Annotated in this window: 102 protein-coding genes, 2 pseudogenes and 3 riboswitches (1 of these 107 cut by a window edge); of the genes and pseudogenes, 77 read left to right on the top strand and 27 right to left on the bottom strand. The window is 32.7% G+C overall.

The window, feature by feature from the left end:
• Nucleotides 1–105, top strand: partial view of a CaiB/BaiF CoA transferase family protein gene (locus tag CLMAG_RS18360; RefSeq protein WP_066626014.1) — the end only. It extends 1,098 nt beyond the left edge of the window; the window shows 105 of its 1,203 coding nt (coding positions 1,099–1,203); its start codon lies beyond the left edge, outside the window; the stop codon is at nt 103–105.
• Between the two features lie 123 nt (nt 106–228).
• On the opposite strand, the gene CLMAG_RS18355 is transcribed toward CLMAG_RS18360, so the two are convergent.
• From CLMAG_RS18355 to CLMAG_RS18320, 10 genes and pseudogenes are all read right to left on the bottom strand, one after another.
• Nucleotides 229–840, bottom strand: a complete 612-nt coding sequence (locus CLMAG_RS18355; protein ID WP_066626012.1) for a dienelactone hydrolase family protein — start codon at nt 838–840, stop codon at nt 229–231.
• 177 nt (nt 841–1,017) lie between these two features.
• Nucleotides 1,018–1,143 (bottom strand): hypothetical protein, encoded by a 126-nt coding sequence (locus CLMAG_RS34415; protein ID WP_278331048.1) that lies wholly within the window; start codon nt 1,141–1,143, stop codon nt 1,018–1,020.
• A gap of 724 nt (nt 1,144–1,867) precedes the next feature.
• Nucleotides 1,868–2,407 (bottom strand): nitroreductase family protein, encoded by a 540-nt coding sequence (locus tag CLMAG_RS18350; protein WP_278331101.1) that lies wholly within the window; start codon nt 2,405–2,407, stop codon nt 1,868–1,870.
• Nucleotides 2,408–2,460: 53 nt separating this feature from the next.
• On the bottom strand, nt 2,461–3,189 hold the full coding sequence (locus tag CLMAG_RS18345) for a helix-turn-helix transcriptional regulator (RefSeq protein ID WP_423231082.1): 729 nt from the start codon (nt 3,187–3,189) through the stop codon (nt 2,461–2,463).
• A 24-nt stretch (nt 3,190–3,213) separates the two neighbouring features.
• Nucleotides 3,214–3,348, bottom strand: a pseudogene (locus CLMAG_RS35035) (helix-turn-helix transcriptional regulator); the annotation flags it as partial.
• 1,062 nt (nt 3,349–4,410) lie between these two features.
• Nucleotides 4,411–4,698, bottom strand: a complete 288-nt coding sequence (locus tag CLMAG_RS18340) for a Dabb family protein (RefSeq protein ID WP_066625997.1) — start codon at nt 4,696–4,698, stop codon at nt 4,411–4,413.
• The gene (locus tag CLMAG_RS18335; RefSeq protein ID WP_066625994.1) at nt 4,695–5,807 is read right to left on the bottom strand and encodes a DNA alkylation repair protein; all 1,113 of its coding nucleotides are present in this window, start codon (nt 5,805–5,807) and stop codon (nt 4,695–4,697) included. Before CLMAG_RS18335 ends, CLMAG_RS18340 begins: the two co-directional genes overlap by 4 nt.
• A 30-nt stretch (nt 5,808–5,837) precedes the next feature.
• On the bottom strand, nt 5,838–6,596 hold the full coding sequence (locus CLMAG_RS18330) for an SDR family oxidoreductase (protein ID WP_242873072.1): 759 nt from the start codon (nt 6,594–6,596) through the stop codon (nt 5,838–5,840).
• Between the two features lie 108 nt (nt 6,597–6,704).
• A complete protein-coding gene (locus CLMAG_RS18325; RefSeq protein ID WP_066625991.1) occupies nt 6,705–7,619 on the bottom strand; it encodes a helix-turn-helix transcriptional regulator in 915 nt (304 codons plus the stop codon).
• Between the two features lie 312 nt (nt 7,620–7,931).
• Nucleotides 7,932–8,171: pseudogene (locus CLMAG_RS18320) on the bottom strand (acetyltransferase); the annotation flags it as partial.
• 301 nt (nt 8,172–8,472) lie between these two features.
• On the opposite strand from CLMAG_RS18320, the gene CLMAG_RS18315 reads away from it, so the two are divergent.
• From CLMAG_RS18315 to CLMAG_RS18300, 4 genes are all read left to right on the top strand, one after another.
• Nucleotides 8,473–9,309 carry an alpha/beta fold hydrolase gene (locus tag CLMAG_RS18315; protein ID WP_066625983.1) on the top strand — a complete coding sequence of 279 codons (837 nt, stop codon included), beginning with the start codon at nt 8,473–8,475 and terminating at the stop codon, nt 9,307–9,309.
• A gap of 27 nt (nt 9,310–9,336) precedes the next feature.
• The gene (locus tag CLMAG_RS18310) at nt 9,337–9,759 is read left to right on the top strand and encodes an NAD(P)-dependent oxidoreductase (RefSeq protein ID WP_066625977.1); all 423 of its coding nucleotides are present in this window, start codon (nt 9,337–9,339) and stop codon (nt 9,757–9,759) included.
• 60 nt (nt 9,760–9,819) lie between these two features.
• Complete coding sequence (gene ppdK, locus CLMAG_RS18305) at nt 9,820–12,453, top strand: pyruvate, phosphate dikinase (RefSeq protein ID WP_066625976.1); 2,634 nt, start codon at nt 9,820–9,822, stop codon at nt 12,451–12,453.
• A gap of 347 nt (nt 12,454–12,800) precedes the next feature.
• The gene (locus CLMAG_RS18300) at nt 12,801–13,106 is read left to right on the top strand and encodes a phage integrase N-terminal SAM-like domain-containing protein (RefSeq protein WP_066625975.1); all 306 of its coding nucleotides are present in this window, start codon (nt 12,801–12,803) and stop codon (nt 13,104–13,106) included.
• Nucleotides 13,107–13,261: 155 nt separating this feature from the next.
• On the opposite strand, the gene CLMAG_RS18295 is transcribed toward CLMAG_RS18300, so the two are convergent.
• Nucleotides 13,262–15,565 carry a hydratase gene (locus CLMAG_RS18295; protein ID WP_066625973.1) on the bottom strand — a complete coding sequence of 768 codons (2,304 nt, stop codon included), beginning with the start codon at nt 15,563–15,565 and terminating at the stop codon, nt 13,262–13,264.
• A 347-nt stretch (nt 15,566–15,912) separates the two neighbouring features.
• Between CLMAG_RS18295 and CLMAG_RS18290 the strand changes: the two genes are divergently transcribed.
• Entirely contained in the window at nt 15,913–16,899 is a 987-nt protein-coding gene (locus CLMAG_RS18290) for a sugar-binding transcriptional regulator (protein WP_066625971.1), read from the top strand.
• Between the two features lie 102 nt (nt 16,900–17,001).
• On the opposite strand, the gene CLMAG_RS18285 is transcribed toward CLMAG_RS18290, so the two are convergent.
• Nucleotides 17,002–17,925 (bottom strand): LysR family transcriptional regulator, encoded by a 924-nt coding sequence (locus CLMAG_RS18285; RefSeq protein ID WP_066625965.1) that lies wholly within the window; start codon nt 17,923–17,925, stop codon nt 17,002–17,004.
• 157 nt (nt 17,926–18,082) lie between these two features.
• Here CLMAG_RS18285 and CLMAG_RS18280 point away from each other — a divergent pair, with 157 nt between their 5' ends.
• Nucleotides 18,083–19,168: an AbrB family transcriptional regulator gene (locus CLMAG_RS18280; RefSeq protein ID WP_066625962.1), complete on the top strand. Its 1,086-nt coding sequence runs from the start codon at nt 18,083–18,085 to the stop codon at nt 19,166–19,168.
• A gap of 91 nt (nt 19,169–19,259) precedes the next feature.
• On the opposite strand, the gene CLMAG_RS18275 is transcribed toward CLMAG_RS18280, so the two are convergent.
• On the bottom strand, nt 19,260–19,952 hold the full coding sequence (locus CLMAG_RS18275) for a response regulator transcription factor (protein ID WP_066625959.1): 693 nt from the start codon (nt 19,950–19,952) through the stop codon (nt 19,260–19,262).
• A gap of 245 nt (nt 19,953–20,197) precedes the next feature.
• Between CLMAG_RS18275 and CLMAG_RS18270 the strand changes: the two genes are divergently transcribed.
• The 49 genes from CLMAG_RS18270 to CLMAG_RS18035 all read left to right on the top strand — a co-directional run bounded on the left by CLMAG_RS18270 (nt 20,198) and on the right by CLMAG_RS18035 (nt 71,405).
• A complete protein-coding gene (locus CLMAG_RS18270; protein ID WP_066625956.1) occupies nt 20,198–22,441 on the top strand; it encodes an ATP-binding protein in 2,244 nt (747 codons plus the stop codon).
• A gap of 264 nt (nt 22,442–22,705) precedes the next feature.
• Nucleotides 22,706–24,007, top strand: a complete 1,302-nt coding sequence (locus tag CLMAG_RS18265) for a CitMHS family transporter (protein WP_066625953.1) — start codon at nt 22,706–22,708, stop codon at nt 24,005–24,007.
• A 213-nt stretch (nt 24,008–24,220) separates the two neighbouring features.
• Nucleotides 24,221–24,928 carry a GntR family transcriptional regulator gene (locus CLMAG_RS18260; protein WP_066625949.1) on the top strand — a complete coding sequence of 236 codons (708 nt, stop codon included), beginning with the start codon at nt 24,221–24,223 and terminating at the stop codon, nt 24,926–24,928.
• On the top strand, nt 24,915–25,793 hold the full coding sequence (gene citG, locus CLMAG_RS18255) for a triphosphoribosyl-dephospho-CoA synthase CitG (protein ID WP_082831991.1): 879 nt from the start codon (nt 24,915–24,917) through the stop codon (nt 25,791–25,793). The genes CLMAG_RS18260 and citG overlap by 14 nt, the downstream gene beginning before the upstream one ends.
• A gap of 189 nt (nt 25,794–25,982) precedes the next feature.
• Nucleotides 25,983–27,029: a [citrate (pro-3S)-lyase] ligase gene (citC, locus tag CLMAG_RS18250; RefSeq protein ID WP_066625946.1), complete on the top strand. Its 1,047-nt coding sequence runs from the start codon at nt 25,983–25,985 to the stop codon at nt 27,027–27,029.
• Nucleotides 27,030–27,044: 15 nt separating this feature from the next.
• Nucleotides 27,045–27,344, top strand: a complete 300-nt coding sequence (gene citD / locus CLMAG_RS18245; RefSeq protein ID WP_066625943.1) for a citrate lyase acyl carrier protein — start codon at nt 27,045–27,047, stop codon at nt 27,342–27,344.
• On the top strand, nt 27,344–28,231 hold the full coding sequence (gene citE / locus CLMAG_RS18240) for a citrate (pro-3S)-lyase subunit beta (protein ID WP_066625940.1): 888 nt from the start codon (nt 27,344–27,346) through the stop codon (nt 28,229–28,231). Before citD ends, citE begins: the two co-directional genes overlap by 1 nt.
• 1 nt (nt 28,232) lies before the next feature.
• Nucleotides 28,233–29,765: a citrate lyase subunit alpha gene (gene citF, locus CLMAG_RS18235; RefSeq protein ID WP_066625938.1), complete on the top strand. Its 1,533-nt coding sequence runs from the start codon at nt 28,233–28,235 to the stop codon at nt 29,763–29,765.
• Between the two features lie 32 nt (nt 29,766–29,797).
• On the top strand, nt 29,798–30,340 hold the full coding sequence (citX, locus tag CLMAG_RS18230; RefSeq protein ID WP_066625936.1) for a citrate lyase holo-[acyl-carrier protein] synthase: 543 nt from the start codon (nt 29,798–29,800) through the stop codon (nt 30,338–30,340).
• Nucleotides 30,341–30,661: 321 nt separating this feature from the next.
• On the top strand, nt 30,662–32,071 hold the full coding sequence (locus CLMAG_RS18225) for an oxaloacetate decarboxylase subunit alpha (protein WP_066625934.1): 1,410 nt from the start codon (nt 30,662–30,664) through the stop codon (nt 32,069–32,071).
• 71 nt (nt 32,072–32,142) lie between these two features.
• Nucleotides 32,143–32,475, top strand: coding sequence for a hypothetical protein (locus CLMAG_RS18220; RefSeq protein WP_066625925.1), 333 nt, complete (start codon nt 32,143–32,145; stop codon nt 32,473–32,475).
• A gap of 36 nt (nt 32,476–32,511) precedes the next feature.
• Nucleotides 32,512–32,904: a biotin/lipoyl-containing protein gene (locus CLMAG_RS18215; protein ID WP_066625922.1), complete on the top strand. Its 393-nt coding sequence runs from the start codon at nt 32,512–32,514 to the stop codon at nt 32,902–32,904.
• Between the two features lie 25 nt (nt 32,905–32,929).
• Entirely contained in the window at nt 32,930–34,054 is a 1,125-nt protein-coding gene (locus tag CLMAG_RS18210) for a sodium ion-translocating decarboxylase subunit beta (protein ID WP_066625148.1), read from the top strand.
• A 22-nt stretch (nt 34,055–34,076) separates the two neighbouring features.
• Complete coding sequence (locus CLMAG_RS34410; protein WP_278330881.1) at nt 34,077–34,205, top strand: OadG-related small transporter subunit; 129 nt, start codon at nt 34,077–34,079, stop codon at nt 34,203–34,205.
• 339 nt (nt 34,206–34,544) lie between these two features.
• Nucleotides 34,545–37,103: a RyR domain-containing protein gene (locus CLMAG_RS18205; protein WP_066625919.1), complete on the top strand. Its 2,559-nt coding sequence runs from the start codon at nt 34,545–34,547 to the stop codon at nt 37,101–37,103.
• 290 nt (nt 37,104–37,393) lie between these two features.
• On the top strand, nt 37,394–39,361 hold the full coding sequence (locus CLMAG_RS18200) for an oxidoreductase (protein ID WP_066625916.1): 1,968 nt from the start codon (nt 37,394–37,396) through the stop codon (nt 39,359–39,361).
• Nucleotides 39,362–39,387: 26 nt separating this feature from the next.
• Complete coding sequence (locus CLMAG_RS18195; RefSeq protein WP_066625911.1) at nt 39,388–40,533, top strand: iron-containing alcohol dehydrogenase; 1,146 nt, start codon at nt 39,388–39,390, stop codon at nt 40,531–40,533.
• A 96-nt stretch (nt 40,534–40,629) separates the two neighbouring features.
• Entirely contained in the window at nt 40,630–41,529 is a 900-nt protein-coding gene (locus tag CLMAG_RS18190) for a LysR family transcriptional regulator (protein ID WP_066625908.1), read from the top strand.
• A 170-nt stretch (nt 41,530–41,699) separates the two neighbouring features.
• Nucleotides 41,700–43,583, top strand: a complete 1,884-nt coding sequence (locus CLMAG_RS18185; protein WP_066625905.1) for a sigma 54-interacting transcriptional regulator — start codon at nt 41,700–41,702, stop codon at nt 43,581–43,583.
• A gap of 343 nt (nt 43,584–43,926) precedes the next feature.
• Complete coding sequence (locus tag CLMAG_RS18180) at nt 43,927–44,835, top strand: bifunctional enoyl-CoA hydratase/phosphate acetyltransferase (RefSeq protein ID WP_066625902.1); 909 nt, start codon at nt 43,927–43,929, stop codon at nt 44,833–44,835.
• A gap of 24 nt (nt 44,836–44,859) precedes the next feature.
• Nucleotides 44,860–46,641, top strand: coding sequence for an indolepyruvate ferredoxin oxidoreductase subunit alpha (iorA, locus tag CLMAG_RS18175; protein WP_066625899.1), 1,782 nt, complete (start codon nt 44,860–44,862; stop codon nt 46,639–46,641).
• A gap of 1 nt (nt 46,642) precedes the next feature.
• On the top strand, nt 46,643–47,212 hold the full coding sequence (locus tag CLMAG_RS18170; protein ID WP_066625890.1) for an indolepyruvate oxidoreductase subunit beta: 570 nt from the start codon (nt 46,643–46,645) through the stop codon (nt 47,210–47,212).
• 49 nt (nt 47,213–47,261) lie between these two features.
• Nucleotides 47,262–48,332: a butyrate kinase gene (buk, locus tag CLMAG_RS18165; protein ID WP_066625888.1), complete on the top strand. Its 1,071-nt coding sequence runs from the start codon at nt 47,262–47,264 to the stop codon at nt 48,330–48,332.
• 335 nt (nt 48,333–48,667) lie between these two features.
• Nucleotides 48,668–49,855 (top strand): pyridoxal phosphate-dependent aminotransferase, encoded by a 1,188-nt coding sequence (locus CLMAG_RS18160; RefSeq protein ID WP_066625885.1) that lies wholly within the window; start codon nt 48,668–48,670, stop codon nt 49,853–49,855.
• A gap of 314 nt (nt 49,856–50,169) precedes the next feature.
• Nucleotides 50,170–51,312 carry a 1-propanol dehydrogenase PduQ gene (locus tag CLMAG_RS18155; RefSeq protein ID WP_066625883.1) on the top strand — a complete coding sequence of 381 codons (1,143 nt, stop codon included), beginning with the start codon at nt 50,170–50,172 and terminating at the stop codon, nt 51,310–51,312.
• 114 nt (nt 51,313–51,426) lie between these two features.
• Nucleotides 51,427–52,251 carry a MerR family transcriptional regulator gene (locus CLMAG_RS18150; protein WP_066625879.1) on the top strand — a complete coding sequence of 275 codons (825 nt, stop codon included), beginning with the start codon at nt 51,427–51,429 and terminating at the stop codon, nt 52,249–52,251.
• Between the two features lie 572 nt (nt 52,252–52,823).
• The gene (locus tag CLMAG_RS18145) at nt 52,824–53,933 is read left to right on the top strand and encodes a hypothetical protein (RefSeq protein WP_066625876.1); all 1,110 of its coding nucleotides are present in this window, start codon (nt 52,824–52,826) and stop codon (nt 53,931–53,933) included.
• A complete protein-coding gene (locus tag CLMAG_RS18140) occupies nt 53,920–54,183 on the top strand; it encodes a hypothetical protein (protein WP_066625874.1) in 264 nt (87 codons plus the stop codon). The genes CLMAG_RS18145 and CLMAG_RS18140 overlap by 14 nt, the downstream gene beginning before the upstream one ends.
• Nucleotides 54,184–54,222: 39 nt before the next feature.
• Nucleotides 54,223–55,338, top strand: a complete 1,116-nt coding sequence (locus CLMAG_RS18135; RefSeq protein ID WP_066625872.1) for a hypothetical protein — start codon at nt 54,223–54,225, stop codon at nt 55,336–55,338.
• Entirely contained in the window at nt 55,325–55,591 is a 267-nt protein-coding gene (locus tag CLMAG_RS18130) for a hypothetical protein (protein WP_066625871.1), read from the top strand. Before CLMAG_RS18135 ends, CLMAG_RS18130 begins: the two co-directional genes overlap by 14 nt.
• A gap of 149 nt (nt 55,592–55,740) precedes the next feature.
• A complete protein-coding gene (locus CLMAG_RS18125) occupies nt 55,741–56,037 on the top strand; it encodes a BMC domain-containing protein (RefSeq protein WP_066625854.1) in 297 nt (98 codons plus the stop codon).
• Nucleotides 56,038–56,061: 24 nt separating this feature from the next.
• A complete protein-coding gene (locus CLMAG_RS18120; protein ID WP_066625851.1) occupies nt 56,062–56,370 on the top strand; it encodes a BMC domain-containing protein in 309 nt (102 codons plus the stop codon).
• Nucleotides 56,371–56,406: 36 nt separating this feature from the next.
• Nucleotides 56,407–57,876 carry an aldehyde dehydrogenase family protein gene (locus tag CLMAG_RS18115; protein ID WP_066625849.1) on the top strand — a complete coding sequence of 490 codons (1,470 nt, stop codon included), beginning with the start codon at nt 56,407–56,409 and terminating at the stop codon, nt 57,874–57,876.
• 48 nt (nt 57,877–57,924) lie between these two features.
• Nucleotides 57,925–60,465, top strand: a complete 2,541-nt coding sequence (gene cutC / locus CLMAG_RS18110; RefSeq protein ID WP_066625847.1) for a choline trimethylamine-lyase — start codon at nt 57,925–57,927, stop codon at nt 60,463–60,465.
• A 119-nt stretch (nt 60,466–60,584) separates the two neighbouring features.
• Nucleotides 60,585–61,538, top strand: a complete 954-nt coding sequence (cutD, locus tag CLMAG_RS18105) for a choline TMA-lyase-activating enzyme (protein WP_066625841.1) — start codon at nt 60,585–60,587, stop codon at nt 61,536–61,538.
• Nucleotides 61,539–61,578: 40 nt separating this feature from the next.
• A complete protein-coding gene (locus CLMAG_RS18100; RefSeq protein ID WP_066625839.1) occupies nt 61,579–61,932 on the top strand; it encodes a BMC domain-containing protein in 354 nt (117 codons plus the stop codon).
• Complete coding sequence (locus CLMAG_RS18095; protein ID WP_066625836.1) at nt 61,929–62,375, top strand: EutP/PduV family microcompartment system protein; 447 nt, start codon at nt 61,929–61,931, stop codon at nt 62,373–62,375. The genes CLMAG_RS18100 and CLMAG_RS18095 overlap by 4 nt, the downstream gene beginning before the upstream one ends.
• A 6-nt stretch (nt 62,376–62,381) precedes the next feature.
• A complete protein-coding gene (locus tag CLMAG_RS18090) occupies nt 62,382–63,089 on the top strand; it encodes a cobalamin adenosyltransferase (RefSeq protein ID WP_066625834.1) in 708 nt (235 codons plus the stop codon).
• Nucleotides 63,071–63,916 carry an ethanolamine utilization protein EutJ gene (gene eutJ / locus CLMAG_RS18085; protein WP_066625831.1) on the top strand — a complete coding sequence of 282 codons (846 nt, stop codon included), beginning with the start codon at nt 63,071–63,073 and terminating at the stop codon, nt 63,914–63,916. Before CLMAG_RS18090 ends, eutJ begins: the two co-directional genes overlap by 19 nt.
• Before the next feature lie 18 nt (nt 63,917–63,934).
• Nucleotides 63,935–64,237: a BMC domain-containing protein gene (locus CLMAG_RS18080; RefSeq protein ID WP_066625828.1), complete on the top strand. Its 303-nt coding sequence runs from the start codon at nt 63,935–63,937 to the stop codon at nt 64,235–64,237.
• Entirely contained in the window at nt 64,234–64,497 is a 264-nt protein-coding gene (locus CLMAG_RS18075) for a EutN/CcmL family microcompartment protein (protein ID WP_066625822.1), read from the top strand. The genes CLMAG_RS18080 and CLMAG_RS18075 overlap by 4 nt, the downstream gene beginning before the upstream one ends.
• Nucleotides 64,498–64,559: 62 nt before the next feature.
• Nucleotides 64,560–65,888, top strand: coding sequence for a 4Fe-4S dicluster domain-containing protein (locus tag CLMAG_RS18070; protein ID WP_066625819.1), 1,329 nt, complete (start codon nt 64,560–64,562; stop codon nt 65,886–65,888).
• Nucleotide 65,889: 1 nt separating this feature from the next.
• Nucleotides 65,890–66,438, top strand: a complete 549-nt coding sequence (locus CLMAG_RS18065; RefSeq protein WP_066625804.1) for a BMC domain-containing protein — start codon at nt 65,890–65,892, stop codon at nt 66,436–66,438.
• A gap of 50 nt (nt 66,439–66,488) precedes the next feature.
• A complete protein-coding gene (locus CLMAG_RS18060; RefSeq protein WP_066625802.1) occupies nt 66,489–67,181 on the top strand; it encodes a cupin domain-containing protein in 693 nt (230 codons plus the stop codon).
• Nucleotides 67,182–67,365: 184 nt separating this feature from the next.
• Nucleotides 67,366–68,052: a BMC domain-containing protein gene (locus CLMAG_RS18055; RefSeq protein ID WP_066625800.1), complete on the top strand. Its 687-nt coding sequence runs from the start codon at nt 67,366–67,368 to the stop codon at nt 68,050–68,052.
• 34 nt (nt 68,053–68,086) lie between these two features.
• Nucleotides 68,087–69,694, top strand: coding sequence for an acetaldehyde dehydrogenase (acetylating) (locus CLMAG_RS18050; RefSeq protein ID WP_066625799.1), 1,608 nt, complete (start codon nt 68,087–68,089; stop codon nt 69,692–69,694).
• Nucleotides 69,694–70,344, top strand: a complete 651-nt coding sequence (locus CLMAG_RS18045) for a phosphate propanoyltransferase (RefSeq protein WP_066625798.1) — start codon at nt 69,694–69,696, stop codon at nt 70,342–70,344. The genes CLMAG_RS18050 and CLMAG_RS18045 overlap by 1 nt, the downstream gene beginning before the upstream one ends.
• Nucleotides 70,345–70,419: 75 nt before the next feature.
• Complete coding sequence (gene eutM / locus CLMAG_RS18040) at nt 70,420–70,713, top strand: ethanolamine utilization microcompartment protein EutM (protein WP_066625796.1); 294 nt, start codon at nt 70,420–70,422, stop codon at nt 70,711–70,713.
• Between the two features lie 386 nt (nt 70,714–71,099).
• Complete coding sequence (locus CLMAG_RS18035) at nt 71,100–71,405, top strand: phage integrase N-terminal SAM-like domain-containing protein (RefSeq protein ID WP_066625788.1); 306 nt, start codon at nt 71,100–71,102, stop codon at nt 71,403–71,405.
• A 182-nt stretch (nt 71,406–71,587) separates the two neighbouring features.
• On the opposite strand, the gene CLMAG_RS18030 is transcribed toward CLMAG_RS18035, so the two are convergent.
• A complete protein-coding gene (locus CLMAG_RS18030) occupies nt 71,588–72,238 on the bottom strand; it encodes a flagellar brake protein (RefSeq protein WP_066625781.1) in 651 nt (216 codons plus the stop codon).
• Nucleotides 72,239–72,708: 470 nt separating this feature from the next.
• Here CLMAG_RS18030 and CLMAG_RS18025 point away from each other — a divergent pair, with 470 nt between their 5' ends.
• Nucleotides 72,709–74,400, top strand: coding sequence for a methyl-accepting chemotaxis protein (locus CLMAG_RS18025; protein WP_066625778.1), 1,692 nt, complete (start codon nt 72,709–72,711; stop codon nt 74,398–74,400).
• 83 nt (nt 74,401–74,483) lie between these two features.
• On the opposite strand, the gene asnB is transcribed toward CLMAG_RS18025, so the two are convergent.
• The 3 genes from asnB to CLMAG_RS18010 form a co-directional block, all read right to left on the bottom strand.
• On the bottom strand, nt 74,484–76,325 hold the full coding sequence (gene asnB / locus CLMAG_RS18020; RefSeq protein ID WP_066625776.1) for an asparagine synthase (glutamine-hydrolyzing): 1,842 nt from the start codon (nt 76,323–76,325) through the stop codon (nt 74,484–74,486).
• Between the two features lie 195 nt (nt 76,326–76,520).
• Nucleotides 76,521–77,687 carry an iron-containing alcohol dehydrogenase gene (locus tag CLMAG_RS18015; protein WP_066625774.1) on the bottom strand — a complete coding sequence of 389 codons (1,167 nt, stop codon included), beginning with the start codon at nt 77,685–77,687 and terminating at the stop codon, nt 76,521–76,523.
• 447 nt (nt 77,688–78,134) lie between these two features.
• On the bottom strand, nt 78,135–79,301 hold the full coding sequence (locus CLMAG_RS18010; RefSeq protein ID WP_066625772.1) for an iron-containing alcohol dehydrogenase: 1,167 nt from the start codon (nt 79,299–79,301) through the stop codon (nt 78,135–78,137).
• 468 nt (nt 79,302–79,769) lie between these two features.
• On the opposite strand from CLMAG_RS18010, the gene CLMAG_RS18005 reads away from it, so the two are divergent.
• Nucleotides 79,770–80,297, top strand: a complete 528-nt coding sequence (locus CLMAG_RS18005) for a serine/threonine protein kinase (protein WP_242873071.1) — start codon at nt 79,770–79,772, stop codon at nt 80,295–80,297.
• A gap of 104 nt (nt 80,298–80,401) precedes the next feature.
• On the opposite strand, the gene CLMAG_RS18000 is transcribed toward CLMAG_RS18005, so the two are convergent.
• Both CLMAG_RS18000 and CLMAG_RS17995 read right to left on the bottom strand, forming a co-directional pair.
• Nucleotides 80,402–82,750, bottom strand: coding sequence for a PAS domain S-box protein (locus tag CLMAG_RS18000; protein WP_066625769.1), 2,349 nt, complete (start codon nt 82,748–82,750; stop codon nt 80,402–80,404).
• 130 nt (nt 82,751–82,880) lie between these two features.
• Nucleotides 82,881–83,090: a (2Fe-2S)-binding protein gene (locus CLMAG_RS17995; protein WP_066625766.1), complete on the bottom strand. Its 210-nt coding sequence runs from the start codon at nt 83,088–83,090 to the stop codon at nt 82,881–82,883.
• Nucleotides 83,091–83,590: 500 nt separating this feature from the next.
• On the opposite strand from CLMAG_RS17995, the gene CLMAG_RS17990 reads away from it, so the two are divergent.
• From CLMAG_RS17990 to pepT, 8 genes are all read left to right on the top strand, one after another.
• On the top strand, nt 83,591–85,063 hold the full coding sequence (locus CLMAG_RS17990; RefSeq protein ID WP_066626282.1) for an aminoacyl-histidine dipeptidase: 1,473 nt from the start codon (nt 83,591–83,593) through the stop codon (nt 85,061–85,063).
• Between the two features lie 138 nt (nt 85,064–85,201).
• Nucleotides 85,202–85,471 (top strand): hypothetical protein, encoded by a 270-nt coding sequence (locus CLMAG_RS32550; RefSeq protein WP_066625764.1) that lies wholly within the window; start codon nt 85,202–85,204, stop codon nt 85,469–85,471.
• Between the two features lie 364 nt (nt 85,472–85,835).
• Complete coding sequence (lplA, locus tag CLMAG_RS17980; protein ID WP_066625761.1) at nt 85,836–86,819, top strand: lipoate--protein ligase; 984 nt, start codon at nt 85,836–85,838, stop codon at nt 86,817–86,819.
• 75 nt (nt 86,820–86,894) lie between these two features.
• Nucleotides 86,895–87,743, top strand: a complete 849-nt coding sequence (gene lipA, locus CLMAG_RS17975; RefSeq protein WP_066625758.1) for a lipoyl synthase — start codon at nt 86,895–86,897, stop codon at nt 87,741–87,743.
• 203 nt (nt 87,744–87,946) lie between these two features.
• Complete coding sequence (gene cbiM / locus CLMAG_RS17970; protein ID WP_066625755.1) at nt 87,947–88,939, top strand: cobalt transporter CbiM; 993 nt, start codon at nt 87,947–87,949, stop codon at nt 88,937–88,939.
• 468 nt (nt 88,940–89,407) lie between these two features.
• Nucleotides 89,408–90,586, top strand: coding sequence for a sensor domain-containing diguanylate cyclase (locus CLMAG_RS17965; protein ID WP_082831990.1), 1,179 nt, complete (start codon nt 89,408–89,410; stop codon nt 90,584–90,586).
• A 127-nt stretch (nt 90,587–90,713) separates the two neighbouring features.
• Nucleotides 90,714–94,559, top strand: coding sequence for a helicase-exonuclease AddAB subunit AddA (gene addA / locus CLMAG_RS17960; RefSeq protein ID WP_066625745.1), 3,846 nt, complete (start codon nt 90,714–90,716; stop codon nt 94,557–94,559).
• Between the two features lie 11 nt (nt 94,560–94,570).
• Nucleotides 94,571–95,803: a peptidase T gene (pepT, locus tag CLMAG_RS17955; protein ID WP_066625744.1), complete on the top strand. Its 1,233-nt coding sequence runs from the start codon at nt 94,571–94,573 to the stop codon at nt 95,801–95,803.
• A gap of 36 nt (nt 95,804–95,839) precedes the next feature.
• On the opposite strand, the gene CLMAG_RS17950 is transcribed toward pepT, so the two are convergent.
• Complete coding sequence (locus tag CLMAG_RS17950) at nt 95,840–96,784, bottom strand: patatin-like phospholipase family protein (RefSeq protein WP_066625742.1); 945 nt, start codon at nt 96,782–96,784, stop codon at nt 95,840–95,842.
• 373 nt (nt 96,785–97,157) lie between these two features.
• Between CLMAG_RS17950 and CLMAG_RS34405 the strand changes: the two genes are divergently transcribed.
• The gene (locus CLMAG_RS34405; protein WP_278331001.1) at nt 97,158–97,280 is read left to right on the top strand and encodes a hypothetical protein; all 123 of its coding nucleotides are present in this window, start codon (nt 97,158–97,160) and stop codon (nt 97,278–97,280) included.
• Between the two features lie 48 nt (nt 97,281–97,328).
• On the opposite strand, the gene CLMAG_RS17945 is transcribed toward CLMAG_RS34405, so the two are convergent.
• From CLMAG_RS17945 to thiD, 5 genes are all read right to left on the bottom strand, one after another.
• Entirely contained in the window at nt 97,329–97,967 is a 639-nt protein-coding gene (locus CLMAG_RS17945) for an amino acid ABC transporter permease (RefSeq protein ID WP_066625740.1), read from the bottom strand.
• A 21-nt stretch (nt 97,968–97,988) separates the two neighbouring features.
• A complete protein-coding gene (locus CLMAG_RS17940; protein ID WP_066625737.1) occupies nt 97,989–98,813 on the bottom strand; it encodes an amino acid ABC transporter substrate-binding protein in 825 nt (274 codons plus the stop codon).
• Between the two features lie 455 nt (nt 98,814–99,268).
• Nucleotides 99,269–99,880 (bottom strand): thiamine phosphate synthase, encoded by a 612-nt coding sequence (gene thiE, locus CLMAG_RS17935; protein WP_066625736.1) that lies wholly within the window; start codon nt 99,878–99,880, stop codon nt 99,269–99,271.
• Nucleotides 99,871–100,680 carry a hydroxyethylthiazole kinase gene (gene thiM, locus CLMAG_RS17930; RefSeq protein ID WP_066625735.1) on the bottom strand — a complete coding sequence of 270 codons (810 nt, stop codon included), beginning with the start codon at nt 100,678–100,680 and terminating at the stop codon, nt 99,871–99,873. Before thiM ends, thiE begins: the two co-directional genes overlap by 10 nt.
• Nucleotides 100,681–100,769: 89 nt before the next feature.
• Nucleotides 100,770–101,573 carry a bifunctional hydroxymethylpyrimidine kinase/phosphomethylpyrimidine kinase gene (gene thiD / locus CLMAG_RS17925; protein WP_066625729.1) on the bottom strand — a complete coding sequence of 268 codons (804 nt, stop codon included), beginning with the start codon at nt 101,571–101,573 and terminating at the stop codon, nt 100,770–100,772.
• Nucleotides 101,574–101,681: 108 nt separating this feature from the next.
• Nucleotides 101,682–101,781, bottom strand: a riboswitch (TPP riboswitch).
• A 174-nt stretch (nt 101,782–101,955) separates the two neighbouring features.
• Between thiD and CLMAG_RS17920 the strand changes: the two genes are divergently transcribed.
• The 7 genes from CLMAG_RS17920 (at nt 101,956) to CLMAG_RS17890 (ending at nt 109,079) form a co-directional block, all read left to right on the top strand.
• Nucleotides 101,956–102,858, top strand: coding sequence for a D-alanine--D-alanine ligase (locus CLMAG_RS17920; protein ID WP_066625727.1), 903 nt, complete (start codon nt 101,956–101,958; stop codon nt 102,856–102,858).
• A 179-nt stretch (nt 102,859–103,037) separates the two neighbouring features.
• A riboswitch (SAM riboswitch) is annotated at nt 103,038–103,148 on the top strand.
• 65 nt (nt 103,149–103,213) lie between these two features.
• Nucleotides 103,214–104,251 carry a methionine ABC transporter ATP-binding protein gene (locus CLMAG_RS17915; protein ID WP_066625724.1) on the top strand — a complete coding sequence of 346 codons (1,038 nt, stop codon included), beginning with the start codon at nt 103,214–103,216 and terminating at the stop codon, nt 104,249–104,251.
• Nucleotides 104,241–104,885, top strand: a complete 645-nt coding sequence (locus CLMAG_RS17910; protein ID WP_066625721.1) for a methionine ABC transporter permease — start codon at nt 104,241–104,243, stop codon at nt 104,883–104,885. The genes CLMAG_RS17915 and CLMAG_RS17910 overlap by 11 nt, the downstream gene beginning before the upstream one ends.
• A gap of 60 nt (nt 104,886–104,945) precedes the next feature.
• Complete coding sequence (locus CLMAG_RS17905; protein ID WP_066625718.1) at nt 104,946–105,773, top strand: MetQ/NlpA family ABC transporter substrate-binding protein; 828 nt, start codon at nt 104,946–104,948, stop codon at nt 105,771–105,773.
• A gap of 222 nt (nt 105,774–105,995) precedes the next feature.
• Complete coding sequence (gene pdxR / locus CLMAG_RS17900; RefSeq protein ID WP_139264195.1) at nt 105,996–107,441, top strand: MocR-like pyridoxine biosynthesis transcription factor PdxR; 1,446 nt, start codon at nt 105,996–105,998, stop codon at nt 107,439–107,441.
• A 195-nt stretch (nt 107,442–107,636) separates the two neighbouring features.
• Nucleotides 107,637–108,206, top strand: a complete 570-nt coding sequence (locus CLMAG_RS17895) for a LemA family protein (RefSeq protein WP_066625708.1) — start codon at nt 107,637–107,639, stop codon at nt 108,204–108,206.
• 6 nt (nt 108,207–108,212) lie between these two features.
• The gene (locus tag CLMAG_RS17890; RefSeq protein ID WP_082831989.1) at nt 108,213–109,079 is read left to right on the top strand and encodes a TPM domain-containing protein; all 867 of its coding nucleotides are present in this window, start codon (nt 108,213–108,215) and stop codon (nt 109,077–109,079) included.
• A gap of 62 nt (nt 109,080–109,141) precedes the next feature.
• Here CLMAG_RS17890 and CLMAG_RS17885 read toward each other — a convergent pair whose 3' ends face one another.
• Nucleotides 109,142–110,230 (bottom strand): hypothetical protein, encoded by a 1,089-nt coding sequence (locus CLMAG_RS17885; protein WP_066625705.1) that lies wholly within the window; start codon nt 110,228–110,230, stop codon nt 109,142–109,144.
• 253 nt (nt 110,231–110,483) lie between these two features.
• On the opposite strand from CLMAG_RS17885, the gene CLMAG_RS17880 reads away from it, so the two are divergent.
• The gene (locus CLMAG_RS17880; RefSeq protein WP_066625702.1) at nt 110,484–111,038 is read left to right on the top strand and encodes an NUDIX domain-containing protein; all 555 of its coding nucleotides are present in this window, start codon (nt 110,484–110,486) and stop codon (nt 111,036–111,038) included.
• Between the two features lie 318 nt (nt 111,039–111,356).
• On the opposite strand, the gene CLMAG_RS17875 is transcribed toward CLMAG_RS17880, so the two are convergent.
• Nucleotides 111,357–113,006: a sensor histidine kinase gene (locus tag CLMAG_RS17875; protein WP_066625699.1), complete on the bottom strand. Its 1,650-nt coding sequence runs from the start codon at nt 113,004–113,006 to the stop codon at nt 111,357–111,359.
• Between the two features lie 403 nt (nt 113,007–113,409).
• Here CLMAG_RS17875 and CLMAG_RS17870 point away from each other — a divergent pair, with 403 nt between their 5' ends.
• Both CLMAG_RS17870 and CLMAG_RS17865 read left to right on the top strand, forming a co-directional pair.
• Nucleotides 113,410–114,207 (top strand): energy-coupling factor transporter transmembrane component T family protein, encoded by a 798-nt coding sequence (locus CLMAG_RS17870; protein WP_066625697.1) that lies wholly within the window; start codon nt 113,410–113,412, stop codon nt 114,205–114,207.
• A 5-nt stretch (nt 114,208–114,212) separates the two neighbouring features.
• Complete coding sequence (locus CLMAG_RS17865; RefSeq protein ID WP_066625694.1) at nt 114,213–114,938, top strand: energy-coupling factor ABC transporter ATP-binding protein; 726 nt, start codon at nt 114,213–114,215, stop codon at nt 114,936–114,938.
• A gap of 108 nt (nt 114,939–115,046) precedes the next feature.
• A riboswitch (cobalamin riboswitch) is annotated at nt 115,047–115,228 on the top strand.
• Nucleotides 115,229–115,343: the final 115 nt, after the last annotated feature.

Raw genomic sequence — 115,343 nt, 5'->3', positions numbered from 1 at the left:
AAGTTTGCTGCAGAGTTAGGCGAGGATGATAATGAAGTCTTTGAACAATTAGGATTCTCTAAAGAGAAGGTTGATGATTATATAGCTAAGGGAATAATTATTTAATATAGTTAGTTGAGTGGAAAATTTAACCAGGGGAGCTAAAACCCTGGTTTTTTATATATTCAGAAAAACAGGTGATGATGGGGCGTTAATTCATAACATTGTACTATTGTATAATAGCAAACCTTAATTTGAGGAACTATCACTTATCTTCTTCAAAAAGTTAGCTACTAATTTTTCTGCTTTTTCAAATGACTGTACACAATAGTTTTCAGAAAAAGGGTTACTAAATCCATGTTTTCCGTTTAACATATAAATGTTAATATTGAATTTTTCTAAGGAATTAACTAATTCCTGCACATTAAATGAGTTCTCTTCGGTAGGAAAAATCAACAGTACCGGACATTTGGGTGTGATACTCGTATAATCTCTAATCCGCGAGCCATAATATCCTATTATGCCATCACACATATTCCCTTCATCGCTGCATAACCATGCAATTGTTGCACCTACACTATACCCTAATAAATAGATGTGTCTATATTGTTTTTTTGCCTGTATAATTACCTGTTTTACTTGCTGAACTGCTGAATCAAAGCCGATGTTATTTATAAAATGTTGATAGGCTTCTTCTTGTAAATCGTAATTAAAAGGTTGCGTCAGTCCTATTAGGTTTGGACAAATAATATTATATTTATTTATAGAAAATTTATCGCAAACCATCTGTATGTGTTCATTAATTCCGTATATTTCATGTAATACTATTATTACAGAATCAGAATTATCTATAATTTTCATACGATCCCCCCTAAATTGAGAAATTAACATTTTCATTACTTCATCATAAGTTACAATAGTTTACTATATAAGAATATTCCGACTTAAATTTTCTTTTTCACATAATATCACTTATGTCCTTGAAGTCGATCACCTAATCTCTTAGACAAATTGGAAGTGTAGCTTATCCTTATACCACTAAAGGAAACTCACTGTATAATAGAATGGCTGTGAATATAAATTCCAAAAAGCTTTCCTTGTGATTTCTTCTACTCTCTCATAATCTGTTTCTTCTTCATTACTAATCTTAATCATTTTGTTCATTTATAAACCTCCGATAATTTACCTAAGATCAATTTTTTGTGCTTTTTATTATGGCTATGTGCTCAATGAATTCTGATTTGTCGTTATTCCAATTATTCCTTTCAAATTACTATTTGTTGAGTTGTTTTACATCTTTCATATGTCACATTGAATTACAACTACGTCGTAACTCTCTATATAATATTATCATCAATTACCATGTTCTGGGGTAAATTCTCCATAAATATAGATCATACATTGTTTATATATAAACAGCATTTAAACCAATTGTCTAAGCCATTTCTATGGATGCTAGTATAGTTAACGTACGAATCGTTGCCATACCTTAGGAAGAGATAAATAAGAAACTGGCTTATACTGGCGGTAAATGCTAAGGAGGAATTATATAAGTCCATTAAAGATTTTTACTTTTTAATATAACTTGCATATTTGGCTATTCTTTGAATTTATTCTCTATACTTCTTCTCTAGTGTACTTTTTAGGTTCTGTTTTACGCTCTTGTTTATTAGTTAATTTATTAACCTATGCCTTAGATAGTCCTACTTCTTTTGCTATAGCTCCATATGATAAACATTGTTGATTAAGATTTGTCACCTTTTTTAATTGATCATCTGTAAGAGTGCTTTTCCTTCCTCCCCCACGCTCATCACGTTTTTTTTTAACTGTTCCTGTAGCTATTTTGTAGTAACTCTAGCCACTTTCTTCACTCCGTTCACTGATTAATTTACTTAGCGAATAACTGTGCATAGGCAAATGACAGATAGGAATTTTCATGACCTATAGCGAAGTCTTTATCAGCTATAGCCATAATCAAACAAGGGGCAGAACGCAAGACAACATCTTCACCGGTCTCATGATATATATCAATCGTCATTGCTATATTATCAAAATATTTTGATCCAATAATTGCAGGGGACTTAATTAATACTCTTTCTGTCCAATCAATTATAACTTCTGAAATTTTATGCAATAAATCAGGATCATCAACCACATGATACGAGATTTCTTGTGTATTACAGCCTGATGGAGCCATTCTAGCAATATCAAGAATCTTATGCACTTCATTTCGAGGAACAGCTTTTTCCTGATAGCTGCGGATAGATCGGCGTGAACGTAGAAACTGAGCTGCTGTATTTTCATCAAAGTTTTTTATATCTTTCACCACTTGATTGGCTAGTGGTGTTTTCGCATTATATAGTGCTTCTTTTGGACAAACAGCCACACATTGGCCACAACTCATACAAAGATTTTTATCTCTCCTTATGTTTTTTCTTTATTATACACAGTGAAATAGAACAACAGCGTGTCATATTTGAATTACAATTTATAAAGTTTTGATACCTGTTTTATTTCATATGAAATAGCCTTACGTATATGTTCTGGTTCTATCACCTCTACAGAGCTTCCAAAAGATAAAATATAACTATAGAGCCACTCTCCTTCAGGAAGCAGTGCTTCTAGAGTAAAGCTACCGTCATCATTTAAGGTAATAAATGAATCATCAAAATAATGGTATAGTCGATTTAAGACATGTGCCTTAAAGCAAAGCTTCAAGGGAATTAGCGACTGAGAAGCAGTATTCCACTCTTTTAACGGATCTTCTGTTAGAACTTTTTTATCAAATGTTTCATCTAAAATTTCTAGTTTTTTTAATCGGGATATTTTAAAGATTCTATGTTCTTGACGCTGTCTGCAGAAAGCAACCATATACCAAGCATTGTTTTTAAAAATAAGTTTTTCTGGCTCAGCCAACCATTTGCTCTTTTGCCCGTATGCGTTAACATAATCAAACTTAATAATATTTTGATGTAAAGTAGCCAGCTTTAAATGGTTAAACTTGTTTTGATTATTAGGGCAGCTTCCCCAATGGGAAAAATCAACTTCTACAAAGTTGTAATCGGAAGTATTATTGAATATTGCTCCTAGCTTTTCAAGAATGCTATCTAATTCAAGATATTGAGTTGCTTGAATAGCTTTGATTGTCAACATTAAGTTTTTGCTTTCTAAATCAGAGATAAGTGCCCTGGTTAATGTATAGTTTTTCATAAGATGTATGCCGCCTCCATGGCCCTTGTTCATGTATATAGATATGCCAGCAGAAGAAAGTACATCAATATCTCGATAAATGGTTCTTGTGGAGACTCCAAAATGTTCAGCTAATTCTTTAGCTGTTGTGGATTTTTTTCCGAGAAGTATATATATAATTTGAAATAATCTGTTGATTTGTATAATATTACCTATCTTTATAAAGTATAAATCATATAATATGACATTATAATGTCATATTATATGATTTATTTAAGTAATTATTTATCAACTTTTAGAAAAGAAATTTTCTTATGCCTAAATGAGCCACATTATGGGGATGTTATACATAACATTGTTTTTAAGTGTTTTCTTGAAGTTGTTTTAAGTTAATAAACACACTACCCTAAGGCAAAAATAAAAAACAAAGCAAAATCGAGGGAGATAACTTTTTCAAAATAGACCGAATCTCAAGAAACTTTTTTTATGAGTGTAGATAATTGATTAGAAAACATACATAAAAAATTAAATTAATCACTTGACTTTAAATGATAAAGTAACTATAAGATTTGTTTTTTAATATGACAGACTGTCGTCAAGTTAAGTATGTTAGAATGACAAAGTATTAAACAAAATTTTTTACAGAAAGAAGAGAAAGAAAATGAAAGGTATGAACTTTAGTGAAGTAGTTGAACGTTCTGTTCAAATACTTTTACGTCTTAAAAGCTATAGGGTACTAGTACCTTATAGTATTTGATTATACCAATTAATTCCATTTGTTTTTCGGTACATCTTTCATTATCTATACCTATACACATAAAATTAAGCTATATCAATACTTAAACGTTGTATATATATATCCAACGTATCTCTACTATTTGCCTTTAGTGTAGTCTATTTGATATGCCTTCATAAATATCAAGGATATACAAAGCACATAGCAGTGTCCTTGACATTTATGAGCATATCAAATTCTAAGTTTTTAAGGGCAAATAGCCTATTTCTACCAATACTTTGTAAACTATAAATACTAAATATAGTTATCCTGTCTACAACACATCATTTATGCCTATTTTGGTATCGTTAAATACTATAAATACTACTGTTTTTAGAGGTATAGTTAGTGACACGGATGCTGGTATTACCCCATATATTCTGTTTTGATTTAAAATATTGCAAGCAATAACAGTGAATAATAGGTTTTCTTTGATGAATACATCTGAATTATCTTACGCATCCTTTTCAAATTTCGTAACATACGGATGCTTGAGTGTCTAGAACATTCCCTATAAATTTTGCAACTTCCAGGTGTGCAGGATGAGCAAGATATGCATTCATATCCTCCATTGATGCAAATCTTGTAATCAGAATTATGTCACAAGCTGTTTGGCTGGGACGAATATTTAATTCAGCTTGTATATCTAAAAGAACTTCTATTTTTCCTTTCATACCTAAAAGAGCTTCCTGTGTCTTTTTAATATTTTCAGTATCTCTATTTTTTAATTTTAAAAGTAAATTGTTTACAATCATTTTTTACCTCCTGTAATGTTTAGTATAGTTTGAGCAGCTTCTTTTCCATTTACAAGTAGTGTAATCCGGTGAATGCCTGGGTAATGTTTACGTGTAGTAAGGTGCGCAAAGCTGTGAGTATGTGTTCCAGATAAATATTTACCACTGGATACATTTTTGTCTGATAAGAGAAACAGCTTGCGGGAGGAGCTGCCATTGGATTTTATAAAGTCAATGCCATATTCTAAACGGATATGTGCAGGGGTATTCCATATTATATCCAATGAATAATTCAGTTCACAGCGGTCTCCAATCTGAAGTTCGTCCGGATTAACCGTGAGCGTTGCATTCTTAAATAAGGGGTTTTCATCAGAAAAATCTGTATAACCAAAGAGAGCCAGTGCTGTAGGATTTGCTTTTCTTATGAGAGTGCGGCAGCCTTGTCGAAGAATCCAGTCTGTTTCAGAACTGTAACCTATCCATTTCTGTGCTAATTCTAGAACTGCTTTCGGATTATCTTTCGTAATGTCATTCAGGTTGTTGGCTACACTTTTACGTACATAAAGCGAGGGGTCTGCCCTCAGGTTTTCCAAGACTTTAAAAATTGGTGACGGATCACTTTTAAACATAGGAAGTGATATTCCCCATGGAAGACGCGGACGGCAGCCTTCACTGGAGAAGCGACGAACATGCTCATTTTCATGCAATGACCATTTAAGCATATATCCCATTACACGCTTAGGCTCAATAAGCAGAAATGGACGAATGGCAAACTCTGAGGATGACTGCTGCGTAAAACGTTCTAAAGCATTCATTGAAAGTTCAAAGTGTTTTTCCTGACGCCCGTAAGTAGCTACAAAATCAGGCAGGAACAGGTATGGGAAACCAACGCAGCTCTCATTTATAGAAAACAGAATCTGCAAGGAGTCTTCAAAAGGCTTGGGAAGATATTCACCCAATTTCTCTGCAATCCTGTGAATTCTGGCCTTTAGCTGTAATTCATCCCATGGAGGTGACAAAATGCAAGCTGTAAACTGTTCCGGGTCAAATTCCTTATATACTTTATGAACTTTATCTCCAAAGTCCTTTAAAAACTCAATTGAATAAATATCCTTCAATGCATTGGCCATAAATCTTCTTCATTCTCCTTTGAATCGTTTTTAGATGGTACGGATTATACCACTATCAATAGTATGCTCACCTCCGGTAATGTAGGAAGCTCTGTCTGAAGCAAGAAAAGCAACAAGTTCAGCTATTTCCTCAGGTTTTGCCGGACGACCAAGCGGTATACCTCCGAGTGCATTCATTAATTCTTGACGTGTACCGTTATAATCCTTTCCGGAATTCTGTGCCATCCTTTCAATAAGACGCTCGGCAGCCTTTGTTTCCGTAAAACCTGGGGCAACTGTATTTATTCGTATTCCTTCAGGACCGAACTTAGTGGCCAGATTTTTACTGTAATTGGTTAGAGCTGCCTTCGCCGCAGAGTATGCCATTGTCATATTTCCGGGAAGCCTGCGCTGAATAGATGATATATGAATTATAACACCTTTATGGTGTTTAAGCATAGCCGGCAAAAATCCACGATCCAAGCGTACAGAAGCAAAAAGATTAGCATTAAATGTCTTCAGCCAATCCTCATCACTCAAGGTTAATGCTCCGGCAGTGGAGGATGAGGAGCCACCTACATTATTGACTAATACATCCAATCCTCCAAGTTTTTCAAGGGTATCCTTAATGATTTTCTCAGTGCCTTCCGATGTACTGACATCTGCTTGAATAAATCCAACAGATTCCGGTAAATCTTCTGAAACAGTTCGAGCAGTAGTCATTATTGTCGCTCCCGCATTAAGCAAACGCAGGACAATAGCATTTCCAATACCTTTGGTTCCGCCAGTTACAAGTCCGTTTACCCTCAAATTCTTTGCTTATATCAAATAATGGTGAATTATTTCCCATAATAAAATGCCTCCTTGTTTTTTAAGTTGTTTTGCTTAGTATAACTAATATAACTTGACGACAGTACGTCAGGTTTTGGAATGATATTTATTCACCATATTATCCAAACGAATTGAAATCTCATTCCTTACACTTTGAGGCTCTATCACCTCCAGCATTGTACCGAAAGAAAAGAGATAATTGTAAATCCATTCACCACCGGGCATGGAGATAATCACAGTATAGGAGTTATCCTTGTTTTTTATTATATTTTCTTCCCCAAAATCGTCATATACACGGTAAGCTCCTTCAGGTGATATTTTGAGAGTCAGCTTAACCTGTTTGTTACATGCTTCGTCTGGAGATTTAGTCATAAGCTCCTGTGAGCTTTGATGCATACAAGACTCCTCAGTAATATGAATATCAGACATACGGCTTATCTTAAATGTTCTGCAGGCCATTTTCTGCAGGCAATATCCTTGCAGATACCAAGCCTTGTCTTTAAAGAGCAGTTTGAAAGGTTCAACCTTGCGGCGGCTTTTTTCTCCACATACATTGAAGTAGGAAAAAGTAATAACCACTTGTTCAAGTACAGCATCTTTAAGAAGGCTGAAAACTTCTTTTTGTTTTTTATCGCTTCCCCAATTAGAAAAATCAACTTCAATCCAGCTCATATTGCTTTTTTTGAAAAGACTGTTTAATTTTGAGAGCACATCATCAAGTTCAGGATATTGAACTGCCGACAAGCTTTGAAGAGCCAGCAGAATTTTATTCTGTTCTTTTTCCGAAAGCAATGACTTATCAAGTACAAAATTATCAAGCAAAGAGATCCCTCCACCTTTACCTTGGCTCGCATATATAGGAATACCTGCTTGGCTCAGTGCATCAATATCCCTATATATAGTCCTCACAGATACTTCAAAATGTTCAGCCAGTTTGCCTGCTGTTACAGACTTCTTATCAAGCAGAATATATATGATTCGAAATAATCTACTTATCTGCATAACATCACCTCATTTAAAAATATAAACCACATAATTTGATTACCCTACCTCTGTCCAGGAACACAAAGGGTTTACCAAGTTCCACTAATAGTAGATTCAAATGGGTAAGTATCCTTCTATACTCCGATGGGTATATGGGTTACTGCACGATTGGAAAACGATTCAATCTTTCCTATCCATATTAAGCTTGTTACTCCGCAGTACGCTTATCGTAAGTGACGAAGATTACAAAGGTTCAACTTTCGTTTGTACTTTCCATTTTCTCCCAACCAAGCATTGCTCCTGCGTAAAGCAATGACATTAGGTAATTACTCCACTTGTCATGAGAAACTTCGCTTTACATGCAATTGAACAAAACTTCCCAATTATTAATTTATCACTGTTTACAGGATACTGGTATAGTACATTATTTTTTTCAAAATCCTTTGTATCATTATAAATATCATTATATATTGTATAATCTCCAACTTTTATATTATCTCTTGTAATTACATTTTTAAGATATATTGTTTGGTTATCATTACTTCTTGGATATACTTTATTAAATTTCAATTATTCACATTTTAATATTTAATTGATAGTTCTTAGTATAAGAATATTGTGCAAGAAACTTACTGTAGATTATGCTTAATTTCTACGTTCCTTTTGTGTAGGGTATCTTCTTGAATATACAATAAAGATATTCAGAATCTCATTCTCACCATGAATAAATAATATAATATACAAGGTAATCCGATAGCAGATAGTATTGTGATTGCAATATGTAAGAATGGAATATAATTAGATTATGTATTAAAAAATATGTTGATTATTTAGTAAAAGAAGTTAAGGTACGGTAAGGAAGAAGATAAAGATGAAGTGTAATGTAAGAGATATATCTATAAACTATAAAATAATTGGTGAAGGAAAGCCAATTGTTATGATACATGGTTATGCTGCAGATCATAGATTAATGAGTGCATGCATGGAGACGGTCTTTAATATTAACAGCAATTACAAAAGAATATATATTGATTTACCTGGCATGGGAAATTCAAAGGGTGCTGAGTGGCTGAATTGTGCAGATATAATGCTTGATGTTATAATTGAGTTTATTAATAAGATACTTCCAAATGAAAATTTCTTGCTTGTTGGTCAGTCTTATGGTGGCTATATATCAAGGGGAATAGTTTATAAAATGGCTCATAGAGTAGATGGTCTTTTATTAATATGTCCATGTATAATAGCTGATAGAAAAAAACGTAATATTCCTGAAAAAATTATTTTAGTGAAAAATGAGGAGCTGCTATCTAAAGTAGAGGAAAGTGATGTGGAGCGTTTTAATTCAGCTTTAGTGATACAAGATGAAAATACCTTTGAAAGATATAGAGATGAAGTGTTATCAGGAATAAAAAAAGAAGACATTAGTTTTCTAAGAAATTATAGAAAGAATGGTTATAGTTTTTCCTTTGATGTAGATAAGTTGGAGAAAAAATTCAACAAACCCATGCTTATGACCTTGGAAAAACAAGACTCAGGAGTAGGGTATAAGGATGCTTGGGACATATTGGGAAACTTCCCAAGGGCAACTTTTGCTGTACTAGATAGGGCAGGCCACAATCTGCAGATAGAGCAGAATGAAGTGTTTAACTGTCTAGTTAACGAATGGTTGAGAAGAGTTGAAGATGATATTAAGAGAAAAGTAGACTAAACACACATAATAGGGGGAGAAAACAGAGTGGCTAACTATGCTATTATGCTTATGATGATGAGTTGTAGACGGATAACCCATATTTTAAAACGAGCAGAGATACAAGAATATTTATTAAAAGGAAAGATGGGTCGTGAAATTTCTCAATGTACAATAGGTGTTATCGGAACAGGTAGAATAGGTCGTTCCGTATTACAGCATTTAAGTGGTTTTGGATGCTGTTTACTAGGATTTAGTGTACATCAGAATAGTGAAGTTAGCCAATTGGCTGAATATGTAAACTTAGAAACATTATATAAAGAGTCAGATATTATCAGTATACACGTGCCTTCAGTTCCTCAAAACTATCATATGATTAATGGCATGATAGTTGTTTTATATTTTAATAATAATTTAATATATTATGTATTGCATATGGAGCTAATTTATTATATAGTATATGCTATATAATAAATTGTATAATACATATTGAGAATATGAAAGTGTTAAATAAGGGGGCGTAATATCTATATGGAAACTAAAAAATACGTATATCTTTTCAACGAAGGAAATGCAAATATGAAAAATCTACTTGGTGGGAAAGGGGCAAATCTTGCTGAGATGATGAATTTGGGGATACCTGTCCCAGAAGGGTTTACATTGTCTACAGAAGCTTGCACAAAATACTACGAAGATGATAAAAAGTTATCTGAAGAAGCAATAACTCAGACTTATGAAGCGCTGGCTAAGGTTGAAAAAGTGACAGGCAAAAAGTTTGGTAGTGTGGACAACCCTTTACTTGTTTCAGTAAGATCTGGAGCTAGAGTTTCAATGCCAGGAATGATGGATACTATATTAAACTTAGGACTAAATGATGAAACTGTAGAAGGGCTAAACAAGTTAACTAACAATGAGAGATTTGCGTATGACTCATATAGAAGATTTATTCAAATGTTCTCTGATGTTGTTATGGGAATTGAAAAGAGAAAGTTTGAGGATATTCTTGATGAAGTTAAAGCTCTTAAAGGAGCTAAATTTGATAATGAATTGACTTCATCAGATTTAAAAGAGGTTGTTAATAAATATAAGGCTTTATATAAGATGGAAATGGAAAAGGATTTTCCACAAGATCCAAAAGAGCAGTTATTAGAGGCAGTAACAGCTGTATTTAGATCTTGGGATAATCCAAGAGCTATAGTTTATAGAAGATTAAATGACATTCCAAGAGAGTGGGGAACAGCAGTTAACGTTCAATCAATGGTATTTGGTAATATGGGAGAAACTTCAGGAACTGGAGTTGCATTTACAAGAAATCCTGCTACTGGAGAAAACCTTATATTTGGTGAATATTTAATAAATGCACAGGGAGAAGATGTTGTTGCTGGTATAAGAACACCTCATCCAATATCAAGATTAGAGCAGGACTTACCACAGTGCTATAAACAGTTTATGGAAATATCAGAAAAATTAGAAAAGCACTATAAAGATATGCAGGATATGGAGTTTACTATTGAGCAGGGAAAACTATATTTCTTGCAAACAAGAAATGGCAAAAGAACAGCTCAGGCTGCACTAAAGATTGCTGTTGACTTAGTGGAAGAAGGTCTTATTACAAAGGAAGAAGCAATATTAAAAGTTGATCCTAAGCAGTTAGACTCGTTATTACACCCAAGCTTTGATCAAAAAGAATTAGAAAATACTGAGGTTATCGCAAAGGGCCTTCCGGCTTCACCAGGTGCTGCTTGCGGAAAAGTTTATTTTACTGCAGAGACGGCAAAGGATCACCACGAGCAAGGTGAAAAGGTAATATTAGTAAGACTTGAAACATCACCAGAGGATATAGAGGGTATGGTAGCTGCTGAAGGTATACTTACAGCAAGAGGAGGAATGACTTCCCATGCTGCAGTTGTTGCTAGAGGAATGGGAACTTGTTGTATAGCTGGATGTGCTGATTTGAAAATAGATGAGGAAGCTAAGACTTTTAAGTTAAGTGGAAAGTTATATAAAGAGGGAGATTATATATCCTTAGATGGTAGTACAGGAAATGTTTATGGGCAAGCTATTAAAACTACTGAGAATGAAATAGGCGGACATTTTAAAGCATTTATGGTCTGGGCGGATGAAATAAGAAAGTTAAAGGTTAGAACTAATGCTGATACACCAAGAGATGCTGAGCATGCTGTTAAGTTTGGTGCAGAAGGTATAGGACTTTGCAGAACTGAGCATATGTTCTTTGATGAAGAGAGAATACCAGCAGTTAGAGAGATGATAGTTTCAAAGACAGAATTGCAGAGAAGAAAGGCATTAGATAAATTACTCCCAATGCAGAGAGAAGACTTTATCGGAATTTATGAGGCTATGGAGGATAGACCGGTAACTATAAGACTGCTAGACCCACCACTACATGAATTTTTACCACAAGTGGATGAAGATATAAGAGATTTAGCTGAAGAAATGGAATTAAATTTTGAAGAGTTAAAGGCAACTGTTGAATCTTTACATGAATTTAATCCAATGATGGGACATAGAGGATGCCGTCTTCCTGTGTCATATCCAGAGATAGCAGAGATGCAGACTAGAGCTGTAATAGAAGCGGCTATAGATGTTAAAAAGAGAAAAGGTTACAATATAGTGCCAGAGATAATGATCCCTCTTGTTGGAGAAGTAAAGGAATTAAAGTTTGTAAAAAATATAGTTGTGACAATTGCTGAAGAAGTAATTGCTAAAGAGGGGATAGACTTAAAATATTTAGTAGGTACTATGATAGAAATACCAAGAGCAGCTCTTACAGCAGATGAAATAGCTAAGGAAGCTGAATTCTTTTCCTTTGGAACAAATGATTTAACTCAAATGACCTTTGGCTTCTCAAGAGATGATGCTGGTAAGTTCCTAGAAGATTACTATGATAATAAGATATATGAGTTTGACCCATTCCAAAAGTTAGACCAAACAGGAGTAGGTAAACTTGTTAAGATGGCAGCAGAACTAGGAAAACAAACACGACCAGATATTCATCTTGGAATATGTGGAGAACATGGTGGAGATCCATCCTCTATAGAATTTTGTCATAATGTTGGGCTAGATTATGTATCTTGTTCACCATATAGAGTTCCAGTAGCAAGACTTGCTGCTGCTCAAGCTCAGGTTAAAAATTATAGAAAATAAATGAAAGCTAGAGAGCTGTTATAATTTTACAGAAAAAATTCAGAAGTTGTTTTCATACAGTTTAATATGGTAATTGGAAAAACAATAAAAAGTGCTAGGATTTATTAATTAATAAATCCTAGCGCTTTTTAATTATATTGTTATAAATTGAATTAAAAATTTTATATATCATCCATGTATTTGTTGGTATAATATATGATTATAAGTATGATTTATATTTATTATTTTATCAATTTATATAAACTTAATATTAAATCTTCAAATTTATTAGTTTTGCAATATAATTTGCTGTATATTTTAATATCTTAAGCATAAGAAATTTAAGTAGTAGAAAAGGAGCTATGTATATGATAGAAGAATTTAAAAAGTATTTATTATATAAGGAGCATAAAAGTTCTAGTACAATTAAGACATATTCAAGATGTATTGAACAATTCATTGATTGGTACCATAGTAGTAAAAATAAAGATATTTTCAAATTAGACAGAGAAACCATTAATGGTTATAAGGAATATTTAATGCTTGTAGAGAAGATGAACGCACAGACTATAAGTGTTAGACTTTGTGCACTGGCTATGTTTAATAAGTTTTTTTATAATAAAAATGCACCTAAGAACTATATTCTAAGAAAGAAGTATGAAAGTATTAATTAGAGTAAGGATATTAGAAAATCTGATCTACGTAACTATAGTGCAAAGAAGAAAAATAAGCAGAGACCCTCATATTTCATGGGAGTCTCTGTTTATTTAATATTAATAAATTTATACTAACTTCTTAGCTGTTAGCCGAATCAATTATATGTTGTTTATTAGTTACTCATTTTGTTTCTGTTAAAGTTAATTAAGCAGCCAGACAATAGTATTTCTATTTCGTTGTCTGTAAGTTGTCCAACGCTTAGAGATATTTCTTTTATTTCATCTCCTACAATATAACCCTTGATTTCTGGTTTTCTTTCTCTAATTGAGTTTACTACATCTGTAAGATAAATGAAATCTCCCACTTTATATTCTGGATCCTCATTGGTAATAAGTGGTAATATTCCCCAGTTGATAAGGTTTGAGCGATATCTCTTAGTAGCGTATTCTTTTGCTATATTTGCAAATCCACCTAGAACCTTTTGGCAGCTTGCTGCTTGCTCTCTAGCTGAACCATCTCCTGGCTTATTAGCATAAATCATACTTCCAATTAGTGTGTTCTTTTTATCAAAACCGCTGAATTTAGCTGTAAGTTTTTCATAAGCTGCTTTTAAAGCTGAGTTACCTTCTTCTGTAGTTGCTCCTTCTAGCCTTCTACTCTCAGCAGCTTGTATTTCCTTTGAACGATCTACATAAGCTGGGTCTTTTCTAGAAAGTGTAAAGCTTGCTAACTTATGAGGGTTTGAACGATAGCTTGATGTATCTCCTGATGGAATAAGCTCATCTGTTGTTGTTACTGGATCTAACAGTACTGATGCTACTTGAAGAAGCATGTTATCTGTTAATGGCTCCATTTTTGGCCAATCTGCTATGTTTGGTCCGAATCTTAATTCTGAATTGCCATCGCCTTCATTGTAAGATTGGAATACTCTATTATCGTATATAGTTTTATTGAAATAATACTTTGGAATATCAAAGTTTATTCCTTCTAATTCAGTAGCCGCTGTAATGAATCCTTTGTTAACTGCTGATGCTGCAATTGAACGTGCATCCATTAATGCAACAGAAGCAATTTGTCCATCTCCTGGTTTTGAACCTTCTCTGTTAGGGAAGTTTCTTGTAGTATGTCTAATTGATAAAGAATTATTTGCTGGTGTATCTCCACCACCGAAGCATGGTCCGCAGAATGCTGTCTTTAATACTGTTCCAGCAGTCATAAGCTTTGAAGCTACTCCGTTATCCATTAAGCTTTGATATACTGGCATACTTGATGGATAAACGCTTAAAGCAAACTCACCAGTTCCAACAGATTTTCCTGTTAAGATACTTGCTGCATCACAAATATTTTCATAGTTTCCACCTGCGCAACCTGCAATTGATCCTTGTTCAGAGAATAATCTTCCATTTTTAACTTTGTCCTTTAATGTAAACTTTAAATTCGTTCCTTCGAATAATTTTTGTCCTTCTTTTTCTACCTTATCTAAAATGTCCATCATATTTGCATTAAGTTCATTTATTGTATAGACATTACTTGGATGGAATGGAAGTGCTATCATTGATTGTATTTCAGATAAATCAACAGTGATCATCTTGTCATAATAAGCAACTTCTCCTGGGTTAAGCTCTGCGTAAGCATCTCCTCTTTGATGTACTTCAAGGTACTCTTTTACTTTATCATCTGTTTTCCAAATTGATGAAAGACATGTAGTTTCAGTAGTCATTACATCTATACCACTTCTATATTCAACGCTTAAGTTTTTAACTCCAGGTCCAACGAATTCCATAACTCTGTTTTTAACGAAGCCATTTTTAAACACAGCACCGATTATGCTAAGAGCAACGTCTTGTGGTCCAATACCTGGCTTTGGTGATCCAGTAAGGTAAACCCCAACAACTTCTGGATAATCTACATCATATGTGTTAGATAATAGCTGTTTAACTAACTCTCCGCCACCTTCGCCTATTGCCATAGTTCCAAAGGCTCCGTAACGAGTATGGCTGTCTGAACCTAGTATCATTTTTCCGCATCCAGCCATCATTTCTCTCATATACTGATGTATAACTGCAACATGAGGTGGAACAAATATACCACCATATTTCTTAGCTGCTGATAATCCAAATAGATGGTCGTCTGAGTTAATAGTTCCACCTACTGCACAAAGACTGTTATGACAGTTTGTCAATACATAAGGAACTGGGAATTTTTCAAGGCCTGAAGCTCTAGCTGTTTGTACAATACCTACAAAAGTAATATCATGAGATGTTAAAGCATCAAATTTCAATTGTAGTTTTTCAGGATTTCCTGACTTATTGTGGTTTTGTAAAATACCATATGCTATTGTATTTTGTTTTGCTTCTTCTTTAGTAAGATATTTTTGACCTAATTTAGCTTTAACTTGTTCATCACATTCTTTACCACTAACAATTAAGTCATTACCATTTAATAGATATGCACCTTCGCTGTGTAAATTAATCATGAGTACCTCCTAAACTGTAAACAGAATTTTTATAAAATAAAAAAATTTTTCTATACTGTGAATTATAACATATAAAAAAATAATGTTCAACATTTGTTTTAAAAAAATACAAATGTTGAACATATGAAAAATAAAAAAACAAATGTTGAAGTAAATCCTATAGAGTGATATAATGAGTTACAAATATATCCATTAGCTTTTCTGTAATTTATACTAGCGATAAAATTTGCAGCTAATCTAGTTATGTGGGTTTTGAGTTGCAATTTTAGTTAATAACATAAATACTTTTAAGATTATCTTAAAAATGTTAAAATATATACGAATTATTTCAAAGAAGAGGGGTAAGAATGCTTAACGATTACGATAAAATGAATGAAGAAGAAAAAAAAGAACTTTTATCTAAAGTTGCTCATATGTACTATAATGAAAACAAAACCCAATCTGAAATTGCAGAGTATTTTTCAACAACAAGGTTTAAGGTTTCAAAATGGATACAGGATGCAAGAAATAAAGGCATAGTAGAAATAACTATACATACATCTAATAACAGAAATACGAAACTTGAAAATATATTTAAAGAAAATTTTGCGTTGAATAATGTCATTGTTCTTAATAATCAATTTATACCCTATGAAGATACATTGCGCCAATTAGGTAAGCTTGGTGCAGAGTATTTAAATAGAATAATTACACCGGATTCGATAATAGGCGTTTTGTGGGGAAAAACCGTTTATAATATAATAAACCAAATCAGTATTAATGACAACCAGTTTGTAGAAATTACAGCTGTGCAAATAGTTGGTAATGTAGCTAAAGATAACCCTATTTTAGATTCACCAGAGCTTATTAAAAATCTAGCAGCAGCATATAATGGCAAATATAAATTTTTACTTGCACCCTTATATATTCAGGATGATTATATAAGAAAAGGAATCATTGAGGAGCCTGTTATTAAAGACGCTATTGAATATGGCAAAAAAGCAAATATTATTCTTACTGGTATAGGTGGTCAGACAGGGACATCTTTATATAGTAATATATGGGAAAAGTATAGAGGTAACTGTGACTTGGAAAATACAGATGCAGTAGGAAGCATATATGGGCGTTTGTTTGATAAAAGTGGGAATATATGTGATATAAGTGCTAATAAAAAGGTTGTAGGAGTTAATATGGAATCTATATTAAATACTAAGTATCGTATAGGAATAGTAGTAGGAAAACATAAAACCGATGCTACAATTGGTGCGTTAAAAGGTAATCTTATTAATGTTCTTATTACGGATAGAGACGTGGCAATTAGTATTTTGAAAAAATTGAAAATTAATTTTGAGTAGAAACATATATGTCGATAATGTAAAAAGCTAATTTTATAGGAATGCTATAAAATTTAGCTTTTTATCTATTTAAAAAAATTTTAGGAGTTTCCTTTACATATCTTAAAGCTTTGAGAAAATAGCCTTTATGTTAGCGATAAACTCTCTAGCAGCTACTGAAAGATACCTACCTTTCTTGTAAGCGATGACTAGATCTCTGGTAGGTCTTGATTTATCCACTGAGCAATAAAGTGGATAAGGTGATGTTTGATGGGAGGGAATTAAAGTATCAGGAACAAAAGTGATACCCATACCTGCCGTAACTAGGGCGTGAGCAGCCTCGATGCTTTCACTCTCAAGTATAACTCGTGGAGAAAAGCCAGCCTGTTCGCAGAGCGTGGTCGCAATTTTATGCAGCTGTTGGTCTTTTTTCAGCATAATAAAGGGTTCATCACGAAGGTCTTTAAGTTGAATTACAGGACGGATAGAGTCATTGACCGTTGTGTGATTAACTGTTTTTTGTATAGGATGATTTGGAGGAATTACAACTAGTATTTCTTCTGACATTATAGGTTCAAAGTTAAATATGTTCTGTTGTATTGGGGATGTCATTAAGGTGACATCCGTTGTACCGTTCATAGCTAACTTCTCTAGGTTGATGGAGATATCTTCAACAAGAACTACTTCAATACCAGGGAATTTATCGTGAAAAAAAGGAAGAACTTTTGGCATAATATAAGCACTTCTAAATGGTGAAAGTCCTATAGTAACACGACCTTTTTTTAAATTGGTAATGTCATCAATTTGTTGGGATAGTTGGTCTTTTAAATCTAAGATACGCTTAGCTGTTTCTATATATAGTTCTCCTGCAAAGGTAAGTTTTAATGGAGCAGACGAGCGATCAAAAAGTTGTGCGCCTAATTCAAGTTCTGCTTTTCGGATATATTGACTCAAGGAGGGTTGAGCGATAAATAATTTTTGCGCAGCCTTAGAAAAGCTTCTTTCTTCTGCGACTTTTAATATATAGTGCATTTGTTTAAAATCCATTAAAATATCCTCCTAGTTCAAACATTATAGGCTAGTGACTATAATGTTTATAATAATTATAGTATTAGATATATTATATATTACATGATAAAATCTGACTATGTAAATAATTTGTTGAAAAATCTATAAGCAAAATAATAGTAGAAAGGTAGTTACTATGGTTGAATTAATTTTAACTTTGATTATTGGAATTATTGGAGGGACTATTGCGCTACGTTTCAAAATGCCAGCTGGTGCTATGGTGGGATCTATGATGGCCGTAACGGTGTTTAGTGTTGTAACAGGACACGCATATATTCCTCAAAATATAAAAATTATCACTCAAATATCTGCCGGAGCATTTATTGGGGCCAGCATAAAACGTAAAGATGTATTAGATATGAAATTAATAATAAAGCCTGCCATTTTAATGGTAGCAAGTATGATAACTTTAGATCTTTTTATGGGCTATATAATGTTTAAAGTTACAGGTATTGATTTGATAACGGCATTATTTGCAACGGCGCCTGCAGGTATTGTGGATATGTCTCTGATAAGTGATGATTTCGGAGCAGATACTTCAAAGGTAGTGGTTTTGCACCTTGTTAGACTTGTTAGTGTTTTAATTATATTTCCTCCAATGATGAAATATATAGCTAACAGCTTTAAAAATCAAGATAAAAATGTGTTAGAGAACACAGCTAGTAGTACTGATGAAACAAATATAGCTCAAAAATCACATAAGGCATTAAAAAATAAAAGCACATTAAAAGAAAAATCAATAAATTTACTAAGTACCACAGTTTTAGCTTTAGCCGCGGGCTTGATTGGGTATATAATTAAGGTTCCTGCTGGCACAATGACCTTTTCAATGGCAGCAGTAGGTGCTTTCAATGTAATTTTTGATAAAGGATTTATGCCTTTAAATCTTAGAAGATTGACTCAAATGTTTGCAGGTGCTCTCATCGGATCGAGAGTTACATACGCAAATATAGTAGAACTAAAAGGTATCTTAATACCTGCTTGTATTCTTTTGATAGGTATTATTGCTGTTAATCTATTTATTGGATTTTTAATAAATAAAACTAGCAGTCTTGAGCTTATAACTTCACTTTTAGCTAGTGCTCCTGGTGGATTATCGGATATGGCTCTCATAGCAAAGGAACTAGGAGGGGATGCCCCTAAAATTGCTATATTGCATACAGTAAGAGTTATAACTGTAATTGGTATTTTTCCAATATTAATTAAAATTGTTACCTCGTAAAAACAAGTACAAATTGCATATTGATAGACAACTTTATAGCCTATGTGTTTTAAAGTTGTCTATTAATATGTTATCGGATAAAAAATATTATCTATACGGAGAATTCGTAGCCTATCCCCCATACGGTCTTTATATATTTCGGTTTACTTGGTATATCTTCAATCTTGTTTCTAAGGTATTTTACATAAACCATGATACTATTGTCATCGCTGTCATTATCCTTCCAAACGCTTTGGTAAAGTTGTTCTTTAGAAAAGACTTGCTTTGGATGCTCCATAAAGAATTTCATTAGTTTTGTTTCCTTTGAAGATAGTTTAAGTTCAACATCATTTTTATAGAACTTATACGTTTTCAAGTCAAACTTGAAAGGAGAGTGAAATATGATGTTTGAGTCAGTATTCTCTTGCAACATTTCTTTACGTCTTTTTATTCTCGATTTTACCTGTGCAGAAAGAACTGAAGGACTAAAAGGTTTTGTAATATAGCTATCTGCTCCTATATCTAGACCTTTTATAATATCTTCATCATCTTTCTTACCACTAAGAAAGATGATTGGGAGTTGCAAGTTATGTTTTCTAATTTCTCTTGCCACATCATATCCAGATATATCGCCCATTAATATATCTAATAGTACTAAGTCAAAGCTATATTTATTTATCATTTCAAGACCCTGGCTACCATTTTCGGCTTGATATACTAGCATACCTTGAGTTGAAAGTATCTTATAAATTAATTTTCTTATAGGTTCTTCATCTTCAACAATAAGTATTTTAATTTCTTCCATATTTAACCTCACAGTACAAAAATTTAATTAAATCAATAATAGTAATAATGAAAATAAAATAGTGAAAAATATAAGTATATGATATTAAATATTAAGGGAAAATGTGCTAAGGACTGAAGTAGCGTATCTATAATATAATTAAAGATACTAATAAAAAAGATTAAAGTTTGATTATAATTGTAATATAATTATAATCGAACTGCAATAGCAGAGTGACCATGTAGGATGGAGGTAATAGGGTTATTATGACATTAATTAGTAGATTAAAAAGAAAACTGATGGTAAAAAATAAAATTAGAAGAACAGTTGTATATATGCTTTTAGTTGTAATTTTAAGTGGATTTATATACCTCGCCTATGATGAGTATAAAAAGGCAATTATAGTTCAGCAGCAACAACAAATGCTTGCAATGTCAAAGTCTATATCTAGAAGCATACAACTATTCACTGATGATGTTGCAGATAGTATAAAAGTTGTTACTTTAGATAAAGATTTTATTAAAAGTATATCTTATATTGAAGATGGAAAAATGCTTGATGTGTATAATAAGAAAATCAAATCCTATTATGAAGCAAATGATGGAGAGGTAGATTCAATCTTTTTTTATAATAAGAATGGAGAGCTTGTAACACAGTATCCAAAAGCTTTGGAAAATATTGATGATATTCTTCAAAAGGATGCTGATATTGCTATATCTAAGAAGAGAACTCATATTGGAAAGGTACACTTAGATAAAACTAAGAATATTTTTATCTACAATATATACCAGCCAGTTTTTGATGGAGATAACTTTAAAGGTGTAATTTCAGCAGGAATAAAAATTGATGCCATTTATAGTAAACTAATTGCTCCTGTAAAGGTAGGAGAAAAGGGATATGCACTTGTTAAAGATCAAGAGGGCATAATAATTATGCATCAGTTAAAAGATCAGATTGGTATAGATGTTATCGAGACAAGAAAACAAATGTATCCTGGACTAGATTTTCGGGAACTTGAACAGTTAATAGATCATCAGCTTAAAGGCGAAGAAGGTGTTGCAATTTATCATTCTTACTGGTGGGCAGAGGAAGCTTTAAAGAAGGTTAAAAAACTTAATGCATATACACCTGTTGAACTTGGCGATTACTTTTGGGTTGTTGCAGTAACGATGTCTTATGATGAGATACAAGGGCCCATTAGTAAATTTTTAGGTATAGTTACTGGAATAGTTATTATTATTATGGTAATTGCATACTTTTTTACTTCAGAATTATTTAAGATGAAGAAGAATAAGGCGGAACTTGAAAAAGAGACAGAATATCTAAGGATGTTAAATGAATCATCCGAGCAACTTAGAAAAAAAGAGGCTGAACTTTATCATTCCCACAAGTTAAAAATGATTGGTACGCTGGCAGGTGGAATTGCCCATGATATTAATAATCTGCTTACCCCTATATTAGGTTACTCAGAGTTATTACTTATGAGAACAACAGAAGATAAAGAGTATTATGAAGATGTTGAAGAAATACTAAAGGCTTCAAAAAAAGGAAAAGATTTAATTGAACAAATCTTGTTCTTTAGTAGAAATGATAAAGAGTCTGTTAAAATAGAATCAGTTAATATTAATGAGGTCGCTAGAGAAACAATAAAGCTCTTAAAAGCAGTTATACCTAAGGATGTAATTATTAAAGAAAACATAAAGGAAGATTGTGGATATATTAAGGCTAATTCTACCCAAATTCACCAAGTTATATTTAATTTATGTACAAATGCTTACCAGTCCATAAAAAATAATCGAGGCACAGTTGAAATATCTTTAAATACCATTGATGGCATAGAGGCTAATAACATTAATAATACGCTTTCGAAAAAGGGTGATTATGTTGAAATTATGATTAAAGATAATGGTTGTGGAATGGACGAAGAAACGAAAAAAAGGATTTTTGACCCTTTCTTTACTACGAAAGATATTGGAAAAGGATCCGGGTTAGGATTATTTGTAGTTCAAAATATAGTAGATAAATATGGGGGAATAATAACTGTAGATAGTGAACTAGGTGTAGGAAGTTATTTTAAAGTTTACCTACCTCTAGTCGATAAAGAAGTAAATGTAGAGGTAGATGAGAATTCCAAATACAGGTCCCTTAAAGATACTTCAAGTAAGAGAATATTAGTAGTAGATGATAGTGAAGAAAATATCAAAGTAATAAAAAAATCTTTAGAGCATCTTGGTTTTAAGGTTGTAGTGGAAACAGATGGAAAAAAAGCAATAAGAGTATTTAAGAAGGATAATAAAAAATTTGACATTGTTATTACTGACTACATGATGCCAAATATTAAAGGATTTGAGTTAGCTAAAGAAATTAAAAAAATAAAGGATATACCTATTATACTAATGTCTGGATATATTGATAAAAATGATATAAACTATAATTCTATTGTTGATGTATTCATTAAAAAGCCGTTAGAATTATCTGAACTCTTAGAGGCAATAAGTAAAGTTTCATAATTTCTATTAATAAAAATTATAAATGTTAATAATTTTAATTCTTGATTTGTTAAGATTATTAACAAATTAATAATCTTTAATATTATTTTAAGAAAATATTAATGCCATTTTAAGAATTGCAAGAAAGTTACAACGAAATTCATAAAGTGTCGAAAAGTGTATTGTAGAAAACGATTTTCACCTATATAATGATAATCAGCTGGCCAGGCTTGTTAAAAAAATATTATTGATATCGTTTCCGAAAATATGGAGGTGTACAAAATTATGTCGTTATTAACTATTTTAGGTTACAGTATTGTTGTAGTTTTTATGCTTTTAATTATGACTAAGCGTATGACAGCATTTTCTTCTCTTATAGTAGTACCAATTGTATTTGCATATATTGGAGGATTTGGTCTTAACATTGGAAAGTATGCACTTACAGGTATTAAAGGTGTTGCCACAACCTCAACTATGTTATTGTTTGCAATTCTTTTCTTTGGAATTATGATAAATGTTGGATTATTTGATCCGCTTGTTAAAGCGATTGTAAAGTTTGTAAAAGGCGATCCAGTAAAAGTACTTGTTGGAACAGCAATCTTAGCTGCAGTTGTATCTGTTGATGGTGATGGATCAACAACTACTATGATAGTATGTTCTGCTTTACTACCAGTATACAAGAAACTTAAGATCAAGCCACTTTACTTGGCTACTATAATAATAATGCAAAATTCTATAATGAACCTTTTACCTTGGGGTGGCCCAACTGCTCGTATAATGTCAGCTTTAAAGCTTGAAGGTTCAACTATATTAAATCCACTGCTTCCTGGAATGGGATTAGCTATTATTTATGTTATCGGTGTTGCTTATTACCTTGGATTAAAAGAGCGTAAGAGATTAGGTGTTGTAGAAATTAACGATGAATTTTTATCAGAAATAGCTGCTACAACAGATGAAGAAGAAGCTCTTAAGAGACCAAAGCTTATATGGATTAACTTTATACTAACTATGACAGTTATGGTTGTATTAATTAGTGGAAAAGTTCCATCTTCTGTAATATTTGAAGTAGCAGCGGCATTAGCTCTTATTATAAACTATCCTAAGTTAAAAGATCAAAGAGATGTTATCGAAAGAAACGCTGGAAATGCTGTACAAGTTATAGTTATGGTACTTGCAGCAGGAATATTCATGGGTGTATTAACAGAAACTGGAATGGCAAAAGCTATTGCTCAAAACTTAGGTTCAATAGTTCCAAAATCTTTAGGATCACATTGGGCTGCAGTTACAGCAGTTTTAAGTATACCAGGTACATTCTTACTATCAAATGATGCATTCTACTTAGGTGTGCTTCCTGTACTTGCAGAAACTGGTGCTGCTTATGGATTTACTCCATTACAGATTGGTATTGCGTCTACAATGGGACAGGCATTCCACTTATTAAGTCCACTTGTTGGATTTATATATCTACTATTACAACTAACAGAAGTAGATATGGGAGAATGGCAAAGACATGCTGCTAAATGGTCAATAGGTACATTCTTAATATTTGTACTAGCAGCAGTAATTACAGGGGTTATGCCTCTATAGAAATAGCATGATGTTTCAATATATTTAACTGGTATAAGAAAAAGTTCCTAAGGGAACTTTTTCTTGTTATAATAAATAGTTTAAATTTGTGATTTTATTGAAATGATATATGTAGAAACAATATTTTTAAGTTTTTCGTTGTTGTTTAAAACTCATTATATAGTATAATATAATATATAAACAATATATTTACATATAGAAAGAAGGTTTTTTATGACAGATTATATGGATGAGTTTGTAAGAAACACGAATTTTAATCAGAATAAACCGATAAGGGAAATAGTATATGAAGGTTTAAGGAAGACAGTTATAAGTGGTATTATTCCAGTGGGAGAAAGAATTGTAGAGAAAGAATATGCTGAGAGACTAAATATTAGTAGAACACCTGTAAGAGAAGCAATAAGAAGATTAGAAGAAGAAGAGTTGGTTGAAAATATACCACGGGTAGGGGTAGTGGTAAAAAGAATTTCAGAAGAAGATATTATTGAAGTTTATAAAATCAGACAGTCCTTGGAAGTATTAGCAACTATAACTGCCATGGAGCATATAACTAAAGAAGAAATGGACGAATTGGAACAATTACTGGACCTTACAGAACAGAAAAACAAACAAGGTGATGTTAAGGAAGTAATAAGACTGTTTGGAGAATTTAACTCTTTAATATATAAAGCTAGCAGAATGAAAAGATTAGCCAGTATGATTGGTAAATTAAATGATTATATTAAAAAGTTCAGAGATATTTCTATAACTGATGATAAAAGAAGAGAAAAAGCTCTAGGTGAGCATAGGGCTATTTTAAAAGCAATAGAAGAAAAGAATACCAAAGATATTGATAAGCTTATAAAAGAACATCTAGATATTTCACTAGATATTGTTTATTCAACAATGAAAGATGAGGAAGAAAACTTTGATACAAGATAATGAATTTGCCCACTATGTGGCATCGATGGCGCAAAAGGCAATACTTTATGAAGTGAGTGCTACTCCAAAGCCTGGATTAGTTGATCGGTATAACTCAGGATCACATAGGGATATGGACTTTTTTACTTTTATGGCAAGTAGTTCGGCGTTATATAGTGGTTTATATGAATGTGTTCTTGAAGGTATTTACTTTGATGATTCAGATAGTACAAATCTTATGGATAGACTTAGAATTCCAGGGATTAAGTGTGAGAAGTCTATGTTTAAGGCTACAAACGGCATTAATACTCATAAAGGAATAGTGTTTTCATTAGGAGTTCTTTGTGGAGCAGTAGGTAATTTATATAGAAAGCATGGAAAAGAAAAATTTTTTATAGAAGAAGTTTGCAATGAGGTAAAAAGTATTACTAAGGACTTAACAGTTAAGGATTTTAATGGAATTGACAATAAGAGTAATTTGACTCATGGTGAACGTTTATTTAAAGAATATGGATACAAAGGTATACGTGGGGAAGTAGAAAGTGGTTTTGAAACTGTTCAGAAGCAGGCGGTACCAATTATTAGGGAATGGTCTAAAAAAAGACAACTTTCTATTAATGATTTACTCTTACAGGTGCTAATGAGCATTATGACAGAAAGTGAAGATACTAATGTAGTCATTAGAGGCGGAATTGAAAGTCTTATTTATGCTAAAAGTATATCAAAGGACTTTTTAAAGTTTGGTGGAATGTACCAGGCGGATGCAAGAAAAAAATTAGAGATTATGAATACAAGATTTGTTGAAAGGAATATAAGTCCAGGAGGCTCTGCAGATCTTCTTGCAGTAAGTATTTTTCTTGGGTTAATTGAGGGAATCGTAAACTAGATAACATAGAGGTTGGGGATACTTAGGTATCCCTATTTTTACGTCAATAAAAGAACAGGTAAAATATGAGAAAAACATCAAAAGTGCAGGAAAGAACATCAAAAAAACTTGGTCATGTAGGAAGTCTGTCTTATAATTAAATTAAGATAAAAACTCTTAATTTAAATTAGAGGAAAGGAAGTAAGAACTATGATGGATTACGGCCTTAAAGATAGAAGAATATTTTTACAGGACTCAAGTGAGAGAAAGGAAATTGAACTATTTTTAAACAATGAAGGTATAAAGCTAGATAAGAATCTCGACTATACTGTTGGTGTTTATGATTCAAAAGAGTTAGTGGCAACGGGATCATTTTTTAAAAATACTTTAAGATGCTTAGCCGTAAATTCGGAGTACCAAGGATTAGGAGTAACAAACAAGGTAGTTTCACACCTTATGACTGAGCAATATTCTAGAGGTTATACAGATATATTTTTATATACTAAATGCAGTACAGCAAAATTTTTTAACAATACAGGTTTTTATGAAGTTGCTAGAGTAGAAGATGCAGTTGTACTAATGGAAAATAAGTTCAAAGGAATACAAGAATATGCTATGAATTTATCTAAAAAGAGAGTTGATGGTGCTAGGGTAGCTAGTATTGTAATTAATGCAAATCCTTTTACTTTCGGACATCAGTATTTGGTGGAAAAGGTATCAAGTGAAAACGATGTTGTACATGTGTTTGTAGTTTCAGAAGATGCATCTATTGTACCATTTTCAGTTAGATATGAACTTGTTAAAAGAGGTACAAGCCACTTGAAGAATGTTGTTCTTCATAAAGCAGGAAACTATATTATATCTGGTGCCACATTTCCATCATATTTTATCAAAGATGGAAAGGCTGTAGTTAGCACACATGCCAAATTAGATTTACAAATATTTAGAAAGTATATTGGACCTGCTTTAGGGATAAATAGAAGATATGTAGGTGAAGAACCTTATTGTGAAGTTACAAGAAAATATAATGAAATAATGAAATCAACTCTCGAAGAGGAAGGTATAGAATGTAGAGTAGTTCCAAGGCTAGAACTGGAAGGAAAAGCAGTAAGTGCTTCAAGAGTGAGAGCTTATATAAAAGAGGGACAAATAGATAAAATTAAAGAACTAGTTCCAAGCAGCACCTATGAATATTTTAAATCTAGAGCTGCAGCTGGATTAATAGAAAAAATAAAAAATAACACAGGAAGACACTAATAGGAGGTATATTAAATGGAAATTAAAAAAGTCTCAATAGCGGGAACTTTGGAATCAAGCGACATACAGGTAAGAATTGAACCTAGAGAAGAAGCTGGAATAGAGATTGAGTTAAACAGTAGTGTTGAAAAACAATTTGGAAGACAAATAAGAAAGGTTATAAATACTACACTTGAGACTATGGGAGTTGAGAGTGCTAAGGTAATAGCTACAGATAAAGGCGCATTAGATTGCGTAATAAAGGCAAGAGTTGAATGTGCTGCTTTCAGAGCTGCAGGAGTAACTCAGAATTTTGATTGGGAGGTAGTTGGCTAATGGGACGTTTAAGAAGAACTATGATGTTTTTACCAGGTAGCAATGCTAGTATGGTTAAGGAAGCTTATATTTACGGAGCTGACTCATTAATGTTTGATTTAGAGGATGCAGTTGCATTAACTGAAAAGGATTCAGCTAGACTTTTAGTATACAATGCAATAAAAACTGTAGATTATGGAAATACAGAATTAGTTGTAAGAATAAATGGATTAGACTCACCTTATGGAAGGGATGACATAGAAGCAGTTGTAAGAGCTGGTGTTCATGTAATAAGATTGCCAAAAACTGAAACAGCACAAGATGTTCTTGATGTTGAAGCTGTAATTGAAGAAGTAGAAAGAAAAATCGGAAGAGAAGTAGGTTCTACTAAAATGATGGCTGCTGTTGAAAGTGCATTAGGAATTATAAATGCATATGAAATCTGTAAGGCAAGTAAACGTCTTATTGGTGTAGCTATAGGTGCAGAAGATTATGTTACTAACATGAAGACAAAGAGATTTCCTGATGGAATGGAACTTTTAGGTGCAAGAACTCAGCTTATAATAGCAGCAAGAGCAGCAGGCATAGCTTGCTTCGACACTGTATATACTGATGTTGACAATGAAGAAGGCTTTAAAAATGAAGTTAAGTTAATACATCAATTAGGTTTCGATGGTAAATCAGTAATAAATCCAAGACAAATAGCTCCAGTAAATGAAATTTATACACCGACAGAGGCTGAAATAAAGAAATCTATAAATGTTGTAAGAGCAGCTACAGAAGCAGCAGAAAGAGGATTAGGGGTTATCTCTCTTAACGGAAAAATGATCGATAAACCAATTATTGAAAGAGCTGAAAGAGTACTTGAGTTAGCAAAAGCTGCAGGCGTGTATAAGGAGGAAATCTAATATGAAAAACGTTATAGGTAGAGAGATTCCAGATGAAGTTTTACAAGGAAGAAGAATATTCAAAGGTCAATTTGCTCATACTGAAGAAATAGTTAAAGTTGCTCCAAAGATTAAACATGTTAATCCTGGCGAAACTAAACTACTAACTAGTTTAGAAGAAGCAATCCAAAAGACAGGATTAAAAGACGGAATGACAATATCCTTCCATCATCACTTTAGAGAAGGTGACTTCATACTAAATATGGTAATGAATATTATTGCTAAAATGGGAATAAAGAACTTAACAATAGCTGCTAGTTCTTTAGGTAGTGTTCATAAGCCATTAATCGAGCATATTAAAAGTGGTATAGTTACAAACATTACTACAAGTGGTTTAAGAGGTGAATTAGCAGAAGCTATTTCTAACGGTTTAATGGATAACCCGGTAGTTGTTAGATCTCACGGTGGAAGAGCAAGAGCTATAGAAGCAGGAGATATAAAAATAGATGTAGCATTCTTAGGTGCTCCAGCTTCAGATGAATATGGTAATGCAAGTGGAACAAGAGGAAAAGCTAATTGTGGATCTCTAGGTTACGCAAAAATAGATGCTGAGTATGCTGATAAAGTAGTTATAATAACAGATACTTTAGTAGATTTCCCTAATGCTCCAGCAAGTATCGATCAAACTTTTGTTGATTATGTAGTTACAGTTGATGCTATCGGTGATCCAGCTGGTATAGCTTCAGGTGCTACAAGATTTACAAAAAATCCTAAGGAATTATTAATTGCTCAAAATGCAGCTAATTTAATAATAAATTCTCCTTACTTTAAGGACGGCTTCTCATTCCAAACAGGTACAGGTGGATCTACATTAGCTGTTACTAGATTTTTAAGAAATGCTATGATCGAAAATAACTATAAAGCAAGCTTTGCTTTAGGTGGAATTACAAAACCAATGACTGAAATGCATGAAGAAGGACTTATAAAACATATATTTGACGTTCAAGACTTTGACTTAGGTGGAGTAGCTTCAATTGCTAAAAATCCAATGCATCATGAAGTAAGTTCATCTTTCTATGCAAATCCTCATAACAGAGGAGCAATTGTTAACAAGCTTGACGTAGTTGTGCTTTCAGCATTAGAAATAGATGTTGATTTTAACGTTAACGTTATAACTGGTTCTGATGGAGTTGCTAGAGGTGCTTCAGGTGGACACTGTGATACAGCGGCATCTGCTAAATTAGCTATTATAGTTACACCATTAGTTCGTGGAAGAATACCAACTATAGTTGATTCTGTTAACACAGTAATTACACCTGGCGAAAGCATAGACGCTATAGTTACTGAAGCAGGAATCGCTATCAATCCTAAGAGAACTGACTTGATAGAAATATTAAAAGATAGTGGTCTTCCAATAGTTACAGTTGAAGAATTAAGAGATAAGGCTGAGAAGATAGTTGGGGAAGCTGATCCAATCGAATACGATGACAAGGTAGTAGCTCTTGTTGAGTATAGAGATGGAAGTATTATTGATGTGATAAGAAAAGTAAAATAATAGGTTAAAAGTAATAAAAAGGGGTGTTTCAGATGGGTGTATCCTTCAAAGGCGAAGAACAAAATCTGCAAGATATACTGGCCTCAAGAGACCAAAGAGTACAGATTCAACAGTATTTTTTAGAAAGATATAAAAGTTCGCTTATTTCTTATAAGCTTAATATTCCTGGACCTATAAAATATAGTTCTCTCATTAAACATATATTTGATGATGGATTATTAACTGCTAAAAATAAGCTGACAGAAGCTTCTGTTGAAATTATTGATGAAAAGGTGCTTTATAAAAACAGTGGACCAGAATATTTTGCAGCCTTTAAGGGTACAACATCTTTAATTAAAGAAATAACCACAGTAATTGAAGAAACACATCCACTAGGTAGATTGTTTGACTTTGACATTTTAGACTTAGAGGGTAACCAGCTAAGTAGACAACAAATTGGAAGAGAGCCTAGAAAGTGCCTGATGTGTGAAAAGAACGCTTTTGAGTGTGGTAGATCAAGGAATCATAGTGTTGATGAATTGATAGATTATATTGAAAAAATTGCTTTAACTTATTTTAATGGAAAAAGTATATAAAATGCAATAAAAGTTTTGCATTCTGCTGTCACATCTCTCCAAAGCCCAAGTTGAGAGATGTGACAGCAGAATGTAAAAAACTTTCTGAATTCTTTAATAGGATAAAGAAAATAATATTAATGAGCATACAGGTATTAAAATATTTAAGGGAGGTTAAAGTCCTAAATGGACTTTAACGGGTAATTTGTGAGGACAAAGTTCTAAATGAACTTTGTCGGGTAAATTGTGAGCGGAAGCGAACGTGTTAATTTACCCCGTGCCCGAAGGGGAGCGAACGGATTAAATTACCCAGTGCTTCCGACTAAAAGGAGGAATATAGTAGTGAATCCAGTAAAAATTACAGAAACAGCATTAAGAGATGGTCATCAGTCTTTAATTGCTACCAGACTTACAACTGAAGAAATATTGCCTATTCTAGAAAAAATGGACAAGGTTGGATATCATTCAATGGAAGTTTGGGGAGGAGCAACTTTTGATTCATGTCTCCGTTTTTTAAATGAAGATCCATGGGAAAGACTAAGAGAAATACGTAAGGCTGTTAAAAATACTAAGCTTCAAATGCTTTTAAGAGGTCAAAACCTTCTAGGCTATAAGCATTATGCTGATGATGTTGTTGAAGCTTTTATTAAGAAGTCTGTTGAAAATGGAATAGATATAATTAGAGTTTTTGATGCATTAAATGATACTAGAAATATGAAGACTTCTATTAAAGCTATCAAAGAAGCTGGTGCTCACTGTCAGTGCGCAATAAGTTACACAACTAGTAAAGTTCATACAGTAGAATACTTCGTAAAGCTATCAAGGACTATGGAAGAAATGGGAGCAGATTCTATCTGTGTTAAGGATATGGCAGGTATACTAACACCATATTCAGCCTATGAACTTATAAAAAAATTAAAACAAACAGTTAAAATTCCAATACAGCTTCATACTCACTGTACTAGTGGTATTGCTTCAATGACATATTTGAAGGCAGTGGAAGCTGGAGTAGATATAATTGACACAGCTATATCACCTTTCTCAGAGGGAACTTCACAGCCAGCTACAGAATCTACTGTAGTGACACTTGCTGAAGGTAAGCGTGATCCTAAACTAGACATAAATTTACTAAATCAAATAGCAGAATATTTTAAGCCTATAAGAGAAAAATATAGAGAGAATGGAGTACTAAATCCTAAGGTAATGGATGTTGAGCCAAACACTTTAACTTACCAGGTTCCAGGAGGTATGTTATCTAACCTAATGTCTCAACTTAAAGGTCAAGGTGCTTTCGATAAGTATGAAGATGTGCTTAAGGAAATACCAAGAGTAAGAGAAGATTTAGGGTTTCCACCACTTGTTACTCCACTTAGCCAGATGGTAGGTACTCAAGCAGTATTTAACGTTTTAGCTGGCGATAGATATAAGATGGTTCCAAAGGAAATTAAAGAGTATGTGAGAGGTCTTTATGGAGCGCCTCCAGCGCCAATCAACGATGAAGTTAAGAAAAAGATCATTGGCGATGAGGAAGTTGTAACTGTTAGACCAGCAGATTTATTAGAGCCAGAAATAGAAAAATACAAGGCTGAAATTGGTGAATTAGCTACTTCAATGGAAGATGTTTTATCTTACGTTTTATTCCCTCAAGTTGCAAAGAAATTCTTTGAAGATAGATTGAATCCTAAATCACAAGACACCAGTGAAGTAAAAGACAGTAGTGAAAAAGTAAACTATATTACAGTAACTATGTAGTCATTATTAAAGACATAATAGTAAACAATTGTTATAGACTTACGAGAGGAATACCAAGGGGGTGAAACAGAATGGGAAATAGCATAAATCTTTCAGAAACGCTTATTATTGCACTAGGAGCTTTAACTGCAATTTTTGCTGTATTGGTACTATATGCAATATCAATGGTTTCTAAGCTATCTCAGGCAATAACAGAAGGTAAATCAGGAAATAATGTAGAGCAAAATACTGTACAAAACTTTACTAATAGCAACAATATTGTATCTCACAATCCTGTACAGAATTTTAATGATAGTGATGATGAAGAAGATAGATTGGTAGTAGCTTTAGCTGCCTCAATTATGGCTTCTAATGAAAAACCAGACGCTTATTTTCATATATCAAAATTAACTAGAATCAGATAGTTAAAATAATTAATAATTGGAAGGTGTTTAATTACTATGAAAAAATACATGATAAAGTTAAATGGTAAAGTTTATGAAGTAGAAATGGAAGAAGTAACTGGAGAAGCTTCTGCTGCAATTTCAGCAAATCAAGCTGCAGCACCAGCTGCTAGAGAAGCTGCTCCTACAGCAGTAGAAAAAGAAACTCCAGTTGCACCAACTGCACCGGTTGCAGGAGCAGAAACTGTAGAAGCCCCAATGCCAGGAACTATAGTTAGTATAGCTGTAAAAGTTGGAGATCAAGTTAAAAAAGGACAGGTTTTACTTGTATTAGAAGCAATGAAAATGGAAAATGAAATAGTTGCTTCAAGAGATGCTAAAGTTGTTTCAGTAAATGTATCAAAAGGTGATATGGTAAACCCAGGAGATGCTTTAGTTCAAATATCTTAAGATAAAAACAGGGAGGATAACAATAATGGAATTTTTAATTCAAGGTGTTGCTGCGATTACTATAAAGCAGATTGTAATGTGGGCTATTGGAGGATTGCTTATATATTTAGCTATTGTTAAAGACTTTGAACCAGCATTACTACTACCAATGGGATTTGGAGCAATACTTGTTAATATACCTGCATCTGGAGCTGTAACTCAGGTGTTAAACGGAACTCCAGTTGAAGGAATCTTGGATTTCCTATTCGAAAGTGGAATTTCCACAGAAGCATTTCCTTTACTATTATTTATAGGTATAGGAGCGATGATAGATTTCGGACCACTTCTATCAAATCCGTTCATGCTTCTATTCGGAGCAGCAGCTCAGTTCGGAATATTTTTTACTATCTGTGCGGCAGCACTTTTAGGCTTCGAATTAAAGGATGCAGCTTCAATAGGTATCATAGGAGCAGCAGATGGTCCAACTTCAATATTCGTAGCAAACTACTTCCACAGTAATCTTATAGCACCAATTACTGTTGCAGCATACTCATATATGTCACTTGTGCCAGTAATTCAGCCTTTTGCAATAAAATTAGTAACTACTAAGAAGGAAAGAGCAATCAGAATGCCTTACAAGGCAGAGTCTATATCTAAGAAAACAAGAATATTGTTCCCTATCATGGTTACAGTAATCGCAGGACTAATTGCACCAACTTCCGTAGCACTAGTAGGATTCTTAATGTTCGGAAACCTTATTAGAGAATCTGGTGTATTAGAAAGACTATCAAAAACAGCACAAAACGAACTTGTAAATATCATAACTTTATTACTAGGAATTACAATAGCTGCTTCTATGAAAGCAGAACAATTTGTAACAGCAACAACTGCAGTTGTAATTGCACTTGGATTGGTAGCATTTATATTCGATACAATTGGTGGAGTACTATTTGCAAAGTTCTTAAATCTTTTCTTAAAGAAGAAAGTAAACCCAATGGTTGGTGCAGCAGGTATATCTGCATTCCCAATGTCATCTAGAGTAATACAAAAGATGGCAACTGAGGCAGATCCTCAGAACTTTATACTAATGCATGCAGTAGGAGCTAACGTTGCAGGACAGGTAGCTTCAGTTATAGCCGGTGGATTAATAATGAACTTAATTAAGTTCTAAAAAGATAGGGTAGGTGTTATAAATGGATCCTTTAATGACTTTTAAAGAATCACTAAGTGTAATGGCTTCAGGTATGGGCGGAATATTTGTAGTATTGTCAATAATATATGCTTTGATAAAAACTTTAATAAAAGTGTTCCCAGAGAAATAATAAACTAATATGTAGGCTGTAGATAAGTTTTAGATATAAATCTTATCTACAGCTTTTTTATTAATGTAACCTAAAGGTTAATAGGAAATCATATTTATTCAAAATTAAATTTACAAATTTGCTATACTTATAATAGTTGTAAATTGAGTTAATTTAATATATTATTAATAAATATACATTATTGTTTACGGCATGAAGTGAAAACTTGAATCAGATGGAGTTTCAAACTCCACCTGATTCTTAGTTGAACGAATCCAGGGACGTAGCCGCTCTTTACTCCAACTTTGAAGAAGATGGAGTATTAGAGCAGGTAGTCATCGGATAAAAGGAGTGAGAATCATGGAGGGTAAAAATTTAAAAATCGTTGTATCAGGAGATATATGTATAAATTATTTACAATGGATAACAGAACCACAAAATAATAAAGGCCTAAGCTGGCAAACTCATCAAAATGTACATAGTGTTTTAAAATCAGGCGAGTCATTACTTTTGGCAAAGCTTGTAGCATTAGCTACAGACGCAGCTGTATACTCCCCTAAAACAGATGATATAGAAACGAATTTATCAAAAGAATTTCTTTGTTCTATGGCAGAGTTAGATCTTTTTCCTGTATGTGCAGAGGAAAAAAGCAAAGGCAAGGTATATAGGGTAAAACGCTTTTTAGGATTTGCGGGACCATCATTAGGTATTCCTAAATTGCTACCTATAGCAGATGATGTTATTGATGCAAATATAGTTATAATAGATGATGAAAATAATGGCTTTAATTCTAATGAAGAGTTTTGGCCTATGGCTTTAAGATCAACTGAAAAATCTCCAATAGTTTTATATAAAATGAATAATCCAATTGGTTCAAGTGCTCTTTGGAGACAATTAGAGAAATTTCATATTGAAAAAACTATAGTTGTAATAAATGCTGATGACTTACGTTCCAAGGGAGTTAATATAAGTAAAAGTCTCTCATGGGAAAAAACAGCACAGGAGTTCTTATGGCAAATTCATAACAATCCTAATCTTGCATTTCTTGCAAACTGTCATCACCTTATAGTGCCTTTTGGTCTTGAAGGTGCCATCTATTACAAGGATGGAGGTACTAATGAAGCTTATCTATACTTTATACCTTATGAATGTGAGGGTGGTTCCTTTAAAGATACTCTAGGTAAAATGTATGGGCTTACATCTTGTTTTGTTGCCGGTCTTGCACGCAGCATTGCTTGGGAGAGTCATAATGAGGAAGATTTATTTTTGTCAATAGGTGAAGGAATACGTGAGGGAATTGTGGCGGCTCAAAAATATTTCATCAATGGTTTTGGAAAAAGTGTAGAGGAAGTTCAATTTCCTAATCCAGAAATGTTTATTGAAGGAGAAAATGATTTTATACATAAGGAATTAATTCAAGATGTAAAAATACCTAATGTAATTAATGAAGAAAATAATTCTTACTGGTATATTCTTAAGGATAAAAGCTCTACCAACTTAGCGGAAATAGCCTACGATATAGTGAAAAATGGAGTGAAAAATGTACTTAAATCTATACCTATAGCACAGTTTGGAAATTTACAAACTGTAGATAGAACAGAGATTGAAAGCTATAGAAGTATTAAAAATCTTATGTGGGAATATATATCATCTAAAAATACAGTTCGTCCACTTTCCATAGCTGTATTTGGAACCCCAGGGTCAGGAAAGTCTTTTGGGGTATCAGAAATAGCAGATAGTATTGCTCCAGAATTAATTGAAAAGCTAAATTTTAATTTATCCCAGTTTCGAAATCCCTTAGATTTAATTAATGCTTTTCATAAGGTAAGAGATTATTCACTAAAAGGTAAAATTCCACTAATATTTTTTGATGAGTTCGACTCTGCTTTTGAAGGAAAATTGGGATGGCTAAAATACTTCTTAGCACCTATGCAGGATGGCATATTTAGAGAAGGAGATTCTATTCACCCTATAGGAAAAGCTATCTTTGTGTTTGCAGGTGGAACAAATAGTACTTTTAGAGAATTCCTTGGAGAAGATATAAAAGAAGAAAATGAAAAAAAAGAATTTTTAACAGAATTTAAAGGAGCTAAGGGCCCAGATTTTACAAGTAGATTAAGAGGTTATGTAAATATATTAGGCCCAAATCAAACAGATGAGAAGGATCAATTATTTATAATTAGAAGAGCTATGTTGTTACGCTCACTATTGGAGCGTAAAGTGCCTCATCTCATAAATGATAATGGAGAGGCTCAAATCGATAATGGTGTACTAAGAGCACTACTTAAAATCAGAAGATATAAACATGAATCAAGATCAATGGAGGCAATACTGGAAATGAGCATGTTAACTAATGCTAAGATTTGGGAACAATCTGATTTGCCTTCAAAGGAACAGTTGAAATTACACGTAGATGAAGAACAATTCTTACGTCATCTAATGCTTGATGCATTTTATAGTGAAAAAATTGAAAGTCTTGCAATGGCTATTCATGAAAAATATAGAATGCTCAATGAAAATAATAAAAATATGGATATTATAGATTTTATAGTACCGTGGGAAAACCTTAGTGAAGAACTTAAAAACTCTAGTCGAGATCAAGCTAGACATATACCTAATTCTTTACTTAAAATTAATTATGATATTATTTCTGTTAAGGAAAATCCTAAGTTTGTGGAATTTACAGACAAAGAAGTGGAAATCTTAGCAGAAGACGAGCATATACGCTGGTATCGCCATAGGAAAAAGACTGGATGGAAGTATGGAGAGCTTAAAGATAATAAGAAAAAAACTGATCCTGGTCTTATTTACTGGGAAAACCTGCCACAAGAAAAGAAAAATAAAGTATATCAGATGGTTAAGATTTGGCCAGAAATATTAGCAAAGTCTAATTTTAAGCTAGAACGATTAAAGTCCTAGGTGAGTTTGAAGTATTATAAAATTTATATTTTAGAAAAGCATGTAACATGTAAGTAAAATATTGCAAGGTTACATGCTTTATTTTTAGTGCAGTTTTATAATAATACGATATTTATTCAAACGAATTAGAAATATATGCGAAAGATAAAAGTTTAGAATGCAACTATCAATTTTTATTGTGACTCCTACAACAAATAAGCGTTTTATAAATATTATAACAAGCGTTAAAATATTAACATGAAGTGAAAGAAATCAGAATATTTTAATTTATACGAGTAGGAGGAATTTATATGTTTAATAATTTGTTCTCAAAAGGCAAGATAGGATCTATGGAAATGCAAAACAGAATTGTAATGACACCTATGGGCATTCACTTAGGAAATCCGGATGGTTCAATGTCCGATGAAACCGTTGCCTTTTACGCTGCAAGAGCAAAAGGTGGAGTAGGAGTTATATTTACAGAGGTTACAATGATTGAAGAGTCAAGAGGTAGAGGAAATTGTAGGCAAATGTCTGCAGCACATGATAAACATATACCTGGTTTAAAAAAATTAGCAGATGAGATTCACAAATATGATAGTAAAATAGTAGTTCAAATATATCATCCAGGCAGACAAGGTATAAGCGCTATTAATGGAAATTTACCAATGTTAGCACCTAGTGCTATTGAATGTCAATGTGTACATCAACCAACAGTGGCTATGACAACAGAAGAAGTTGAAGAGATGGTAGAAAACTTTATAGCTGCTGCAGTAAGAGTTAAAAAAGCAGGTATAGATGGTGTTGAAGTACATGGAGCACACGGATACCTAGTAAATCAATTTTTAAGTCCTCATACAAATCACAGGACTGATAAATATGGTGGAAGTTTTGAAAATAGAATTAGATTTTTAGAAGAAATAGTAATTGGTATTAGAGAAAGATGTGGAAAGGACTTTCCGTTAATTGTAAGATTATCCGTTGATGAATTTTATGAAAAAATAGGTTTTCCAGAGGAAGGGCTACATCTTGAAGATGGTGTTGAGATATCTAAGCGATTAGAAGAATTAGGCGTAGATGCAATAGATGTTAGTTCAGGTACTTATGAAACTATGAACACTGCTTGGGAACCAACTTCCTTTGATCAAGGCTGGAAAATAAATTTACCAGAAACTATAAAAAGATCAGTAAATATTCCTGTTATTGGGGTTGCAGTTATTAGAGAACCTGAATACGCAGATAGTATTATAGCAGAAGGAAAAGTAGATTTTGTTGGTTCTGCAAGACAACATTTTGGAGACCCAGAGTGGTCAAATAAGGCTAAGGAAGGCAGAGCTGATGAGTGCAGAAAATGTATATCCTGCCTTCACTGTATGGAAACACTTATGTTTGCAGATATGACAAACTCACCTTGCCAGTGTGCTATAAATATTCAAAGTGGTAGAGAATTAGATTATAGCAATTTTAGAGAAGACGGCGATGGAAGAACTGTAGCCATAATAGGTGCAGGTCCAGCAGGTTTAGAAGCAGCAAGAGTTCTTGCAATGAGAAAATTCAAGCCTGTAGTATTTGAAAAATCAGATAAAATAGGTGGACAGCTAGAATTTGCAAATAAGCCTCCAAAGAAAGAAAAAATAACTTGGCTTATAGATTATTTAAGAGTACAGGCTGAAAAATTGGGAGTAGAAATAAGATTAAATACTGCACCTACTATAGATGATTTAAAAGAACTAAATCCTTATGCAGTATTTGTTGCACAAGGTTCAAATCCAATAATGCCAAAGTCTATATCTGGTATTGATGGTAAAGAAGTTTTATCAACTGTAGATATATTAAGTGGAAAAGTTAAATTAGAAGGAAAAAAAGTTGGTGTAGTAGGTTCTGGTATGACTGGATTAGAAACATCAGAATTATTAGCTGAGATGGGTAATGAAGTTACTGTATTTGAAATGGCTGACAATATAGGACCAGGACTATTTTTCCAAAATCTTATAGATATAATGGGCAGAGTTTCTCAGTATGGTGTAAAACTTTATCCAAAGCACAAATTAATTAAAATTGAAAATGGAAAAGCAACTTTTGAACTTATGGAAAGTAATGAAATTAAGGATTATTCCTTTGATAATATAATTATTTCATTGGGAACTAGATCTAATACTGAATTATTAGATCAGATTAATACTAATTTTCACATAGTTAAAATATTAGGTGATGCATCCAAGCCAGGTAAAATTAGAAATGCAATGGAAACTGGTTTTGCGAATGCATATAATTTATAAAAATAAATAGCAGGAGGAGTAGTATTATGGGAAGATATGCACAAACTTGTCCAATTATTTGTGGAGCAGGAACAATTAGTTTATTAGGTGAAGAGGCAAAAAAATTAGGTTGTACAAAAGTTATGATAGTATCAGATGAAAATGTTGCAAAATTAAATGGATATGCTAAAGCAAAAGAAAGCTTAATAAATTCAGGTTTAGAAATAGTAGAATTTAAGAAAATAATTGCTGATCCACCGGATTATATTATAAATGAAGGCGGAGAGCTTGCTAAAACAGAAAAGATAGATGGTATAGTTGCAATTGGTGGGGGAAGTCCTATGGATGCAGCTAAGGGTATAAATGTATTAGTTAATAATCCAGCTCCTGTAAATCAATACTTTGGAAATCCTTTTTATACTCCGGGAGTTCCTGTAATAATGGTAGTTACAACTGCAGGAACAGGAAGTGAGAGTACCTCTATTGGAGTAATAACAGATACAATCAACAATGTTAAAAATTCTGTTATTTGTAATTCAACTTTAGGTATATTAGATCCAGAAATAACTACATCTGTTCCGGTAGATGTAACCGCTAATACAGGTATGGATACAATTTCTCATGCAGCAGAAGCAATTACAGCAAAATTTCCCAATCCTAAGTCAGAACTTTTAGCATCGGATGCTATAAAAAAAGTATTTGTTTCTCTTGAAATAGCTATGAAGGATGGTAAAAACATTGAAGCAAGGGAAAGTCTTTTACTAGCAAGTAATTTTGCTGGACTAGCTTTTAATGATTCTTTGGTGCATTTAGGACATGCTATTGCCCATTCAGTTGGTGCTAAGTTCCACATTGCACATGGTGCTGTATGTGCAATTGGATTACCAGAAGTTATGAAGTATGCTTCTAACATTAAAGCTGATAAAGTTAAAGTTGTTGGAGAAGCTATGGATATTAGCTTTAATGGAAAAGAAACAGATATAGAAATTGGAGAAAAGGTAGCGGCAGAAATACGTAAATTCGCTAAAAAAGTAGGTATTAAATCTTTAGAAGAATTAGGGATAGTAAGAGAAGAATTAATAGGTATAGCAGACATGGTATTAGCTGATGCATGTTATAATTTCGTACCCAAACAACTAACTAAGAAAGAAGTTCAAGTAATTCTTGGAGCTATGTACGATAATTATAAGTAAGTTATATACTCTATAAAACCTTTATTTATATAGGGTAGAACTGTATAATAAAACTGCTATCCTATATAAATAATATTTAGTTATTAAGGAGGTATTATGGATATAACTTCTTTAAAATATTTCATAAAAGTATGTCAAGATAAAAACTTTACTAAGTCAGCTAAAGAGCTTTTTATAACGCAGCAGGCACTTAGCAGGATAATTAGCAATCTGGAGAAGGAACTGGGCACTCCACTTTTTAAAAGAACATCTCGCGGCGTTGAATTAACTGAACTAGGTGAATATGTTTATCCCAAAGCTGACAAACTTATAAAAGAGTTTGATGTTTTTCAAGATGATATTTACAATAAAGTGAAAATGAAAAAAAGAAAGTTAAAGGTAGGTTTTGCACCAGGAACTCTACGTACTTTAGGAACCAAAGAAATAGTTGAGTTTAGTAAGGACTTTTTAGGAATAGATATTGTTATACATGAATATAGGGATATTGAATGTGAAGCTAATGTACTAAATGGAAGCCTTGATATCGCATGCACTATAAATCCAAGAAACAAAATTGATTTTTCATATTATCATTTAAAGAAGGATTACTTTGTAGCTGTAGTAAATAAAAATAATCCTATTGCTAAAAAAGAGAGTATAAGTTTTACAGATTTACGAAATGAAAAACTTATTTTATTAGATGAAACCTTTCGAATACAATCCTTAATAATGGATCATTTTATAGAGGCGGGATTTGAACCTAATATTTATACAAAATGTACTTTTGATTTATTAATAGCATACGATTTTGTAGCCTTAAATAAAGGAGTATTTGTTTTTGTGAATTCTTTGGCTAATATAGCTAATTATGATGAACTGAGCTGTATTCCAATCAATAGTCCAACTGCTATTTGGGATATAGGATTTATTGTGAAAAAAGATACAAAAATAAATCAAACTATGAAAATATTTATGAATTACTTTTTGAGTAAAAATAATCAAAATATAATTGAATGACATCTATGAAAATACTCTGCACTTTTACTCTAATATTAAGGTGTTTTAGTAGTAAAGAATAAAGCATATGTCTTATAATAAGATTATTATAAGTGTCATATGCTTTTTATTTTTACCCATAAAAGTCTCAAGGGGCTATAAAATTTCACTAATAATTAAGGAGAATTTATATGAATAGAAAAATAGGAGTAATTGCCTCTGATGCAGAGCTTAAAAATAGCATTATAGAATTATTTCCAGAGGATGTAGAACAAGGGAAAGTTATTATAGATATATTGGATTCCAATAAAATGGAAGAGCAGGGGAGAATATTAGAGAGTAAAGGTGCTAAGGCGATTGTAGCAAGAAGTGGGGGATATATTTATACAGTTAGCAAGGTTAATGTTCCTGTAGTGCATTTGAAGATTACTACACTAGATATTTTACGTGCAGTAAAAATAGCAAGTATATATAAGAAACAGATAGTTTTGTTTATTTCTATTTATGAATACTTCGATTATGACGAATTAAAAGATTTAATTAAAACTAATATCACAATTGAAAGATATCGTATTAAAGAAGAGATAGAGGACAGAGTACGTAAGTATATTGATAGAAGTAAAGAATTTGTAATTGTTGGGGGAGGAATCCCATGTAGCTGTGCTCGAAAACAGGGAATAGACAATGTTCATATAGGTGCCAGCAGAGAATCTATTCATGAAGCAATCACATATGCAAAAGAGTTAGTAGATGGTTTATATGAACAAAGATATAAAAATGAGGTCCTTAAAACCATATTGGATGGAGTGCATGATGCTGTCATAGCAATAGACGCAGAGGGTAAAATCATACTATATAATGAAAGAGCAGAGGAATTATTAAAGAAAGATAGCAAAGATGTGATGGATAAAAAACTTTTAGAGGTTTATCCAGAACTAGGATTCATGATAGAAGTTTTGAAGGATAAAATTAATCAATATAATAAAATTAAAAAATTAAGGAAGATTATAATTACTTCCAATACATCTGTTTTGGAGGTGGATGGAAATATTAATGGTGTTTTATGTTCCTTTCAGGATATTACTAAGCTTCAAAATTTAGAAAAGAAAATAAGATATGAAATGAACAAAAAAGGACTTGTTGCTAAGCATACTTTCAAGGATATTATTGCATATGATTCTATTATGCAAGATACTGTCGCTAAGGCAATAAAAATTGGTTTGACAGATAGCACTGTTATGATTTGTGGAGAAAGTGGTACCGGTAAGGAAATTGTTGCTCAAAGCATACATAATATAAGTAGTAGAAAGGAAGAACCCTTTGTAGTTGTTAACTGTGCAGCTATATCAGAAAGTCTTTTGGAAAGTGAACTTTTTGGATACGAGGAAGGAGCATTTACAGGAGCAAGAAAGGGTGGAAAGCCAGGATTATTTGAACTGGCTCATGGGGGAACTATATTTTTAGATGAAATAAACAGTATGTCCCTTAGTCTTCAAGCGAAGCTGCTCCGTGTTTTAGAGGAAAAAGAAGTAATGAGAATAGGTTCAGATTATGTTATCCCTTTAGATGTAAGAGTTATCGCTGCTGCTAATGAGGATTTAAAGAAAAAAGTTAGAGATGGAAACTTTAGAAGTGATTTATTCTATAGATTAAATATTTTAAAGCTAAGTATCCCACCTCTTAGACAAAGAACGGATGACATAATTCCACTATTTAAATATTACTTGAAAGGACTATCGGAAGAAAATGATGAACTAGAATTAAGTTGTGAGGATAAGAACAGAATAGTAAATCATACATGGCCTGGAAACGTAAGAGAGTTGAAAAATGTTGCTCAAAGATATGTGCTATTCCATGAACTTGATTTGGATGAATATGAAGATGAAGGTGAAGGGATACAATATGAAAAAATGCAGTATATAGATAGTAATGTTAGTTTAAGGGATATGTATCAATCTATAGAGGAAAAGATGATAGAAATATTATCAAATCAAGGTATGACAAAGACAGAAATAGCTAAACAGTTAGGAATAAGCAGAACTGCTTTATGGAAGAAGAAAAGAGTACAGGACTAAAAAGGCGTAAACTAAGTTAACGTTATATTAACTTAGTTTACACCTTTTTTATGTGAGAAAAATAATATATACATTGAAATGCCACTTTAAGCACTGCTTTAGCATTGGCATGACAGTTGCTTATAAATATTGTATTGATACTTTTTTATCCGATGGCTACCCGCTCTAATACTCCCTGCGCACGGTGTGAAAGCGATTCGCACCAAATCAGAGTTTGGGCTCTCTGCTTTTCTCAAAGAGGGAGTAAAGAGCGGCTACGCCACTGGATTCGTTCAACTAAGAATCAGATGGGGATTAAAACATAATCTGATTCAAGTTTCACTTCATTTACTAGGAGGTAGACATGGAATTTAAAAATTTTAATCAGTTAATTGAAAAAGTTCAAAACGATAAATCACAGAAAAGAGTAGCAGTAGTAGCAGCACAGGATGAGCATACCTTAGAAGCTGTACTCAAAGCTAAGAAAGATAACATTGTAAAACCTATATTGATAGGGGACAAGATAAAGATACAAAAAATATTAGCAGAATTAAAGGTAAATTTGGAAGATAGCTCAATTATTAATGTGGAAGATGATTCTGAAGCAGCAATGAAAGCAGTAGAGCTTATACGTGAAAATAAGGCAGATTTCATAATGAAAGGAAAAATCCAAACAGCAGACCTTTTAAAGGCAGTAGTTAATAAGGAAAAAGGCCTTAGAACAGGAAATGTTATATCTCATATTGCAATGTATGAAGTCCCTACTTATCATAAGCTGCTAGCAATTACAGATGGTGGAATGATGATGTATCCAAATGTGGAAGAAAAAAAGCAAATTGTTGAAAATGCTGTTAACACTTTTGTTGCTATGGGTTATGAAACTCCTAATGTTGCAGTTTTATCAGCAGTGGAAACGATTAATCCTAAGATGCCCGAAACGGTAGATGCAGACATGCTAAAACAGATGAATCAAAGAGGAGAAATAAAAGACTGCATTGTTGAAGGCCCTATATCCTATGATCTAACAATGTGCAAAGAATCAGCAGATATAAAAGGCTATAGCAGTCCAGTAACCGGGGATGTAGATATATTAATTGTTCCTAATATTACAACAGGAAATATATTGGGAAAATCCCTAAGCTATTCTGCAAATGCAAAAATGGCAGGATTTATAGTTGGAGCTAAGGTGCCAATTGTTTTAACTTCAAGGGGATCTACAGCAGAAGAAAAATATTTGTCGCTAGTGTTATCTGCATCAGCAGTTCAGCAGTAAACCAAAAGAGATAGGAGTAAAATTATGAAAAAGTTATTAACAGGAAATGAAGCTATTGCTCGCGGAGCATGGGAAGCAGGGGTAAGGTTTGCTTCTGCATATCCAGGAACACCATCAACAGAAATACTTGAAAATATGTCGCAATATAAAGAGGTTTATTCAGAATGGGCTCCTAATGAAAAGGTCGCTGTAGAAGCAGCAATAGGTGCATCTATTGCAGGAGCAAGATCTCTAGCGGCAATGAAGCACGTAGGACTTAATGTTGCAGCAGATCCACTATTTACTTTTGCTTATACAGGTGTTAATGGAGGAATGGTATTAATATCAGCAGATGAGCCAGGGCAACATTCATCACAAACAGAACAGGATAACCGTAATTATGCAAAGTCTGCTAAAGTTGCAATGTTTGAACCTACAAACAGTCAAGAAGCAAAAGACATGGTAAAAGCAGCTTATGAAGTTAGTGAAAAATTTGATATTCCTGTTATGATAAGGATGACTACGAGATCCTGTCATTCTAAAGGAATAGTAGAATGTAAGGATAGAGAAGAAATTGAAATTAAAGAATATGTTAAGAATGCAGCAAAATATTTAACAGTTCCAGCCCATGCGAGAAAGCTTAGAGCATCACTAGAGGAAAGAATGAGCAAGCTTCTGGAATTCTCAAACAGCATCGACTTAAACTTCATTGAATGGAATGATACTAAAATAGGAGTAGTTGCTTCAGGTGCTGCTTTCAGCTTTGCGAAAGAAGTCTTTGGGGATACAGCTTCATATTTAAAATTAGGATTTACTAATCCACTTCCTACTGAAAAGATTAAGGAATTTGCTAGCAAGATTGAAAAACTCTATATTATAGAAGAAAATGATCCATACATTGAAGATAAAGTTAGAATGTTAGGATTTGATTGCTATGGAAAAAATCTTTTCCCGGCTTTCGGAGAAATGACGCCAGATGTTATTAGAAAGGCTGTATATGGACAATCCAATGAAACTATAGAATATGATAAAAATGAAGTGGTTTCGAGACCGCCATCATTCTGTGCTGGATGCCCTCACAGAGGTTTCTTCTATGAACTTGGAAAGAGAAAGAATGTAATGGTGTCTGGAGATATCGGCTGCTATACTTTAGCTTTTGATGAACCATATGCTGCAATGGATACAGCAGTATGTATGGGGGGAAGCTTAAGTATTGGACATGGAGCACAAAAAGTTTTCAATATGAAGGAAAATAATAGAATGAGGGTTGTATCAGTATTGGGTGACTCGACATTCCTGCATACAGGTATAAATTCACTTTTAGAAGTTGCATATAATAAAGGAAATACAGTTAACGTAATACTTGACAATAGAATAACAGGTATGACAGGACATCAACAAAATCCAGGAACAGGTTATACACTACAGGGGGAAGAGACAGTTGAAGCAGATATAGACAAACTTGTTAGAGCATGTGGCATTAAAAATGTAGCAATAATAAATCCAAATGATCTTAAATTAGTAAAGGATACGTTAGATTGGGCATTAAGTCTTGATGAACCTTCAGTAATCATTACAAGGTGGCCATGTGTTCTTAAGAAATTTACAGAGCAGGACAAAAAGGAATTTGCTACTGCGTTCCAAAGTAAATGTAGAGTTGATGATGAGAAATGTGTTGGATGTAAGATGTGCGTAAAAACAGGATGTCCAGCTATATCTGTTGAAAAAGCAAATAAAAAAGCGAAAATTGATTTAGATACATGTGTAGGCTGCGAAGTTTGTCTTCAAGTTTGCCCAGTTAAAGCTATAGGAAAGGTGGAATCTTAATATGGTAAAGAGTATTCTTTTAGTAGGAGTAGGCGGACAAGGTACAATACTTGCTAGCAAACTGCTAACAACAGGTCTTATGGAAGCTGGATATGACGTAAAGATGAGTGAGATTCATGGAATGTCACAAAGAGGTGGCTCTGTATCATCTCAAGTTAGATACGGAGAAAATGTTGAATCTCCAGTTATTGAAGTTGGTGGAGCAGATATACTAGTTTCTTTTGAAAAGATGGAGGCATTAAGATGGCTCGAATATTTGAAGAAAGATGGGAAAGTTGTAGTTAATGACTTTCAGATAAATTCTATGCCTATTCTTTCTGGAAAAGTAGAATATCCTACAGGTATTATAGAAAAACTCAGCGAAAAGGTTAAAACAATAGCTGTTGATGCACATAAGTATGCTGCAGAGATTGGAAACTCAAAAGTTACTAATGTTATTTTACTGGGAACCATTATTAAGGCAATGAAACTTGAAAAAATAAACTGGGAAAAGATTATAAGGGATAACGTTAAGCCAAAATTTGTTGATCTTAACCTAAAGGCTATTGAAGTAGGAATGAATTTAGTATAAAAATATTCATTAAATCTAGAATGTATGTTGCAAAATAGGAGGAATTAAAGTGAGTTATAAAATATTGTCCATTAATCCAGGCTCTACGTCAACTAAAATAGCTATCTATGAAAACGAGCTAGAAGTATTTTGTAAAACTCTAAGCCACCCTGCTGAAGAGCTTGAAAAATATAATAACGTTGCAGAACAATTTAATATGAGAAAAGAAGTAATACTTTCATTTTTAGAAGAAAATGGTTATAATGTTAATGAACTAGCAGCTGTTGTAGGAAGGGGTGGAATGGTTCCAAAAGTCAAATCAGGAGCTTATATAGTTAATGATAAAATGATAAATAGGTTAAAAAATAACCCTATTATGGAGCATGCTTCAAATCTAGGAGCACTAATAGCCCATGAAATAGCAGCTGAGTTTAACATACCAGCATATATCTATGATTCTGTAAGAGTAGATGAGTTATCAGATATAGCTCGTATATCAGGTATGCCGGATATACCAAGGACAAGTAGTAGTCATGTTTTAAATTCCAGAGCAACAGCAATGAAAGTTGCTAAAAAGTATAATAAAAAATATACAGATATGAATTTTATTGTTGCCCATTTAGGTGGAGGAATATCGCTAAGCATTCATGAAAAAGGACAAATAGTAGATATAATATCAGATGATGAGGGACCTTTCTCACCAGAAAGGGCAGGTCGTGTTCCTTGCAGAGATCTTATAGATGCTTGCTATTCAGGAAAATTTAATAGGGATACTATGAAGAAAAAGTTAAGAGGAAATGGTGGATTAAAAGCATACCTTAATACAGTTGATGCTAGAGAAGTTGAAAAGATGATTGAAAGCGGAGATGAAAAAGCAAAGCTAGTTTATGAGGCTATGGCCTATCAGATTGCCAAGGGAATAGGTGAGCTTGCAACAGTAGTAAAGGGAAAGGTAGATGCCATTATTATCACTGGTGGTATAGCATATTCTAAAATGATGACAACTTTGATAAAGGATCGTGTCGAATTTATATCACCTGTTGAAATTATGCCTGGAGAGAATGAAATGGAAGCTTTAGCATTAGGTACACTTAGGGTGCTAAAGGGGGAAGAAAATGCTAGGGAATATGAAGGTGACTAAAGTTTGTGTAGTACGTTAAATTTATCCGATGACTACCCGCTCTAATACTCCCATCTTTATATGAAACTCCTCTTCCTAACGTCGGAGGAGTAAGCGATTCACACAAAATCATAGATTTTGGTTCTCTGCTTAACTGTACGTTGCGAGCGGCTACATCCCTGGATTCGTTCAACTAAGAATCAGGTGGAGTTGAAACTCCATCTGGGTGATAGCATTTACTGTTTTGTATAGTAATGAAATATATAAGGCCTAGCGGCTAAAAAGCTAGGCCAAACAACCCATGCGCACCCCGCAAGAGGCTAGTTATAATATCGTTTAAAAGGAGTGAAAAGGCAATGATATCAAAAGAAATGTACGAATTAGGATCAAAACGCTCCGTAATTAGAGAGTTATTTGAGTATGGAAAGCAGCAGGCTGCAATTGTTGGAAAAGAAAATGTATTTGATTTCAGTATTGGAAATCCAACGGTTCCAGCACCAGAGTGTGTAAAAGAAGCCATGATAGAATTGCTGGAAACATCAAAATCAGATGAAATTCACGGTTATACTTCTGCACAGGGAGATTTTGAAGTAAGAAAAGGACTTGCTGATTATATGAACAATACATATGATTGTCAGCTTAAAGCAGATAATTTTTACATGACATGTGGTGCGGCAGCCTCATTATGTATTACACTTAAGGCTCTTACTGCAAGCCCTCAAGATGAATTTATTATTATTGCGCCTTATTTTCCCGAATACCAAGTTTTTATAAAAAATGCAGGTGCAAAGGTTGTAGTAGTGCCAGCAGATACAAAAGATTTTCAAATTCAGATGGATTTACTAGAAAAATCTATTACTTTTCACACAAAAGGGATCATAGTAAATTCTCCTAATAATCCATCTGGCGTTGTTTATTCAGAGGCAACATTAAAATCTTTAGGAGAGTTATTAAAAAGAAAATCTAAAGAATATAATAAGCCTTTATATCTTATATCAGATGAACCTTACAGAGAGATAGTTTATGATAATATACAGATACCATATGTTCCAGCTTATTATGAGAATACAATTATATGTTACTCATATAGTAAATCACTTTCACTTCCGGGAGAAAGAATAGGTTATATCCTGGTTCCTGATTGTGTGGAAAATGCTAAGAATATCTATACAGCAATATGCGGAGCAGGACGTTCTCTTGGATATGTATGTGCACCAAGTATGTTTCAAAAGATAGTTTTGAAGTGTATGGGAAAAACATCAGATGTAGCATTATACGATACAAATAGAAAAATGTTATACGATGGACTTAGTAAAATGGGTTATCAGTGTGTCAGACCAGATGGAGCATTTTACTTGTTTGTAAAATCCCTAGAAGAAAGTGCTGTTAACTTTTCTGAAAATGCAAAGAAATTTAATCTTTTAGTTGTACCAGCAGATGATTTTGGATGTCCAGGATATGTGAGAATTTCCTATTGTGTGGATCCAGAAATGATAAAAAGATCCTTTGATGCATTTCAAAAATTAAGAGATTTATATCGCTAAAAGTATCTGTTTATATTTCATAGTATAAGGAAAGCATGTAGTTCATAATTATACATTATAGAACCACATGCTTTATTTTTATTATAATTCTATACTAACCTTATACCTCTTCAGCCGTTCGCTAACTAAATTTTTAATTATTTATCCTATTGAAAAGGATTGTATTATTAATTTAATATTGATATAATACATTAAGTAAAGTTTATAATAAACTTGCTTTGATTGTTATAATTTTGGGATAATTTGATTTTTGAGTTAAAGAGCAACTAATTCATTCATATCTTAAATATTTTTTTAAATAGGAGATTATGTATATGAAAGAATTTAGTATTAACACAAAAATTTATTTTGGAGAAGGATCTTTAGACAGACTAAGTGAAATTAAAAATAAAAGGGTGCTAATTGTATGCGATAAATTTATGGAAACCTCAGGTATGGCTGCAAAAGTGAAAGAAAAGCTTGTTGATTGTGAAGTAGCTATATATAGTGATATTGTACCTGATCCATCTGTAGAAGTTATTGCCAGTGGTATTCAAAAGTTACAAGGTTGTAATGCTGAAATTATGATAGCTCTTGGTGGAGGTTCATCAATTGATGGAGCCAAGGCAATAAAAGAATATTCGAAAAAAGTTACTGGAGGAGTTTCTTCTATAGAAGAGTTCTATGCTATACCTACTACAAGTGGTACAGGCTCAGAAGTGACAGAATATGCGGTAATTACAAATAAACAAGAAGAATTAAAATATGCTCTTGCAGATAAATCTCTTCTTCCGACAGTTGCTATTCTTGACCCAGAATTGGTGAAATCTGTTCCTAAAGCTATAACTGCTGATACAGGAATGGATGTAATAACACATGCTATGGAGGCTTATGTTTCAAAGAATGCTACTGATTTTTCAGATGCTCTTGCAGAAAAAGCTTTTACTTTAGCTTTTAGATTTTTACCACAGGCTTATGCTGATGGAAATGATTTAGTAGCAAGAGAAAAACTTCACAATGCATCCTGTCTTGCTGGTATAGCCTTTAACGCAGCCGGACTTGGAATTACTCATAGCTTAGCCCACGCTGTAGGTGGCAAATTACACATTTCTCATGGTAGAAGTAATGCGATTATACTTCCTTATGTAATTGAATATAATGCTAATTTAAATAAAGGCGCTTTTAATGTTGAATATGGAGTAGCGGCTAAGAAATATCAAAGACTTGCCAAACTACTAAAGTTACATGCACCAAATGTAAATATTGGCGTTAACAATCTAATTAGAAGTGTTATAGACCTTCAAAAGACATTGACGATTCCAACAACATTAAAGGAACAAGGTGCTGATATGGAGTTAGCTAAGGCATATAGAGAAGAAATTGTTAGTGCAGCTTATAAGGATATATGTACAATGGCGAACCCTAGAGAAGCAACAAGTGAAGACTTATTGAATATTTTAGATAGAGTTTTGGGATAAAATATTGTGTTTTAAACCACTCATTAGTGAGTGGTTTTTTGTGATATAAAAAGAGCTGAGAAAACGTTTAAAATATAATATAATTAAAAATATAACTAAAAAAGGAGAGTAGTCATGACTGGTGACTTATATTCAATAGGGAAAGTTGAAGAAATATGCAAAATAACAAAGAAAGCACTAAGATATTATGACAGAATGAACATACTATCCCCTGATAAAGTATGTAATGAAAATGGCTATAGATATTACAGTAAGAAAAATTTATTGTCTGTGCCTGTTATAAGGTATTATAAACAGAGTGGGTTCAAATTAGAGGAAATGAAGGCTTTTTTAGAAGGGACGACCTATGATTTCGTTGATAAAAGCTTTAGAAAAAAGATTGATGAATTAGAAGAACTTGATAGAGAGATAAATTTAAAAATAAGATCAGTGAAGGATTGGCGCGATCTCATAGTTGAGGCACAGATGGTGCTTGAAAATAATGTTTGTGATGTGGCTATAAAATATATAGATAACAGAAGATTGATATTTTTAAATCAAGATTTCCAATATGATTACATGGATTCTATAATTAACATAGAGTTTAATAATTATATAGATAATATAAATAATGCAATAACTGGTCCTGTAATTATAAATTTCCCATCTTATAAGGACAAAATGAATGGAAAATGCAATAAGATGAAAATAATGCAGCAGACTGTTTTAAAGTGTAAAGAAGAAGAAACCATTGAATATGGTGGTTGGATGGCAGCTTCTTGTTATCATATAGGGGCTCATGACAGCGTTGATAAAACATATAAAAAGATAGAAGATTGGACTAGACAACATGGTTATATATGCTCGGAAGAATGCTATGAAAGATATGTGACAGATTATTGGACTACTAAAAATACTGATAGATTTGTAACAGAAGTTATGATTAAAATTAAAAGATAAGAGACATAAGCGGTAAATAATTATCTTAAATGATGATTATTTACCGCTTATGTTTTTTTATGGAGCTTATTCCTGCATATAAGTCAACTTTCTAGCTTTGAATCCTATGCGATTCCTAATATCATAAATATTTTTTAACGAGTCTTGGGTGTGAAATATATCTTATTATACTGAAAACATTAACCCTAGGGGAAAGTATTCTAAAAAAATATAATGCTCATTGTGAAAAAAATACTAATATTGTTGCTTAAAAAATTCACATAAATACCTTATAAAGGAACTGAAATCGATTAATCAACTTGCGAAATAGCGCTAAATACAGTAGTAAATGTAGAAATTTAGATTTTATTCGAATGTTCTTGTGAAATATATATTGACCTTACCCCATAGGGAAAGGGATATAATCTAGTTGAAAGAAAAATAACTAAAAGATATAAATGAAAAGTTGTTTAATAATTTAATAATTAAATACCCCAAATTATAACAATCTCAAAACAATCCTATTATGAAGTTACATTTAAGAACACATTAAAAAAAAGCCATTAATGTATAAGTGAAAGGGGTTCTATTTTATGGAGGAAGTTTCAAGGACTATAACCTCAGAAACGATTGGTGCAAAAAATAAGTTAAAAGGTAATTTTTTAAAAAAAGGTATTTCAATCGCTCTTTTTTCAGGTCTTATGTACGGGTTCTACTCAGCGTTTTTAACATTGGGAATGACGAAAGGAGTATGGGGCGATTGGTATGGTGTTAATGCAGCAGGTTTATCAGCAATTGTTATAACATACGTACTAGGTGCTCTTGGTAGTGCCGTAAACGACACCTGTAGTGCAGTTTGGGCAATTATTTATGCAACTTTCAAAGGCAAACTTGGAGATTTTCTTAGATGTCTTAAAACTAAGCCAGGCACTGTAATGATATTTGCGGCTCTTATAGGCGGACCTATTTCAAGTACAGCCTATGTGGTAGCCTTACAAATGGCAGGTTCAATAGTTATTCCAATTACGGCTCTTTGCCCTGCTATTGGTGCTATTTTAGGAAGAATATTATTTAAGCAAAAATTAAACAAACGTATGATGCTTGGTATTAGTATTTGTGTTTTATCTAGCTTTATGATCGGTAGTACTAGTATTGGTGGCGATGCTCCAAAGGGAATGTTCCTTGGAATTTGTATTGCTTTTATAGCAGCTCTTGGATGGGGATTTGAAGGTTGTGTAGCTGGATATGGTACATCTATGATTGACTCGGAAATTGGGATCACAATCCGCCAAGCCACATCTGGACTTTCAAATTTATTAATATTAGTACCTTTATTTGGTTTGCTGCTTGGTGATGGAATTAAATTCTCAACTGACCTAACTATTCAAGCATTTACAAGTGGGGCTGCAATGATATGGTTTGCATTAAGTGGTCTGTGTGCTTTCGTCTCTTACATGAGCTGGTACAACGGCAACAGTATGTGTGGTGCTGCTCTTGGTATGGCATGTAATGGTACATATTCCTTCTGGGGACCATTTTGCTGCTGGATAGTTCTTGGAGTAATAGGTGGTATGGAAGGTTGGACTTTACCGACAATAGTTTGGATTGCTGCTTTATTAATGATGTTTGGTATCCTCATAATAGCTATGAATCCAATAGACTTATTTAGAAAAAAGGAGATAGCAGAAAATGATGTCGCTTAATTTTGCTATATTAAAATATTTTACACAAGTTAATGAGGCTTGTGCTGATGATGTTACAAATGCTTTAAAAGAGGAATATGGCAGTTTTAAGGATTTAAAAAAGAAAGTTGTAATAACGGCTTTAGCGACAGCAGAGGCAATTGGCATTATTGAAGAAACAAGATTCCAATTAGATAAAAGTGGTGAGGTAAAGGTTTACTATCGTTCACAGGAAGAAGATGCTGCAAATTTAATATATAAAAGTAATTAATATATAAAAGAAGAGGTTGATTGAAAGGAGTTTTATTTTATGAAGGAAATTTCAAAAGCAGTAAGTGCAAAAGCAATAGCTGCAAAGAAGAAATTATCAAGTGATTTCTTCAAAAAAGGTATATCACTAGCTTTATTTTCAGGACTTACCTATGGAATGTATACAGCATTTTTAACTATGGGTATGACTAAGGGGGTTTGGGGTGACTGGTATGGCGCTAATACAGCAGGGTTATCAGCATTTGTAGTAGCATACTTACTTGCAGCGCTTGGTAATGCAATAAACGACACATGCAGTGCTGTTTGGGCGATTTTATATTCATTAGTTAAAGGCAAATTTGGAGATTTCGTAAGATGTATCAACACGGCTCCAGGGCGGATTATGATATTAGCAGCTCTTATTGGAGGACCTGTAGCTGGTACAGCTTATGTTATAGCTCTTCAAATGGCTGGCTCAATAGTTGTTCCAATATCAGCTCTTTGTCCTGCTATTGCTGCCATATTAGGTAAAATTTTATTTAAGCAGAAATTAGATAAACGTATGGCTTTTGGTATTGCGGTGTGCGTATTTGCTAGCTTCTTAATTGGTAGTACAAGCTTTACCGGTACTGCTTCAGCAAAAACTTTGATTGGCTTTTCAATAGCTATTATTGCAGCCCTTGCATGGGGATTTGAAGGTTGTGTAGCTGGATATGGTACTGCAATGATTGATTATGAAATTGGTATTTGTATTCGTCAAGTAACATCAGGTATAGCAAATCTATTCATTTTAGTCCCAGTTTTCTCAATTATGGCTGGTAAAGTTGGTCTTTCTGTTAATCTTGCAATGCAAGCATTTACAAGTGGTCCTGCAATGATTTGGTTTGCATTAAGTGGTCTTTTATCAGTTATTACATTTATGACATGGTATGCTGGAAACAGCATGTGTGGAGCAGGACTTGGTACTGCATGTAATGGTACATATTCATTCTTTGGACCATTATTCTGTCTATTACTTTTAGGAGTGTATGGAGGCATGGATGGATGGTCACTACCTTCAGTTGCTTGGATTGGAGCTGTAATAATGATGTTTGGTATTCTTACAATATCTATGAATCCACTTGATTTATTTAAGAGAAAAGATGATATGGGAGGTGCAATGGATGAAGCCGCTTAATTATGCTATTTTAAAATATTTTACTACAGTTAAGGAAGCTTCTGCTGATAATGTTATAGAAGCATTAAAGGGAGAATATGGAAGCTTTAAAGCTTTACAAAAGAAGGCTGTAATCAACGCTTTAATGACAGCAGAAGCAAATGGGCTTATTGAAGAAACAAGATTTGAGATGGATAAAAATGGTGAACTAGTTGTTTACTATCACGCTCATGAAGAGGGTGCCGCTACAATTAACAAATATATTAAAGATTAATTTGTAAGAATATATTGACTTTCCCCTAAAGGGTAAGAGCTATAATTAGCATACAGTAAGAAACAAAGTTACACGAAACAAACGCATATAGTATAGTTGTTTAATTAATTTAAACATATTTATTGCAAAACAGGAAGGAGGAAATATAAATGAGATACTATGGAAATGAGGCTTTAGGCCTTGTAGAAACAATAGGATTAATTCCTGCACTTGAGGCTGCAGATAAAATGCTTAAAGCAGCTAACGTTGAGCTGATTTCATATGAAAATGTTGGTTCAACTCTTGTAACTATAATGGTAAAAGGTGATGTAGGTGCAGTGAAATCTGCTGTAGAAGCAGGTGCAGAGGCAGCGGCGGCTGTAGGAACATTAACAGCACACAATGTTATGCCACGTCCTATTAGAGAAGTTGGAGATATTGTTTCAGTACACGATATTGATGCATAAATATAGAAAGGAAATGATACACGTATGGCAAAATATGAAGCTTTAGGATTAATTGAAACTTTTGGTCTAGTTTTTGTTTTAGAAGCAGCAGATGCTATGTGTAAAGCAGCGGATGTTGAACTTATAGGATATGCAAACGTTGCTTCAGGATATATATCTGTATTAGTTCAAGGTGATGTTGGGGCTTGCAAAACAGCGGTAGAAGCTGGTGTTGCAGCAGTTAAAGCAATGGAGGGTGGAAACCTTTATAGTTCGATAGTTATCCCAAGACCACACCAGGATCTTGGAAAAATAATAAAACGTTATTCCATTACAAACCTTGTAACAGAATAGAAATGTGAAATTTTTTCTAAAAAGGGAGAGAGAAAAATGAATATTATTGATAATGATTTACTCTCCATGCAAGAAGCGAGAATTCTTGTTGAAAATGCTCGTGAGGCACAAAAGAAATTAGCGACCTTCCCACAAGAAAAGCTTGATGAGATAGTGGAACGTATGGCTGAAGAGGTTGAAAAACATTCAAAGGAACTTGCCAAGATATCTAATGAAGAAACTGAATATGGAAAGTGGGAAGATAAATACATCAAAAACCGCTTTGTATGCAGATATCTGAAAAGTAGACTTAAGGGCATGAAATGTGTAGGTATCATTGATGAAGATAAGGTGGGAAACACAATGGATGTTGGAGTACCAATGGGTGTTGTTATAGCCTTTTGTCCATCCACAAGTCCTGTTTCTACAACTATATATAAGTCATTAATTGCAATTAAATCAGGAAACGCAATTATATTTTCACCTCATCAAAGAGCTAAAAATACAATTGGTAAAACAATTGATATTTTGATTAGAGCTGCGGAGGGAGTAGGACTTCCAGAAGGTGCTCTTGCATATTTACATACAGTAACTCCAAGCGGCTCATTAGAGCTTATGAATCATAGAGATGCTTCACTTATAATGAATACGGGAGTTCCAGAAATGCTTGATGCAGCTTATAAATCTGGCAAACCAGTAATTTATGGTGGTAATGGAAACGGTCCAGCCTTTATAGAGCGTACAGCAGATATAAAGAAAGCCGTTAAAGATATTATTGATAGCAAGAATTTTGATTATGGAGTTGTATCCAGCGCTGAACAATCAATTGTTGTTGATAGTTGTATTGCAGCTGAAGTAAAAGAAGAACTTCAAAAAAACGGTGCATACTTTATGACAGAAGAGGAAGCTGAAAAGTTGGCATCCATATTCTTAAATAAGGAAGGAAGTACAAACTTAGATATAATCGGCAAATCACCACAGTTCCTAGCTAAGAATGCTGGTTTTAGTGTCCCTGAAGATGCAAAGGTTCTCATCTCTAAACAAAAATTTGTTTCTCCAAAAAATCCTTATTCAAGGGAAAAGCTTTGTCCTGTATTGGCTTTTTATATAGAAGACGACTGGATGCATGCTTGTGAAAAATGTATAGAATTACTGCTTAGTGAGAGACAAGGGCATACACTTGTTATACATTCAAAGGATGAGGAAGTTATTCGTCAATTTGCACTAAAAAAACCTGTTGGAAGAGTGCTTGTTAATACTCCAGGAACTTTTGGAAGCATGGGAGCAACTACAAACTTATTTCCATCAATGACACTAGGAAGCGGTTCTGCAGGCGATGGAATGACTTCAGATAACGTTTCCCCTATGAACTTAATATACATACGTAAGATTGGATATGGAGTTCGTAGAGTAGATGAACTTATTAAAACAGTAGATATTGAGGAAGGAAAATTAAATTCAAAAGAAATGGATAACATTAAATTGTTAGAAAGTATTTTGAAGAAAGTTTTAAATGACTTGAAATAAAAATCATATTTAAAATATGAAATATCTTAAAGAATGTGAGGTAATAAATTGGATATTCGTGAATTTTCAAATAAATTTATGGAAGCTACTAAAAATATGTCTGATGAAGAACGTGCTGGTTTAATGAAGATGTTTTCGAGTGTTTCTAAAGAGATAACAAAAGAAGAACCAGCTTGCACAGCTGTTGCAGGTGACAGCAATGGTCAAATTCCAGAAGGAATAACAGAGCGTTTAGTTAAGTTAAAGGAAACTTACTTAAAGCATGTTCCAACTATAACAACTCATCGTGCAAGAGCTATTACTAAAATAGCTAAGGAAAACCCTGGTATTCCTAAATCTGTTTTACGTGGTAAGTGTTTTAAACACTGCTGTGAAACTGCACCATTAGTAATTCAAGACAATGAGCTTATTGTTGGAGCACCAAATGGACAACCTCGTGCAGGAGCGTTTTCTCCTGATATAGCTTGGAGATGGATGGAAGCTGAAATTGACACAATAGGAAACCGTCCACAAGACCCATTCTATATCTCAGAAGAAGATAAGAAAATTATGCGTGAGGAGCTATTCCCATATTGGCATGGTAAATCCGTTGATGAATACTGCGAGGATCAGTATCGTGAAGCTGGAGTATGGGAACTTTCAGGAGAGTCCTTTGTTTCAGATTGTTCATATCATGCAGTAAATGGTGGAGGAGACTCTAACCCAGGATATGACGTTATATTAATGAAAAAAGGTATGCTTGATATAAAGAGAGAAGCAGAAGAAAAATTAGCTAAGCTTAATTATGAAAACCCAGGAGATATAGATAAAATCTATTTTTATAAATCATTAATCGATACTGCTGAAGGCGTTATGATATATGCTAAACGTATGTCAAACTATGCAGCAGAACTTGCTGCAAAGGAAACTAACCCTAAACGTAAAGCAGAGTTACAAAAGATTTCTGAAGTAAATGCTAGAGTTCCAGCTCATAAGCCAAGTACTTATTGGGAAGCAATTCAAGCAGTTTGGACTATAGAATCCTTACTTGTAGTTGAAGAAAATCAAACAGGTATGTCTATAGGACGTGTTGACCAATACATGTATCCATTCTATAAAGCTGATATTGAAGCTGGACGTATGACTGATTTTGAAGCATTTGAACTATCAGGTTGTATGCTTATAAAAATGTCTGAAATGATGTGGATAACAAGTGAAGGTGGTTCTAAGTTCTTTGCAGGTTATCAGCCATTCGTTAATATGTGTTTAGGTGGTGTTACTAGAGAAGGACGTGATGCTACAAACGAATTAACTTATCTGTTAATGGATGCAGTTCGTCATGTTAAAATATATCAACCATCTTTAGCATGTCGTATACACAAAGGTTCACCACAGAAGTACCTTAAGAAAATAGTTGAAGTTATTCGTGCAGGTATGGGATTCCCAGCATGTCACTTTGACGATGTTCATATAAAAATGATGTTAGCTAAAGGTACTTCTATAGAAGATGCAAGGGATTACTGTTTAATGGGATGCGTTGAACCACAGAAGTCAGGAAGATTATATCAATGGACTTCTACAGGATATACTCAATGGCCTATATGTATAGAACTTGTTCTTAACCATGGTGTACCACTATGGTATGGTAAGCAAGTATGCCCAGACATGGGGGACTTAAGTAAATTTAAAACTTACGAACAGTTTGAAGCAGCTGTTAAAGAACAAATTAAATACATCACTAAATGGACAAGTGTTGCTACAGTAATTTCTCAACGTGTTCACAGAGATCTTGCACCAAAACCACTTATGTCTATGATGTATGAAGGCTGTATGGAGAATGCTAGAGGAGTAGAAGCTGGCGGAGCTATGTATAACTTCGGACCTGGAGTAGTATGGAGTGGTCTTGCTACTTATACAGATTCTATGGCAGCTATAAAGAAATTAGTATTTGAAGAGAAAAAATATACATTAGAAGAAATGAACGAAGCTTTAAAAGCTGATTTCGTTGGATATGAAAAACTGAGAAAAGATTGTTTAGAAGCACCTAAGTATGGTAATGATGATGATTACGCAGATTTAATTGCTGCTGATTTAATCAACTTTACTGAACAAGAGCACCGTAAATATAAGACATTATATTCAGTGCTTAGCCATGGTACTTTATCAATCTCAAATAATACTCCATTTGGACAGTTAACTGGAGCTGCAGCAAATGGACGTAAAGCATGGACTCCTTTATCAGATGGTATAAGTCCAACTCAAGGAGCAGATTATAAAGGACCTACTGCTATAATTAAATCTGTTTCTAAGATGAGCTGTGAAGATATGAATATAGGTATGGTTCATAACTTTAAGTTAATAGCTGGTCTTCTTGATACACCAGAAGGAGAACAAGGAATCATTACATTATTACGTAGTGCATGTGCACTTCAGCTCGGAGAAATGCAGTTTAACTATTTAGATAACAATACTTTACTTGAGGCACAAAAGCATCCAGAACAATATCGTGATTTAATAGTTCGTGTTGCTGGATATAGTGCATTCTTTGTTGAGTTATGTAAAGATGTTCAGGATGAAATCATCAGTAGAACTGTGCTTACGCACTTCTAAGCAGAGAACTCAAATCTTTGATTTGCAGTGAATCGCTTACTCATTCGACTAAAAGGAGAAGGAGTTTCATTTAAATATGTATTAAAAATCAAGATAAATAAAATTGGAGAATGAAGAGTATGAGTAATGGAACTTTAGGTATAATCGAACGAAAAGCGACGATTTTTAATATACAAAAATACAATATGTATGATGGAGATGGAGTAAGAACTCTAGTATTTTTTCAGGGCTGTCCTCTTAGATGTAAATGGTGTGCAAACCCTGAAGGAATGATTAAAAAGAATAGAGTTATGTTTAAAAGTGATTTATGTGTTGATTGCGGGGCGTGCGTTTCTGTCTGCCCTGCTTCCATACACACTATAGCTAATGGGACTTCAAAGCATGAGGTCAACCATGATATTGATTGTATTGGATGTGGTAAGTGTAAGAGTGCCTGCCTTAAATCTGCTATATCAATAGTTGGAGAAGTAAAAACCATCTCTGAACTTTTAGAAATCGTAGAAGAAGATAGAACTTTTTATGAAGTTTCTGGTGGTGGAGTTACATTAGGTGGCGGAGAAGTTTTAATGCAGCCTGAAGCTGCAAGCAGTCTATTAATGGTATGTAAGCAGGCAGGTATAAACACTGCAATTGAAACTTGTGGTTACGCAAAACTGGAATCAGTACTTAAGGTCGCAGAGTTCACAGATTTATTCCTATTTGACATTAAGCATATTGATTCTGATAAACATTTTCAGTTTACAGGCGTTAGAAACGAACAGATTTTGGAAAACCTTAAAGAATTACTTCGCCGTAAATATAATGTGAAAATTCGTATGCCATTACTTAAAGGCGTAAATGATCAAAAAGAGGATATTGAAAAAGCAATGGAACTTTTGAAGCCTTATAAAGATTACAGAAACTTTAAGGGAATTGATTTACTTCCATATCATAAAATGGGTGTAAATAAATATAAGCAATTGGGAATGGAATATCCTATAAAAGACGATCCAAGTTTGAGTGATGAGGATTTAAACAGAATAGAAAAATGGATTAAACAGTACGATTTATCTGCAAAAGTAATTCGTCACTAAATAATTTTCAAATAGATAATTAAGATGGAAGGTAAGATTTATGGGAGATTTTTCTGATAGGAATATACAGCGTATTATACAAGAATCAGTTCCAGGAAAGCAAATTACTATAGCTCATGTTATTGCATCGCCAATGCATGATATATATGAACGTCTTGGAATTGATGAAAGAGGGGCAATAGGTATTTTAACTCTTTCACCCTATGAAACTGCTATTATTGCAGCAGATATTGCCACAAAGGCTTCTAATGTTGAAATTGGATTCCTTGATCGTTTCACAGGCTCTGTTGTAATAAACGGTGATGTTCAAAGTGTGGAAACAGCACTTTGTGCAGTAAATGATACGCTTAAAAGTATGCTTGGATTTACTCCTGCTCCCATTACAAGAACATGAGAAGGAAGCGCATAATGGTAATTGGGCCTTCAAGGTGCGGTAAAACTACAGTAGTTAACGCATTAAATGATTATGATGGTCCATTAAGGCGAACACCAGATTTGATCTATGGTAAGAATACCATTGATGTTCCAGGCTCCTATATAGAAAATTCATGGATGTATAAACATATAATTGCAGCAGCTCAGGATGCATGTTATGTGCTTATATTGGTTGATCAATCTAATTGTACTGAAATATACTCCCATGGATTTGCAAAATCTTTTAGATGTCCGGTAATTGGAGTCATAACAAAATGTGATCTGATGCCTGAAAATGAAGAAAAGTGTTTGAGGCAGCTAAAGAATATAGGAGTAATTGAGCCATATTTTCATATTAGTTTCAAGGTGGGAACAGGAATTGATGCCTTAAAGAAGTATTTATTTGAAAAAGGTAAGGAGTAAAGGTCGATGATCAGATTTATTACTGAAGAGTATTTAAGAGATTTATACAGAAAAGAACCTTTTAATACCTACAAGTTACAACAGGGGCAGCGTGTTACACCTGGGGCAGCTCAATATTTATCTGATAAAAGAATAAAGATGATTACTGATAATTCGAAGGTGAAGGAAAGTAATAAGATAAAAGCTGTAAAACAGGTAGAAACCGTGAAGGAAGAGGAAAACAGTAATTCCAATGTGAATTTAAATCTCAATTTGAAAAAGAAGCTTTGTTGTAAATTGAAATTTACAGAGGCAACATTTCTTGTTACTAGCAGTGAAATATTAAGAGAAGATATTATTTTAGCACAAAATGTTATAAGTTTGGGTAGAAAAATATCAAATATAAGAAATGTTGTGGAAGGAAAAGGTACACTTGAACCTATTTACTGCAAAGAGTGTACAGGCATCAATTCATTAAATTTCACAACTGAGCTTGAGGATTGTTTTGAAATAACAGAATTCCATATGCAGCTTAATAAAAGCAGTGCAATATTAAAAATCCATGTACTTCGTTGTGCTTTAAGGGAATTACACTTTCAAATAATTGATACTTACAAAAATGATGATGACGATTTAAAAAATAGGATTATAAATACTATTAATTCAATAATTAATTCGCTGTCTCAATTGATTTGTTCAGCAGTAGGAGGGAAACAATGTCAGAGAAAAATCTAACTTTTGAATATTGTGATGAGATGGTTCAGAAGTTTGAAGAAGTTATAGAAAAACCAATTGTTAGCAACTCTTCTGTTTATTATACAGGTGTAGATCTAGGGACTGCATGCGTAGTGGTAGCAGTTTTAGATGAAAACTATGAACCTGTTGCAGGTGGATATAGATATGCAGATGTAGTTCGTGATGGCATGGTTGTTGACTATATTGGAGCAATAAAGATTGTTAGGGAACTTAAACAGGAAATTGAGGAAAAACTTAATACTGAGCTTCTTTATGCGGCTGCTGCAATTCCACCTGGAACTGACGCTTTAGACTCTGGAGCAATTAAAAATGTAGTCCAAGCTGCAGGATTTGAACTTACATCTCTTTTAGATGAGCCTACTGCTGCTAATGCTGTACTTAAAATTGAAAATGGTGCGGTTGTAGATGTTGGCGGAGGAACAACAGGAATATCAATTCTAAAGGATGGAAAGGTTGTTCATGTTGTTGATGAACCTACAGGTGGTACTCATTTTTCACTAGTTATTTCTGGTGCCTATGGAATGTCTTTTAAGGAGGCAGATAAGTTTAAAAGAGATAACAAGAATCATAAAGAAATTTTACCAGTGCTAAAGCCAGTAGTTGAAAAGGTAGCATCAATTATTAATTATAATATTCAAAATTATGATGTGAAGGAAATTTCTTTAGTAGGTGGTACTTGTTGCTTGACAGGAATCGAAGAAATTATTGAAAAACAAACAGGAGTTTATACTCATAAACCTAAGAATCCTATGTTTGTAACACCAATTGGTATAGCATTAAGCTGCACTCAAGATATTATTGAGTAATGAGGAGAGTGTTTAAAAGTGGATTTTAGAATCATAAAATCACCCTCCCAAAGCACTAAAGATATTTTAAGAAGACGAATGGGTGGAAACTGTAAAACAGACTTAGACAGTAGTGATGCAATAGGACTTATTCAAGGTAAACTTATTGATATGATTTATGCTGCAGATATTGCTGAGAAAGCTGTTGGGGTTACCGTTGAAGACATTAGAGGCACATGCCCTCAACATATGGTTTTACTTGGGATTTTTGGTGACACAGCATCAGTTGAATCTGCATTAGATGAGATTAAATTAAAAATGAAAGAGGTAAAAGCAATATGATAGCAGCAAGACTTATTGATAATGTATGGGCAACTAGAAAAGCAGAATCACTTAACGGACTTAAGTTTATGCTTGCAGAGGAAATTGGTGGAATAGATGAAGGAAGAAGATTTATTGTTGCAGATAACATCAGTGCAGGTATTGGTGACAGGGTTATAGTTAGTACCGGATCCTCTGCTCGCAGAATGTTAGGGAATGAAAATATTCCTGTAGATGCAGTTGTTATCGGAATAATTGATGAAGATTGCAATTTTGGATAAGTTCAGGATTCATAAGAACTAGCAATTCCTATGGATCACAGAGAACTGCAAGGGAGGTAAAAATGAATCTTCTTGAAATGGTAAGAGAAGCCGGCGTTATTGGTGCAGGCGGTGCGGGGTTCCCTACACATGCAAAGCTAACATCAAAGTCGGAATATATACTTCTTAATGGAGCTGAGTGTGAACCTTTGCTGCGGGTGGATCAGCAGTTGATGGAGTTATTTCCAGATGAAATAATTAAAGGATTTGAAGCAGCGGGAAGGTTAGTTGGAGCTAGGAAAGCTCTTATAGGTATTAAAGGGAAACACAAGAAAGTGATTTCAATTCTAAAAGAAAGGATTGAGGCACTGCAAGTAGGGGATTTTGTTGAAGTAAAAGAGCTTCCAGATATTTATCCGGCAGGTGATGAACAGGTTCTGGTTTATGAGCTTACAGGCAGAGTTGTTCCTGAAGCAGGTATTCCAATTCAGGTTGGATGTGTAGTAGTGAATTCAGAAACGGCATTAAACATTTACCATGGGTCCATGGGGAAGCCGGTTACAGAAAAATATATTACAATTGCAGGAGATATTCCTAGACCATTGACTGTAAAGGTACCAATAGGAACACCTATTGTAGATGTGCTAAAGCTTAGCAGTATAGAAAATTTTGATAACTATGCAGTTATTGATGGTGGTCCTATGATGGGACCTGTGATGAGTAGTACAGATGGGTATATTACAAAGAAAAACAAGGGATTTGTAATATTAAAGAAAAATCATTTTCTTATTCGTAAAAAATCTATGAATATAGAACGGGCAAGAAGAATAAATAAATCTTCCTGTGAGCAGTGTCGTATGTGTACAGATATGTGTCCTCGTTATCTCATTGGGCATAATATACAGCCTCACAAAATGATGAGAGCTTTAAATTATAAATTAGAAGATATTGAAGGACAGAAGAGTGCACAGCTATGTTGTCAATGTAATTTATGTGAATTATTTTCATGCCCAGCAGGACTTTATCCTAAATCTGCAAATCTTTATTTTAAAGGTAAATTGGCAGAAAAAAATATAAGGTATAAGTCAGTGAAGTCGGAGTTTACTGCTAGCAAAAATCGTGAATATCGGTTGGTTCCAAGTAAGCGCCTTATGGCTAGACTAGGGTTGCATGATTTTGACAAGCCCGCTCCTATGACAGAAGTTGAAATAAAACCTGAATTGGTGCACATTGCAACAAGACAGCATGTAGGAGCACCAGCAGTGACTGTTGTTTCTGTTGGAGATCATGTGGAGCTAGGCCAACTTATTGGCAGAATTCCTGAAGATAGTTTGGGGGCTACCATTCATGCAAGTATTTCAGGAACAGTGGTGGAAAGTGGAAATGATTTCATTGCGATAAGGAGGGACTGATATGTCAAAAGCAATAGGAATGATTGAATTTACAAGTATTGCACGTGGTATATATGCAGCAGATCAAATGGTAAAAACTGCTGATGTGGAAATAGTAACAGCTAGTTCTGTTTGTCCGGGCAAATATATTGCTATCGTTCAAGGTGATATTGCAGCAGTTCAGGATTCAGTCAGTGTTGGTGAAAGGTTGGCAGAAGAATTTTTGGTTGATTCTATTATTATACCAAATGTCAGCCCTGAAGTATTCCCAGCAATAACAGGTGCAACAATGCCAGATAAAATTCAGGCTTTAGGAATTATAGAGTTTTTCTCCTTAGCAACGATGGTTATTGCTGCTGATGCAATTCTGAAAGCTGCTGAATTACAGCCTTTAGAACTTCGCTTAGGAACAGGACTGGGCGGTAAGTCATTCTTCACTTTTACTGGAGATGTGGCTGCAGTTCAAACTGGTGTTGAAGCAGGAAAGGCTATTGCGGAACAAAAAGGTCTACTGGTAAATGCTGAAGTTATACCTTCGGTGTCCGACAGACTTCTGGCATCTTTGTTCTAATGTATTAAGAACTCTTATATATGAAAGTATATTTGAAAGGAAGTGATAAAGTGAAAAAATTAATATGTGCAAAAGATGTTGAAGCATTAATACTAAATGGGGAAAAGGTATTTTATATAGATGGTAGTGAAATAATTACACCATCAGCTCAAGATCTTGCTAAAAACAATGGAATAGTATTTACTACAAAAGCTCCTGAAGTTAAAGTACAGCAGCCAGAAGCTAAAAAATCACTACCAGAAGCCAAAAGGCCACTAAATGTAGAGGACATGGATTGCGATCAGCTGCTTAACCTCTTTAGAGCAATGATGGACAAAGGTCTTTTACAGCAAATGATTGAATGCTTAAATGCAAAAAAGCTTCCGTACGAAGCTGACACTGATGCTAGTGGACTTAAGGTTGTTAGAGGAAGTTCAGTAAAGATGGATGTATTTGATACTGGTAATCCAGATAACAAAGTTTATTACCAAGAGCTGGTAAGTAAAGAAGAATCAAAGATGAGTGCTGGATTTTTAGTTATCGAAAATTCAAAATTTGATTGGGAGTTAACTTACGAAGAGATTGATTATGTTATTGAGGGAACTTTAACAGTTGAGATCAATGGAAAGACATATACAGCTCATGCTGGCGATGTGCTGTTTGTACCATCAGGTACTAAGGTTGTTTGGGGTTCACCAGACAAGGCTAGGGTATTCTATACAACATATCCAGCAAATTGGGCGGATCTTTTATCCGATGACTAACCGCTCTAATACTCACACTTTTTCAAGAGGGAGCAAAGAGCGGCTACGTCCCTGGATTCGTCCGACTAAGAATCAGATGAGGGTTAAATGCCTAAATGGCATTTAACGGGCAATGCCCCGGAGTCGAAGACAAACCTCACCTGATTCAAGTCTTAACTTCATAGAAGACTAGGAGGATAAACCTATGCAAGCGCTTGGTCTAATAGAAACAAAGGGATTACTTGCAGCTATTGAGGCAGCTGATGCAATGGTGAAATCAGCAAATGTAAGGATTGTTGAAAAAACTTATGTAGGTGGTGGCCTTGTTACAATTTTAATTACAGGTGATGTTGGTGCAGTAAAAGCATCTATAGAAGCTGGAGCAGCAGCTGTTGAAAAACTTGATGAAGAATTTTTGGTTTCACAGCATTTAATTCCACGTCCTCATGAGGAATTGAAAAGCATAATTGGGCCTAATAATCCTAAAGAGAATTTAGGGCCTAATGAAGAGGCAGAGAATGAAGACAACTTTGATGATGTAGATGATATAGAAAAAACACAAATTGTAGAAGCAGAAGTTGTGGAAGAAATTGCAGAAGAAGCAAAAGCTGTAGAAAAAGCTGAAGAGAAGGTTGAAAAAAATCAAGATGCTTTAGATTCAGGTAAAATACACAAGGTGAACTTAGAAAATCTGTGCAAAGATGATGTAGATAAGTTAGTAAGTCAAAATGGTATAGAGAAAGCTATTTCTATGTTATCTAAGTTAAAGGTTATTAAACTTAGAAATCTAGCTCGTGAGTATAAAGATTTTGTAATCAAAGGTAGAGCAATTTCAAAGGCAGATAAAAATTTATTAATTACTAAATTTAAGCTATATTATGAGAAAAAATAGCTATTGTTAAGGCTAAGAAGGGAAGTATGAAACAATGGAAAATTTTGATAAAGATTTACGCTCAATACAAGAAGCTAGAAATCTTGCCAGACTTGGAAAAGTGGCAGCGGATAAAATTGCTGATTACACTGAAGAGCAAATCGATAAAATTTTACGCAATATGGTTAAGGTTGCAGAAGAACATGCTGTTTGTTTAGCAGAAATGGCAGTTGAAGAAACTGGTTTTGGGAAAGCTGAAGATAAAGCCTTTAAAAACCATTTAGCAGCTACTATACTATATAATTCAATAAAAGATATGAAGACTATAGGTGTAATTAAAGAAGATCCTATCAATAAGCTTATAGAGATTGCTGAGCCAGTTGGTTTAGTTATGGGGATAGTACCTTCAACAAATCCAACATCTACAGCTATTTTCAAAGCTATGATCTCAATTAAATCCCGTAATGCCATAGTGTTCGCACCACATCCATCTGCTGCAAAATGTACAACTAAGGCAGTTCAATTAATGCATGATGCTGCTGTTGCAGCTGGTGCTCCAGAGAACATTATAAGTGCAGTAAGTATTCCAACAATTGGAGCTACAAATGAATTAATGAAGTGCAGGGAAGTTGCTATAATAATAGCTACAGGTGGTCCAGGAATGGTTAAAGCTGCTTATAGCTCAGGAAAACCAGCTCTTGGTGTTGGTGCAGGAAACTCTCCAGCATACATCGAAAGAACTGCTGATATAGAAAAAGCTGTTAGAAACATTATGGCAAGTAAGACTTTCGACAACGGTACAATCTGTGCTTCAGAGCAATCAATAATCTGTGAAGAATGCAATCATGATAGAGTTGTTGAAGAGTTCAAAAAACAAGGTGGATATTTTATGACAGCAGAAGAAACTGATAAAGTTTGTAGGCTGTTATTCAAGAATGGACATGCTATGAATGCTAAGTTTGTCGGAAGAAGTCCACAAATTATTGCTAGTGCTGCAGGAATTACAATTCCAGAAGGAACAAAAGTACTTATAGGAAGACAAGATGGAGTAGGAGAAGGTAACCCATTATCCTTTGAAAAACTTACAACAGTTCTTGGATTCTATACAGTAAAAGACTGGCATGAAGCATGTGAATTAAGTATTGAATTACTTCAAAATGGAATTGGTCATACAATGAGCATTCATACTGAAGATAGAGATATAGTTATGAAGTTTGCTAAAAAGCCAGCTTCACGTATTCTTGTTAATACTGGTGGAACTCAAGGTGGAACAGGTGCGAGCACAGGACTTAATCCTTCATTTACTTTAGGATGCGGTACATGGGGAGGAAGTTCAGTATCTGAGAATGTTACTCCAGAGCATCTTGTAAACATTAAGAGAGTTGCTTATGGTATAAAAGATTGTTCGACATTAGCAGATGCTGATCCAACTTTCAACTGTGTAAAAACTACTGAAAGCTGTAATCAAATTGAAAACACATTTATGAACATGAGTCCAGCTCAAATTGCAGCAGCTGCAGCAGCTTTAAACAAAGTAAGTGAATCCGCTGCAACTGATAACACTTGTACTAGCAATGAAGCTACAAAAAATGAAGGCACAAAAAACGAAGGACTTTTAGACTTAGTTAACCAAATAGTTGCTGCTATTAAGGGGGCAAACTAATGGATAACTTCGAATCAGTATTAAAACTTTTGATGGAAACAGTTAAAGCTAATGAAAAAAAAACTGTAGGTGAAGGAAGTTTATCTGAGATTCCAGTAGGTATTTCTAATAGACATGTGCATCTTTCACAAAAGGATTTAGAATGTTTATTTGGTAAAGAGTATCAACTTGTGAAACTTAAAGATTTATCTCAACCTGGACAATATGCCTGTAAGGAAGTTGTAACAGTTTGTGGATCCAAGGGTGCCATTGAGAAAGTTAGAATTCTTGGACCTGTAAGAAGTAAGACTCAAGTTGAAGTATTAGCCGGAGACTGCGTCAAACTTGGAGCAGCGCCACATGTAAGACTATCAGGCGATTTAAGCAGAACACCTGGAATTACATTAGTTGGACCAAAGGGTTCTGTTCAAATTGAAGAAGGATTAGTAGTTGCTAAAAGACACATTCATATGACACCTGAAGATGCTAAAAATTTAGGAGTTTGTGATGGAGATGTAGTATCTATAAAATTTGATGACTTAAGAGGTGGAGTATACAGCAATGTAGCTATTAGAGCTAACGATGCTTCAAGTCTTGAATGTCATCTTGATATTGAAGAAGCCAATGCAATGGGAATTAGCGGAAGCTCAAAAATAACAATAGCAAAATAAAGAAACTAATAAAAATAAAAGTTTATAATTAAAAATTAAAATATAAAAATAAAAAATATTTAGGAGGATTTTAAAATGAAATATGATGCATTAGGAATGATAGAAACTAAAGGATTAGTAGGAGCAATAGAAGCAGCAGATGCTATGGTTAAGGCTGCAAATGTATATTTAATAGGTAAAGAATATGTTGGAGGCGGAATTGTAACTGTTATGGTTAGAGGTGATGTTGGAGCTGTTAAAGCTGCTACAGATGCTGGTGCTGCTGCTGCACAACGTGTTGGAGAATTAATGTCAGTTCACGTTATCCCACGTCCACATTCTGAAGTTGAAGTAATTCTTCCAACAACTAATAAAGAAGCTGCAAAATAAGATTTTAACCTGACTAACTTGGCGTAAGTCTCCAACTTTATATGAAACTCATCTTCCTAACGTCAGAGGAGTACTCACAGAGTAAGCGACCATCACCAAATCATAGATTTGGGATGTCTGCTTGACCCATTCACACAAAATCATAGATTTTGGTTCTCTGCTTAAGTGGGAGTTCAACGCCAAGTAAGCCATGCATTCGCAGCTCTAAAATTCAGATGGAGTAAAAGAATCCCCATCTGAATTAAGATCTTGCTTCAATTAAAGTGTACAATATTAAAAGAGGCTGTCTCATAATAGCAAGGGACAGCTTCTTCCTATTTGAAACAAAAAAGCTTTTTATAAAAAGGTAGGAAACTTAAGTAATAACAAAGGAGAGGTGTGTATATATGATAGAAGAATTTGAAAAGTATTTGTTATACAAGGAGCGTAAAAGTTTGAGTACAATTAAGACATATTCAAGATGTATTGAACAATTTATAAATTGGTACTATAGCAGTAAAAATGAAAATATTTACCAATTGGATAAGGAGACTAGTAAAGAGTACAAAGACTATTTATTGTTGGTAGAGAAGAAAAACACGCAGACTATAAACGTTAAACTTTGTGCACTGGCTATGCTTAGTAGGTTTTTCTATTACAAAAATCCTCCTAAGAACTATATTGTAAGAAAAAAATATAAAAGGGTTAATTAAAAAGGCCAGGGATTAATCACCTTGCTTTTTATGTAGATATAGCTAAGTTTTTTCTTTTTTGTGGTATTTATTATTTATGGTTATAGCATAGTAACTAAAGTTAATATATTCGATGGGTATTGTGCTACTGTTGTTCATTTAGGTTATTCATTACATTATTCATGTCAAAGCTCAAAACGTTATTAATTCGATTTTATTTTTTCGTTAATATACTCATTAATAATATTTTCATGATTAACGTCAATATCAACAAACTTTAGCGCAGTTTTAAAGTTTCTGTTCCCTTCATTGGCTTCCGATCTAACAACAGAGCATACAGAAACGATATTTTCTTTGATTTTAAAAGAAAGAAAAAGTAACTTTCCTTTTTGAATTTTTTCATAGGTTATAAGGGCTATGCCCCCTCTACTAATATCAATGGTAAACGTCTTTTTTTTCATTCGTTGATATCCTTGAGTAACTTTCGTTAGCTCACCTATATTATCTGGTAAGAAGCAGTATTCAATATCTAATATTGCTGGTATCCTTGGCGATTTCCTTCTATCTATCCTATTAATAACTTTTGGTTGTTCTAAAATTAGCAACTGAGAATAATCATCTGTCCTATACCCAATAACTGTGGAGTTGCACCAATAGGCTTCTTCTTCAAAAACGATAAAAAAGTTTGCAATTTCATTTGCATTAAAAATTTTAACGTAGTCTTGTGCACTAGAAATCATTACTCCGAGGAACTTATCCTCTATTTTTATAATTTTGCCTACAAAAAACATTTTATCATTCATAAATTGAATTTGTTTATTTACTTTTAAATCGATAATCTTAAAGTTTTCCATATTACCCTTACACCTCAATATTAGTAGATGACCTTATTTTTTACATTACCTACCAGATATATAGAAAATAAATCATTATTACTAACAATATCATAGAAGTGTTAAAAAAGTATTAAAAAAGTGTTATCTCAAAAGGAAAAGATTATTTCTGTTCTGCTGATATATCTAAGTTTTTTCTGTTTTAAAGTCTTCTTTATTTTATAATAATCAGTGGAAACTGTAAGTAACAGTTTCCCTTCGTCCCATATTACCTTCGCGTTAACTCTTCCAAATTCCACTATAGGAATATAAATGAAAATTTTAATAAAATTTGTAGAAAATAGTACCTAGGAAGCCTTAATTTGAAAATTTAAACGTTATGATACCATATAATTCTAGAATCAACAAATTGAATGTATAAATAATTATGATAAAATAATCGTAAATATCTAAATATTTTGTAATTAATCAGGTACTAGGGAGGGCGCATAATGAAAAACCTTAATGTGAGAAAAAAAATATTTATATCTTTTGCTGTTATGATTACCTTTATGGCTATATTTTCTATAATCATGATATTGAAAATAAATATTCTAAAGGTTACATGGAATACTAATATAAAATTAACTACAGTTCAAGAGTTAAGAAATTCTATAAATGCTTGTGGTATAAATGTCAGAGATATAAGGGTAATGGAAGATGCACAAGCAGTTAGCACTAGAAAGACCTGGATACGTGATTCGATGGAAAATTACAAAAAATTAAGTAAGCAATTAGAAACTATAACTACCTCAGAAAATGATAAGAATCTGTTAAATGAGACAAATGCAAAGGCAGACAAATATTTTACACATATAAATAATATTTTAAATGCTAAAAATATATCTCAAATATCCAACAAAGAAATGACTGATTTTAGTTTACAGGAAAAGGATTTATTTAATAATTTGGATAAAATTGTAGATAATGAAAATAGCAAAAATCATTCCGCAATTTTAGACGGAGAAAATATTATTAAATACATAATGATTTCTGCAATTATACTTATAGTTGGGGGACTAATTATTGCTATAGTTTTTAGTTATATTTTACAAGCAAACATATCTAAACCAATTCAAATTATAGCTTCAGATTTAAAAACTCTTTCAAAAGGAGATTTTACAATAGTTCTTCCAGAAGCATTTTTGAAACGTGGAGATGAAATAGGGCAATTGTCAAATTCAGTTAACCTAATGCAGAAAGATTTAGTACAATTACTTAAAGAAATATTAAGTTGTTCACAAAGTTTGAATATTTCAGGTGAAGAACTTTCAGCAACAGTTGAGGAAATGACCGCTAAATTTAAAACTATAAATAGATCTACTGAAGAAATAGTAAATGGATCACAGGAAACAAGTGCTTCAGCGGAAGAAATTACAGCATCTGTAGAAGAAGTAGATTCCAGTATAAATGAGTTATCATCAAAGGCAATGGAGGGCAGTAATAATGCTAATCAGTTTAAAGAAAGAGCTGTTGAGATGCAAAACGATGGCAAAGTTGCAGTAGAAAATATATCAAATCTATATAGGGCAAATGAACAAAGAACATTAAAAGCTATCGAAGATGGAAAAGTAGTAGAGAATATAAAAATAATGGCAGACACTATTGCAAGTATAGCAGAACAGACTAATTTATTGGCATTAAATGCGGCTATAGAAGCAGCTAGAGTAGGGGAAGAAGGAAGAGGTTTTGCAGTGGTAGCAGAAGAGATAAGAAAACTTGCAGAACAATCATCCCAAGCGGTAACAGGTATTCAGGATACTGTATTAAAAGTGCAAGAAGCCTTTAGAAACCTATCTAATAATAGTAATGAAGTGTTAAGGTTTATTAATAGTGATATAAATCCACAGTTTAATTCTTTTTCTAATATGGGAAATGAATATTATAATGATGCTGATTTCGTAAGTAAGATGTCTGATGATATATCATCTATGTCAGAAGAAATTAATGCGACAATTAATCAGGTTAGTGAAGCAGTACAGAATATGGCTGGTATAGCACAAAAATCATCAGAAGATTCTAATAAGATATTAACTAACATAAATGAAGCAGCACAGGGGATTGAGTATGTATCTAATTCAGCACATAGTCAAGCAGAGTTGTCACGAAGACTTAACGAACTTGTTTGTAAATTTAAAATATAAGCCTTTTAAATGGTCTGTTCATAGTGAAATGGTCTGTTCATAGTGATTTGAAAAATCGCTAATGTAACAGACCATTTATTTTTCTATAATTCTATACTAACCTTATACTCCTTCAACCACTCATTAACCTGTATCAAATAAGCTAGTAACTGAGGTCCTCTCATAAGTTGGCCAAACCAAGGAGTTTTAAAGGAAGATCCACCGGTTTCTATCAATGTTTGTATAGCTTTTTTATCTACTAAACCTAAAATAGGTGAGGATTTATCATCCATAATACGCTGCATCCACTGCTGAACTATTTGTGTGTATTTAGGATTATGAGTTTTAGGATAAGGACTCTTTTTTCTATCTATAATATCATTAGGAAGTATTCCTCTTAAAGCTTCCCTAAGAATACCTTTTTCTCTGTTATTATAGAATTTTATTGCAGATGGGATGTTAAAGGCATATTCTACAAGCCTGTAATCTGCAAAAGGAACTCTTACTTCCAGGCTATTTCCCATACTCATTCTATCTTTTCTATTTAGTAGTGTTATCATAAACCACTTAATATTAAGATAGAATAACTCACGCATACGTCTTTCATGTTTAGATTCTCCATCTAGGTAAGGAACTTTCTTTATAGTTTGTTGATACTCTTCTCTTAAATAACCTTCTAAATCTAAAGACTTAAGGTCATTAGAGAGGAGTTGTTTTCTTGCACCAACGGATTTGGACCATGGGAATGTATCTGCATTAATATCTTCTGGTCTTGTGTACCAAGGGTATCCGCCAAAAATTTCATCTGCGCATTCACCGGATAGTGCAACAGTAGCATTTTTTCTAATGTCTTTACAGAAAAGAAAAAGTGAAGAGTCTATATCAGCCATGCCAGGCAAATCATTAGCTTTAAAGGAATCTACAAGAGCTTGAGCTAAATCTTCACTGCTGTTAACCACAATATTATGATTACTATTAATAAACTTAGACATCTCTAATGCCCAGAATTTATCAGATGTAGGTTCGAATTCATTAGACTCAAAATATTTATCATTGTCTTCATAGTCAATTGCATAAGTATCTAATATTCCTCCTTGTTTTTGGAAGTAAGTGGATGCAACAGCAGAAATAGCACTGGAATCTAAACCGCCTGAAAGAAAGGTGCAGACAGGAACATCAGCAACAAGTTGCCTTTCTATTGCATCTACCAATAGACTTTTTACATGTTCAGCAGTAGTTTTTGCATCTTCATAATGAGGTTCGCATTTTAATTTCCAGTATTCTTTTAAATTTACTCCATCACGATTATAAAATAAATAGTGTGCAGGTGGAACTTCGTTTATACCTTTAAAAACTCCACTTCCTAAGGATCGAGCAGGGCCTAGTGCAAAAATTTCAGTTAAACCTTGTTTATCAATACTAGGTCTAACAAAAGGATGGGCAAGTATAGTTTTTATTTCTGATCCAAATATAAGTGAGTCTCCTTTAATAGTATAAAATAAAGGTTTAACACCTAATGGATCTCTTGCCATAAATAAGTTTTTCTTAGTTTCATCCCATACTGCAAAGGCATATATACCATTTATATATTTTACGCAGTCTGCTCCCCAGTGAATATAAGATGTCAGAAGAACCTCAGTATCGGAGTAAGATCCGAAAGAATAACCATTTTCTATAAGTATTTTTCTCAAATCTTCTGTATTGTATAGTTCACCATTATAAACAATAACATATTTATCTTTTCTAATTGTTTTACACATTGGTTGAGCACCACCAGTGGGGTCCACAACTATAAGTCGTCTATGACCTAATACTGCATTTCTTGAGATGTAGTAATTTTCATCGTCAGGTCCTCTTTTACTTAAGGTCTTGGTCATTTTTGCAATAATTAGATCTGATTTAGAAATATCTGATTTTAGGTTAAGCCATCCTGCAATTCCACACATAGAAGTCGCCTCCGATTTATTTTTAGTAAAATATAATTTATACTTCAAATATATTTTATGGAAAAAGGCAACTATGTGTTACAGGTTAATATAAACAATTAGGGTAAATACGAATATTTGATGTGATATTAGAATAGACACACATCAGATGGATTTAATGCCATCTGATGTGTGTCTATTTTTAAAGATTATATATTAGAACGTAACATCTTCACCAGTATATATACATTGGAATAATTTCTTCATTTGATCAAAATCTATTGGTCTTGGGTTTGAACCGGTACATGCATCTAAAAGAGCATTTTCTGATATAAAGTCTAAGTTTGCATTGAAATCTTCTTCAGTTATACCATAATCCTTTAATGTTAAAGGAATATCAAGTTTCTTGTTCATATCTTTAATCATAGCTACTAATGAATTTGTTAAATCAACATCGCTATTTCCGCGTAATCCTAAATTTCTAGCTATAGTAGCAAATCTGCCTTGTGAAGTTTTTCTATTGAATTGAATTACATATGGAAGATATATAGCATTAGCACATCCATGTGGGATATGGAATACAGCACCAGTCTTATGTGCCATACTATGTACTATTCCAAGTAAAGCATTTGAGAATGCCATTCCAGCTAAACATTGAGCTATATGCATCTCATCTCTTGCTATTTTATCTCCTTCATAGGATTTTATTAAGAAATCTCTTACCATAACTATTGCTTGCATTGCAAGTGGATCAGAGAAATGTGATCTTGCAGTTGCTACATAGGCTTCAATAGCATGAGTTAAAGCATCCATTCCTGTGTGAGCAGTTAACTTAGGAGGCATTGTTTGAGCTAATGCTGGGTCTATAATAGCTATATCAGGAGTTAAATTAAAGTCAGCTAAAGGATATTTTATTTTAGCTTTGTAATCAGTAATTACTGAGAAAGCTGTAACTTCAGTAGCAGTTCCACTTGTGGATGGTATAGCTACGAATCTAGCTTTTTGTCTTAATTCTGGTAGTCCGAAAGGAACTACAGCTTGTTCAAAAGTAAATTCTGGGTATTCATAGAATATCCACATAGCTTTAGCAGCATCTATTGGTGAGCCTCCGCCTATTGAAACTATCCAATCAGGTTCAAAATCTCTCATCAATTGAGCTCCATTCATAACGGTTTCAACAGATGGATCTGGTTCAACACCTTCTAATAATTTAACTTCCATCCCTGCTTCTTTTAAGTAGTTTTCTACTTGCGCAAGAAAACCAAACTTTTTCATTGAGCCGCCACCAACAACAACTACAGCTTTCTTACCTTTTAAATTTTTCAATTCAGCTAAAGAATTCTCTCCAAAATAAAGATCTCTTGGTAATGTAAATCTTGACATTTTTTTTGACCCCCTTGTTTCTTTGAAAAATTTGCAATTTAATGTTAAAAAAATAACCTAATATTATTATATCATCATTTTCGGAATATTCTATACTATAATCAAAAAAATATTAAAAAAATATGAAAAAGATATAATTAATGGATATGGGATGTAAGAAAAAGTCAAATATTAGTGACTTAATTTAACATTATCAACTATAGGTTTGCGATTTACTGATATGTACAAAGGTAAAAAATATAAAATTTAAAAAAAATCATGAATTTATTTTTTAAAACTTGAGAAGATTATGATATGTTTTTTTATAAAATTTAGTATGATAATAAGTAAAAAGAAAAAAATACTAGAATGTAGAGGAGCTCATTGTGATAACATTATTTTAGTAAAAATAAACATACATTAGGTGGGTTATCCACCTAATGTATGTTTTATTTTCTAGCTTATAATTTAGAAAAGAACGTCTTCACCTGTAAATGTACATTGGAATATTTTCTTCATTTGATCAAAATCTACTGATCTTGGATTTGATCCGGTACATGCATCTGTAAGAGCATTTTTGGATATAAAGTCTAAGTTTGCATTAAAGTCTTCTTCGCTTATACCATAGTCTTTTAATGTTAGAGGAATATTCATAGCATTATTGAAATCTCTAATTAGATTTACTAATGAATCTGTTAATTGGGCATTAGTAGATCCAGTTAATCCTAACTCTCTAGCGATCTCAGCGAATCTAGCTTCAGAAGTTTTTCTGTTAAATTGAATTACATATGGAAGATATATAGCATTAGCACATCCGTGAGGAATATGGAATACAGCACCAGTTTTATGAGCCATACTATGAACTATTCCAAGTAAAGCATTTGAGAATGCCATTCCAGCTAAACATTGAGCTTCATGCATTAGGCCTCTTGCTTCTACATCTCCTTTATAGGATCTTACTAAGTAATCTTTTATCATAAGTATTGCTTTCATTGCAAGTGGGTCAGAGAAATTTGATCTTGCAGTTGCTACATAAGCTTCAATACTATGAGTTAAAGCATCCATTCCAGTATAAGCAACTAATTTAGGAGGCATTGTTTGAGCTAGTGCTGGATCTATTATAGCTACATCAGGGGTTATGTTAAAGTCAGCTAAAGGATATTTTATTCTAGCTTGGTAATTAGTGATTACTGAGAAAGCAGTAACTTCAGTACCAGTTCCGCTTGTAGAAGATATAGCACAGAATTTAGCTTTTTGTCTTAATTCTGGTAACCCAAAAGGAACTACAGCTTGATCAAAAGTAAAGTCTGGGTATTCATAGAATATCCACATAGCTTTAGCTGCATCTATTGGTGAACCTCCACCCATTGCAACTATCCAATCTGGCCCGAAATCTCTCATTATTTGAGCGCCTTTCATAACGGTTTCAACAGATGGATCTGGTTCAACACCATCAATTAATTTAACTTCCATACCTGCTTCTTTTAAATATTCTTCTACTTTATCAAGGAAACCGGCTCTTTTCATTGATCCGCCACCAACAACTACTACGGCTTTCTTACCTTTTAAAGTTTTTAATGACTCTAAAGCATTTTCTCCGAAATAAAGATCTCTTGGTAATGTAAATCTTGACATTTTTTCTACCCCCTAAAAATTTGATTTTATGCAAAGTATTGGAACGATTTGTTCTTCTACTATACATGACATATTGTTGAGATTTTGTAATTTATATACTTTATATCCATAATTATTTAATAGCAATAACTATACCAATAGTAAGAATATGGTATTATGCCCGTTTGTAATATGAGATAGTATGGTTTTGTGCCATTTTTATACATATATTCAAAAAACACTGTTCTTTTTTTGAACTATTGTTCCACTTTAGAACGTGATATTTAATGTGGTTTTAAATTTCACATTAAAAAATATTAAAAATTTCCATATAGTATATTGCTTAATTAAATTTCCACATACAGATAACTATAGGAAGCTTGGTACACTTTTCCGTAAACTTTAGTATAGTAATAAGTAAGGAAAGAAAATCTGATTTTAATGCTCCTGCTTAATAAAGATATTACATAATAATAAAGGAGGATTTAGATGATGATTTTCGAAGAACAATATGAATTAGATAAATTTAAATATTTAGGCCATGGTAAGAACGGAAAGGTATACTTAATGCCTGATGGAAAAGTTATAAAGATTTGTAAAACGGAACGTGCATGTAGAGAGGAATATGAAACACTAAAAGCTGCACAGGGGAGTAAATATTTCCCTAGAGTTTATACAAAAATTGATAAAGTCATTATTAGAGACTATGTTGAGGGTGAGGTTCTTTCTTCTTATATAAGAAAAAATGGATTAAGCAAGACTTTAGCTAGAAACCTAATTAATCTCATAGAAGAATTCAGAAAATTCGATTTTAAAAGATTAGATATTAGAGGTGCACATATATATGTAAAAGAAGATGAGTCAATAATGGTTATTGATCCTGCATCGCAGACTACATGGAAAGAACGTTATCCTAGACTTTTACTACGAGAACTTAGAAGACAGAATGTTTCAAAAAAGTTTTATAGGATATTGAGAGAGGAAAGGCCAGATTTATATAAACTGTGGAAGAGGTAAAGAGGTCAAAGACACTATGCAAGGAATAGTGTTCTTGAATAATCTGAGTATTATAAAGCTATATTTTACAGCTTTATAATACTCAAACCTTTAGTTTTGCTGGACTAAATATATTTTTCAATAATATCATAAAAGGTTTGGAAGTCAATTGGTTTTGATATATAGTCATCCATACCCGAATCTAAAAAATTCTCTTTGTCACCCATCATTGCATAGGCCGTCATAGCTATAATAGGGATATGTATTCCTATTACATTTTCTGAATCTCTGATAGCCATTGTTGTCTTTAATCCATTTAATTCCGGCATTTGAATATCCATAAGTATTAAATCTACAATTTGACATTCTAGTATCTTTAAAGCTTCATTTCCATTAAAGGCTGAGATATAATTGTAACCTTTTTTAGCTAATAAAGATGAAATAAGCCGTTGATTTATTTCATTATCATCTACAATTAATATGGTTTTACTATAGGGATATACAACTTCATCTTGTGATATGTCATAATATTTATTTGGACTACTGCTGTACTGGAAATCTTCATTAAATAATTCTGATTCATTGCTATCAGTTGTAGTGTGATTATTATTTTTAGAAGGCGCAAATTCGGCGGTAAAATAGAAGCAGCTACCTTGACCTTTTGTACTGTTTACCCATATGCTGCCATTCATCATATTGACAATTTGTTTTGATATAGCGAGTCCAAGCCCTGTTCCACCATATTTTTTTGTATAGGAATCATCTACTTGGCTGAAATTTTTAAAAAGTTTGTCCATCTTATCTTCGGGTATACCTATACCAGTGTCAGATACAGAAAACTGAGCTCTAATTATTCCATCAGGAGCTTGTATTCTTTTAGCGCAAAGAATTATTGTACCTTTCTCAGTAAACTTTAAGGCATTGCTTAATAGATTCATTAAAATTTGATTTAATCTCAGTGGGTCACTAATTATATCAATATCGCTTAGCCTTGGGTCTATAAAATACATAACTTCTATAAATTTTTCCTCAGCAAGAATAGAGAAGTTTTTTATTAGTTTTTTAATTTTTTCTTCAAGATTAAAAGACTCTAAATCTAATTTAAATTTGCCTGCCTCTATTTTTGAAATGTCTAAAATATCGTTAACTATATCAAGTAGGTGTCTAGAAGAGGTTTTAACCATATTTAAATATTCCTTTTGTTCATCGGTAAGATCAGTCATCAATGCTAAGTCTGTCATACCCATTATTCCATTTATAGGGGTTCTTATTTCATGACTCATATTCGCCAAAAATTTACTTTTTGAACTATTAGCTTCTTCAGCAGAAATTTTAGCCTTTTTTAATTCTTTTTCCGATTCTATTTTTTTAGTTATATCCTGTACTTGGCATAATATGGAAGAAAGCTCTCCTTGTTCATTTAAAATTGGTGTTGTTATCATATCAAAGTAACAGATTCCTTCTTTATTAATATTAGAGTTAGGTCGTTTTACTAAAACATATTTGCAGGTTATTCTAGAAGTCTGCTTTTTAATAATTTTTTCTTTTACCTCTTTTGCCATATAAGGACTTTCAAAGAAATTATCGTGTTTAAAGTCAGTAACATCATTTATTTTAAACATCTTACAAAAAGATTTGTTTGCAGATATTGCTACACCGTTGGCGTCGAATAGCTCTATGCCGATAGGAGATTGTTCATAGATGCTTCTAAATCTTTTTTCGCTATTATATAATTCCTGATGAAGTTTTTTATTTTCAGTTATATCTCTAGCTATGGCACAAGCGCCTACTATATCACCGTAATGATTTCTTATTGGTGATATATTTACAGATAGATAGATTTCTTCGCCCTGAACAGTTAAAACCTTAAGTTCAAAGTTTTTAATTTCTTGGCCTTTCTTTATTTTGTTTAGTAGTTTTGAGGCTTCTTCTATTTTTTTATCTGGAGCCAAGATTATAAAGTTTTTTCCTACTATTTCTTTTTTGCTATATCCATAAATTCTTTCGGATGCCTTATTCCAGCTTATTATTTCTCCATCTAAATCTGTTGCTATAATAGCATCCTCTGATGAATCTACAATAGATGCTAGCTGAAGAGCATTCTTTATCGATTCACCTTTATGTAACCGATAATTTAAAATTAAGACAATTTGATCTTCTAATTTTAAAAATTGTCCGTTAAAAGTCCAGTGAATATTTCTTATTTTTACCTCTTTATAAAAATGATCAGAAGCATTAGTGCTATTTCTAAAAGATATAAATTCATCTCTAATAAACCAAAGTGTATTTTTTGATTTCTCTTTTGAGATATCTATATTTCTATTGATGAATATATTATGAAACATTTCATATGCTGCATCATTTAATTCTTTTATACAGCCATTAGTATCCATAAGAATTAATGGTACAGAAATATTTGATAAGAAACTTAAATTTTCATAGAAATTTTTATTACTTATAAACATGTCATCCATAATAATCACTAAAAAAATGGTAAGTTAAACCAAATTTTTTATTTACTCCTTTCAAAAATAAAATAAATGTCTAACTTTATTATAAAATAAAAAAACAGTTTTGTAAGCATATTACAAAGCTGTTTTTTTATTATTTTAACTCTTCTAGTAATTGTTCAATTTTAGGAGTGCAGCGTTTACCAACACAAGAACCGGATCCAGCCCCTGTGGATTTTTTAACTTCTTCTATTGTTGTAGCCCCATTCAATATAGCGTTTTTTATAGTAGCTCTAGATATTCCTTTACAAATACACACTTTTGTAAGCTTATCTAGAATCTCTGGTTTTATATTTTGTTCCATGTTATCACTCCAATTATTAAGAAATTTCAATTTGTAAATGATATTCTAATTTTTATTATGGGTTTCAAGTGCTATTTATATGCAAAACGTTAACTGGAGATTTAGCTATGAAATGAAGCTAAATCTCCGATTCTAAGTTTAAGGAGGATCAATAGGGGGAGTATAAAAATTTAATAATTACAAGATAATTATTATTAGGGGATAATTATTATCTTGTAATTATTATAAAGGTTATTGGTGAAAATGTAAATATAAATTTTATTATTAATATAAAAAATCTACTTAGGCTATAGATATGTTTTAGGTGGGATATTTCTGTGAACATAAGTCTATTATTTAGATGTTAGACTACGAAGAATAATGAGCTTATGAAGCAAAAATTGAATGAAATTATATTTTCTTACAAGTATTGATTTTTGTTAGAGTTTATGGTGAAATATAATCATGCAAAAATGTTATTATTTAGATTTATTTCATATGTAAATGAATTAATGGAAAGGATGGTAAAGGTGGTAAATAGAATATTAAAGGACATAAAACCTCTTGAAGTATTTAAGTATTTCGAAGAACTTTCTCGAATTCCAAGAGGATCAGGGAATGAAAGAGGGGTTAGCAATTATCTAGTATCATTTGCAGAACAACACAACTTAGAAGTTATTCAGGACCCAGCATTAAATGTAATCATTAAAAAGAAGGCAACTTCTGGGTATGAAAATAGACCATCAGTAATTATACAAGGGCATATGGATATGGTTTGTGAAAAGAATGTAGATACACAACATGATTTTACGAAAGATCCGCTGCAGTTAAAAATTATTGATGACATGATTTATGCAACAGGAACAACTCTTGGAGCAGATAATGGAATTGCAGTTGCAATGGGAATGGCAATTTTAGCTTCTAAAGAAATCCAGCATCCGGCTTTAGAATTGTTAGTTACAACAGAAGAGGAAACAGGTATGGCTGGAGCAGAGGCATTAAATCCTAACAATATAGATGGTAGAATTCTTATTAATATAGATTCAGAAGAAGAAGGAACTCTTCTTGTAAGCTGTGCTGGAGGAATAACTGCTAAAACTACAATCCCTGCTGTTTGGGAGGAACCAGATAAAGATTTAGTAACGTGCGTAATAAGAATCAGAGGACTAAAGGGTGGACACTCTGGAATGGAGATTAATAAGGGAAGAGGAAACTCAAATAAGCTAATGGGACGTATACTTGCTATATTATCTGATTCTGTAGATTTTACATTAGGTGAAATTACTGGAGGATCAAAGCACAATGCAATTCCACGTGAAGCAGATGCAGTTATATTAGTTAAATCTGAAGATAAGGTTAAGGTAAGTGAAAAAATAACTGAATTAGAGCAGATATTAAAGGACGAGCTTAGAACACCAGATCCAGATTTAAGAGTGAATTTTGAGGTTTTATCCGAAGGAACTTCTAGAGTGTTATCACGCAAAAGTACAGAGAGTGTAATTAACTATTTATACTTAGTTCAAGATGGAATTAGTTCCATGAGCATGGATATTCCGGGGTTAGTAGAGAGCTCAATAAATCTTGGAGTAGTGACAACAGAAGAAGATAGAATAGAATTTATAAGTGCTATTAGAAGCTCGGTAAACAGCTTGAAGAGGGATATATTTACAAGAGTAGAAACTATTGCAAAGCTTGTTGGTGCAACAGTTTCTAAGGAATCTGATTATCCAGAATGGGCATATAATCCTGATTCAAAGATTAGAAATACTTTCGTGGAAGTATTTGAGAAAATCAATGGGCATAAGCCAGAAATAACTGCAATTCATGCAGGGCTTGAATGCGGTCTATTAGGAGAGAAGTTTGATGGCAAAATGGATATGATTTCATTTGGACCAAATCTTTATGATGTACACACTCCTGATGAGCATATGAGTATTTCTTCTGTTCAAAGAATGTGGGATTACCTAGTGGAAGTTTTGAAGAATATAAAATAATAATAATATATATTAGACCAAAGATGTTAAGTTTTTGGTCTAATTTTCTATTGTGAATATATCCTGAAATAGAATTTTATATCCTATTATCGAGAATAATAGAGTATGAATTATGAACTATTTTAGGAGGGCTAAGAAATGAAAAATATAGAAGAAGTATTAGAAGATATAAAAAATATAGACTGTCAGGCAGACCAACTACAGGATAAAATAAAATCTGCTTATGAAGGATATGAATATGAAGGACAATCGGAGGTAGTTATTAAAAGAACTGAAGAGTCAGATGATACGGGGCTTCAGACATATGATACTCATGTTGGCAGTAGAAAAGCTCCAAAGGTTGTTACTGTTGTAAAAGAAGGGCAAGACCATTATGTATCTACAGTAGTAGACGCATATATTCAGTAGATTTATCCGATGACTACCTGCTCTAATACTCCCATTTTCTTCAAAGTGTACGTCCCGAGCGGCTACGTCCCTGGATTCGCTCAACTAAGAATCAGGTGGAGTTTGAAACTCCATCTGATTCAAGTTTCCACTTCATGTAAGTTCAACTATGACGCTTGGCTTATTATCGATACTGTATGAGTAGATTTTGCTCATACAGATTTCATACAGTGAATTTGAAAAATTCCGAATTATGTTATATTATAGATTTATAGGTCTAATTACCACTTAAATAATAGATTAAAGATAGAAGTAGTAGACTTAATTATTTTTCACTTCTAATAAGCTGGAGATAGGTAAAAATTTAATTAATAGGGGGAGCAATATGATTTTTATTAAGCACGATAATACCAATCCTTGTATTAATCACGCTATTGAGGAATATGCTTTGAATAAGTTTGATGATGATTGTTTTATACTTTGGAGAAATGAACCTTGTATATTAATAGGAAAGAATCAAAATACTCTTTCAGAGATTAATATTGAGTATGTAAAAGAACATAGCATTCCAGTAGTTAGAAGAATGTCTGGTGGAGGAGCTATTTTCTGTGATTTAGGAAATATACTTTTTACTTTTATATCTAAGTTGGATGAGAATAACTTCGCCGATTTTAGTAAATTTACCAATCCAATAATTAATGCATTGGAAAAGCTATCAATAAAAGCGGAGTTATCTGGAAGAAATGATTTAACTATTGATGGTAGAAAATTTTCTGGAAATGCCCAGTATAATTCTAAAAATAAGATATTGCATCATGGTAGTATTTTATTTTCCTCTGCTATGTCAGATTTAGTTAAAGCTTTAAAGGTAAAAGAAATAAAGTTTCAAGATAAAGCAATTAAGTCCGTAGCTAGTAGAGTTACAAATATAAGTGAACGTCTTAAGGAGCCTATGAGCGTAATAGAGTTTAAGGATTTTTTAAACAATTATATTATTAGTGAGTATGGTGATGAAAAATTTTATGAGTTTTCTGATGAGGAATGGGCAGAAATAAGAAAAATATCTGATGAAAAATATGAAACCTGGGAGTGGAATTATGGTCATTCTCCTAAGTTTAGCTATTCTAATGAGAAAAAGTTTTTAGGTGGAATAGTACAAGCTAATATAAATGTACATAAAGGACTAATTAAAGAAATAAGATTTTACGGAGACTTTTTTAGTAAAGGCGAAGTAAAGGAAATTGAAGAACTATTAACTGGAGTTAGATATTTGCAAGAAGATGTTGATAATGTTTTCAGTAGTATCGATATTGAAAAATATATGAGTAACATTACAAAAGAAAATTTATTGGAGATAATGTTTGAATAATTCAGTTTGTCTATACTGAGATTAATATAATAACTTGCAGAAAAAATTACTTAAGAAAATAGGGGTGTTTTTACTATGTATAAAAGAAAACCGGAATGGTTAAGAGTTAAGATAAAAGGGGGACAAAGTTCTGATATAGTGCACAAAGTATTAAAAGAACATTCGCTTAATACTGTTTGTAGAGAGGCAAACTGTCCTAATAGATGTGAATGCTTCAGTAAAAGAACTGCTACTTTTATGGTACTTGGCAGAAACTGTACACGTAATTGTACTTTCTGTAATGTGACAAAAGAAAAGCCTGAGATTGTAGATGAAAAAGAGCCTTTTAATATAGCACAAGCTGTTAGTAAATTGAATTTGAAACATGCAGTAATAACATCAGTAACGAGAGATGATATTCCAGATGGGGGAGCTGGTCATTTTGCTAAGATTGTAGAAGAAATAAGAAAATTGAATAAAAAAATAACTATAGAGGTTTTAATTCCAGATTTTAGAGGTGATGAGGAAGCATTGAAAAAGGTAGTTGATTCAAAGCCGGATGTAATAAATCATAATGTAGAAACGGCTCCTTCCTTATATAAGGAAGTTAGACCTATGGCAGTTTATGAACGTTCCTTAGAACTTTTGTCTAGAGTAAAAAAAATGGACAACACAATTTTAACTAAGTCAGGTTTTATGCTTGGTCTTGGTGAAACAGAAGAAGATGTAATATCAATATTAAAAGACTTAAAAGAAATAGATTGTGATATAATTACTATAGGACAGTATTTAGCACCTTCATCAAAGCATCATCCTGTTATTGAGTATATTCATCCAGATGTATTTAAAAAGTATGAAAATATAGCTTTAGATATGGGGTTTAAGTATATTTCTTCAGGCCCATTAGTTAGAAGTTCTTATTATGCAGAGAAAGTATTTGAATAGCTATACATATTTCAATGTTTCATAATGAAAATAAAAAATGGATATTTCTCAAAATGAAACTGATTTTGTATCGTTTTGAGAAATATTTTTTATATTTTAGGGGAAAACGGTGACTTTCGCTTTGGCATGGAATTTGCTAATATAATAGGTATATAAAAGTAACATAAAAAAATAAATTACATATAAACTTAGGGGGTTTATTTATGCATATTCCAGATAACTATTTAAGTCCATCAACTTGTGCAGTAATGGGAGCTGTAATGTTGCCAGTGTGGGCAAGAGCCGTTAAAAAAGTGAAGGAAGAAGTAAGTAAAAGAAAAATGCCTATACTTGGCGTTTGTGCCGCTTTTTCTTTTCTAATTATGATGTTTAATGTACCAGTTCCAGGTGGAACTACAGCTCACGCAGTTGGAGCGGTGTTAACTGCCATACTTATTGGACCTTATGCAGCAACCATTTCTGTTACTATAGCTTTGTTAATTCAAGCATTATTCTTCGGGGATGGAGGAATACTTGCTCTCGCAGCCAACTGTTTTAATATGGCTTTCGTAATGCCTTTTTTAGGTTATTTTGTTTATGAGTTTATAAAGAGCAAAGTTAGAAGTGATAGAGGAGAATATATAGCAGTTTTTATAGGTGGTTATGTAGGAATACTTGCAGCAGCCTTTTGTACAGCTGTTGAATTTGGAATACAGCCATTGCTTTTTAAAGATGGAGCAGGAGCAGCGATTTACTGTCCATATGATCTAAGTGTTTCTATACCAGCTATGATTTTACCTCATCTTCTTATAGGTTTATTAGAGGGAGCGGTAACTGCTGGAGTATATGGGTACATTAGAAAAATGGTTCCAGGAGTTATATATGAAGGTAAACCTGCTAGTAAAAAACCTTTATATGGATTACTTATTGGTATGATACTACTTTCTCCTATAGGACTTTTAGCTACTGGAACAGCTTGGGGAGAATGGGGCGCTGACGAAATAAAAGATATTGTAGGATATGTGCCTAATGCATTTGAACATGGTTTTAATTTTAATGCAATGATGCCTGATTATTCTGTAGGTGGAATAAATGAAGTAATAGGATATATTATTTCTGCAGTAGCAGGGGTTGCACTTATTATGATACTGTTTAAGATAGTAGGTTCGGCAAAGAAAGCTGAACTATCTGAGAATAACGCAAAAAAAGTTGTATAGCCAGTAACAATATAGACCCTTTAGTAAAAAACTAAGGGGTCTATATTGTTTTGGAATTTTATCCGATGACTATCCGCTCTAATACTCCCATCTTTTTCAAAGTGGGAGTAAAGAGCGGCTACGTCACTGGATTCGTTTAATTAAGAATCAGATGGGGTTGAAACCCCATCTGATTCGAATTTCCACTTCATTGGAAATAAATAATTGAACATTAGCATAGTATAGATTAGAATATAATTATAATGAAAATTTTGAAAGTTAGATAACAGATTAGCTAAATACAATTAATGGATTAGATGTGTTTTTTATTATAATTATATGGAAAATATCCATCAGATTGTGGTATCCTGTTTATGGTAAAGGTTTTATCCGATGACTAGCCGCTCTAATACTCCCATCTTCTGCAAAGTGGGAGTAAAGAGCGGCTACGTCACTGGATTCGTTCAACTAAGAATCAGCTGGGGTTAAATGCCTAAATGGCATTTAACGGGCAAAGCCCCGGGTCGTAGACTTAAACCCCATCTGATTCAAGTTTACACTTCATTATTCTTAGAAGAAATAGCTGAGAAAGATAAGGGAGAGGATTATAAGGTGTCTTTAGAAGAGAGGTACAATCAACTGAAAAAGGAATATGAGACATACCAGAAGTTAGCAGAAGATACGATACAGAAGCAGAGTATGAAGATTATTGAACTAGATAAAAAGCTTGATATGGTATCTCTTATTGTAGAGATTAGTGAATATATAAATAGATGTCTAGGAAGTAGTGAAATAGACTATTTAATCAATGATATAATGATAGGAATATTAGGAGTAACATATTCTAGTGTATATTTAATGGAAAATAGAAAATTAAAGTTGAAGGCTTCAAATTTAAATAATGCAGATCATCATTACATTGTAGATGAGTTTAATAAAGGAAGAATATATAAGCTAAATAATTCTATATTAAATTCATATTCTAATATGTGTAAAGATGACAGAATACAAATTCATTCATCTGTATATATGCCTATATATATGAAAGACAGAGTTTTAGGGTTAATTGTAGTGGAACATAATATTTATGAGTATTTGAGTGATTCTCATGTAAAACTTTTAACTGCACTGACTAATCAAATAGCTATATGTTTAGAGAATAATAGGCTGTATAATCAAATAAAAGAAAGCTCTCAGAAAGATGGACTTACTGGTTTATTTAATAGAACTTACTTTTTTTATACTGTAAATAAAATAATCGAAGATGAAGATAGTTCATTTGGAATAGTTATGATAGATATTGATGATTTTAAAATATGCAATGATACAAAAGGACATCAATGTGGAGATGCAGTTATAAGGAAAATTAGTAAAGTAATAAAAGCTAATCTTCGAGAAGAAGATATCTGTGGTAGATATGGTGGAGAAGAAATAATAGTTTATATGTATGGAGTTAAAAATATAATTGATATTTATAATAGGATGGAAAGCATAAGAAAAATCATAGCTGAAACAGTAACTTGTCATAAGAATATTGAATTTAAAGCAACAGTTTCTATGGGGATTGCTATTAAGGAGGAAGGAGAATCCTTAGAACAAATAATAAGAAGAGCTGATATCAATTTGTATAAAGCAAAGGCATTAGGAAAAAATAGAGTAATTTACTAAAAACTATATAAGTGTGACTTATATAGTTTTTAGTTTATAATAGATATAGGTAGTAATGATTAGAAAAAAGTGCAAAATAATGTAAGATACCATATGAACAATAAAATAAAGTTAGGTGATAAAAGATATGAGTACAAAATGGACAGAAGAACAAAATGAGGCTATCTTTACTAAAAATTGTAATCTCTTAGTAGCAGCAGGAGCAGGTGCAGGGAAAACTGCGGTACTTGTTGAGAGAATAATACAGAGAATAATAGACGATAAAGAAAATGTTGATATAGATAAATTGTTAGTGGTTACCTTTACTAATGCAGCAGCCTCTGAGATGAGAGAGAGAATAGGAGACGCCATATCAAAACAATTAGAGGCAAGGCCAGAATCTAAAAAGCTTCAGAGGCAGCTTACGCTGCTTAATCAATCTAATATAATGACTATACATTCCTTTTGTCTTCAAGTTATAAAAAATAATTTTCACATTATAGATTTGGATCCAAGTTTTAGAGTTTCTGATAATACAGAAGCCATACTTTTGAAACAGGAAACAATAGATGAGCTTTTTGAAGAAAAATATGAAGAAAGTGATAATGAGATATTTTTAAAGCTAATAGATTCATATGGAGGAAAGAATGATTTTAAGGTTCAAAGCATGGTTCTTAACTTATATGAGTTTGCCAAAAGCACACCCTGGCCAAATGTTTGGCTTGAAAAAATGGCAGAAAGATTTAATGTAGGAGATGATTTTAATTTTGGAAAGTCAGAATGGGCAGAGATACTGTTAAATTACTTAAGTATTGAACTTGAAGCCTGTAAAAGTAAGATGGAAAAGGCAGTGGAAATAGTTGAAAATGCATCAGGTATAGAGTATTATCTAGAACCTTTTAAGCTAGAATTACAAAATATTTACTCGATTCTTAGTTGTAATTCTTGGGATGATTTAAAAAGAAGTCTTTTTGGGGTAGATTTTGAAAAGATTCCTGCTAAAAGAAATAAAGATGCAGATAAGGAAGCAAAGGAAAAATCAAAAAAGATAAGAGATGAAGTGAAAAAGAAACTTACTGAGATAAAAGAAAATATATTTGTAGGAACGGATAGTATAGGCAATAACTTAAAAGAACTGTACCCTATGATGAAGTGTTTAGCAGAGTTAGTAATATCCTTTGATGAGAAGTACAGCATTAAAAAGAGAGAGAGAGGACTAGTAGATTTTAGTGATATTGAACATTTTTGTTTAAATATACTCACTACAAGAGATGAAGAAGGAAATATTCAGAACTCCCCAGTGGCATTAGAATATAAACAACAATTTGAAGAGATACTTATAGATGAATATCAAGATAGCAACGAGGTTCAGGAAGTAATAATGAATGCTATATCTAGAAAAAATCATATTCCTAATATGTTTATGGTTGGAGATGTTAAGCAAAGCATATATAGATTTAGGCAAGCTAAGCCAGAGCTGTTTTTAAGTAAATATAACAGTTATTCGGAAGAAAAAGGAACACAACAGAGAAAGATTAAGCTTTTTAAGAATTTTAGAAGTAGACCAGAAATAATAAATGGAGTTAACTATTTGTTTGAACAGATAATGTCTAAGGAAATTGGTGAACTTGAGTATGATGAAGGGGAAGCTCTTAAAAGTGGAGCGGAATTTCCAGACCTAGAATGTGATAGAGAAATATCATTGGAAGAGTATAGCAAAAAAGTATCAGGCAGCGATGATATAAGTGAAGATTGTGAATATAGTATAAAGAATATTTGCGGCGGAAACATTGAACTTCACTTAATAGATAAGCAAATTAATGATGTTTTTGAAAATGAGGATTTAGATATCAATGAAACTATTTTTGGAGATTCAGAGGATGAAACAGCAGATAATATACAGATAGAAGCAAGACTTATAGTTAAGAGAATAAAAGAACTCATTGATTCAGAGAATAAAGAAAAATTCAACGTATATGATAAAAATATTAAAGGATACAGACCTGTAACCTATAAGGATATAGTCATACTTATGCGTGCTACTTCTAACTGGGCACCTACTTTTGTAGAAGAACTTACAAATGCTTCTATACCTGTATTTGCAGATACAGCAACAGGATACTTCGAAACTGTAGAAATCAGAACTATAATGTCTTTGCTCCAAATTATTGATAACCCTGTGCAGGATATACCATTAATTGCAGTACTACGCTCTCCTATAGAAGCTTTTCAGCCTGAAGAGTTAATGGATATTAGGATGATAAATAGGGATGTATCTTTCTATGAAGCTATGAGAGCAGTAAGGAGTAACAAAGTAAGTACTGAAGATGAAGAGATAATGAGGTATACTACAGAGCATATTAGCAAGGAGCTTAAAGATAAGATATTAAACTTTTTAAGTAAGCTTAATAAATGGAGAAAAAAGGCCTTGCATATGCCAATTGATGAATTTATATGGTACTTGTATATAGAAACTGGATACTACGGCTTTACTGGAGCTATGCCAGGCGGTGCTCAAAGACAGGCAAATTTAAGAGTACTTTTTCAAAGGGCAAAGCAGTATGAGAAAACTAGTTATAAAGGACTATTTAACTTTATAAATTTTGTAAATAAACTCAAAAATAGCAGCGGAGATATGGGAAGTGCAAAAATTCTAGGGGAAAATGAAGATGTGGTTAGAATTATGAGCATACACAAGAGCAAAGGCTTGGAGTTCCCAATAGTTATACTTGCAGGCTCAGGAAAGCAATTTAATTTGATGGATATGAATAGAAGTATATTATTTCACGGAGAATTAGGTCTTGGACCAGATTATGTAGATTCCAATAGAAGAATATCCTATCCTACATTAGTAAAACAGGTATTAAAGAGAAAAATAAAAGTAGAGACTCTTTCTGAGGAAATGAGAATATTGTATGTAGCTTTTACAAGAGCAAAGGAAAAACTAATAATAACTGGAGGTATTAATAATATAGTAAATACTGCAGAGAAGTGGTATGAGGCTGCAGCTAATAAAGGTCATAAAATTTCTCAATATGCTATAGGAAATGCTAAGAGCTACCTGGACTGGATAGGACCTGCGATAGTTAGACATATGTGCGGTAAAAATTTAAGAGAAATTATAGGAAGGGAAAATGCTTCAGAATTTGTAATAGATGATAAGTCAAGATGGAGTATAAAAACCTGGAATAAAGAAAGCTTTATGAAAAGAGATAATCTAGAGGATGAGGAGGATCAGGATTTAATAAAGGAAATAGAGAGTCTTAATTTAATCAATGAGAATAGTAAATATAATGAAGAAATAGGTAGAAGACTTAATTGGAAATATAGGTATATAGAAGCTAGTAATATACCTGTTAAGTTTTCTGTATCTGAGTTAAAAAGAAAATTCGCTTTAATAGATGTAAATGAAAGTAGAGAGATGATTAGTTCTGTAGTATTGAAAAAACCTTTATTTATTCAAAAAACTAGAACTTTATCTGCAGCAGAAAAAGGAAGTCTAATGCATTTGGTAATGCAGCATTTAGAATTAAATAAAGTTTCATCAAAGGAAGAAATACTAGAACAAGTAAAGAGATTAGTACAGAGAGAGTTTATAACAGAAAATGAAAGCAAAGTAGTACAAATAGATAAAATATTAGAGTTTTTTAAAACTGACTTGGGGCAGAGAATGAAAAATGCTAAAAATATTTATAGAGAAATACCTTTCTTTATTGAGATATCTGCTATAGAGCTTTATAAAGATTTACCAGAAGAACTTTATAAAAATGAAAAAGTATTAATTCAGGGTATAATAGATTGCTATTTTGAGGAAGATGATAAATTAGTGCTTCTAGATTATAAAACGGATTTTGTAGAGGATATTAATGAATTTAAAGAAAAGTATAATTTACAAGTTTATTATTATAAAAGGGCTTTAGAGAAAATGACAGGAAAATCTATTAAAAACATCTATTTATATTCATTTTTTAAAGATGAGATAATAGAAATATAGGAGGCTGAAAAATGTCGAGAGTAATTGAAAAGTTTTTGAAATATGTAAAATTTGATACTATGTCAGATGAAGAATCAACTACAGTTCCCAGTACTTCAAAGCAGCTAATTTTAGCTGAAGAACTTGCAAGGGAATTAAAAGAAATGGGACTTCAGGATGTATCGGTTGATAAAAATGGGTATGTCATGGCAACGCTACCAGCAAACATTGATAAGAAGGTTGCTGTAATTGGTTTCATAGCTCATATGGACACAAGTTCAGAACTTTCAGGAGAGCATGTAAATCCTAAAATTATTAAAAGCTATGATGGTTCTGATATTGTTTTAAATGAGGAACAGAATATAGTTCTTCGTATATCAGAATCTCCAGAATTGAAAGACTACATAGGCCAAGATATCATAACTACAGATGGAATAACATTACTTGGAGCTGATGATAAAGCTGGTATAGCGGAAATAATGTCTGCTGTTGAATACTTGACTATGCATCCAGAAATTAAACATGGAGATATACGAGTTGGCTTTACTCCAGATGAAGAAATAGGTCGCGGAGCGGATCATTTTGATGTTAAAAAATTTAATGCAGATTTAGCTTATACTGTTGATGGTGGAGTAATTGGAGAATTAGAGTATGAAAATTTTAATGCTGCAGGTGCTAAAGTAGCTATAAAGGGAAAAAGCTTCCACCCTGGATACTCTAAAAATAAGATGATAAATTCAGCTCTTGTAGCAAATGAGTTTATGAGCATGCTTCCATCAAATGAAACACCAGCTACTACGGAAGGTTATGAGGGATTCTATCACCTATTAAGTATAAATGGTGGAGTTGAAGAAACTAATCTTAGCTACATAATAAGAGATTTTGATGCTGAAAAATTTGAGGGAAGAAAGGTATTTCTTCAGAATGTAGTTAACAAATTAAATGAAAAGTATGGTAATGGTACTGTAAATATAGAAATAAAAGATCAATATAGGAACATGAAAGAAAAAGTAGAGCCTGAAAAATATGTCGTAGATATTGCATTCAAAGCTATGGAGGCAGTAGGTGTAAAACCGTTAGTTAGACCTATAAGAGGTGGAACAGATGGATCAAGACTTTCTTTTATGGGACTTCCAACACCGAATTTATTTACCGGTGGGCACAATTTTCATGGAAGGTTTGAATATATTTCAATCCAGTCTATGGAGAAGGCAGTTGAAGTTATTGTTAAAATAGCAGAGTTATATTCAGAAAGAGAAAAATAGATAATAGTTAATAAGGACGGCAAAATTGCCGTCTTTTTAAATAGAGCTTTGATCTAGTGAAGCAGAGGATCTATATCTTCTTGTGTATTCTTCAAAGTCCCAGTCTTTATGAAACTTAGAGGCACTTTTGTAGCCGGCTTTAAAAAGGCTTACGGTCTTTCGGTTTGATATATTAAAATCAGTAGGTCGAACTTCCTCCGTAGGAATAAGTATAGTTCTAACTAAATTTTCATCCTTTAACCATTCTCTATTTTTTTCAGCAGAAAGTGTGTTTGCAATATCAAATAAAAAAGATATAGGATCTGTTTTTCCTTGTTTTGTATTACTTATTTCTGGGCCATCAAATTTAAATCCTATAGTTGGCCATCTAGGGAGGCCTGCAACATCAAATATGTTTATTGGGAAGTTGCAGCAGACAGCACCATCTACTATATAACTTATACCGTCTCTATGTGCAAATTGAACAGGTTTAAAGTAAAAAGGTATACTTATGCTCATTCTAACAGCTTTAGATATTGAGAATTTCGCCGGGTTTATCCCATATTCAGGGAGGTGATCCGGGAGTATTAAAATTCTTCGTTTGGTTATGTCTGAAGCTATTATTTTTAGTCTGCATTCACCATTAACAGTTACATCCCTAAATTTACGAACACCTTTTGCCTTTAAAAGTTTATTTATCCAATGTTCCACATATTCTCCTGAATAAATACCCTTTTCGATAAAAAAGCCAAGTGCTTTTCCAAGTACAGGTAGTCGCTGCAGCCTACTTTTGTCTAGAAAATCTCTAAAATCCAGTTCTGATAGTATATCTTTAAGTTCTTTAGAAGTATAGCCGGCTGCTATGAGAGCAGCTATTACTGCACCAACTGAAGTTCCAGCAACCCGTTGCCACTGATAATTCCTAGCTTCAAGATAGGTTAAGGCACCAATTATGCCTATTCCTCTCATACCACCGCCTTCAAAAACAGCGTCAGCTTTCATTAATAAACACCTCTTCTTACTTAAATATTTTGTTGATTATAAATAATGACAAAATATACATTATTTTCATGATATAATTTATTAAAGAATTATATAAAATAAATGAATGTATTTCTATATATTCATAATTCACCGTAAGATATATGTTGAATTTAATTTTAAATATAAAATAGATTTAATGTATTTGTTTGGTACTATTTTTAGAAATTATGAATATATATATATACTATTGTTGAGAGTTTAGAAAGGTTATATAAAATTTTAAAAAATATATATAATTAATAATTTAAAGTAACATTTTTTCATAACTGACATATAAATATATATTAAAAATATATTTATTTACTAATCATAAAAAATAGGAGGTAGTACAATGAAAGAGAAAAAGGGTTTTCAAATATCAAGGGATGTAATTGAGGAGTGCTTAAAGGAGTGTCTTGATAGTTGTAAAAAGGATAGTAAAAAGGAAAAAACAAGTTCTGCTAGCTGTAGATAACCAGAACTTGTTTTATATAATTTATAGACCAATTTGTATCGTGTTATATTAATAAACAGAATATTTCTTTTCAAGCTTTCTAAACATTAGCACCAACAATGATGAAATAACAAGGTATATGGCAGCAGCTATTATAAATGGTGTAATGGTGAACTCTCTAGTTACAACTTCCTTTGCAGCTCTAAGTAGGTCACCAATACCAATAGCTGCAACTAATGCCGTATCTTTTATAAGATTAATTGCTTCGCTGCAAACAGGTGGAAGCACATTTCTTATAGCTTGTGGAAGAATTATTTGTACCATAGTTTGACGATAATTCATTCCTAAGGCCTTAGCTGCTTCGAACTGTCCCTTATCAACAGACTCTATCCCAGCTCTAAAGGTTTCAGCAAGGTATGCTGCATAGTTTATAGTAAAAGCTAAGCTAGCAGCAGTTAATGGTTCCAATCTTATACCTATTACAGGAAGTCCAAAATATACGAAGAATAATTGTAGTAATAAAGGAGTACCTCTAAAAACCCAAGTGTATATACTTAATGCCGACCTCAAAGGTCTAATTCCTGATATTTTTCCGAGGGCAACAAGAATACCTAAAGGTACTGAAAGAATAGCAACTATTATAAATAATTTTAAGGATATTAATCCTCCTTTTAATATATATCCTGTAACGTCTATAAGATTAGACATTCAAATCACATCCTAACTGTCCTATTTTGAAATTATATCTTTGCCGAACCACTTTTGAGATATTTTATCTGCAGTTCCATCAGCTTTCATAGCATCTAAAGTTTTATCAAGTTCTTCTTTAAATGTTTTGTCAGTTTTTCTTATACCTACACCATAATCTTCTTTTCCAAAGTCTTCATTTAGAGTTTTATATACTCCAGGTTTTTTTGATATATAGTATCTACCAACTACTTCATCAACTACTACAGCATCTATACGACCTTGGCTTAGATCCATTAAAGCTTCTGTGTTATCTGAATACTTCTTAACTTCTTTTACTGTACCTGAAGTGTCCTTATCATCAGTTAAAGCTTTTTCGCTGCTGCTACCAAGTTGAAGTCCAACTTTTTTACCAGATAAGTCTTTTTTAGTTGCTATAGTTGAATCATTTTTAACAACTATAATTTGTTTATTTTGAAGATACACTTTTGAAAAATCTATTTGTTTTTTTCTTTCATCTGTAATAGTCAAGCCATTCCATATTACATCTATGTCCTTATTATTTAAGCTAAGTAATACTCCATCCCATTGAACTGGCTTAAATACAGCTTTAACGCCCATTCTTTTTGCTGCTTCGTTTGCCATGTCAATATCAAAACCAACAATTTCACCTTTATCATTTTTAAATCCCATTGGAGGGAAACTATCGTCTAGTCCAACTATAAATTGTCCCTTTTGTTTAATTTCGTTTAAAGAGTTATCTGCAGTTTGTTTGCTTTGGTCATTTTTTGTGCTTTGTCCACAACCTGAGAATAATAATCCAAGGGTAAGTAACATTGCAGTTAATGTTGTTAATTTTTTCTTCATTTTATTAACCTCCAGTTAATTAATTTACAGTCTAATTATAATTTAGCCTACTAAATTTGTAAAGTGGTGAAAACATGTAAATATAACTTTGTGAGAGTTTATAGGGTTTCTAGGTGGAACTTTAACTTATACTACGGAATATGCTACCAAACTTCAGCATTGTTAAAAACTTTTAATCAGTCTAAAGCTTGTATTTCATAAAATCTAAGAATATTCAATAAACTCGCTTTGCTCAGACAATCGAATATTCTAAGATTTTATAAAATACTTCGCTAAGACTGATAAAAAAGTTTTTAAATGTGCCTTTAGTTTTGGTAACATATCCCTACGTATAAGTTAAAGTTCAAGTTACAAACCCTATATAAATAATTGAATTCTACATAAAAAGGACAGTTTATGATTCTCTAAAAAATCACAAACTGTCTATATGTTTAAGATAAAAATAAATAATCTAGTTATAGTTTTAGCATTTTTGCAGCATATTTTATGTCCTCTTTGCCTAGTATTGCTGAAATAACAGAAATTCCATCTACTCCAGTTGAGAGCACTTCCTTAAAGTTTGTTTCGTTAATTCCACCTATAGCTACAGCTGGGATGTTTATACTGTCGTATATGTGTTTTAGGTATTCAGTACCTATAGGTGTGTCTATATCTTTTTTAGTGCCAGTGTAGAATATAGCACCTATACCTAAATAGTCTGCACCGTCTCTTTGAGCTTCTAAGGCTTCATCTAGAGTTCCTGCAGAAATACCGATGATTTTATCTTTGCCTAGTATCTTTCTTGCGATAGTTAAAGGCATATCATCTTGGCCTAAATGAACTCCATCTGCATTGATAGCCTGAGCTATATCCATTCTATCATTTATTATGAGAGGAACCTTGTAATGATCTGTTACTTCCTTTACTTCCATTGCTACCTTATAGAACTCTCTAGTGGATATATTTTTTTCTCTTACCTGAATAATAGTTGTTCCCCCAATAATTGCTTCTTCTACAACAGATTTTAAGCTTCTTCCCTTTAAGAAACTTCTGTCTGTTATAAGATATAAGCTGTAATCTACTGCCATATTATTTTTCCTTCCTTCTTTAATTTTTCTTCTGTCAAAGTATAGATACAATCAATTAATTTAACTTTAAAGCTCCCAGGGACTTTAACTGTTTCGTAGGCTTCTTCTCCTGCTAGATTCATTGAAAGTATAGCTGTAACAGCAGCTATAAATTTATCTTCTGAGTAAGCAGCAGTTGCCCCACAAAGTGCACCAAGCATACATCCAGCACCTGTTATCTTAGTTAACATCTCTGTGCCGTTTTGAATAATAGCACTGCGAGTACCGTCAGTTACAAAGTCCTCTTTACCAGTAGATGCAACTATGCAGTTATATTTTTTAGCTAGTCTAATACATGCATCTAAAGCACCTTCTCCGCTATCTAAGGAATCTACACCGCGAACTGCAGAGGCCTCACCAGCTAAGAATTTTATTTCTCCTATGTTACCTTTAATAATATCTACTCTTCCAAGTTCTAAAATTCTATTAATTACAGCAGCTTTTCTTGGAATAGCTCCACAAGCTACAGGATCTAAAACAACGGTTGTATTGTTAACCTTTGCAGATATACTAGCAAGAACAGCAGCCTCTTCTTGTTCTTTAGTTAATGTTCCTACATTTATGTAAAGGGCAGATGATATTTTTGTAAAATCAAATACTTCATCATAAGCCTCACACATAGCAGGAGAAGCGCCATAGGCTAGAAGTATATTAGCACAATCATTAATAGTTACATAATTGGTTATGCATTGAATAAGTGGAATGTTGTTTCTAACAGTTGATAAATTAATGCAAACTTTTTCTATATTATTTAAATTCATTAATACGCCTCCTAATGGAAAAGATTTTATTGTTCGTAACATTAGTTTATTTCATGACTAGCAGCTCTCCATCTGATTTAAGTTTAATCTTATTCAAAAGAGATACCTGCTTTTTTATAAACCTCTACAAAGTGACCTACAGGACCAACACCGTGTCCAATAGAGAAGGAATTTTCTATAGCTTTAGTTATATATTCTTTTGATAGAGAAACTGCCTCTTGCACACTATATCCTTTAGCTAGGTGTGAAGCTATAGCAGAAGATAAAGTACAGCCTGTGCCATGAGTATTTTTAGTTTCGATTCTTGAGCCTTTAAGAGTCATAAAGTCTTCTTCTGAGAGAAGTATGTCATTAGCGTCATTACATCTGTGGCCGCCTTTTATAAGCACGTTTTTAGAACCTAATTCTGTTATCCTTAAAGCAGCTTCTTTCATTTGATCTGCATTTTCTATTTTCATTCCAGTTAAAACTTCTGCTTCTGGAATATTTGGAGTTACCACATCAGCAATAGCAATAAGTGCTTTTATAGCTTCTTGTGCTTCAGGTTTTAGTAGATAATATCCGCTTTTTGACACCATAACTGGATCTAAAACTATGTTTTTGGCACTGTATTCTTCAAGAAGGTTCTTTATTGTTTCTATAGTTTTACTATTTGAAACCATTCCTATTTTTACAGCATCTACAGTTATGTCTTCAAATATAGATCTGATTTGAGCTTCGATAATTTCGTCTGTTACCTCCATTACCTTTTGAACGCCTACTGTATTTTGAGCCGTTATTGCTGTAATAACACTCATACCATATACTCCAAGTGAACTCATAGCTTTTAGGTCAGCTTGTATACCTGCACCACCACAGCTATCGGAACCTGCAATTGTTAATACTTTTTTCAAGTAAATCACCTCTGTTTTTAATATGTGGAAAAATTTGTGGATATAATCCAGTTAGTATAAATCAAAAAGGCATATTGCGGAAAAGCAATATGCCAAAAATAAGGCAGTGTTATACTATAACTTGCTTCCCTACGCCAGAGTTAACTGGATCAGGTTCAAAGGGTTAGAATAATATCTTCTCAGCCTATAGGCACCCCCACAAAATTTATTTAATTTCCTAACTATTATTTTACTATACTTTTTTCAATTTGCAATATTAGAAATATTTTTCATTTAGTAAACCACAGTTACTATAAAAAATCATATAAGTGGTACTTTCTTTATTTCTTTAAATGTATACAATATAAGTAGAAGGAATAATAAGTTGTATGGAGGAGTAGACATGAAAATAGGAGTTATTATGGGAGGCGTATCCTCAGAGAGAGAAGTATCATTAAATTCTGGAAAAGAAATAGCAAGTTATTTTGATAAAAACAAATATGAAGTTATTCCAATTATTATAGATAAAAAAGATGACGTAATAGAAAAGGCTAAAGACATAAATTTTGCATTTATTGCATTACATGGTAAGTTCGGTGAAGATGGTATAATACAAGCGGTTTTTGAAACAATGAATATTCCATATTCAGGCTGCGGACCTTTAACTAGTGCCATGTGTATGGATAAAGACATATCTAAAAAAATATTAAGATTAACAGGAGTTAACACTGCAGATTGGTTAAGTGTAAGAAGTGTAGAAGAAATTGATTATGATTTTATAGACAAAATGGAGTATCCTGTATTCGTAAAACCTAATAGTGGTGGTTCCAGTGTGGCTACAAATTTAATTAAGAAAAGGGAAGATATAGAAAGTGCGGTAAGACTTGCATTAGAGTATGATAACGAAGTTATGATAGAGAAATATATAAAAGGTGATGAAATAACTTGTTGCATACTAGAAGGTAAAATGCTTCCTATAATTGCAATAAAACCTAAATCGGAATTTTTTGACTATACAGCAAAATATGCTGATGGAGGGTCTGATGAAATAATAGTAGAATTTGAACAAGGGCTTCAAAAGAAAATTGAAGAAATGGCTTTAGAGTGTTGGAAGGCTCTAAAATGTAGTGTTTATGTAAGGGTAGACATGATTATAAAAGATGGTGTACCTTATGTACTGGAGCTTAATACATTACCTGGTATGACTAAAAATAGCTTATTTCCTAAAAGTGCAAAAGCTGTAGATATGTCTTTCCCTGAGTTATTAGATAAAATAACGGAAGTATCTTTAAGAGAACAAAGATAGAAGCTAAATTCCATATATAGTTTTAATTTATATCAAGTCATATGTTAAACTTGAAGCTAGAAACATTAGACATTTTCCATTTTCGTGAAAATACGACAGTCAAAAACAATTTTTGCAATACTATTGACAATGCAGGATTTCTTTGATATTATTAACTAGTAAACTGAATAAGAAATTGGAACTTATCAAGAGAGGTGGAGGGACTGGCCCTATGAAGCCCAGCAACCAGTATTATTTCATTTAATAATACAGTGGTGCTAATTCCAACGGCGTATGCTGAAAGATGAGGAGATCATTGAGATTTTTAAGCTCGAGGTTTTCCTCGAGCTTTGATTATTTTTAAAGGAGAAAAGAAATGATTGAAATTAAAAATGTAAATAAGAGTTTTTCAGGCAATCAGGTGCTGAAGGATATAAATCTAAATATAGAAAAAGGTGAAATTATAGGAATAGTTGGACATAGTGGTGCTGGAAAGTCTACACTACTAAGATGTTTAAATGGTCTTGAAACCTATGATAGTGGAAGTATAAAGATTGCAGTAGAAAAAGAGGAAAACAGGGATGAGTTACAAACTGAAAGCTGCGATAACGGAAGCATAGAGAACATTGGACATGAAATAAAGGATTTAAGTGAAAAAGAATTGAGAAGTTTTAGAAGACGTCTTGGTATGATATTTCAGAACTTTAATCTTTTAAATAGAAAAAACGTCTTTGATAATGTAGCCCTTCCACTTGAAGTTTGGAAGTTAGACAAAAAAGAAATAAATGAAAGAGTAACAAATTTATTAGAGTTAGTAGGTCTTCAGGATAAGATGTATAGCATGCCTAAAGATCTAAGTGGAGGTCAAAAACAAAGAGTAGCCATAGCAAGAGCATTAGCTCTTGAGCCGGATGTACTGTTGTGTGATGAAGCAACATCTGCTCTAGATCCAAATACAACTAAGTCAATACTTAATTTAATAAAAGAAATAAATGAAAAGTTGAATATAACAGTAGTTATAGTTACCCACCAGATGGAGGTTATAAAACAAATATGCTCAAGAGTTGCAATTATGGAAGGTGGAGAAATAAAAAGCTTAGGAGTTGTAGACGAGTTGTTTTTAAAACCGGATGCCTCTCTTGAAAAACTTTTAGGAGAAGAAGAAGTCTTACCAGAGGATGGTGTAAACATAAGAATATTCTTCCCAAAGGAACGCAGTCAGCAATCAATAATAACTTCTATGGCCAGAGAGCTTGATATAGACTTTTCTATAGTTTGGGGAAAGCTTGAAAAGTTCAGGGAAAATGTATTAGGAAGTTTAGTTATAAATACTTCAGAGGAAAATAGAAAAAACATATGTAATTTTTTAGATAAGAAAGGTATATCATGGGAGGTGGTTAGAAATGCTAATTAATGATGTTTTACTTCCTGCATTGGGACAGACTGTATATATGGTTTTAGCATCAACTATTATGGCAGTTATTATAGGATTTTTACCTGCAATTATACTTGTCATAACGGATGAAAAGGGATTAAAGCCAAATAAAGCAATATATAAATCTTTAGATTTTATAATAAATATATTAAGGTCATTCCCATTTATAATACTTATGATTGCCATTTTTCCTTTTACAAAGCTTCTTGTTGGAAAAACAATAGGAACTACAGCAGCAATAGTACCTTTAACTATAGCGGCAGCTCCTTTTGCAGCAAGAGTAATAGAATCCGCTATGAAGGAAGTTGATTCAGGAATAATAGAAGCAGCGAGATCCTTTGGTGCAAGCAACTGGCAGATAATACATAAGGTTATACTTAAAGAAGCGTTTCCTTCTATAATATTAGGAATTACACTAACAGTTATTAGTGTAGTAGGATACTCAGCTATGGCAGGAGCTATCGGTGGAGGTGGTCTAGGTGACGTAGCAATTAAATACGGATACTATAGATTCAAAACTGATATTATGGTTTATACAGTTATTATACTTATAGTGCTTGTTCAGATTTTCCAAAGCATAGGCGATATTATATATAAAAAATTAAGTAAATAATGCAATAAATCTAAGTGAATACTAAATAAAAATATAAATATAATTAAGGGGGAACTTTAAATGAAAAAGGGAAGAATTTTATCAATAGCAATATCAGCATTACTTGTTTTAGGATTAGCAGGTTGTGGACAAAAACAGGATACTGCTAAGCAAAATGATGCTAGCAAGGAAACTAAAAAGGTTATAAAAATCGGTGCATCACCAGTACCACATAAGGAAATACTTGAAGTAGTAAAGCCAATACTTCAAAAAGAAGGTTATGATCTTCAAATTGTTGAGTTTACAGATTACGTAACACCAAATACAGCATTAAATGATGGAGAGCTTGATGCAAACTTTTTCCAACATGTGCCTTATTTAACTACATTTAATCAGGAAAAACATACTGATTTATCTTATACTGCTAAAGTTCATATTGAACCAATGGGAGTATATTCAAACAAAGTTAAGAAGATAGAAGAAATTAAAGATGGTGCAGAAATTGCGATACCAAATGATCCAACGAATGGAGCTAGAGCTTTAAAAGTATTACAGACAGCTGGACTTATAAAATTAAAAGATGGTGATCTTGTATCAAAATTAGATATCACTGAAAATAAGAAAAATATTAAAATCAAAGAATTAGAAGCACCACAGCTTCCAAGAGTTTTAAATGATGTAGATGCTGCTGTTATAAATACTAACTATGCTATTGAAGCAAAATTAAATCCAACAAAGGATGCCATAGCTATAGAAGCAAAAGATTCACCATATGCAAATATAATTGTTGTTAGAACAAAAGATAAAGATCAAGCATTTGTTCAAGCACTTAATAAAGCTGTAAACTCAGCGGAAGTTAAGAAATTTATAGAAGATAAATATCAAGGAAGTATAATACCTGCATTCTAATCAATAATTTAGCATTAAGTATAGAATGTACAAATAAGAGTTAAAAAGCAGTAGGGAACTCATTTTCCCTGTTGCTTTTTTTATTTATACAATAACTACCTGCTCTTATACTCCCATCTTGTTCAAGTTTTCACTTCGTATTCATATATATTTAGTAATTGTTTTAATCTTTCCTTTATTTATTTCATCATTTGTGTAAAAATGTATTTGAGGTGAATTCAATTGTTTTCTGATATAAAATTAGATAAAAATATGCCGGTATATATACAAATAAAAGACTATATTAAGGGTATGATTTTAAGAGGAATGCTTAGACAAAATCAAAAGCTTCCTTCTACAAGAGAACTGTCATCAATTTTGAAAATAAGTAGAAATACTGTTATTTGTGCCTATGAGTTCCTTGAAGAGGAAGGATTTATATATATACAGAAGGGCAAGGGGGCATTTGTGGCTGATGTACAGATAAATCAGCAAGAGGGATGGAGTATAGAATGGAATAGTCAAGTAAATGACTATGCTAAAGCTTCAGAAGAACTAGATATAGTAAAACATGAGGCTAAGTGGAAAAAAGGAATGATATCCTTTAAAAGCATTGCACCAGATGAAAGCCTTTTTGATGTTGAGGAATTTAAAAAATCTTTTTTAAATAGAATTTCTATTGAAGGTGAGAAAATATTAAACTATGGATATGCAAAGGGATATAAGCCTTTAATAGAGTATTTGTTGAACTATATGAAAAACAAGGGCGTAGACATAAATGGAAAAGACTTACTTATAACTAACGGATTTACAGAGGGCTTTGATCTAATTCTAGCTAGTGTTACTGAAAAAGGGGATAAGATCTTGTGTGAAAACCCTACACATAATACAGCTATAAAGATAATGAGATTGCATGGCTTAGATATAAAAGGCATAGATGTTGATAAAGATGGTGTAAATTTACAAAATCTAGAGGCCCAGTTGGCAGAAAATAAGTTTAAGCTTTCTTATTTTATACCATCTTATCATAATCCTACAGGAATTATAATGTCTGCAGAAAAAAGACTTAAGCTGTATAGAATCTTAAAGCAATACAATATACCTATAATTGAGGATGGGTTTAATGAGGAGTTAAGGTATTCTGGTACTCATGTGTCTCCTATAGCAGCTTTAAGTGGGGAAGGAAACAGTGTAATATATATAGGAAGTTTTTCTAAGATATTGTTTCCAGGTATAAGAGTAGGTTGGATACTAGCGGATAAAAAGCTTATAGGATATTTAGAAAGTATAAAAAGAAGCAGAAATATTCATACTTCATTTTTAGATCAGGCTGTGTTTTATGATTATCTATATGGTGGGAATTTTGAAAGATATATAAAAAAAGCTAGAAAGGTTTATAAGGATAAATACGAATTTGCAGTTGAATGTGCTAAAAAGTATATTCCTTGTAAAGAAGTAATAGGTGAAGGCGGACTTCATATTTTTATAAAATTAGATAATATAAATTCAAGAGAAGTTTTAGAAAAGTGTTGTTCAAGAGGAGTTATTTTTACTCCAGGAGATATTTTTTATACGGACGATAGTGGCTTTAATACTTTGAGGCTTGGTTTTTCAAGGGTTAGTAAAGATGAGATAGAAAAGGGATTTAAAATAATTGGAGAAGTGGTTAAAAAGAGCATTCAATATTAATTTTGAGTGCCTTTTTGTATGCAAAAAAATTTTGATTTTATATAAAATACATATTATTTGGAATAAATTTTTCAGTGCAGCCATATGTAAAGATTAGAGAACTTAAATGTAGAGGTGAATGGTGAAAGCATTATAGTATATTTATTTTAAAAATCCTAAAACTAAATAGTAATATTTTAAATGGTGGTGAGAAAGTTGAGTAAAGGCTTAAAAACGACTTTAATTATAATAGCAGTAATTGCAGTTATATTTTTACCGTTAATAGGAAGTTATAACTCTATGATAGGACAGGAACAAAAAGTTAATGCAGCATCTTCTAATATAGACACACAACTTCAAAGAAGATCAGACTTAATTCCTAATTTGGTTCAGACTGTTAAAGGGTATGCAGCACAGGAAAGAACAATATTCACAGATATTGCAAATGCAAGAGCAAGATTATCAGGAGCACAAAATGTTACGGATAAAGCTAATGCAGATGCTGAGTTATCGGGAGCACTAAGTAGACTATTAGTTGTGGTAGAAAGATATCCAGATTTAAAATCAAATCAAAATTTTAGAGACCTACAAGTGGCTTTAGAGGGAACAGAAAATAGAATAGCCATTGCAAGACAGGATTACAATAATGTTGTAACAAGCTATAATACTACAATAAGACGGTTTCCTAATTCAATAATTTCAGGTATTTTTAGATTTGAACAAAAACCTTATTACAAAGCAAGTGAGGGTGCAAAAGAAGTTCCAAAGGTGGATTTTACCCAATAATAAATTATGAATAAAGCAAAAGTGTATAAAAAACTTACAGATAGCAGTTTGAAGTATAAATTATTAAAAAATAAGCTCTTTGTAAGTATAATAATATTCTTTTTAATATTATTAGTATCAATACCTTGCTTCGTTAAAGGTCAGACAAATATACCTGAGCCCACTAGCTTGAAATATGTAAATGACTATGTAGGTGTTATTGATAACGAGAGTAAAAATTATATTGCAGCTCTTGGAAAAGAATTAGAACAGAAGACTACAGCGCAAATGACTGTGGTAACAATAAATTCACTTGAAGGAAAAAATATAGAAGCTTACGCTAATGAACTCTTTAGAACATGGGGGATAGGTCAGAAAAGCAAGGACAATGGAATATTAATATTACTTTCAATGCAGGATAAAAAGTGGAGAGTTGAGGTTGGGAGAGGGCTTGAAGGTGTAATAACAGATATATATTCTGCAAGAATTATGGATAACATTGCAAGACCTCTTTTTCAAAGGGGACAGTATGGTGAAGGTTTAAAAAATGCTTATACTATATTTGCTGGAGAGGTAGCTAAAGAGTACAATGTAACTTTAGAAAATAAAATAAATTTTACTGAAACGAGATCAATAGAAAATGAAAGAGTTATAAGAATAAACCCTATTGTTATTTATCTTATTATTGGAATATTTATGCTTGATATTATATTTAATAGAGCTAGAATAACAAGCTTTTTATTCTCATGGATATTTTGGAGCTCATTTTGGGGCGGAGGACCTAAAGGAGGAAGCGGCGGCGGTGGTTTTGGCGGCTTTGGTGGAGGTAGTTCTGGAGGAGGCGGTTTTGGTGGCGGAAGCTCAGGAGGCGGTGGTTCTTCAGGAGACTGGTGATGAAGTACAGAACAGGATAAGAAGTTATTCCCGAGGAAAGTCTAAAGTTTCCTCGGGAATAACTAGTTTGAAGATATTTCAGGGAAAGATGCATTAAAGGTATTTGTCCAATCCGCAATGCTATTTTCGCTAGCCCACTGAGCCATAATCATAGTTTCATGTTCATCTAAGTCTATATCTAAAACGGATTTACCTATCTTGTTATCTAAATAAGGATACAGTGTGAATTTATTTGGAGTAAAGACACCTAGAATTTCTTTGCCTGGGGAAGATATTGCATCTTCTGCGTCAGGTATCAAATCTTTTATAGAGGAAAAGCTAGTACATAATTCATTATAAGAGACTATGCTTTGAGGTAAATCTAAATCTGTATTATATAATATATACTTACTGCTATCTCCTGAATACTTAAAGGTTTTACCTATCTGAGCAACCCATTTTCCCTCATTTCTAGCTACGTTCCAGGTGTCACCGGAAGTTGTATTTATACTGTTTTTATAAGAGCTTTCACCTAAGGTGATTTTTTCGTTTTTGAATTTTTTTATTATAGGAATAGCCTTATCTTTAAAAACGTCATGCATAGTTAGTCTATCTTCAGTATTTTTAAACTCTGTTAACTTTTCTAATTCAACTATTGAACAACTCTCATTTATAGAGCTATTTTCATTATTAGGATGATTGGTTATATATGTAGATAAAGAAACATGATTTCTATCCACGAACTCTAACCTGCTTTTATAAGTGTTATATTTATATTCAAAGGTACCAGGAACATAACTATCGGAAATGGCATGGGCTACTGGATACTCAATAGAATCCGCTGTATTTGTAAAGCTATAGTAAATAGGTTCTACTTGCCAAAAGGTATCTTTGTGTGGAACAAGTATAAAGTTCATTTCCTTAACAATTTTGAGATTATTATTCTTATCTGGGGTAATCCAAAGAGTTCTATAAGTTGAAACATCCTTGTCTACATCATTTCTAAAACCTACAAGCAATCCAGAATTGAAGTGAACAGATAGATTTTGTTTTACAGTGCAAGCATTAGTAAAGTCACTTATATCTAGTGTTATTTTAGAAAAAATAATGGAAACAAAGACTAAAAATATTAATAGTACATAGTTTAAATTTAGTTTTTTTATAAGTTTCATAAGTTCCTCCTAGAATTTTTACTCATAACAGATATGAAGTTTTTACTTAATATAAGGATATGCATAAAATAGTAACTTTAATATAAAAATATTGAAGTTGCACTTTAGGATAATTTTCAGAATAGGTCTATGGACTAATATATTATGGTATATTAGTATTAAAAGAATAAATATGTAAAGACTCTATAAGCTGGAAAGATTTAATAAAGACAAGAAATAATATATAAGTACTTAATAATTGGAGGTAAAATAGGTGAAGAAAGTTGAAGAAAAAGTAATGTATAAAGGCAAGTGGATATCCTTAAAGGAAACAACATATAAAACTGAAAATGGAGATGAAGTAAAATGGGAGAGTATAGAAAGAACTAATACTAATAAGTCTGTGGTGATTGTTAGCAAACTTGTTCCGTCTAATAGATATTTATTTATAAAGCAGTATAGGCCTGCTATAGACAATTATATAATAGGTTTTCCCGCTGGTTTAGTAGAAGGAGAAAACCTGGAAGAGGAAGCTTTAAGAGAGCTAAGAGAAGAAACGGGCTACAAAGGTAAGATAAAGGGTATAAGTCCAGTTATAAATTCTAATGCTGCATTGCTTACAGATACAGTTAGGGTTGTAAGTGCAGAAATTGATGAAAATGATGAAGAAAATTTGAATCCAAAACAGCAACTTGAAGCAGAAGAGGAAATAGAGGTTATTTTGGTTAAAAGAGATGACGTGAAGGCTTTTCTTTTAGAAGAACAAAAAAAGGGAACTGCAATGGGAATAGGACCTTGGTATATCTTTTGTGGATTAGATAATTTTTAGGGGATGATTGAATGATAAAAAGTATGATCATAATGTGCAGTGTAGTATCTGTAGTTGTAACATTAGTAGTAATAGCTGTATTTGTCATATTAATTTCTGGCAAAAAGTAAACATGCACAGTTTTTTGTGCATGTTTATTTATCCGATCACTACCCGCTCTAATACTCCCTCTTCTCAAAGAGGGAGTAAAGAGCGGCTACGTCCCTGGATTCGTTCAACTAAGAATCAGGTGGGGTTAAATGCCTAAATGGCATTTAACGGGCAAAGCCCCGGGTCGTAGACTGAAACCCCATCTGATTCAAGTTTCTACTTCATATTTTACGGATATATATCGGAAAACTCAATATTTATTCTTTCTGCGTAATCTTCCATCATAGGATTGTTAGGAAAAGAACTGATGCTTTCGCTAGCAGTAACTGAAGGTAGGGATATTATAAATTCGCTGCCCTTACCCCAGGAACTTTTTACAGAAATTTTTCCACCATGCATTTCTACAAGAGATTTAACAAGTGAAAGTCCAATGCCACTTCCTTCCCGATTTCTTGCAAGAGATTTATTTGCTTGGCGGAATCTTTCGAAAATAATAGAAAGATTATCTTCGGGAATACCAATGCCAGTATCCTTAACAGAAATAATTACGTGATCTCCTTTATCATATATATTTATGAATATTTTTCCATTAGGGTTGGTAAATTTTATGGAATTTGAAATCAGATTTAACATGATTCTTTCTATTTTGTCAGGATCACAAGATATAAATTTTTCCTCTACATCGGTATCGAAGATTAAATTTATAGACTTATTTTCAGCATATTCAGCAACTGATAAAGTTATATTTTCTACTATGTTTACTATATTGTAGTTAGAGGGTGTTATTTCAAAATAGCCTGAGTCCATTTTGGTTATATCTATTAAGTTATTTATAAGTCTAAGTATTCTAAAACAGTTTTGTTTTATACTATTTAAATATTGATCTGATTTTTCTTCATTTATGCCTATTTTGTGGTAATAGTTTAAAAGTTGAATAGCACCTAAAATTACATTTAAAGGAGTTCTTAATTCATGGGAAATGTTTGTAAAAAACTCAGTTTTTAAAATATCAAATTTCTTTGCTTCAGAAAGCAATCTATAATTCTCTTTGATCTTTTTTTGGAGTTCTTCAGCTTTTTTATGTTCACTAATATCCAGAGCTACAGAAAGTGACGCCATGATTCCTTTGTAGGGAAAACGTCCGCTGGTTGCTTGAATATATATATTAGTTCCATCTGCTTTAATAAATTTTTCTTCAATTAAAGGAGCAGATTTACCGTATTTTTGTACTAGTTCAATTCTTTTAATAACTATTTCACGACATTCAGGTGATATAAAGCTACAGATTTCTCTACCAATAAGCTCCTCCGGCGAATCGAATCCTAGTAATTTAGCTGTAGCACTGTTGCAGAAGATTATTTTTCCTTCTATATGCAAAAAGATAGCAGCTGGCAAAAATTCTATAAGATTACGATAATAAATGTCGTCTTGTTCTGGTAAATCGACTTTTTCTTTTACTTTGATTGATTCAATTTCTTTAAGTTTTTCCATGGTAAATAGTATGATCTGGTGTCCCTCTTTTTCAGTCTTTAAAACATTAATATTTATGTTAATATATATATAATTTTTATTGTCCTTTGAGTTATAAAAAGGAAATTCAGTTATACTTATGGATTCTCCTGTATCAAAAATATTTTTTAATCTTGTATTAAGTTCAATACTAAATAAGTAGGGGAAAATATCGAAAAAATTTTTATTTATAACGCTTTCGTAATTCATTTTTGTTATTGATTCCTGAATAGAATTGAAAATAGTTATATTAAATTGATTATCTAAAACCATTACTCCTATAGGCAATTTCTCAATTATAGAGCTAAGCATAAAATTAGAGTAAATATTTTTGCTAATATTGGTAGAATAATCATTTATAGTAGACAAGGCTCTTTCCCTCCCGATCCATATATTGAAGTTTTAATATCAAGCTTCTACATTTTGGTAAAAATAAACATAATATTTTTAAATTTATATAAATTAATATTAATTTAATATAAATCCATTTAATTTAATAGTATAATTTATAATAATAGTTTGAAAAAGTATAGTAAAATTTTATATTCTATAAAATTACTGTAAATTCCTTTTAAATATACAAAATAATTTTATACAATTTAAAGAAAAGTATATGATAGGTAATTGAAAGAATAAATAAATTGCTTTAATTGGCTATATATGATATATTTTTAACATAAAGTAAAATTTGAATCAGATTGGATTTATTTGATGCCTAGGGGCCAAATTACCTTTAATAGATTTTAAAAGTAGAATGTGCAGGTGTATATTTATGGAAGAATGGCTTTTTAAAAAAGATGATTACATACCTAAAGCTGATAAAGACAGATTTATAGATAAAAGCATAGTTGGAATTCTTCATACATTATCTTTAATAAAGAGGAATAACCATATTAGTAGTAATTTTATGTACAAACTAAATCCAACACTAAAACTTATATTTACCATATTAAATATAGTGCTTATATCTATGTCTCAGAACTTTACATATGTACTAGCTCTAGATGTGTACATGCTTCTTCTTGTGGCTCTACTAGAAGTTCAAGCCATAAAGAAAGTTTTGGCTTTAAGTGTGATTGTGCCTTTATTTACTTTGGTAATGCTTATACCATCTATACTAATGGGCAATATTAACAATAGTATATTGCTGTTATTAAAAGTTATAAGTACTGTTATAGCCGTAAATGTTTTATCTTATACAACGAAATGGCATGATATAACTAAGGCATTAAAATTTTTCTTTATTCCCGATGTGTTTATACTTGTATTTGATATTACCATAAAGTATATTTACATTCTTGGTGAGTTTTCATTAGAAATGTTTTATGCTTTAAGGTTAAGATCTATTGGAAGAAATAATAGTAAGTATTCTTCTCTTTCAAAAATAATGGGAAATCTTTTTTTAAAGTCAAAGGAAATGGGTGATGAAATGTATTCAGCTATGGAGTGCAGAGGTTTTACTGGTGAATATGTATCTCATGCTAAGTTTGGATTTAATTCAAAGGATTTTATATATTGTATTATAAATATGATGATTATAATGATGTATTTTTATTTTGCTAGGATGTGATTTTGATGATTGAAGTAAAAGATGTTTATTTTAAGTATAAGGATACACAGGTTTTAAGAGAGATAAATGTAAATATTGAAGAAGGTGAGTCCATAGCATTAATTGGACCTAATGGTAGTGGAAAGTCAACTTTTTTAAAGTTAATAAATGGAGTAATCTTTCCTACCAGAGGAACGTATTCCTTCAATGGTGAGGAGATAAATAGTAAAAAGTTGGATGATAGTAATTTCTCCAAAGCCTTTCATAAAAAGGTAGGATTTATATTTCAAAATTCTGATGCACAGCTTTTCTGTTCAAATGTTTATGAAGAAATAGCTTTTGGTCCAAGACAGATGGGATTGGATGAAGAGGAAGTAGATAGAAGAGTATGCGATTGTTTAAGACTTTTAGATATTGAGGATCTTAAATATAGAGAGCCATATAATCTAAGTGGCGGTGAGAAGAAAAGGACAGCCATAGCTTGCGTGTTATCAATGAATCCTGAAGTTTTAGTTTTGGACGAGCCTATGAATGGTATAGATCCAAAGGGAAAGAATTTTTTAAGGGAACTTCTGATTAAGCTTAATTTAAGCGGTAAGACAATAATTTGTTCTACTCATGATTTTCAATATGTAGAAGGTGTTTTTAAAAGAGCTCTAGTATTTTCAGAAGAACACAGTATAGTAAGAGATGATAGTTATGATGCTGTTATTAATGATAACGATTTTTTAGTAAAATATAATATAAAATAACAACAGACAAGAAAGTTCAAATTTTCAATTTTATGTACTCTCTACAGCTTTTAAACAAAGCAGCTTTATTTGACAGAGAGAAATAATTGTAATAAACTAGAATTGAAAAAGAAAATAAAATGTCTAGGTGCCTTTTAAAAAGAAGGTGAAAAGGGAATGCGGTTAAATTCCGCAGCAGCCCCCGCTACTGTATTTGATGACAAACCTTTGTTAAACCACTCTAATCAAGGGGAAGGTAAAGGTGAGGATGATTCATAAGCCAGGAGACCTGCCTAGTGAGTGTTATGAAGTGAAACTTGAATCAGAGGGGATTTCAATGCCATCTGATTCTTAGTTGAACGAATCCAAAGACGTAGCCGCTCTTTATTCAATATTTGAAAAAGGCTGAATATTAGAGCGGGTAGT

Source organism: Clostridium magnum DSM 2767 (assembly GCF_001623875.1).
In the GTDB taxonomy this organism is placed as follows: domain Bacteria; phylum Bacillota; class Clostridia; order Clostridiales; family Clostridiaceae; genus Clostridium_AM; species Clostridium_AM magnum.
The sequence above is the reverse complement of the archived record's forward strand: the minus strand, read 5'-3'. Positions and strand labels throughout refer to the sequence as shown.

Excerpts from the sequence above, each read along its gene's own strand:
- CLMAG_RS18355 (WP_066626012.1), bottom strand. The coding sequence starts at position 840 with ATGAAAATTATAGATAATTCTGATTCTGTAATAATAGTATTACATGAA.
- CLMAG_RS34415 (WP_278331048.1), bottom strand. The coding sequence starts at position 1,143 with ATGAACAAAATGATTAAGATTAGTAATGAAGAAGAAACAGATTATGAG.
- CLMAG_RS18345 (WP_423231082.1), bottom strand. The coding sequence starts at position 3,189 with ATGAAAAACTATACATTAACCAGGGCACTTATCTCTGATTTAGAAAGC.
- CLMAG_RS18340 (WP_066625997.1), bottom strand. The coding sequence starts at position 4,698 with ATGATTGTAAACAATTTACTTTTAAAATTAAAAAATAGAGATACTGAA.
- CLMAG_RS18335 (WP_066625994.1), bottom strand. The coding sequence starts at position 5,807 with ATGGCCAATGCATTGAAGGATATTTATTCAATTGAGTTTTTAAAGGAC.
- CLMAG_RS18325 (WP_066625991.1), bottom strand. The coding sequence starts at position 7,619 with ATGCAGATAAGTAGATTATTTCGAATCATATATATTCTGCTTGATAAG.
- CLMAG_RS18315 (WP_066625983.1), top strand. The coding sequence starts at position 8,473 with ATGAAGTGTAATGTAAGAGATATATCTATAAACTATAAAATAATTGGT.
- ppdK (WP_066625976.1), top strand. The coding sequence starts at position 9,820 with ATGGAAACTAAAAAATACGTATATCTTTTCAACGAAGGAAATGCAAAT.
- CLMAG_RS18300 (WP_066625975.1), top strand. The coding sequence starts at position 12,801 with ATGATAGAAGAATTTAAAAAGTATTTATTATATAAGGAGCATAAAAGT.
- CLMAG_RS18295 (WP_066625973.1), bottom strand. The coding sequence starts at position 15,565 with ATGATTAATTTACACAGCGAAGGTGCATATCTATTAAATGGTAATGAC.
- CLMAG_RS18290 (WP_066625971.1), top strand. The coding sequence starts at position 15,913 with ATGCTTAACGATTACGATAAAATGAATGAAGAAGAAAAAAAAGAACTT.
- CLMAG_RS18285 (WP_066625965.1), bottom strand. The coding sequence starts at position 17,925 with ATGGATTTTAAACAAATGCACTATATATTAAAAGTCGCAGAAGAAAGA.
- CLMAG_RS18280 (WP_066625962.1), top strand. The coding sequence starts at position 18,083 with ATGGTTGAATTAATTTTAACTTTGATTATTGGAATTATTGGAGGGACT.
- CLMAG_RS18275 (WP_066625959.1), bottom strand. The coding sequence starts at position 19,952 with ATGGAAGAAATTAAAATACTTATTGTTGAAGATGAAGAACCTATAAGA.
- CLMAG_RS18270 (WP_066625956.1), top strand. The coding sequence starts at position 20,198 with ATGACATTAATTAGTAGATTAAAAAGAAAACTGATGGTAAAAAATAAA.
- CLMAG_RS18265 (WP_066625953.1), top strand. The coding sequence starts at position 22,706 with ATGTCGTTATTAACTATTTTAGGTTACAGTATTGTTGTAGTTTTTATG.
- CLMAG_RS18260 (WP_066625949.1), top strand. The coding sequence starts at position 24,221 with ATGACAGATTATATGGATGAGTTTGTAAGAAACACGAATTTTAATCAG.
- citC (WP_066625946.1), top strand. The coding sequence starts at position 25,983 with ATGATGGATTACGGCCTTAAAGATAGAAGAATATTTTTACAGGACTCA.
- citD (WP_066625943.1), top strand. The coding sequence starts at position 27,045 with ATGGAAATTAAAAAAGTCTCAATAGCGGGAACTTTGGAATCAAGCGAC.
- citE (WP_066625940.1), top strand. The coding sequence starts at position 27,344 with ATGGGACGTTTAAGAAGAACTATGATGTTTTTACCAGGTAGCAATGCT.
- citF (WP_066625938.1), top strand. The coding sequence starts at position 28,233 with ATGAAAAACGTTATAGGTAGAGAGATTCCAGATGAAGTTTTACAAGGA.
- citX (WP_066625936.1), top strand. The coding sequence starts at position 29,798 with ATGGGTGTATCCTTCAAAGGCGAAGAACAAAATCTGCAAGATATACTG.
- CLMAG_RS18220 (WP_066625925.1), top strand. The coding sequence starts at position 32,143 with ATGGGAAATAGCATAAATCTTTCAGAAACGCTTATTATTGCACTAGGA.
- CLMAG_RS18215 (WP_066625922.1), top strand. The coding sequence starts at position 32,512 with ATGAAAAAATACATGATAAAGTTAAATGGTAAAGTTTATGAAGTAGAA.
- CLMAG_RS18210 (WP_066625148.1), top strand. The coding sequence starts at position 32,930 with ATGGAATTTTTAATTCAAGGTGTTGCTGCGATTACTATAAAGCAGATT.
- CLMAG_RS34410 (WP_278330881.1), top strand. The coding sequence starts at position 34,077 with ATGGATCCTTTAATGACTTTTAAAGAATCACTAAGTGTAATGGCTTCA.
- CLMAG_RS18205 (WP_066625919.1), top strand. The coding sequence starts at position 34,545 with ATGGAGGGTAAAAATTTAAAAATCGTTGTATCAGGAGATATATGTATA.
- CLMAG_RS18200 (WP_066625916.1), top strand. The coding sequence starts at position 37,394 with ATGTTTAATAATTTGTTCTCAAAAGGCAAGATAGGATCTATGGAAATG.
- CLMAG_RS18195 (WP_066625911.1), top strand. The coding sequence starts at position 39,388 with ATGGGAAGATATGCACAAACTTGTCCAATTATTTGTGGAGCAGGAACA.
- CLMAG_RS18190 (WP_066625908.1), top strand. The coding sequence starts at position 40,630 with ATGGATATAACTTCTTTAAAATATTTCATAAAAGTATGTCAAGATAAA.
- CLMAG_RS18185 (WP_066625905.1), top strand. The coding sequence starts at position 41,700 with ATGAATAGAAAAATAGGAGTAATTGCCTCTGATGCAGAGCTTAAAAAT.
- CLMAG_RS18180 (WP_066625902.1), top strand. The coding sequence starts at position 43,927 with ATGGAATTTAAAAATTTTAATCAGTTAATTGAAAAAGTTCAAAACGAT.
- iorA (WP_066625899.1), top strand. The coding sequence starts at position 44,860 with ATGAAAAAGTTATTAACAGGAAATGAAGCTATTGCTCGCGGAGCATGG.
- CLMAG_RS18170 (WP_066625890.1), top strand. The coding sequence starts at position 46,643 with ATGGTAAAGAGTATTCTTTTAGTAGGAGTAGGCGGACAAGGTACAATA.
- CLMAG_RS18160 (WP_066625885.1), top strand. The coding sequence starts at position 48,668 with ATGATATCAAAAGAAATGTACGAATTAGGATCAAAACGCTCCGTAATT.
- CLMAG_RS18155 (WP_066625883.1), top strand. The coding sequence starts at position 50,170 with ATGAAAGAATTTAGTATTAACACAAAAATTTATTTTGGAGAAGGATCT.
- CLMAG_RS18150 (WP_066625879.1), top strand. The coding sequence starts at position 51,427 with ATGACTGGTGACTTATATTCAATAGGGAAAGTTGAAGAAATATGCAAA.
- CLMAG_RS18145 (WP_066625876.1), top strand. The coding sequence starts at position 52,824 with ATGGAGGAAGTTTCAAGGACTATAACCTCAGAAACGATTGGTGCAAAA.
- CLMAG_RS18140 (WP_066625874.1), top strand. The coding sequence starts at position 53,920 with ATGATGTCGCTTAATTTTGCTATATTAAAATATTTTACACAAGTTAAT.
- CLMAG_RS18135 (WP_066625872.1), top strand. The coding sequence starts at position 54,223 with ATGAAGGAAATTTCAAAAGCAGTAAGTGCAAAAGCAATAGCTGCAAAG.
- CLMAG_RS18130 (WP_066625871.1), top strand. The coding sequence starts at position 55,325 with ATGAAGCCGCTTAATTATGCTATTTTAAAATATTTTACTACAGTTAAG.
- CLMAG_RS18125 (WP_066625854.1), top strand. The coding sequence starts at position 55,741 with ATGAGATACTATGGAAATGAGGCTTTAGGCCTTGTAGAAACAATAGGA.
- CLMAG_RS18120 (WP_066625851.1), top strand. The coding sequence starts at position 56,062 with ATGGCAAAATATGAAGCTTTAGGATTAATTGAAACTTTTGGTCTAGTT.
- CLMAG_RS18115 (WP_066625849.1), top strand. The coding sequence starts at position 56,407 with ATGAATATTATTGATAATGATTTACTCTCCATGCAAGAAGCGAGAATT.
- cutD (WP_066625841.1), top strand. The coding sequence starts at position 60,585 with ATGAGTAATGGAACTTTAGGTATAATCGAACGAAAAGCGACGATTTTT.
- CLMAG_RS18100 (WP_066625839.1), top strand. The coding sequence starts at position 61,579 with ATGGGAGATTTTTCTGATAGGAATATACAGCGTATTATACAAGAATCA.
- CLMAG_RS18095 (WP_066625836.1), top strand. The coding sequence starts at position 61,929 with ATGAGAAGGAAGCGCATAATGGTAATTGGGCCTTCAAGGTGCGGTAAA.
- CLMAG_RS18090 (WP_066625834.1), top strand. The coding sequence starts at position 62,382 with ATGATCAGATTTATTACTGAAGAGTATTTAAGAGATTTATACAGAAAA.
- eutJ (WP_066625831.1), top strand. The coding sequence starts at position 63,071 with ATGTCAGAGAAAAATCTAACTTTTGAATATTGTGATGAGATGGTTCAG.
- CLMAG_RS18075 (WP_066625822.1), top strand. The coding sequence starts at position 64,234 with ATGATAGCAGCAAGACTTATTGATAATGTATGGGCAACTAGAAAAGCA.
- CLMAG_RS18070 (WP_066625819.1), top strand. The coding sequence starts at position 64,560 with ATGAATCTTCTTGAAATGGTAAGAGAAGCCGGCGTTATTGGTGCAGGC.
- CLMAG_RS18065 (WP_066625804.1), top strand. The coding sequence starts at position 65,890 with ATGTCAAAAGCAATAGGAATGATTGAATTTACAAGTATTGCACGTGGT.
- CLMAG_RS18055 (WP_066625800.1), top strand. The coding sequence starts at position 67,366 with ATGCAAGCGCTTGGTCTAATAGAAACAAAGGGATTACTTGCAGCTATT.
- CLMAG_RS18050 (WP_066625799.1), top strand. The coding sequence starts at position 68,087 with ATGGAAAATTTTGATAAAGATTTACGCTCAATACAAGAAGCTAGAAAT.
- CLMAG_RS18045 (WP_066625798.1), top strand. The coding sequence starts at position 69,694 with ATGGATAACTTCGAATCAGTATTAAAACTTTTGATGGAAACAGTTAAA.
- eutM (WP_066625796.1), top strand. The coding sequence starts at position 70,420 with ATGAAATATGATGCATTAGGAATGATAGAAACTAAAGGATTAGTAGGA.
- CLMAG_RS18035 (WP_066625788.1), top strand. The coding sequence starts at position 71,100 with ATGATAGAAGAATTTGAAAAGTATTTGTTATACAAGGAGCGTAAAAGT.
- CLMAG_RS18030 (WP_066625781.1), bottom strand. The coding sequence starts at position 72,238 with ATGGAAAACTTTAAGATTATCGATTTAAAAGTAAATAAACAAATTCAA.
- CLMAG_RS18025 (WP_066625778.1), top strand. The coding sequence starts at position 72,709 with ATGAAAAACCTTAATGTGAGAAAAAAAATATTTATATCTTTTGCTGTT.
- asnB (WP_066625776.1), bottom strand. The coding sequence starts at position 76,325 with ATGTGTGGAATTGCAGGATGGCTTAACCTAAAATCAGATATTTCTAAA.
- CLMAG_RS18015 (WP_066625774.1), bottom strand. The coding sequence starts at position 77,687 with ATGTCAAGATTTACATTACCAAGAGATCTTTATTTTGGAGAGAATTCT.
- CLMAG_RS18010 (WP_066625772.1), bottom strand. The coding sequence starts at position 79,301 with ATGTCAAGATTTACATTACCAAGAGATCTTTATTTCGGAGAAAATGCT.
- CLMAG_RS18005 (WP_242873071.1), top strand. The coding sequence starts at position 79,770 with ATGATGATTTTCGAAGAACAATATGAATTAGATAAATTTAAATATTTA.
- CLMAG_RS18000 (WP_066625769.1), bottom strand. The coding sequence starts at position 82,750 with ATGGATGACATGTTTATAAGTAATAAAAATTTCTATGAAAATTTAAGT.
- CLMAG_RS17995 (WP_066625766.1), bottom strand. The coding sequence starts at position 83,090 with ATGGAACAAAATATAAAACCAGAGATTCTAGATAAGCTTACAAAAGTG.
- CLMAG_RS17990 (WP_066626282.1), top strand. The coding sequence starts at position 83,591 with ATGGTAAAGGTGGTAAATAGAATATTAAAGGACATAAAACCTCTTGAA.
- CLMAG_RS32550 (WP_066625764.1), top strand. The coding sequence starts at position 85,202 with ATGAAAAATATAGAAGAAGTATTAGAAGATATAAAAAATATAGACTGT.
- lplA (WP_066625761.1), top strand. The coding sequence starts at position 85,836 with ATGATTTTTATTAAGCACGATAATACCAATCCTTGTATTAATCACGCT.
- lipA (WP_066625758.1), top strand. The coding sequence starts at position 86,895 with ATGTATAAAAGAAAACCGGAATGGTTAAGAGTTAAGATAAAAGGGGGA.
- cbiM (WP_066625755.1), top strand. The coding sequence starts at position 87,947 with ATGCATATTCCAGATAACTATTTAAGTCCATCAACTTGTGCAGTAATG.
- CLMAG_RS17965 (WP_082831990.1), top strand. The coding sequence starts at position 89,408 with ATGCCTAAATGGCATTTAACGGGCAAAGCCCCGGGTCGTAGACTTAAA.
- addA (WP_066625745.1), top strand. The coding sequence starts at position 90,714 with ATGAGTACAAAATGGACAGAAGAACAAAATGAGGCTATCTTTACTAAA.
- pepT (WP_066625744.1), top strand. The coding sequence starts at position 94,571 with ATGTCGAGAGTAATTGAAAAGTTTTTGAAATATGTAAAATTTGATACT.
- CLMAG_RS17950 (WP_066625742.1), bottom strand. The coding sequence starts at position 96,784 with ATGAAAGCTGACGCTGTTTTTGAAGGCGGTGGTATGAGAGGAATAGGC.
- CLMAG_RS34405 (WP_278331001.1), top strand. The coding sequence starts at position 97,158 with ATGAAAGAGAAAAAGGGTTTTCAAATATCAAGGGATGTAATTGAGGAG.
- CLMAG_RS17945 (WP_066625740.1), bottom strand. The coding sequence starts at position 97,967 with ATGTCTAATCTTATAGACGTTACAGGATATATATTAAAAGGAGGATTA.
- CLMAG_RS17940 (WP_066625737.1), bottom strand. The coding sequence starts at position 98,813 with ATGAAGAAAAAATTAACAACATTAACTGCAATGTTACTTACCCTTGGA.
- thiE (WP_066625736.1), bottom strand. The coding sequence starts at position 99,880 with ATGGCAGTAGATTACAGCTTATATCTTATAACAGACAGAAGTTTCTTA.
- thiM (WP_066625735.1), bottom strand. The coding sequence starts at position 100,680 with ATGAATTTAAATAATATAGAAAAAGTTTGCATTAATTTATCAACTGTT.
- CLMAG_RS17920 (WP_066625727.1), top strand. The coding sequence starts at position 101,956 with ATGAAAATAGGAGTTATTATGGGAGGCGTATCCTCAGAGAGAGAAGTA.
- CLMAG_RS17915 (WP_066625724.1), top strand. The coding sequence starts at position 103,214 with ATGATTGAAATTAAAAATGTAAATAAGAGTTTTTCAGGCAATCAGGTG.
- CLMAG_RS17910 (WP_066625721.1), top strand. The coding sequence starts at position 104,241 with ATGCTAATTAATGATGTTTTACTTCCTGCATTGGGACAGACTGTATAT.
- CLMAG_RS17905 (WP_066625718.1), top strand. The coding sequence starts at position 104,946 with ATGAAAAAGGGAAGAATTTTATCAATAGCAATATCAGCATTACTTGTT.
- CLMAG_RS17890 (WP_082831989.1), top strand. The coding sequence starts at position 108,213 with ATGAATAAAGCAAAAGTGTATAAAAAACTTACAGATAGCAGTTTGAAG.
- CLMAG_RS17885 (WP_066625705.1), bottom strand. The coding sequence starts at position 110,230 with ATGAAACTTATAAAAAAACTAAATTTAAACTATGTACTATTAATATTT.
- CLMAG_RS17870 (WP_066625697.1), top strand. The coding sequence starts at position 113,410 with ATGGAAGAATGGCTTTTTAAAAAAGATGATTACATACCTAAAGCTGAT.
- CLMAG_RS17865 (WP_066625694.1), top strand. The coding sequence starts at position 114,213 with ATGATTGAAGTAAAAGATGTTTATTTTAAGTATAAGGATACACAGGTT.